Origin of the sequence: Pseudoalteromonas sp. BZB3 (assembly GCF_040104455.1) — a bacterium.
Taxonomy (GTDB): domain Bacteria; phylum Pseudomonadota; class Gammaproteobacteria; order Enterobacterales; family Alteromonadaceae; genus Pseudoalteromonas.
The window spans coordinates 228,565-343,907 of record NZ_JBECOS010000009.1; the positions used below are offsets into that span (position 1 = coordinate 228,565).

84 protein-coding genes, 1 other RNA gene and 1 pseudogene (2 of these 86 only partly in view) are annotated in these 115,343 nt (G+C 39.2%); 56 read left to right on the forward strand and 30 right to left on the reverse strand.

Translation table 11 applies throughout. From position 1 onward, the window contains the following. The 4 genes and pseudogenes from ABMY35_RS09220 to ABMY35_RS09235 all read right to left on the reverse strand — a co-directional run. Positions 1–2,236 carry the 5' portion of a TonB-dependent receptor gene (locus ABMY35_RS09220; RefSeq protein WP_349285936.1) on the reverse strand. 722 nt of this gene lie to the left of the window's left edge, so the window shows 2,236 of its 2,958 coding nt (coding positions 1–2,236); it begins with the start codon at positions 2,234–2,236; its stop codon lies off the left edge, out of view. A 262-nt stretch (positions 2,237–2,498) separates the two neighbouring features. Continuing rightward, entirely contained in the window at positions 2,499–3,698 is a 1,200-nt protein-coding gene (locus tag ABMY35_RS09225; protein ID WP_349285937.1) for a hypothetical protein, read from the reverse strand. A gap of 76 nt (positions 3,699–3,774) precedes the next feature. Beyond that, the gene (locus ABMY35_RS09230; RefSeq protein WP_349285938.1) at positions 3,775–5,400 is read right to left on the reverse strand and encodes a trypsin-like serine protease; all 1,626 of its coding nucleotides are present in this window, start codon (positions 5,398–5,400) and stop codon (positions 3,775–3,777) included. Positions 5,401–6,127: 727 nt separating this feature from the next. Beyond that, positions 6,128–7,084: pseudogene (locus tag ABMY35_RS09235) on the reverse strand (integron integrase). Between the two features lie 244 nt (positions 7,085–7,328). Here ABMY35_RS09235 and ABMY35_RS09240 point away from each other — a divergent pair. Beyond that, on the forward strand, positions 7,329–7,625 hold the full coding sequence (locus ABMY35_RS09240) for a hypothetical protein (RefSeq protein WP_349285939.1): 297 nt from the start codon (positions 7,329–7,331) through the stop codon (positions 7,623–7,625). A gap of 413 nt (positions 7,626–8,038) precedes the next feature. Here the strand turns inward: ABMY35_RS09240 and ABMY35_RS09245 are convergent, their stop codons facing one another. Next, entirely contained in the window at positions 8,039–9,058 is a 1,020-nt protein-coding gene (locus ABMY35_RS09245) for an IS110 family transposase (RefSeq protein ID WP_349285940.1), read from the reverse strand. Positions 9,059–9,191: 133 nt separating this feature from the next. Here ABMY35_RS09245 and ABMY35_RS09250 point away from each other — a divergent pair, with 133 nt between their 5' ends. The 5 genes from ABMY35_RS09250 (at position 9,192) to ABMY35_RS09270 (ending at position 13,230) form a co-directional block, all read left to right on the forward strand. Continuing rightward, entirely contained in the window at positions 9,192–10,262 is a 1,071-nt protein-coding gene (locus ABMY35_RS09250; RefSeq protein ID WP_349285941.1) for a DUF262 domain-containing protein, read from the forward strand. 8 nt (positions 10,263–10,270) lie between these two features. Continuing rightward, positions 10,271–10,900, forward strand: a complete 630-nt coding sequence (locus ABMY35_RS09255) for an MAE_28990/MAE_18760 family HEPN-like nuclease (RefSeq protein ID WP_349285942.1) — start codon at positions 10,271–10,273, stop codon at positions 10,898–10,900. Positions 10,901–11,052: 152 nt separating this feature from the next. Next, entirely contained in the window at positions 11,053–11,889 is an 837-nt protein-coding gene (locus tag ABMY35_RS09260) for a hypothetical protein (protein ID WP_349285943.1), read from the forward strand. After that, the gene (locus ABMY35_RS09265; protein WP_349285944.1) at positions 11,879–12,610 is read left to right on the forward strand and encodes a hypothetical protein; all 732 of its coding nucleotides are present in this window, start codon (positions 11,879–11,881) and stop codon (positions 12,608–12,610) included. The genes ABMY35_RS09260 and ABMY35_RS09265 overlap by 11 nt, the downstream gene beginning before the upstream one ends. A gap of 269 nt (positions 12,611–12,879) precedes the next feature. Further along, complete coding sequence (locus tag ABMY35_RS09270; RefSeq protein ID WP_349285945.1) at positions 12,880–13,230, forward strand: hypothetical protein; 351 nt, start codon at positions 12,880–12,882, stop codon at positions 13,228–13,230. A 217-nt stretch (positions 13,231–13,447) separates the two neighbouring features. On the opposite strand, the gene ABMY35_RS09275 is transcribed toward ABMY35_RS09270, so the two are convergent. Genes ABMY35_RS09275 through ABMY35_RS09285 form a run of 3 tightly spaced genes read right to left on the reverse strand, consistent with a single transcriptional unit; the run spans position 13,448 to position 17,304 of the window. Further along, a complete protein-coding gene (locus tag ABMY35_RS09275) occupies positions 13,448–13,936 on the reverse strand; it encodes a hypothetical protein (RefSeq protein WP_349285946.1) in 489 nt (162 codons plus the stop codon). Further along, entirely contained in the window at positions 13,926–16,157 is a 2,232-nt protein-coding gene (locus tag ABMY35_RS09280; protein ID WP_349285947.1) for a Mov34/MPN/PAD-1 family protein, read from the reverse strand. The genes ABMY35_RS09275 and ABMY35_RS09280 overlap by 11 nt, the downstream gene beginning before the upstream one ends. Beyond that, on the reverse strand, positions 16,150–17,304 hold the full coding sequence (locus ABMY35_RS09285; protein WP_349285948.1) for a hypothetical protein: 1,155 nt from the start codon (positions 17,302–17,304) through the stop codon (positions 16,150–16,152). Before ABMY35_RS09285 ends, ABMY35_RS09280 begins: the two co-directional genes overlap by 8 nt. A gap of 781 nt (positions 17,305–18,085) precedes the next feature. Here ABMY35_RS09285 and ABMY35_RS09290 point away from each other — a divergent pair. From ABMY35_RS09290 to ABMY35_RS09305, 4 genes are all read left to right on the forward strand, one after another. Next, entirely contained in the window at positions 18,086–18,661 is a 576-nt protein-coding gene (locus ABMY35_RS09290; protein WP_349285949.1) for a hypothetical protein, read from the forward strand. Further along, on the forward strand, positions 18,658–19,008 hold the full coding sequence (locus ABMY35_RS09295; protein ID WP_349285950.1) for a hypothetical protein: 351 nt from the start codon (positions 18,658–18,660) through the stop codon (positions 19,006–19,008). The genes ABMY35_RS09290 and ABMY35_RS09295 overlap by 4 nt, the downstream gene beginning before the upstream one ends. Then, positions 18,999–19,700 carry a hypothetical protein gene (locus ABMY35_RS09300; RefSeq protein WP_349285951.1) on the forward strand — a complete coding sequence of 234 codons (702 nt, stop codon included), beginning with the start codon at positions 18,999–19,001 and terminating at the stop codon, positions 19,698–19,700. The genes ABMY35_RS09295 and ABMY35_RS09300 overlap by 10 nt, the downstream gene beginning before the upstream one ends. Positions 19,701–19,764: 64 nt before the next feature. Further along, entirely contained in the window at positions 19,765–20,634 is an 870-nt protein-coding gene (locus ABMY35_RS09305; protein WP_349285952.1) for a viperin family antiviral radical SAM protein, read from the forward strand. A gap of 418 nt (positions 20,635–21,052) precedes the next feature. Here the strand turns inward: ABMY35_RS09305 and ABMY35_RS09310 are convergent, their stop codons facing one another. Beyond that, positions 21,053–21,676, reverse strand: coding sequence for a hypothetical protein (locus ABMY35_RS09310; protein WP_349285953.1), 624 nt, complete (start codon positions 21,674–21,676; stop codon positions 21,053–21,055). Between the two features lie 157 nt (positions 21,677–21,833). Here ABMY35_RS09310 and ABMY35_RS09315 point away from each other — a divergent pair, with 157 nt between their 5' ends. Both ABMY35_RS09315 and ABMY35_RS09320 read left to right on the forward strand, forming a co-directional pair. Beyond that, positions 21,834–23,234, forward strand: coding sequence for a hypothetical protein (locus tag ABMY35_RS09315; RefSeq protein ID WP_349285954.1), 1,401 nt, complete (start codon positions 21,834–21,836; stop codon positions 23,232–23,234). A gap of 149 nt (positions 23,235–23,383) precedes the next feature. Continuing rightward, positions 23,384–24,037, forward strand: a complete 654-nt coding sequence (locus tag ABMY35_RS09320) for an inovirus Gp2 family protein (RefSeq protein ID WP_349285955.1) — start codon at positions 23,384–23,386, stop codon at positions 24,035–24,037. A 73-nt stretch (positions 24,038–24,110) separates the two neighbouring features. Here the strand turns inward: ABMY35_RS09320 and ABMY35_RS09325 are convergent, their stop codons facing one another. Together ABMY35_RS09325 and radC are read right to left on the reverse strand one after the other, a co-directional pair. Next, the gene (locus ABMY35_RS09325) at positions 24,111–24,533 is read right to left on the reverse strand and encodes a hypothetical protein (RefSeq protein WP_349285956.1); all 423 of its coding nucleotides are present in this window, start codon (positions 24,531–24,533) and stop codon (positions 24,111–24,113) included. Between the two features lie 9 nt (positions 24,534–24,542). Further along, on the reverse strand, positions 24,543–25,016 hold the full coding sequence (radC, locus tag ABMY35_RS09330; RefSeq protein ID WP_138480420.1) for a DNA repair protein RadC: 474 nt from the start codon (positions 25,014–25,016) through the stop codon (positions 24,543–24,545). 115 nt (positions 25,017–25,131) lie between these two features. Here radC and ABMY35_RS09335 point away from each other — a divergent pair, with 115 nt between their 5' ends. From ABMY35_RS09335 to ABMY35_RS09385, 11 genes are all read left to right on the forward strand, one after another. Continuing rightward, positions 25,132–25,323 (forward strand): AlpA family transcriptional regulator, encoded by a 192-nt coding sequence (locus ABMY35_RS09335; RefSeq protein WP_349285957.1) that lies wholly within the window; start codon positions 25,132–25,134, stop codon positions 25,321–25,323. 267 nt (positions 25,324–25,590) lie between these two features. Continuing rightward, on the forward strand, positions 25,591–31,029 hold the full coding sequence (hhe, locus tag ABMY35_RS09340; RefSeq protein WP_349285958.1) for a DUF4011 domain-containing anti-phage protein Hhe: 5,439 nt from the start codon (positions 25,591–25,593) through the stop codon (positions 31,027–31,029). Positions 31,030–31,394: 365 nt separating this feature from the next. After that, positions 31,395–32,873 (forward strand): class I SAM-dependent DNA methyltransferase, encoded by a 1,479-nt coding sequence (locus tag ABMY35_RS09345; RefSeq protein WP_349285959.1) that lies wholly within the window; start codon positions 31,395–31,397, stop codon positions 32,871–32,873. Then, the gene (locus tag ABMY35_RS09350; protein ID WP_349285960.1) at positions 32,873–35,026 is read left to right on the forward strand and encodes a DUF262 domain-containing HNH endonuclease family protein; all 2,154 of its coding nucleotides are present in this window, start codon (positions 32,873–32,875) and stop codon (positions 35,024–35,026) included. The genes ABMY35_RS09345 and ABMY35_RS09350 overlap by 1 nt, the downstream gene beginning before the upstream one ends. Continuing rightward, positions 35,023–36,483: a class I SAM-dependent DNA methyltransferase gene (locus tag ABMY35_RS09355; RefSeq protein WP_349285961.1), complete on the forward strand. Its 1,461-nt coding sequence runs from the start codon at positions 35,023–35,025 to the stop codon at positions 36,481–36,483. The genes ABMY35_RS09350 and ABMY35_RS09355 overlap by 4 nt, the downstream gene beginning before the upstream one ends. Position 36,484: 1 nt before the next feature. Next, positions 36,485–37,756, forward strand: a complete 1,272-nt coding sequence (locus ABMY35_RS09360) for a restriction endonuclease subunit S (RefSeq protein ID WP_349285962.1) — start codon at positions 36,485–36,487, stop codon at positions 37,754–37,756. Between the two features lie 2 nt (positions 37,757–37,758). Next, positions 37,759–40,728: an HsdR family type I site-specific deoxyribonuclease gene (locus ABMY35_RS09365; RefSeq protein WP_349285963.1), complete on the forward strand. Its 2,970-nt coding sequence runs from the start codon at positions 37,759–37,761 to the stop codon at positions 40,726–40,728. Continuing rightward, positions 40,728–42,818, forward strand: coding sequence for an N-6 DNA methylase (locus ABMY35_RS09370; protein ID WP_349285964.1), 2,091 nt, complete (start codon positions 40,728–40,730; stop codon positions 42,816–42,818). The genes ABMY35_RS09365 and ABMY35_RS09370 overlap by 1 nt, the downstream gene beginning before the upstream one ends. 6 nt (positions 42,819–42,824) lie before the next feature. Continuing rightward, complete coding sequence (locus ABMY35_RS09375) at positions 42,825–43,964, forward strand: hypothetical protein (RefSeq protein WP_349285965.1); 1,140 nt, start codon at positions 42,825–42,827, stop codon at positions 43,962–43,964. A gap of 53 nt (positions 43,965–44,017) precedes the next feature. Continuing rightward, positions 44,018–46,522, forward strand: coding sequence for a P-loop NTPase fold protein (locus ABMY35_RS09380; protein ID WP_349285966.1), 2,505 nt, complete (start codon positions 44,018–44,020; stop codon positions 46,520–46,522). A gap of 113 nt (positions 46,523–46,635) precedes the next feature. Then, on the forward strand, positions 46,636–47,844 hold the full coding sequence (locus ABMY35_RS09385; RefSeq protein ID WP_349285967.1) for a prephenate dehydratase domain-containing protein: 1,209 nt from the start codon (positions 46,636–46,638) through the stop codon (positions 47,842–47,844). Between the two features lie 70 nt (positions 47,845–47,914). On the opposite strand, the gene ABMY35_RS09390 is transcribed toward ABMY35_RS09385, so the two are convergent. Beyond that, complete coding sequence (locus tag ABMY35_RS09390; protein WP_349285968.1) at positions 47,915–49,108, reverse strand: integrase domain-containing protein; 1,194 nt, start codon at positions 49,106–49,108, stop codon at positions 47,915–47,917. 188 nt (positions 49,109–49,296) lie between these two features. Next, positions 49,297–49,653, reverse strand: a transfer-messenger RNA (tmRNA) gene (gene ssrA / locus ABMY35_RS09395). Between the two features lie 277 nt (positions 49,654–49,930). On the opposite strand from ssrA, the gene ABMY35_RS09400 reads away from it, so the two are divergent. From ABMY35_RS09400 to gap, 5 genes are all read left to right on the forward strand, one after another. Further along, positions 49,931–51,421, forward strand: coding sequence for a DUF3360 family protein (locus tag ABMY35_RS09400; protein WP_349285969.1), 1,491 nt, complete (start codon positions 49,931–49,933; stop codon positions 51,419–51,421). A gap of 403 nt (positions 51,422–51,824) precedes the next feature. Further along, positions 51,825–53,456: a FapA family protein gene (locus tag ABMY35_RS09405; RefSeq protein ID WP_349285970.1), complete on the forward strand. Its 1,632-nt coding sequence runs from the start codon at positions 51,825–51,827 to the stop codon at positions 53,454–53,456. 393 nt (positions 53,457–53,849) lie between these two features. Next, positions 53,850–55,703 (forward strand): phosphogluconate dehydratase, encoded by a 1,854-nt coding sequence (edd, locus tag ABMY35_RS09410; RefSeq protein ID WP_349285971.1) that lies wholly within the window; start codon positions 53,850–53,852, stop codon positions 55,701–55,703. 23 nt (positions 55,704–55,726) lie between these two features. Further along, positions 55,727–56,347: a bifunctional 4-hydroxy-2-oxoglutarate aldolase/2-dehydro-3-deoxy-phosphogluconate aldolase gene (locus ABMY35_RS09415; protein ID WP_349285972.1), complete on the forward strand. Its 621-nt coding sequence runs from the start codon at positions 55,727–55,729 to the stop codon at positions 56,345–56,347. Between the two features lie 14 nt (positions 56,348–56,361). Beyond that, positions 56,362–57,369 carry a type I glyceraldehyde-3-phosphate dehydrogenase gene (gap, locus tag ABMY35_RS09420; RefSeq protein ID WP_349285973.1) on the forward strand — a complete coding sequence of 336 codons (1,008 nt, stop codon included), beginning with the start codon at positions 56,362–56,364 and terminating at the stop codon, positions 57,367–57,369. A 178-nt stretch (positions 57,370–57,547) separates the two neighbouring features. Here the strand turns inward: gap and rnt are convergent, their stop codons facing one another. Beyond that, complete coding sequence (rnt, locus tag ABMY35_RS09425; RefSeq protein ID WP_349285974.1) at positions 57,548–58,210, reverse strand: ribonuclease T; 663 nt, start codon at positions 58,208–58,210, stop codon at positions 57,548–57,550. A 208-nt stretch (positions 58,211–58,418) separates the two neighbouring features. On the opposite strand from rnt, the gene ABMY35_RS09430 reads away from it, so the two are divergent. Further along, complete coding sequence (locus ABMY35_RS09430) at positions 58,419–59,261, forward strand: OmpA family protein (RefSeq protein WP_349286124.1); 843 nt, start codon at positions 58,419–58,421, stop codon at positions 59,259–59,261. 58 nt (positions 59,262–59,319) lie between these two features. Here the strand turns inward: ABMY35_RS09430 and mnmC are convergent, their stop codons facing one another. Then, positions 59,320–61,299, reverse strand: a complete 1,980-nt coding sequence (mnmC, locus tag ABMY35_RS09435) for a bifunctional tRNA (5-methylaminomethyl-2-thiouridine)(34)-methyltransferase MnmD/FAD-dependent 5-carboxymethylaminomethyl-2-thiouridine(34) oxidoreductase MnmC (protein WP_349285975.1) — start codon at positions 61,297–61,299, stop codon at positions 59,320–59,322. A gap of 178 nt (positions 61,300–61,477) precedes the next feature. On the opposite strand from mnmC, the gene fabB reads away from it, so the two are divergent. Next, a complete protein-coding gene (fabB, locus tag ABMY35_RS09440; RefSeq protein ID WP_349285976.1) occupies positions 61,478–62,692 on the forward strand; it encodes a beta-ketoacyl-ACP synthase I in 1,215 nt (404 codons plus the stop codon). Between the two features lie 134 nt (positions 62,693–62,826). Here fabB and metG read toward each other — a convergent pair whose 3' ends face one another. After that, positions 62,827–64,854: a methionine--tRNA ligase gene (gene metG / locus ABMY35_RS09445; RefSeq protein WP_349285977.1), complete on the reverse strand. Its 2,028-nt coding sequence runs from the start codon at positions 64,852–64,854 to the stop codon at positions 62,827–62,829. Between the two features lie 170 nt (positions 64,855–65,024). On the opposite strand from metG, the gene apbC reads away from it, so the two are divergent. The 3 genes from apbC (at position 65,025) to ABMY35_RS09460 (ending at position 69,268) form a co-directional block, all read left to right on the forward strand. Then, positions 65,025–66,098 carry an iron-sulfur cluster carrier protein ApbC gene (gene apbC, locus ABMY35_RS09450; RefSeq protein WP_349286125.1) on the forward strand — a complete coding sequence of 358 codons (1,074 nt, stop codon included), beginning with the start codon at positions 65,025–65,027 and terminating at the stop codon, positions 66,096–66,098. A gap of 3 nt (positions 66,099–66,101) precedes the next feature. After that, entirely contained in the window at positions 66,102–66,695 is a 594-nt protein-coding gene (gene dcd / locus ABMY35_RS09455) for a dCTP deaminase (RefSeq protein ID WP_058029501.1), read from the forward strand. Positions 66,696–66,799: 104 nt separating this feature from the next. Next, complete coding sequence (locus tag ABMY35_RS09460; RefSeq protein ID WP_349285978.1) at positions 66,800–69,268, forward strand: EAL domain-containing protein; 2,469 nt, start codon at positions 66,800–66,802, stop codon at positions 69,266–69,268. Here ABMY35_RS09460 and ABMY35_RS09465 read toward each other — a convergent pair. Both ABMY35_RS09465 and ABMY35_RS09470 read right to left on the reverse strand, forming a co-directional pair. Then, positions 69,237–70,013: a CLCA_X family protein gene (locus ABMY35_RS09465; protein ID WP_349285979.1), complete on the reverse strand. Its 777-nt coding sequence runs from the start codon at positions 70,011–70,013 to the stop codon at positions 69,237–69,239. The two genes, ABMY35_RS09460 and ABMY35_RS09465, sit on opposite strands and share 32 nt — an antisense overlap. Before the next feature lie 2 nt (positions 70,014–70,015). Then, on the reverse strand, positions 70,016–70,615 hold the full coding sequence (locus tag ABMY35_RS09470) for a tRNA-uridine aminocarboxypropyltransferase (protein WP_349285980.1): 600 nt from the start codon (positions 70,613–70,615) through the stop codon (positions 70,016–70,018). A 112-nt stretch (positions 70,616–70,727) separates the two neighbouring features. Between ABMY35_RS09470 and ABMY35_RS09475 the strand changes: the two genes are divergently transcribed. Then, positions 70,728–71,075 carry an Hpt domain-containing protein gene (locus tag ABMY35_RS09475; protein WP_349285981.1) on the forward strand — a complete coding sequence of 116 codons (348 nt, stop codon included), beginning with the start codon at positions 70,728–70,730 and terminating at the stop codon, positions 71,073–71,075. 82 nt (positions 71,076–71,157) lie between these two features. After that, positions 71,158–72,372, forward strand: a complete 1,215-nt coding sequence (locus tag ABMY35_RS09480; RefSeq protein ID WP_349285982.1) for a pyridoxal phosphate-dependent aminotransferase — start codon at positions 71,158–71,160, stop codon at positions 72,370–72,372. 57 nt (positions 72,373–72,429) lie between these two features. Here ABMY35_RS09480 and ABMY35_RS09485 read toward each other — a convergent pair whose 3' ends face one another. Continuing rightward, complete coding sequence (locus ABMY35_RS09485) at positions 72,430–73,464, reverse strand: LacI family DNA-binding transcriptional regulator (RefSeq protein WP_349285983.1); 1,035 nt, start codon at positions 73,462–73,464, stop codon at positions 72,430–72,432. Positions 73,465–73,756: 292 nt separating this feature from the next. On the opposite strand from ABMY35_RS09485, the gene pgi reads away from it, so the two are divergent. The 5 genes from pgi to ABMY35_RS09510 all read left to right on the forward strand — a co-directional run bounded on the left by pgi (position 73,757) and on the right by ABMY35_RS09510 (position 82,746). Continuing rightward, the gene (gene pgi / locus ABMY35_RS09490; RefSeq protein WP_349285984.1) at positions 73,757–75,397 is read left to right on the forward strand and encodes a glucose-6-phosphate isomerase; all 1,641 of its coding nucleotides are present in this window, start codon (positions 73,757–73,759) and stop codon (positions 75,395–75,397) included. A 270-nt stretch (positions 75,398–75,667) separates the two neighbouring features. After that, positions 75,668–77,140, forward strand: coding sequence for a glucose-6-phosphate dehydrogenase (gene zwf / locus ABMY35_RS09495; protein ID WP_349285985.1), 1,473 nt, complete (start codon positions 75,668–75,670; stop codon positions 77,138–77,140). Next, positions 77,140–77,847, forward strand: a complete 708-nt coding sequence (gene pgl, locus ABMY35_RS09500; protein WP_349285986.1) for a 6-phosphogluconolactonase — start codon at positions 77,140–77,142, stop codon at positions 77,845–77,847. The genes zwf and pgl overlap by 1 nt, the downstream gene beginning before the upstream one ends. 640 nt (positions 77,848–78,487) lie before the next feature. Further along, positions 78,488–81,115 carry a TonB-dependent receptor gene (locus ABMY35_RS09505; RefSeq protein WP_349285987.1) on the forward strand — a complete coding sequence of 876 codons (2,628 nt, stop codon included), beginning with the start codon at positions 78,488–78,490 and terminating at the stop codon, positions 81,113–81,115. Between the two features lie 80 nt (positions 81,116–81,195). Continuing rightward, the gene (locus ABMY35_RS09510) at positions 81,196–82,746 is read left to right on the forward strand and encodes a tryptophan halogenase family protein (protein ID WP_349285988.1); all 1,551 of its coding nucleotides are present in this window, start codon (positions 81,196–81,198) and stop codon (positions 82,744–82,746) included. Here ABMY35_RS09510 and ABMY35_RS09515 read toward each other — a convergent pair. Next, the gene (locus ABMY35_RS09515; RefSeq protein ID WP_349285989.1) at positions 82,736–83,416 is read right to left on the reverse strand and encodes a DUF6445 family protein; all 681 of its coding nucleotides are present in this window, start codon (positions 83,414–83,416) and stop codon (positions 82,736–82,738) included. The two genes, ABMY35_RS09510 and ABMY35_RS09515, sit on opposite strands and share 11 nt — an antisense overlap. A gap of 228 nt (positions 83,417–83,644) precedes the next feature. Here ABMY35_RS09515 and ABMY35_RS09520 point away from each other — a divergent pair, with 228 nt between their 5' ends. The 6 genes from ABMY35_RS09520 to ABMY35_RS09545 all read left to right on the forward strand — a co-directional run bounded on the left by ABMY35_RS09520 (position 83,645) and on the right by ABMY35_RS09545 (position 90,808). Beyond that, positions 83,645–84,355, forward strand: coding sequence for a SapC family protein (locus ABMY35_RS09520; protein WP_349285990.1), 711 nt, complete (start codon positions 83,645–83,647; stop codon positions 84,353–84,355). 135 nt (positions 84,356–84,490) lie between these two features. Continuing rightward, entirely contained in the window at positions 84,491–85,519 is a 1,029-nt protein-coding gene (locus ABMY35_RS09525; RefSeq protein WP_349285991.1) for an isoaspartyl peptidase/L-asparaginase, read from the forward strand. An 82-nt stretch (positions 85,520–85,601) separates the two neighbouring features. Next, entirely contained in the window at positions 85,602–86,030 is a 429-nt protein-coding gene (locus ABMY35_RS09530; RefSeq protein WP_349285992.1) for a CBS domain-containing protein, read from the forward strand. Between the two features lie 122 nt (positions 86,031–86,152). Further along, positions 86,153–90,037 carry an ATP-dependent RNA helicase HrpA gene (gene hrpA, locus ABMY35_RS09535; protein WP_349286126.1) on the forward strand — a complete coding sequence of 1,295 codons (3,885 nt, stop codon included), beginning with the start codon at positions 86,153–86,155 and terminating at the stop codon, positions 90,035–90,037. Between the two features lie 87 nt (positions 90,038–90,124). Continuing rightward, complete coding sequence (locus ABMY35_RS09540; protein ID WP_138483044.1) at positions 90,125–90,508, forward strand: response regulator; 384 nt, start codon at positions 90,125–90,127, stop codon at positions 90,506–90,508. A 9-nt stretch (positions 90,509–90,517) separates the two neighbouring features. Continuing rightward, positions 90,518–90,808 carry a PilZ domain-containing protein gene (locus ABMY35_RS09545; protein ID WP_349285993.1) on the forward strand — a complete coding sequence of 97 codons (291 nt, stop codon included), beginning with the start codon at positions 90,518–90,520 and terminating at the stop codon, positions 90,806–90,808. Between the two features lie 64 nt (positions 90,809–90,872). On the opposite strand, the gene ABMY35_RS09550 is transcribed toward ABMY35_RS09545, so the two are convergent. Beyond that, entirely contained in the window at positions 90,873–95,060 is a 4,188-nt protein-coding gene (locus tag ABMY35_RS09550) for a DEAD/DEAH box helicase (protein WP_349285994.1), read from the reverse strand. Positions 95,061–95,124: 64 nt separating this feature from the next. Continuing rightward, complete coding sequence (gene smpB, locus ABMY35_RS09555) at positions 95,125–95,607, reverse strand: SsrA-binding protein SmpB (protein ID WP_058029532.1); 483 nt, start codon at positions 95,605–95,607, stop codon at positions 95,125–95,127. Positions 95,608–95,747: 140 nt separating this feature from the next. Between smpB and ABMY35_RS09560 the strand changes: the two genes are divergently transcribed. Continuing rightward, positions 95,748–96,182 (forward strand): type II toxin-antitoxin system RatA family toxin, encoded by a 435-nt coding sequence (locus ABMY35_RS09560; protein WP_349285995.1) that lies wholly within the window; start codon positions 95,748–95,750, stop codon positions 96,180–96,182. Further along, positions 96,182–96,496 (forward strand): RnfH family protein, encoded by a 315-nt coding sequence (locus ABMY35_RS09565; protein ID WP_349285996.1) that lies wholly within the window; start codon positions 96,182–96,184, stop codon positions 96,494–96,496. Before ABMY35_RS09560 ends, ABMY35_RS09565 begins: the two co-directional genes overlap by 1 nt. Before the next feature lie 232 nt (positions 96,497–96,728). On the opposite strand, the gene bamE is transcribed toward ABMY35_RS09565, so the two are convergent. Further along, positions 96,729–97,088, reverse strand: coding sequence for an outer membrane protein assembly factor BamE (gene bamE, locus ABMY35_RS09570; RefSeq protein ID WP_349285997.1), 360 nt, complete (start codon positions 97,086–97,088; stop codon positions 96,729–96,731). Positions 97,089–97,207: 119 nt separating this feature from the next. On the opposite strand from bamE, the gene ABMY35_RS09575 reads away from it, so the two are divergent. Further along, complete coding sequence (locus ABMY35_RS09575) at positions 97,208–97,519, forward strand: GIY-YIG nuclease family protein (RefSeq protein ID WP_349285998.1); 312 nt, start codon at positions 97,208–97,210, stop codon at positions 97,517–97,519. Here ABMY35_RS09575 and ABMY35_RS09580 read toward each other — a convergent pair. From ABMY35_RS09580 to ilvC, 4 genes are all read right to left on the reverse strand, one after another. Next, positions 97,447–98,346 (reverse strand): M28 family peptidase, encoded by a 900-nt coding sequence (locus tag ABMY35_RS09580; RefSeq protein ID WP_349285999.1) that lies wholly within the window; start codon positions 98,344–98,346, stop codon positions 97,447–97,449. The genes ABMY35_RS09575 and ABMY35_RS09580 overlap by 73 nt on opposite strands. Further along, a complete protein-coding gene (locus tag ABMY35_RS09585) occupies positions 98,303–99,478 on the reverse strand; it encodes a hypothetical protein (RefSeq protein WP_349286000.1) in 1,176 nt (391 codons plus the stop codon). The genes ABMY35_RS09580 and ABMY35_RS09585 overlap by 44 nt, the downstream gene beginning before the upstream one ends. A 155-nt stretch (positions 99,479–99,633) precedes the next feature. Then, positions 99,634–101,547, reverse strand: a complete 1,914-nt coding sequence (locus tag ABMY35_RS09590; protein ID WP_349286001.1) for a methyl-accepting chemotaxis protein — start codon at positions 101,545–101,547, stop codon at positions 99,634–99,636. A gap of 147 nt (positions 101,548–101,694) precedes the next feature. Next, entirely contained in the window at positions 101,695–103,164 is a 1,470-nt protein-coding gene (ilvC, locus tag ABMY35_RS09595; protein ID WP_349286002.1) for a ketol-acid reductoisomerase, read from the reverse strand. A gap of 116 nt (positions 103,165–103,280) precedes the next feature. On the opposite strand from ilvC, the gene ilvY reads away from it, so the two are divergent. The 5 genes from ilvY (at position 103,281) to ABMY35_RS09620 (ending at position 111,012) form a co-directional block, all read left to right on the forward strand. Then, positions 103,281–104,195 carry an HTH-type transcriptional activator IlvY gene (ilvY, locus tag ABMY35_RS09600; RefSeq protein WP_349286003.1) on the forward strand — a complete coding sequence of 305 codons (915 nt, stop codon included), beginning with the start codon at positions 103,281–103,283 and terminating at the stop codon, positions 104,193–104,195. A gap of 263 nt (positions 104,196–104,458) precedes the next feature. After that, the gene (locus ABMY35_RS09605) at positions 104,459–106,243 is read left to right on the forward strand and encodes a DUF4856 domain-containing protein (protein ID WP_349286004.1); all 1,785 of its coding nucleotides are present in this window, start codon (positions 104,459–104,461) and stop codon (positions 106,241–106,243) included. Positions 106,244–106,333: 90 nt separating this feature from the next. After that, positions 106,334–107,620, forward strand: a complete 1,287-nt coding sequence (locus ABMY35_RS09610; RefSeq protein ID WP_349286005.1) for an imelysin family protein — start codon at positions 106,334–106,336, stop codon at positions 107,618–107,620. Between the two features lie 12 nt (positions 107,621–107,632). Then, positions 107,633–109,846, forward strand: a complete 2,214-nt coding sequence (locus tag ABMY35_RS09615; protein ID WP_349286006.1) for a TonB-dependent receptor — start codon at positions 107,633–107,635, stop codon at positions 109,844–109,846. A gap of 173 nt (positions 109,847–110,019) precedes the next feature. Continuing rightward, positions 110,020–111,012 (forward strand): sterol desaturase family protein, encoded by a 993-nt coding sequence (locus ABMY35_RS09620; protein WP_349286007.1) that lies wholly within the window; start codon positions 110,020–110,022, stop codon positions 111,010–111,012. A gap of 75 nt (positions 111,013–111,087) precedes the next feature. Here ABMY35_RS09620 and ABMY35_RS09625 read toward each other — a convergent pair whose 3' ends face one another. Both ABMY35_RS09625 and ABMY35_RS09630 read right to left on the reverse strand, forming a co-directional pair. Further along, positions 111,088–111,369, reverse strand: a complete 282-nt coding sequence (locus ABMY35_RS09625; RefSeq protein ID WP_138482907.1) for a hypothetical protein — start codon at positions 111,367–111,369, stop codon at positions 111,088–111,090. Positions 111,370–111,640: 271 nt separating this feature from the next. Next, the gene (locus tag ABMY35_RS09630; protein ID WP_349286008.1) at positions 111,641–113,212 is read right to left on the reverse strand and encodes a cation:proton antiporter family protein; all 1,572 of its coding nucleotides are present in this window, start codon (positions 113,210–113,212) and stop codon (positions 111,641–111,643) included. Positions 113,213–113,418: 206 nt separating this feature from the next. Here ABMY35_RS09630 and ABMY35_RS09635 point away from each other — a divergent pair, with 206 nt between their 5' ends. Together ABMY35_RS09635 and ABMY35_RS09640 are read left to right on the forward strand one after the other, a co-directional pair. Then, on the forward strand, positions 113,419–114,162 hold the full coding sequence (locus ABMY35_RS09635) for a sporulation protein (RefSeq protein WP_138482911.1): 744 nt from the start codon (positions 113,419–113,421) through the stop codon (positions 114,160–114,162). A 65-nt stretch (positions 114,163–114,227) separates the two neighbouring features. Continuing rightward, positions 114,228–114,671 (forward strand): GNAT family N-acetyltransferase, encoded by a 444-nt coding sequence (locus tag ABMY35_RS09640; protein WP_349286009.1) that lies wholly within the window; start codon positions 114,228–114,230, stop codon positions 114,669–114,671. A 49-nt stretch (positions 114,672–114,720) separates the two neighbouring features. On the opposite strand, the gene ABMY35_RS09645 is transcribed toward ABMY35_RS09640, so the two are convergent. After that, a protein-coding gene (locus tag ABMY35_RS09645) for a sodium-dependent transporter (RefSeq protein WP_349286010.1) crosses the window boundary here: on the reverse strand, positions 114,721–115,343 show its final stretch. It continues 724 nt past the right edge of the window; only the last 623 of its 1,347 coding nucleotides appear in the window; the start codon falls outside the window, past its right edge — the gene reads right to left on this strand; it ends in the stop codon at positions 114,721–114,723.

Here is a 115,343-nt window from a genome sequence, read left to right on the forward strand (position 1 = left end):
CTGGTTTGAGTTCGGTGTTACCGGTAGTGTGTGTCAGCACAGTACCAAATGACGCGTTTGAGGTAAATTCAGCATCTAAGCCTAACAACTCACAGTTTGCTTTACGATTTGCAGCAACAGCGGGCTCTGCATCTAAATTATCTTTGTGACATGGGTCGACTAAACGGGCTGCACCTGAAGAAGCCGGCGCAAACAATTCTTGAATATTCGGAGCACGTACTGCACGAGAATAACTAGCACGAGAGCCAATATCATAACCAAACTGCCAATTTAAAGACGCTTTATAGGTGCTATCACCACCAGTGATACTGTGATCGGCATAGCGTGCAGCCACTTCTAGATCAAGCGATTCAATTAAGGGCAAGTCTGCCAATAAAGGCACGCTGACTTCACCAAAAATTTCTTTTACGTTATAGCTACCTTCTACAGTACTAAAAAAGCTATTAGTAGCAGGGGTTTGACCTGTTGTTGTGCCTACTAGACCAAGGCCTACGCCATTTTCATCACGTCCTTGAGTGAGAGGATCAGGATCAGAAAGCGAACGCTCGTTTCGGTATTCAAGACCTGCTGCAAATGCAATAGGGCCCAAATCGGTATCTACTAAGTCACCATGAAACACAAAACTGGCAATGGTTTGCTCCATCTCTTGTTTGTTATGCAGTTTCACACCGGCGTAGTCTAATGCCGCCTGACTGGCTTGTTTGAAGATAGGGTTATACGGCACACAGGCAGGATCGCTGGTATCACGACAAATGGCATTTCCACTAGCATCTGTGGTTGCATCTAGTGAGCGGTAGTAGCGCTCATTGAATGTTGTGAGCTCATAAATATCAGCGGTGACTCTGCCGTGTTGCACATAAGTATCAAAATCGTAATCAGCAAATGATCCTTCAGCACCTATAGTGATCTGCATAGTTTCACGAATGTTTTCAGAGCTTGATGGCAAACCGACCACTGCTAATGCGGCATCTTGCACATTACGCTCTTGCATTAATGTTCTTAATTCACTTGGTATAAACGGGTTATCTTGCTTTAAGCTGATCAATGGACCGAAGTTATCATCGTGAAAAATACTTGCTTGGCCAATCGCAAAAGACTCGACCTTACCGTATTTACTATCAAGATAAAGGCTAACATCGTCACTCAGATCGTATCGAGAGCCTAAATTCATTAATAGTCTTTCACTAGGCGCAATGGCATAGTTAGTTTCAGAGATCCTAAATCCGTCACCGTTAGAGCAAGTAACCGGACCATCACAGAAATCACCATTTTGGAAAGGCCTAAAATGACCATCTTCGCGGTCGATGGTAAATGTGTCGTAACCTACATGACCAAACGGAAATGCAATAGGATCATTTGCGAATGTGGGTACAGGGATCTGGCTGATAGGGGCATCGCCAAAGAAGTAGTTACTATTAGGTAAGTAGATTAAGCCCTCGGCGCTGAGCGCTTGGAAACGTAAATCTTCTACAAATACAGTATCTGAAATACCGTCATTAGGCCCTGTATTTTCAGGGTTTGGTAAAAAAGAGTGGTTCTTATTGGCATAGTCACGCGCCGTAACTGAGAGCGCATCGCGGTCTGAATAACTGACGTGGAAAGTAACATTACCCGCACTATCTGCAAAATCTGCACCCCAAGTAAGCGAAATATCATTGCTCTTTGCATCGTCTTCAGCGCTTTGTGCATAAGATGCGTCAAGTTCAAACCCAGTGAAGTCCTTCTTCATAATAAAGTTGACTACACCAGTTACCGCGTCAGCACCATAAATAGCTGATGCACCGCCAGTAATAATTTCGACACGCTCAATAAGTGAAGTCGGGATCATAGAAATGTCGACAGCAGAATTACCGGCATCACCCGATACATGACGACGACCATTTACAAGCACCAAGCTTCGTTCTGTGCCTAAGCCACGTAAGTTTATGAGTTCTTGACCTGCAGACTGAAGGCCTGTGCCATTGCCTGTCGCCGTAGTTGAACCTACACCACTGATCATAGCGGGCAGTTTATGCATTAAGTCGCCAATATTCTTTACACCCGATTGCGCGATTTCTTTTGCATCAATCATGGTTGTTGGTGTTGTCATTTGCGCACTAGTACGCGCAATACGAGAACCTGTAACCTGAATCTTTTCAACTTCGTCTTCATTCACCTGATTGGCAAAAGAGTTACCTGAGAGTAAAAGAGAACTCGCAACGAGTCCTTGCATAATTGCTGATAATCTTAAGTTCATAAGAGAACACCCTGTTGTTGTATTTTATTATTTTATATCTCAAAGTGTATCTGAGATACCTACTAGGCTATCAGCACTTAAAGCATATGTACAATTTTTATTCTCATGTGAGACTAAAGATATGTGAAAGTTTGTGAAATAAGTAAATTAGAATTGTAAATATCTCTATTTAACAATTAGTTATAGGTGATTTTGGTGCTGGAGAGTAAGCACATTGTGTGCTTACTTAGTAATTTAAAGTGAAAAGTAGTGTTAGAAAGGTTTACTGGTGTTCAAAATATATACGGTAAGTGCTCGACCAAATAGGAAAGTTCACATGGGTTGAGTAGCAAATGTAGTCTTCGATATCGACTTGCGCGATATCTAATAAATAGCGCAGTTTTTCTTTGTGATCTTGCTGCAATTGAAAGTGCGCCAAATTATCTGTGGTTTGAGAAATTTTGAGCTCAGGAAATTCTGGAAATCGTTCAGTCCACATATCACTTGCTTTTAACTTGCCGTCTTCTACCTTTTGATTGTTGTGATAGCAGCCAATATTTACGGTACTACATTTATCAATTTGTTTTTCTATCAGCACTAACATGGTCATGGCTTTAGTTGGGTTTTTAATTGATAAGCTGGTGGAACTGCAAGGACTGTTTTGATTGAGCGGGTTCATCACTTCATCAGGGTTATTGACCACAAAGGTTGCATCGCAACTGTCACTTGGGAGTGGGTCAAACACTAAACCTGAATTACTCGGCGAAAAGGTACTAAACGCATTTAAAAACCCAGGCGTCGAGTACTCTTCAGATACACCAATGGTAAAAAGATTGGTCTCTAATCGACTCTGCTGAGAAATATTCAGTGGTTGAGTAAAGTTATCAGGATTAGGGTGAGTATAAAACTGCACAAAAGGCACTGCACCGGCTTCACGTTTAATGCCAGATTTACTTATCAACGCAACCTCTTGTAAAAAAGCAGGGGTTGCTTTGTTCTCTCTGAGTATATAAATACAGAAAACTTCTTCGACGCTGAATCGAAGTAGAGACTTAGCGGCATAATAAAGCTGCGCTTTGTGGTCATCACCGTGCGTGGTATTTTGTGTTTTCTGTTTAGCAGTCGATAGCATGCGTTTGAGTTGCGCATGACTTGAAGCATGTTGGTTGAGGCACTGTTCAAATAAGTCGGTAACTTGTTTTAGCTGTTTCAGCAAAGGGGCAGGGATAAGCGGTGTCAACTTTTGCTGCATGAGTACCAAAGCTTGTAAACCGGGCAACTCTACTAATACTTGTAAACCATCACTTGCTTTACAGGCAGTAAAAAAGCGTTGGCTATTAGAGCGGTTATAATCTAAATACCGAGCAAATCCACCAATGGTTTTGGCTTTTTCTGGTAGTTCAGCTTTGATTGCTAAAAAAGTTTTTTGTATACGCTCGCCAAGGCGTGTTAAATCGGCTTTTACTTGTTGACTAAGTCCCATGTCGCAGAAAATATGGTTATATATTTCCTTTAGGTTACACGGGACTTAAAATGATTAAAAGAATTCTTTAATCAGCTTAGCTACATTGACCAATTGTTTTCCAAGGTCCCCAAGGTCCAGAAGATGCAGGGTTTTCATCTTGTACCCACCATTTAGCCTCGTAAATTACTCCGTTTAAACTCACTCTTTGGCCTTGTAAGTACACGGTACTTTCTGACCAAGCCGGTGTGCCTTTACAGGTATCGACATTTTCAGAGACTGAGATAGTTTTAGTTTTTTGAGCGGTTTGGCCTTTGTCATCAGTAACACTTAAAGTCACTGAATAACTGCCTGCTTGTGCAAAAGTGTGCGACACAACACTACCTTGGTAGCTTTCACCGTTGACAATCCAGCGAGTGCTAACGATTTGACCGTTATCTGTGCTCGTGCTGGTGAGTGTTGCTGTTAATTGTTCCGTCGCCACTGAGAAGTCAGCAACAGGTGCGGGGTCTACAACGTTACCATCACATTTTGCACCACGACGCCACACATTGCTGTATAAGTCTGGCTGAGCACCCTGAGACCACCAAGTAGATTCATATTCATATCCTTTGTAGCTAACCTTGTCGCCTAGTGCATAGCTTTGTGTTGCACTCCAAGGTGCTGCATTACATTCACCATCAACGATAAAGTTAACGACTTTAGATACGCTGCTTGTTTGGCCAATGGTATCTGTTACTGTAAGCGTGACGTTGTAGCTACCTGCAGAAGCATAGGTAAAGCTTGGGTTTGTTTGAGTTGAACCCGCATTACCTTGTCCAAACGACCATTGATAACCTGTAATACCTTTATCGTCGGTAGATTTGTTGGTGAAACTTGCAGTTAAAGACGCCGCATCCGTTTGGACCTCAAAATTGGCGACGGGTTTTTTATCTTCACCGTCAATAATTCCAGTTTTTTGTTTGATCCAATTTAAGAAGCTGGTTGTTCTTGTGAAAGCAGTTGCACCTTGACAGCCTTGCCCCCAACTGACTGTACCTATGCTGTAAAAGTCATTACCAACTCTAACAGCATAAGGACCGCCACTGTCTCCATTACATGCAGAACGACCACCTTCACCACCGCCACAAATCACTGAGCTAGGCAAATTGAAACTAAGTTGTGAACTACAGCTTGAATTAGTGATAACGGGTAAATCAGCTTCGCGAAGTACATCACTTGGGCGACCACGATTAGAGGTTAAACCCCAACCCGATACCGTAACGTAATCGCCTGGGCTTGCATATTGTGACTCGATAGCCGCAGTAGGAAGTTTAGCTGGTGTATATTGACTTGGCGCAGGTGAAGCCAGTTTTAAAACTGCGATGTCATAACCAGAGCGGATCCCATTTGCGCCATTCCAGCGTTCATGGTTAATAATCTGAGATACACGTAATGTGACACCATCATTTCGGCTGATTGAGTGCGCACCAACACGCACAGTTAAACTTGATGTTGAAGCATTGTCTAAACAGTGAGCCGCCGTTAAAACCCAATTTGGATCGATTAATGTACCACCACAACCTTGACGACCATTCATAAGTAGCGCGACTTGATAAGGACGAGAGTATGCAGGTGTTTCAATACCACCAACAACAGTTGGGTTAATATCTAACTCAGCTGCAGCGTATGTATTCATGCCATACAAACACATGGCAGAGAGTAAAATATTTCTTTTATTCATGATTACATTTCCTTTAATTGCTCAAAATTAAGCCTATTTAGAAATAATCTGAGATACACTTTTGCGCAAATCTAGAATAAAAATAAAACAAGGTCAGACCAGTTGGTTGTGTGTATTCAAAATGGGTATGGATATGATTTGTATAAATAATTTGAGTAACAATTTATTTACATTTTGTTTTGGGGTTGTTTATAGTCTGTAGAAAATGTTGATGAGAAGATAGGGTTTAATTATGAATCAATAAAAGAGTTAGTTCAGTAAAATGTGGGTATAAAAAAAGACATCCGGAGATGTCTTGATTTATACGTTTGGTGGAGCTGGGGGAAGTCTAGTTTTGCAAGCAATGTATTGTTAAATTTATATTTTATTAGTTTATCTTTTGTTCTGGAGTGCAACCTGGAGTGCAATGGATTTGCTTGTTTTTTTATAAATTACCGGAGGCTGATTCCCATGAAAAGCAAGTTTTAAGGGCATTTGAAAGCTACTATTGAGAGAAGAGATACTCTTTTACAGATTAGTAGTAAAGGTTTGGATATCTTATATCCTGATTTTAGATAAGAAGTTAAAATATAGCTATTGGTATAAGGTTGCGATTGCAAAGTTCATAAACTGTACTAGTTCCGACTTGATCTTACAGTTCGATTGAATCGGCTTTTACTTCATCTGACAGGCAGCTAAGTGCCTAAATCGGACGTTAAAAGCTAGCTCATTCCTGCCCCAAAACAAGCTAGAAAATTTTGCTCAAAGGGCTAACAACACTGTTTGCGCCTTGCTGTAAAACATGAGTATATATTTGCGTTGTCTTCACATCGGAATGATCAAGTTGAGCTGCACGGTTCTGATATCTGCACACAATTGTGTCGCAAAGAATGCCTAAAAGTGTGGGGCGTTATAGGTTTTGTTATTTGTGCTTTTTTGGCTGCTTCTTTAACCGCTTTACGTACTACTGTTTGATGAAAATGATGTCGGCGAATCTCTCCAGTTTCAGGAGCAGCACTTAACTTATAAGAGGGAAATAGATACTGCCAAGCAATTGACTTATTGGCGCTGGGTTATTTTCTTGCCAGTGCGTTTGGCATCCTAACACCAGCATAGTGTTCATTCTGGGAATCTAATTTAAGTATTCATCAGCCTGAGCAATTTGATTTTTAGCAAAGGTATAAGTTCAGTAGCGAGTGTAACCACACGATGTTTATTCTCTTTACTATTCCAGAACCGAATGCACTTGTAGTCAAAGTCAATATCCTGAACACGTAGCTGAACAGCGTCCATTACACGTAAGCCGCTACCATACATGAAACCTGAAATTAAATAATATCGTTTACTTAGAAACGACATGAGACGTTTAACCTCCTCAGGGTCATAACAATTGGCAACTTAGATTGGCGCTTGCTTCTTACAAACGTTAGATTAGGACACAAATCCTGTTAATGATTTGTTTATACAGAAAAGATAAGGCATTTTACGCTGTCGCTTGTGTTTTAGGCGACAGATTACGTTTAAGTACAAGGTAGTTGAGATATTCGATAACCTCGTTATTTCCCATATAGGCTGGGTGTCGCTTGCCATGAAAGTGAATATAGGAAGAAATCCACTTAAGGTATGTATCAACGGTTCTGAGTGAATATTGCTTAGTCAACATAAACTCGACGATGTGGTTTAAAAATGGTGAACGAGTTCTCATTAAGTTAGTTCTAAAATAAAACTGTATTTATATACAGTTTCACTGTGTTTCTCCCATAGTCAAAAAAACGACTCTGTGGGTCGTTTTGATCCTTTCCATAATGTCTATAATGATTGAAAAATATAACTGTAGCAACAAGTTAGTTATTGTGATAAAACTGGTGCAATGAGAAAAATGACCTATGGCTCGGTAGAAAAACGACTCATTGGGTCGATATTAAATTGTTATATTCCCATGGAGGCCTATGTACTCTGAACCTTGGAGCAATATAGAAGACTTCAGTCCTGCACACGGAGCGGCACTGTTGACTGAAATGGCAACAGAATTACCTGTTGGTCATGAGTTGTATGGTAAAAGTTCTAAAATTCTCGCAAAGCGAGAAGATAGAGATGATATTTTAGTCATTTGTGACAATAAGTTTTATGTTGTTCATTTAACTTGGTCAAACAAAAAAGAAGTATTGCCATATCCAGAAACGAAATCTTATGACTCTCTTGAGATACTACAAGAGCAGCTTGCGAAAGACAGCCTTAACTTTTGAGCGTCAGGGAATATAACAAGTTAATTAAACAGTGGACGCAAAACAGCAGGCTTGCGCTCATTCTTCGCTTAGTTTAGCCTGCTATTTTTCGCCGTTTATTAAGGCTACATGGACTCCCCCGATTGTCAACGAATTTACCTTTGATAATTAGATATGAGACTGCACCTCTACATTCGGCCTATTAATTGAGTATTAAACTCGGACCTAGATGAGTATTCGCTAGGAAGTGTGCCTTATTCGTTAGACGAGCTTTTTAAGCTCACCCGTAATAAACAGGCTATGGCTTCCTCGGTCTGACCTAATTGTCATCGATGCCTTCGCAGGACTCGGGTAAAACAGGTAAATCTTCTAAACTAAATAAATCGTGTTACTTCATAATGGTTGCTTTAATAAATGGCGCATAGTCATTTAGATTAATTAATGACCTTGTAATCTTCTTGTTTGACCATCAGCGTCCAAATAAGTCTGGCGTTTCTTGCTGCTAATGCGACAGCGGCTTTTAGATACCCACGGCGAGCGATGAGCTCACGTATCCAACAACTGACTTTATCTTCTTTTTCTCTCAAGTTTGCCATGACAGCTCTTGCCCCATGAACGAGGCACATTCGGAGATATTTATCACCACGCTTAGTAATTCTTCCGAGTCGTATTTTGCCACCGGTGGTGAACTGGCGAGGTACTAATCCTAACCATGCACAGAATTGGCGGCTATTTTTGAATAACCTAGGGTCAGGCACATTGGCTGTAACAGCAGTTGCAACTTGCTCACCGACACCTGGAATGGTCATTAAGCGTTTAGCGACAGAGTCTTCTCTAACTTGTTTTGATAAAGCTCGGTCGTAACTGAGTATTTGTTCATTTGCTTGTTTAATACGCTGCCATAGATTACTTGTCATCTCTCGAGCAAGATGGGGAAGTTTATTATCAGCGTCTTCTAAAATATCACCAATGACATCATGCAAACTGTAACGACCTTTGGGAATGATGATGCCAAATTCACTCAGTAAACCGCGAAGTTGATTAATCATAGAGGTGCGCTCTTTAACTAAGCCTTGGCGAACTCTATGGAGCGTCATAACAGCTTGTTGTTCAGCGGTTTTTACAGGAACATGCCAGATATTAGGTCGCATAGCGGCTTCACAAATTGCTTCTGCATCGTTATTATCATTTTTGCCGCCGGTACGAAAAGGTTCGATAAACTTAGCGGCGATAATCGCCACTTGGTGACCAAGAAGTTTGAACTCACGGGCCCAATAATGCGCCCCAGAGCAGGCTTCCATGGCGATGAAGCAAGGATTGAGTTGTGCAACATAGGCAAGTAGTTTTTTACGTGACAATGTTTTTCTAAGAACAACCTTTCCATGAGCATTCATTCCAACAAGAGAGAATGAATTTTTTGCTAAATCAATACCAAGTGTTTTAATGTTATTCATGATGGATTCCTCTTATTTGAGTGTCGCACCTTAAACATGGCACAAGTGCCTAGAAAGGGGGAGTCCATCTCATTCGTTAGTAGCCTTATCAGTTTTGTGTGTACTTTTAGGAATAATTTAAAAAGGAGTAATTATGCTTAGTGAAGAAAAATTAGCTGGTATTGAGAAACAGATATTAGATGAAAAGAAGACTGTAGACTTTGACACTAGAGAGTTCACAATTGAATTTTTAGTTCAAAAGTACCTGAAGGATATTGATACTGAAGAAAACGATATCTTCGTTCCTGAATATCAACGAGATTTCGTGTGGGATGAAGTTCGACAATCTCGACTGATCGAGTCAATCACTTTGGGACTACCAATTCCAATTGTATTTATGGCTGAAGATGCTAACGGAAGACTTGAAATTGTTGATGGTTCACAGCGTATTAGAACATTAGCCGCATATTTATCTGATGAGTTAACACTAACACGTCTTGAAAAGTTAACAGAATTAAATGATCTTAAATTTAGCGATTTACCAAAATCTAGGCAGAAAAAGATACAAAACACTCCCATAAGAATGATCGTACTGTCTGAGTCAGCTACAGAGGAAGTAAGAAACGATCTTTTTGAACGTATAAACCGAGGAAGTGATTTACTACGAAATATGGAGAAAAGAAAAGGGATTTACCCTGGAACTTTTAATGACTTCATATACAAAGAGTGCGCTAAAAATCAACTTCTAGTCAAATTGGCTCCGTTATCAAAAAGTGTAGTTAATAGACAAGAGCACGAAGAGTTAATATTAAGATTTTTTGCTATGATGGATTTATATCCTAAGTTTCCTACATTTGGACGTGGTATTGGTGTTGTTCTTGATGAATATATGGAATCAAAGAATAAAACATTTACGCCAGATGAAAAAGAAATTAAACAGAAGCAATTTAATGAAATGCTTGAGTTTGTTGATAATGTTTTTGAAAACGGATTTCGTAAGAAAAATGGTAATTCTATAACGAGAATATTCTTTGAAGCAGTGTCAGTTGGCGTGCATTTAGCTCTTCAAGAAGAAGGACAGCTTAATAGTACTAAATTAGATGCAAGCGAATGGTTTAAAGATCATCAATTCAAACGATTAATTTCAGGCACACATAGAACACATAGTCCAGATAAAATTACTAAACGAATTAACTTTGTGAAAGATAAACTTTTAAATAGGTAGCTTTTCTCGTGTATACAGTAAAGGATGATTTTGAAGAAAAGCGAGTAGAGGCTACTGTATTGCTTGAGCATATTAAGGAACTTTCGGGTCTATCAGGTAATATTAATAAAGTTGCTATTGTTAAATCAGCTTTTATGGTGCTTTTATATAATGCAATTGAATCAACAACCGTTTTGGTATTAGAACGGGTTCATGAAAAAGTATCTCGCCATAAATATGATGAATTATCTGAGCCATTGAAAAAGTTGTTTGTTGAGTTTTACCTATTTAATGAGGGTAAAAGGAAGCAGCACTTAAATTTAAACTCAATTATCGATAATTCGTTAAATTTTCCAACTTTTGAAGAACTGACGAAAAAAGTGAACCTTTTTTCAGGGAACTTAGATGCTAGGGAGTTAAGTAAAATCTTATCGCGTTATGGTATTGGCAAGATAACAGCTTCAAATAAAGAAAAGCTACTTATTGTTAAGAATAAGAGAAATCAAATCGCGCATGGTGAGGTAATGTTTAAAGAGTGTTGCCGTAATTCTACATACGATGAGTTATCTACAATACAAACCGCAGTATTTGACTCATTGAATCAAATGATAGAGCTCACGGAAAGGTACTTTGAAAATAGTAGGTATTTGGACAATTAACGTATCGGCTGCTAACAAGCCGCTGAAATCGGATTCCGTAAGCTGTCGCGGTTTTTGCAAGAAGATGCAAAAACACGCGCCAACTTAGCTCACAGTTTAGCGGAGCGTTATGTGTCGTTAGTTCGAGCTCGAAAAAATAAGGAAGATTAATTTTGGATACAGTAATTCATTTTATTGATGTTGGCCAAGGGAATATGGTGTTGATGGAAGCATCAAATGGGAGGTATTACATTTGCGATTGCAACGTTACAAACGATAACGAAGATCGAGTGCTGAATTATTTGGGCAGCGTTATCGGTCGGGGGGCAAGTATTTCCGCTTTCATTTGCACTCATAGAGATGCCGATCATATGAGAGGCATAAAAAAGATACATAACGATTTCCCTATTCAATCTATATGGGATAGCGGGCACCCAGGAACTACTACGAACTCTAGAGAGTACGCTGACTACATGGACTTGCGTCGACGAGTGGGCTCAGAGGAAAAAAAGAAACTCACAAGACAGGATTTAGGAATGACAAGGCTGCGCTATTTAAGTGCTAAGGATGAGCGGCTAGAAAAAAATGCCAATGCGCAAGGTCTTGTCATTAAAGTAGAGCACTTGAATAGCTCTGGCGTAGGGTCAAGTACTATTCTAACTGGAGATTGTGATGCTAAAACTTGGAAGCACGGGATACTGCAAGACTATTCATCGAATGATTTATCCACCTCAATATTAATGGCAGGACATCATGGCTCGATAACATTTTTCGATGATCCCACCGACACCCAGTATTATTACGAAGACCATATGCGAGCTATTAAGCCCGCAATGACCATTGTTTCTGTTGGAGATAATAGTCACGGCCATCCAGACAAAAAGGCCTTAGAGCTTTATGAAAAGCACTCGACTGGATCTAAACAGGGAAATAAAGTTTTTACAACGCAAGATAAAGGCACAATAAAGTTGACCTTAAAAGACCATGGCTGGGCTCTAAATGTTGTCTGACTACTTTGATGAATACAGCCTAAATGCGAGGATTAGACCCGCATTGCTCTCGCTGCTTCCCCCGACCATAACTGTTTATATTGCATTCCCCGCACTTTATGAATTTGCCGTTGGCTTGTTAAGTTTGGTGCTGGTTTTTGGCCTTCTTACTGCAATGGCAAGCTATGTGAGGTATCGAGGCAGGAAATTAGAGCAGCATCTATATAAAACATGGGGTGGCAAACCCACAACATATATATTGAGGCAAAACAACGACGTTATTGATGAGGTAACAAAGAAAAGATATTACAGTTACTTTGAGTCTAATATTGACAGTTGGCAGGCGCCTAGCCTAGAAGTAGAAGCAACAGCTGCCGAGGTTGCAGATTCATATTATGAATCTGCAATAAAGTGGCTTTTGGAGAGAACAAGGGATAAGAAAAAGTATTCAATGATTTTCAAAGAAAATATAGGTTATGGCTTTAGAAGAAATTGCTTAGGTATTAAGTGTCACGGATTTCTACTTGCACTATTCTCAGTTTTATTTCTTTCGTTAATCGTAGTAAAGCCTGAATTCGTAAAAAACCAAACTGATGCAGTATTTATATATGCTGCTATTACTTTTTCGTTAATTATGGCTTTCTGGTGGTTAATATCAGTTAATCAAGCATGGGTGAAAGACTCCGCAGAAAGTTATGCAATAAGGCTTTTAGCAGCTTGCGAACAAATGAAAAACACGTAACACATATGAACCTTCTCAGGTCAAGTAAGTATAATGATTCTTTTTAGCTGCTTTTAAGCAAAAAACAAATTGGACAAGCACAAGCTCTTTGCAAGAAAAGTATTGGGCAGGTACAGAATTATTACGAAGAAAAGTGTCTATCCTCTTTGTTTAGTACAATGAGAAAAGTGCCCATTGGGTCGATATTAAATTGTTAAGTGTAATCAGGCATGGCACTGTGTAGGGCAATCGCAACATTAGCAACTCAGCTTTAATTCCAGCTGGAAGGCATGAAAGAGACACACCGCAATATGATCGCGGTTATGAAGAATATGCCCTTCTATCTAGAGAGTGGTAACCTTGCTGGGTGGGAGTCAGCTTATAGAGACTCAATCGGCGATGATAAGGGTGAAAGTAGTGCCTCATATCAAGCTATTGACCTTGTTTATGAATTGGCAGATTTAAATTTGTTTGGTTCTTTTCAAGTTTCCGAGACAGAGCCACTATATAAAAATATAGTTGTTCAACTTGGCAAAATGGGGCTGCCGGTTTCCGAAAATATGGACGTGTCACAATGGAATGAACCAAATGGGACAGGCACAAATTCTTTGCATAAATCGCGTTGCTTGACTACTGTTTAAATATCCAGTCCAAGTTGAGTTAAATAAGGATGGCAAGAGCACGAAAAGTACTGATAGATTTGTCGTCGATATCTTATTATCACTTGATAAGCACGGCGTGTACGCCGTGCTTTTTTATGCGGAGAAGATAAGTACAAAGGTAAAAACTTTGACCATAGACGGATATGGTTAGTAGGAAAAGAAAAGTGTCTGCCCTATGTGTTGCTGAACAAGCTTGCTATTTGTTGTTCATACGTGAAGGCTCTACTCCGAAAAGAGTTTTGCCCATTTCTTCTATTTTCATTTGAAATTTATCTACATTAAGCCCTGCAATTAGAGCAATAAAATAAAACCCCCATAACTGCTCTATTTCGCTAGCTGGTTGATCGCTATCTAAAACAATAAGTCCTGCTTTTAACATGACAAACGCAAATATGGAGCTTATAGCAGAAGTTATTGGCCATATTAAATGCCACGCAATCCACTCGTTCCCCCAGTCACGGTGGACCGAGCCATGTAAATATAAACTGCGTAAGCAATAAAATGCGCCAGCCAATGCTCCAATAAACGCAAAGCGAGTAGCAAGCTCGGTGCTTGAGCTGAAACTATCCCATTCCCAGTTATATCCGACACCGAGTAATATAGCGACCCATGCGATATGGTAAATTACACAAAAGCCTAACCCTAGCCATTTTGAAAACGTAAGCTGCTGCTTTTCATCTGTCATGTTCCACAACCAATATATCTTTTCCGTTACACATTAGCATAACTGTTACAGGTAAATTAAATGAGCTGTTTAACTCTTTAAGAGTTTTTCTATCTAGTTCAGAGGGTAATGATGGAGTAATGTGGCTATGCCAAGTTCCTATGACATAAATCTGACCTTGGCTAGATTCTCTAATTTTACAATCTAAATCATGCAATTGTGTTTGGTTAAAAGAAAACTCCACAGGTGATTCAACTGATTGTTCAAAGGGCATTAGTGCTCCAGTAACAAATATCCTGCCTGTTAATTCACATATGCGACCAATAATAGCGCCACCAGTTTCTTTGGGACGTTTGGCTTTTTGTAGAGCGAACATAGTGTTTGTTGCTGCACCAGAAATTCGTATATCCCAATGTCTATTATCATGCTTAAACACTAATTCTGTTGTCGGAGGGATTGAGTAGGATTTCCAATTAATTGAACTATCTTCCTTCCTAAAACACAAGTGTAGTTCTCCGTGAACGGTCAACTCACTTGTTTGATAAATTGATTTATCTATCTTTTCCGTAATTGCAGCACAACACAAGTTTAGTGCTGTATCGGGCATTATTGTTGTTTCAGATGAGCAACCATGACCAACAATTTGTCGTTCCGCACCTTTGTGAAAAAATAGAGAGCTAGATATATCTGGATCCTGCATAGCTAATGTATACAAAACAGACTCAATATCATCAATTTTAACTTCTCTATTTTTTGATGATGGCTCAATTGCTAAATATCCCATTGTTGACTGACCGTATAAACCAACTTGGTATAGTCGCCCCGGTAATTTCCCAATCGCAGCCAAGTTATAGCTGACTAGTTCGTTTCCAGTAGATTCAATTAATACATCACAGTCTTTAGGAAAAGTTAAACTATTCTTACTTAAATCTTCAAAGCTGCAACTGCTTGAGACACCCCAATTATCAACAGTAGATTTGAGTAATATGGCTTTAGGCCAACCTTCACACCTACCAATATTAGTCAAACCATGACGAGCCATATTGTGCGGTCTAAAATCGCCTTTATCCATTATATGCAACGCATAGCTACCTGTCCTAGCTAAGGATAGAGCTAGCTTTGAACCAACGCTTCCTACACCTAGAAAGGCGACTTTTTTTATATCGCGGTTATGATGGTGGGAAACTTTTTGCAACACGTCCCTTGAACTACCTTGGATATAAGAAAGAGGAATGACTTGAGGGTTTTTACCTTGCTCACTGGTTAATCGTACAAAAAATGGGATTATTTCTATATTAGAATTTCCGCCAATTAATTCTATTGGTCTAGGAATGCAAAAGACTACAACACAGCCTTGCGCTTTTTGTTTAGAATGGCTGGAGTCAAGTCTATCAAGCTTTAATTTTAACGATTCACTTACGGTAAATTCGGGTTTGGGTATAACGATCACTTCACTGGAAACATTTGGAGTTCCTTCCAATGAAGCTGCAAATGAAATTAATTCATTACGATTTCTAACAGGTAAGTTCTGAAATAGCGATGATGCGCTTGATTCAGGTAAGATAACAGGGATTATTTCAATACTGGATTTCATAACTCCTATGTCTTCAGTAGATACAAGAATGTGCGGCGGCCGTTCTCTAAAAGCTTCGTAGGAACCAGTTAGTATGAATAAATTTCCTTTCGTAGACTGCTTTGCTAGTTCGGTAGCTGCAAATGAAATAAGTTCACTATTGACATCGGTAAAACTTCCACCGTAATTGTTGAATATTATAGGTTCCCAGCCCTGTTCCTCCACCATCAACCTGTCTTGAGCAGCTCTATCCAGCCAACTATCTAGTTGAATTAATAATTGCGATAAACCATTTGCTAATAAAAAACTAGTAACACTACTTTCCGTAATACACGGCCACACAACATCGTAGGCTTGACTTGGGTTTATATGAGGAAAGCAGTTTCTAGGAAAGTCTTTTCTCAAAGACGGTAATATAGGGGACGAGGGAAAATCGAAGGGAATGTGCCAGCACACAGGCTCGGTAGCCTTAACCCCTTTATTAGATATGCCTTTTTCAACATCTCTGCTTCCAAGGTTAACCTGCCAGTCACATTTAACTATCAAGCGATTTTCATCGCAGAGAATAACTTGAGACTTGTTAACTCTGTCGTGATTAATAATCTGTTTAAGAATTTCTTCTGTTGCTGTTGGCAGGTCTTTGTCCATCCCGTAATACTCCTCAGCCATGTCTTATAGGCTTATCCTGTCTAGGAATAGCAGCAGAAGAAGACGAAGTAACAGAGGCCAATGCTACTAAACTTACCCCAGTGTAACTTAACTTAAAATCTCTAGGCTTTGGTGGCTTTGTTTTGGTAGCAGAATCAGCTAAACAAATAAACCTACTTGCTTTATTATCAAGCATTTTCACATACTCTTTTTTTGCTAAGTGACTTGGTGGGTCTGACTGTTCTTCATCAATTTCTTTGCTACTTGATACAATGTAAGCACCAGAATTAGTCTGTGATAAAGCGTTTATTGCCTCTGGTAAAACTTTTGGGTCTTTTACCTTGCTTGCAGAGTCATAACTTAAGGTGTGCCATGAACAGTGGTGTGGAGCTAGCAATATGTCATAGGTTAATTGTGAAGTATTACCCTTTCTCTCTTCCCATATATGTTTCCAAATATGAGCGGTAGCATCACCGCCAAGCAGTATTTCAGTGCCGTTTACTGTCCAGCGGATTACTATACTGGAATTGTTTTTATCTTCCTCGTGATCTTCATCGAAAATATCACTATCAAGTGGTGCTAAAATTAATGCCTTACCTGCACCAACATTTACTTCTTCACCTCTATCAATAACCAACCCTTCTAGGTTCCAGCTTTCCTTTTTATCTGAATCGTCAGTATCTATGCCAACTACTCTTAACCTGTTACCGTTGGTTTCTCGGCTGAAATCTTTATCTTCAAATAGTTGCCTTCTTCGTTTAGCCTCAGTTCTAAACTCTTTAGCATCAGAGGAAAGTTTGATTTTTTTGGATGCTCTTTTAGTGCAGATTTCAGAAAACCAAATCTCGTTCATCACTATTTTTTTAGGCTCACCACCTTCAGGTTTTGACCAATCGCTAGGGTTGCCAGTGTGTATATATTTTTTAAACCCTAAACAGTGATCATTATCAGGGTGAGTCAAAACAAACAGATCAACATAGGGAGCGCCATCAGAATTTGTAGGCAAGTGGTTATAAATATCAGATGCTACATCGTATTGCTCTTCATTAACGTCTCTAATTTTCATATCAACTAGAATTGTTTTTCCACTTCCTTTTGTGCCAATTTGGATTAAAGTCATATCTCCATTATCAACAGGGTAATGCTTAATTGAGTTAGGTTCAGCCATATCAAGATTCCTTAAAATACTCAGGACAAACAAGACACCATCTGATTTAAGAGTCTTATTAGCGCACAATAAGCCTTATCTGTGGTTTCTTTCTCTTATAGTTGCTACATTTGGCCCAAGCGAACGTTTTTCAACCGCCTATACAAAATTAATGCACTTTATTTTGAGATTATTAACTATTAGGAAGTCCGAATCGTAACAGAAGTAAATACAGTCATTGGTTAACAAATCAATCTATTCAACTCGTGTCAGGGAAAAAGCGAGTTAGTACCATTGTCAGCTTCTGGCACATATGCGACTGTCAGATTTGATTGAGTTTTATTATTCGAATCGGGCAGGTCAAGTTAAGGCTTATTCACATAAATAGACGAAATCACCCTCGCTCAAGCAAATTATAATTACTTTTCTTTATTCTAATCGACAGAGTTGGGGCCAATAATCTAACTCATTTTTGTCCAAAAACGAACTAGAACCAACGTCTGCTTTACGCACAAAGCTGCTACCTACTGTCAGAGTTGATTCAACCCTAAATTTTAAATCTGACAGATCAAGTTAAGACTTATTCACAAAACATTGTTCACAAAACATTTAAATTAAATGCTTAATATTTATTAAATTTAACGCTAACATTCATTCACTGATTGCAAAAGGATAATTGATAAAGTCGGTGTTTTCTGTTTTTTCGATATACCCCTCCTTTCTTATCCATATAGTTAGTAGTTTGTGCTGTTCTAATCTAGTCCAATAGATCTTTTGACTCTTTTCAAGGAATTGGAATCGAATGTTCGAAAAAGAAAAAATAATACCTTTTATCAAGCGTAATATTTGGCTTGCTATAAAACCAATATGGCTATTTTTCATGTTTTTATTAGGCCTAACATTAATATTGGCTTTGCCTTTAGCGATATTTGAATACTCATTCTCTGCCTCAGAGTTGGATGTGATGGAATGCGCATTTGTTGTTTATTTGGTGATTTTTACGCGAAACTACATCTTGCACTGTAGAAGCATAAACGCTCCAAAGGTTAGAAAAATAATTACACCATTTGTTAATTTTGCTCATATGAACCTTCTATTTACGAGTGTTATTGCTTTGGTCATGTTGGCTTTTAAGGGTTCACTCGAGCTTTTATTAACTGTTCCCATCGTTGATTTGGGCTCGGTAATGTTTGAAATATTTATCGAATTAATAGAAGAAGCTACTTTGATCCCATTATTTGATTTTATTTTCTTTTTTCTATCGGTGTTAGCATTTCAATATAGCTTTCATAAGGTTAGTTCGTTTTCATATGTTTTTACATCAGCATCAGACAAGGGAAGCAATCAAAAGAACTTTGAAGGAGCAACAATAAAATGAACCGTTATTGTTTTGCTCTAAGCCTACTTCTTTATTCTGCGAACAGTAGCGCGTTGATTCAGTCTAATGCAAAGCCAGGGAGTGTTGAATTTTTAAAATCAGCCTGCCAGGAATATACAGAGCTGTATAACAAGAAAGATGAAGAGCATTTTCTTGCTTTCTGGACCACCTCTAAAGAAGAGAGCTTTAGAGCCGGGTATTGTCTAGGGGCTGTAATGCATACCAACAAAACGTGTACATATCGATACTCTCGCTCGGTTTATCAATCGGCCAAAATTATAGCTTCATTTAATCAAGAACAAGCTTATTCAGAAGTTACGTTACTGGAGCAAGTAGTATGTCGCTGATGAACTCTAGTAAAGCTGTTCAAGAATTGTTCGGGGTTAACGATGTAGAGTATTTGCGGACTAAGGCCAATAGCTATATGCGAAATGGTGTTATTCCATCATCGAGTATCGTCAAAGAAGGGTTTAATGATAGTCAGATGAACAAGCGAGGGAAAAAGTGGCTTAAGTCAGACGCTGTAAATTGCTTATTCAACGCGCTCATACTTGATGCTTTTTTTGATGATACTAAATATGTCAAAGAGGTTTTTGATTCAATGACAACACGACTTGATGCAGCACAGCTATGCGAAGAAATTTTAATTAGAACACAATCAAGTCAGGGGCTGAATAATTTGCCAGCTATTTCACGGGAGTTTCTTAGGCAACTAACAGATGATAATTTCAGTCTGAGAAAAACCAGATTAACTAGCCCATTTTCGGATAAACGCCTACCTCAAATGGATATCTCATTAAGAAATACGGGCCTGTTATATCATATTTTAAGGTCGCAAAGGCTTGCCATATCATTTAAAGAACAGCTCATTCTATGTTTTTTAGAACAGGATCTGATTGGAGCAAATGCTTGCCTATCGCAACTTGATGATACCCAGCTAAAAGAAGATATTGTACTTCAAAGTTTAGCCAGTTTCCTAAAACACACACATCAAGAAGCTCAATCATTCAACGCATTGTTAAATATGCTGCCAGACTAAAAAAACGCTTTTTAGTGCACTGCACAAATTAACACTATTCCTATTAACCAACAGGAGAAGTGTTATGAGTAAAAATAATCAATTAGTTATCAATTATCATATTACCGAGAAGTGCAATTATGATTGTCATTATTGCTATGCAAAGTGGGCTAAGCCAAATGAGCTTCATCGTGATTTAGAGTCGTTGAAAGCGGTGCTCAGAAAATTAGCAGTTTACTTCTTTTCACCAAACCCCATTCAGGAGCAACTTCAATATCATAGCGTTCGATTTAATTTTGCTGGTGGTGAGCCTTTACTATTAAAGCAGCGGTTTATTGAAGTGCTTGACTACGTAAGAGAACTTGGTTTTGAGGCTTCAATTATTAGCAATGGCCATTTAATTACTGATGAATTCATACATTCTCATGGTCATAAATTTCAAATGTTTGGAGTAAGCTATGATTCTAGCCAACTTGAAACTCAGCAGAAAATAGGTAGAAATACACAAGCTGGAAATGTTTTATCACCACAAAGGTTAGTAAGTGTCTTTGAGCAGCTAAGGGAAAAATCACCAAGTACTGAACTCAAAATAAATACTGTAGTAAATCAGTTTAACTACAGAGAGGACTTCAACGAGTTTATTAGTAAGTTGAAGCCCAACAAATGGAAAGTACTAAGGGTTCTACCCATTTTCGAATCAATTCCAACTATTACAGATGAACAGTTTAGCGAATTTGTTAAACGTCATAATCCAATGGCGCATTTGATGTCGGTTGAAAATAATGACTCAATGACTAATTCCTATCTCATGCTGAGCCCAGAAGGGGCGTTTTTTCAAAATGGGAACACAGACAATGGGTACTTTAAGAGTCGACCATTATTAACAACATCTGTCCCGCTTGCATTGGCAGAAACAGGCTTTGATCCAGTCAAGTTTGCTCTCAGATATGCATAGAGGTGCTTATGGTCAAGCAAGAAGTCAAGTTGGATAGAGCGACAATAATGATCATTGTTAAGTCAAATTCCTCTCCGAGAGTTATTGATTTGGCAAAACGTTTGGTTGAGTCAATTTTTAATGGTTCGCTATTAAGTGGTGCAAGACCAAAATTACTTCAGCGAAATAAAAGCTGGTTAAGTTATAGGATAAATCGACGCTATCGATTATTGGTTGAGCGAACCCAGGCACGAACTGGTCCCTATTTTTGTATGAGTCATAATGAATTCGATAATTGGATTAAAAGACACTGAAGTGATTGAATAGTCTTAAAGTAAATAAGGCTCATATTTTATTAGCCTAGACTTAATATGACAGTTACTCATTTTATAACGGTGACTGTCAGTTTCGATTTATTAGAAATTAAAACGCAGTCTTCTTAATTCTCACTCAGCTTTATCTGCTCCAATTGTTGAATTATTGAATCAATTTTTTGGATTAAACCTGTTTTAGGATAAAAGTTATTGTTGTGATTATTCGAATAAAAAGTTGGCATATAGAAGGGAGTAGCGGTTTGATTTTGTAGTATTAGAGCACCTGAATGAGCGCCACTTTTCATTAAACCCCCCTGCTGATGAGAAGTTGAAATAGCCTCGTTATCTATCCTCTGCTTCTTAACATCTTTGACTTTATAGTCAGCTATTAGCATCGAGATAAATTCTGAGCGTGATAATTCTTTATCACCTCTAGCTCTGAACGTGTCTAGCTTTTTAAGTATTCGGTTACTTAATTCTACATTAATAGCGCTTTGCTTCTTGTCTTTATTTTTCTGCTTCTTTTCATAGTTTTTGTAACCCCTATAAATCTGATTACTCATATTTTTTTGTGCTAACTCGTTTCCGGGATGGAAGCTTTCGATGTATTGAGAGTAAGAGTTTTTTAGATGTAAAACGTTACATTTCTCAAGCTGTTCGATAGGGTAACAAGAGATGGTGCTGAAGAAATTCGCAAACAATTCTCTATCTACTGTATCTAGCCACTCAAAGTTTTGCCAGCGCTTCATTTTAGCTTCCTTTCTTTCAATGATTATCATTACATAAATATATATTTATACATTATTAAATATTTATAAGTGTGTAAATAAATAGTTTAAAATAACACCTGTTACTTTATTAATAATGCAGATATGATGCTCTCATGTCACTAAGGAAATTGTAAACATGGAAGGCATCTCATCAATTATTTTTGACCAAAAATATGCACTTAATCATTATGAAAAGTTACTTCTATTTATTTTTTTAGTCGAAATTAGAACTGATAGGGTCACAGCAGATAATTTAAAAGAACAAGGTTACCCTTCAGGCAAGCTAGGTAAATCAATTACTAAGTTGGTTAAACTAGGATTTGTTGAGCGTATAACTGATAGAAGATTTAATTATCGTTTGAGTGATGAATATTCAGAGGTAGGCAAAGGTTTTGAAGCGAACAATAAGTGTCGTGAAATTATTTTCACAGCTCATAAGAGTAAGGGTTCTAGTAAAAACTACAGAACAGCCACTAAATTAGTACTTATTTATTTTTTATTAAAGCAGCAAAAATATATTTCTATTTCAGCGGCTGAGTTAGCGAAAGAGATTAACGTTTCATTAGTAAACACGAAAACTGCAATAAAGAACTTAATCAATGAAGGTTTTCTTCATTGCTTAGTGCATGGTCGAACATTTAAAACAAACGAAGTTTTTTTTGAAGACAAAAAAATTGACTGTCGAGACTTGTTTGAACTCAAACAAACAAGTACTTATTATTTCTCTTCTAGCAATAAGTGCGAAGTTTTAGAGCTGCCACTTGCAAGTACCGGCTTTTCTAGAAAAAAGAAATATGTAACTGCTAGACTCATTAAAATTATAAAGGCTCACAAGTCTTCAAGGTGTGAAAGGTCCAACTTCGAAGATTTTGTTATGCAACAGTATTTATCTCTGAATGAAGAGTCACAGACTGATTTTGAAGAGCTACATAGGCTCTTAAAGAGAGCTGATGAAGTTGAGGATTACAATTTTTGGTCATTTTTAGAGGAAATAGCGTTGTATGTTGCAGGAAGAGCTCTAACAGCAAATGATGCGAGTACTTCAAAGATTGACGAGTTTTTATCTGAAATAAATATTTTTTCTGAGGGTGATGGCGAGTCAGATAATGAGAAAAAAACTGAGACTTTAGATGAGAAGCAATCTGAAACAATGAAGATTAAGAATCAACTTTATTCTTTATTTGAGTTAATCGGACGATTCTTTATCTTGCTTTATAAAGACTACCTAAAGGAACTTGAAAAGATTCAACTTAATAACACGAAAGTAAAAGGTGGCAATGAGCAATCAATACCAAGACAAGGAGATTTTATTTTAGCAGGTATTGAGGAATCAATGAGTAGAGTAAATCCAAATGGGGTGTTAATTTATTATCGTAATTATGAGGACGGACTCGTTTATGAAGGCTTCTTTATAAATGTAAAATACTACAAAGAACCAAAGCAACTTCAGAGTAATCACCAATCTTCCAACCTCAAAGAAAAATGGAAAGTTAGTAACGTGTTACGCGTTCGCCCTAGGTCAGGTTTAAGCCTCTAGTTGTCGGTATGGTAATATATACATATATATAGTTATCATTATCAAGCATGTAGTGAACATACTAAAAGTGTTCACTTTGATAATTAGTTAGCAATAAAAAAATATTGATTAGAGCAGTGTTATGACTTAAACAATTAGGAGCAGTCATAATGTCAACAGCTAATCAAACAACACTTAAAGTTACCCATCTTAATAGTTTCTTGAATAAGCCGACCTTGGGCAATCAAAACAACCCTTTAGTAGTTTCTCACCTCGAGAGTATCAACAGCACAATCAATAAGGCTATAAAAGAGCATACCCGAACTTTGGCTGTTCGGGTTGACTTAAGATTACCAACTAACTTTATCGAAGATAACAATGATGTAATGAAGCGTTTTAGTGCTTCATTGCTTGCTAAGGTAAAACATTGGGAAAAAAAGAAGACTGAATTAGGAATTCGCATACATAGCAGTAATGTAAGAATTGTATGGGCTAGAGAGCAAGATAGTGCACAGCTTCATCATTACCATGTTTTATTACTGTTTAATAAAGATACATACTTTACATTAGGTCGTTATGATTTAAGCCACGATAATTTGTACAGCAGAATTGTGACAGCGTGGGCGAGTGCTTTAAAAGTGTTTGCTGTTGACATTCAAACACTGGTACATTTTCCTAATAACCCGACCTATTTTATTAATGCAAACTGTACTCAGTTTACTGAGCAATTTAATGCATTGTTTCATCGCGTTTCTTACTTTGCCAAAGTGAGGACTAAGCAATTTGGTGAAGGGCATCGCACATTTGGGTGCAGCCAAAAATAAGAACGCTTTTATTAAATAATGTATATCTGAAAAAAAATAGAAAGAGATAGCAGGGGTTAAGCCCCTGCATTTTTTACCACTCGAAGTTTACTTCAACTTTATAAACACCAGTTGAGTATCGATACGCCAAGGCAATAAGTTCTATTTGATTAAGCGAGCTTGATGTCTGTTCATCTTGCCAACCAAATTGAGGTACACAGCGTTTATCAAGCCCGATCAACATATTTGCTAATTTGAACCAAGGATACATTTGTCCTGCTTCTTCTAGGTCCAGAATGTAGACCAATTGAAAACCATTGGCAGTAAGTTCAAATCTAAGCTCAATAGCGGGGCTGGTGGCTGCTTCTTCATGATTGGCATCTGCTACATTAAATCGAATCGAAAAAGCCTTATAGCCTCGTTTACTTGGCTTATTCTTAGTCACTTCAGTAGAGATAAGCTCAATCAGCGAATTGGGTATAGCTAAGTTAGGAAGTTCTTGTAATCGTAAAGTCATAAGTCCTCCCTAAAGTAAACCATGCTCAGCAAATGAATAACATTGCTCACCCACCACAATGTGGTCCAGAACAGATACATCAATCAAAGCCAATGCTTGCTTGAGCCTATTTGTAATTAATTTATCAGCCTCTGATGGCTCGCAAATACCCGAAGGGTGGTTATGTGAAATCACCACAGAAGCCGCATTAAACTTCAGTACAGTTTTAACAACTTCCCTAGGGTAAACGGTCGCGCCATTAATGGTGCCTCTGAACATCTCCACCAGCTCAATAATGCGATTTTGCGAGTCGAGCAAAAACATCATAAATACTTCGTGCTCCACCAGCGCTAATTTAAAGCGTAAAAACTCAGCGCAGTCAGCAGGGCAACTAAGAATGCCTTGACGCATATTCTTTTGAGCAATCACATAAGCTGCAGCTTCAAGTATCTGCTCATCAGTTACGCATTCAGTAAATTCATATTTGGGTTTTGTTACTTGCATAAGGGTCTCCGGATGTTTGTATGCAAGTGAATGATGTATATGTGAAATAGATTGGTTTGGGATAAAAAATTATGACTCCCCGAGATGGTATGTACTAACCCATCAGGAGAATAAAATGAGACTAATTAAATTATCAGAAGTACTAAACATCACAGGTTTAAGCAGGGCAACTGTGTATAGATTCATGGCAAAAGATGAATTTCCTAAAAGCGTTTCATTAGGCGCAAATTCTGTTGCTTGGGTTGAAGGTGAGGTTGAAGATTGGATTTTAGCAAAGGTGGCGGCTAGAGATGATACAGCGCTGTAATGTGCTGTAATTTCTGCATGCGTATAAAGTATGTAATATTGCAAGTTTATGTACTGCTTATAAAAAAGTACTAATTAATGTTTTATTGATCTGGATTTTATCTACTAAAAAGCTATGTAGTTAGAATCTTTGATGCTTGCTTGTCTTCTAAAGACAGAACGGAAATAAAGAGGTGTTTCATCTCATCCAAGCAGAGCTTTAAATACATAAATTTAAGTGTTTCTTAAACCCTCTAATCGAAATTCAATCTAGGTAAGATAAAACCTTATGGAAAGTTCAGTTAGCAATATCAACGATAATTTTGCATTTGACTCATTACAATCAATCAGAAATCGGTTACTCGATTTAACTGGTAGAAATCGATTGCTTAACTTTAGACATGGAAGTACCGGCTTTATTAGGGTTATTGATGAAATGCCTGACCAGTTAGCGGAAAATATTTTAGAGGGCAGTCCATTCACCTTTATACCCATCGAAGAACCAAAGGTAGACGAATTGGTTAGGCATGGTTACATCTCTTTTGACGAACAAGATCGAGAGCAGAGGATAAAGCCAAGCCCTAATGCTAAAGAGTGGGCAAAACTAAAGGGCTTTAACACGAATTTCGAGCTGCCATTAACTGAGCGTTCAAAGCAGGCGAAGCATAACGATAAAAACATACAGTCAATACTTTATCCTCGAGAGTTAGAGGCTCAACTTAGGAATATTCGAACTAAAGCTAATACAGCTATAGAAGAAACCGGCGCAAACATTCTGTATTTGGCTTTTGGTTTTTTAGAATGGTACGAAGACGAAAACTCAAGCGTTCCAAGATTAGCGCCGCTTTATTTAATTCCAGTCAGAATTGAAAGGGCTAGCTTGAATAAAGAACTTGGAACATATACTTACACCATTGAATATACTGGTGAAGACATCATCCCTAATTTGTCTCTACGCGAAAAGTTGAGGCATGATTTTCATCTAGAACTTCCGGAGTTGAATGAAGATACGCTTCCTGAACACTATTTAAGTGAGGTCGAGAAACTGCTTTTAAGACATAAACAAGCGTGGAAAGTTAAGCGCTTTTCTACGTTGGCTATGTTCGACTTCGGTAAGTTATTAATGTATCTGGACTTAGATCCTGCACGTTGGCCGCAGGATAAAACAAATATTCAGAGTCATCCAATACTCCAGCAGTTCTTTGCAAAGCAGGGCAGTGATGAAAAAGGGTCTGGGAGTTCATTTTTCAGCGAAGAATACTTGATAGACTCACTTGAAGAAATACATGAAAAATATCCTTTGATTGATGATGCTGACAGCTCTCAACATAGTGCTCTGGTTGATGCTATAAAGGGAAAAAACCTAGTTATTGAAGGCCCTCCAGGTTCGGGAAAGTCTCAAACAATTACAAATTTAATTGCGGCGGCTATGTCTCAAGGCAAAAAAGTACTCTTTGTTGCTGAGAAGATGGCTGCGCTTCAGGTAGTACAATCAAGGTTGGCCAGAGCTGGCTTAGGTGATTTTTGCTTAGAGCTGCACAGTAGCAAGACTCAAAAGAAACAAGTTTATGAGAATCTAGCCAAAAGGCTCAATAATCAAAATGTTTACCGCTATCCAGACTCGATAGATATTGATATCGAGATGTATGAGGAAAAAAAAGCGCTATTGAGTGAATATGCAGAGCTTATTAATAGCTCTTGGAAAAACACAGGTAAATCAATTCACCAAATTTTCTCTGCAGCCACGCGCTATAGAGAAGAGTTCACAAAACTAGATGTAGAATCTGTAAAACCAAAATATATAAATGGTGATAATTTCGATGAAATTTCGGCTAGAAGGATCATTGATGAACTAACAAAATATGTTTCTGTTTTTCAAGAGGTAAAAGCTCAGTTAGGTGCCGAGGCTGATATAAGCCAGCATCCTTGGGCTGGTGTATACAACAAATCAATTCAACTATTTGACTGCGATGATATTGCGCGATTGCTATCTGAGTGGAACAGCAAAATAGAGTCTTTAATCGACACTCTTCAGCCACTAAACCAAAGATTTGGAACTGAATTAGAGCTTAATCTTGATGACTTAGCGCTTCTAATCAAAGACAAAAGCGCTTTGCCAGAATTAACAGGCGAAGAATACTTAAGCTCACTAAAGTACATAACTGAAGCTGAAGCGAGCGCGCTTACAGAGTACTTAGAACTTTACCTTGAAAGTAAAAAACTCTACGAAATAGTCTCTGCTTCTTTTGAAAGCGAAGTTTTTGAATCTGACTATGCGTATAGCAATCTAAACAACGCACACATAATCTTAAAAGAATGTTGTAAGAATAACGATATTCTAATTTCAGACATATTTAAGCATTTGCAGTCAGCAACTGAGCTAAGTGAACTAAGTAATTCAATAGCTGATGATATTAAGCTGCTTGTGTCGAATGATCCAAGTTTAAAAGGGCTATTAACACTGTCGGTAAGTGGTCTTAATGAAGCCCGGACTTACTTAGCGCATATTAGCGCTTTAGGCACAGGCCTAATATCAAGAAGGGACAAACTATTTGACAATGACTTGTTAGAACATGACCTAACGTCGCTCAATGAGCTACTACCTAAAATAAAAGCTCGGCATGAAAGGCTAGAAAATTATTTTGAATTGGCACAGCTTCCTACAGTGAGTGAGCTCATTGAAATCGAACGCATATTAAAAAGTGCAGGCTTTTTTTGTTGGCTTAGTAGTGAATGGAGAGCCGCAAAAACTAAACTAATCAGTTTTGCAAAAGGACTAAAACCTAACTTTAAAAAGCTTGCTCCATTAGTGCCTGAGCTTGTTATCTACAGAAAGCAGTTAGATAAGTTATTAAATAATCCTGATTATCAGGCCAATCTAAAGCATGAATTCAGAGGCTTAGATACATCGGTAGAAGAGCTTATCCAGATCAGAGAATGGTACAAGTCTGTTAGAGCATCTTATGGTATAGGTTTCGGTAAAAAGGTTGCTTTAGCCAATTCCCTATTTTCCATTGAAGCTGATATTTTCAAAGGGATTGAACACTTAGGATCTTCAAAGTTAATTGAAAAATTAACTAGGTTTTTCGACGTTTATGAAAACCTAGGTCTAATTTTTGATGATAAAGTCTTCAAAGATAAAGAACATGACTTCGCAACCAATAATGGCATTCATCTTTTTGCTGCAAATCTAGAAACAGCCACTAAAAATGTGCAAAAGCATATTAAAGACGATGGGTCTTTGTGTCAGCTTACAAGTGCAATTGAACAGCTTACCTTCTTCAAAAAGCAAGAATCATTGTTGGCTGAAAAAACAATAACAAAAGAGTTGTTTGGGGATAATGTTTATTTATCTACAAGTGCAGATTCAGAAGCAACATATAGCAAAATTCAAGCTACTTTAAACTTAAGTCAAAAGATTAACTTACTTGATTCTGATTTACTGAAAGAATACCTGATTAACGATCTAACAGCAGACAAACTTGCCGCTACCCTTCAGGACCTTGAACATGCCGACAACGCTTTTAAAGCATATAAAAAAGCGTACCTTGTATTTCGTGAAAAAGTAGAGTTAGACGATTCGTTATGGCTCAAAAATATTGACGACTCATTAATTGAAATTCAGCAACGTAACAATACAGCTATAAGCCAGCCTAAATGGCTCAGTACATGGATTGACTTCATTCGCGTTAGAGAGTCACTCTGCGATAAGGGGTTAGATAACCTATTACTTAGTGCTGAAAGAGGCATGTTAGCGCTAAGTAATATTGAACAAGTTTACCTTTATGCAATTTACGATATTCTCTCAAGAGAAATCATAAATGAAAACCAGAAGCTCGCGTATTTTTCTGGCGCCGATCAAAATGCAGTAAGAAAACAATTTCAAGAATATGACAACAAGCTTAAATCTCTTCAACAAGAGAAAATAGCGTTCGAAGTAGCACACAGAGGGATCACGCAAACGCTCGCAGGCAACGCCAGTGGTAAGGTTTCGACCTTTACTGAAATGGGCCTTATCATGAACGAAGTTAATAAAAAGACGCGTCATGTGCCAATCAGGCAATTGGTTAATCGCGCTGGTAAGTCACTGGCTGCGCTAAAACCTTGTTTTATGATGGGGCCGCACTCAGTTGCTCAGTACTTAACACCTGGTCAAATTGAGTTTGACTTGATTGTAATGGATGAGGCTTCCCAAATTAAGCCTGAAGATGCCTTAGGTACAATCGCAAGGGGTAAGCAATTGGTTGTGGTGGGCGACCCTAAACAGTTACCTCCAACAAGCTTCTTTGATAAAGCTGTAGATAATGAAGACGAAGACACAACCGCTATTGAGCAGTCAGAAAGTATATTAGATGTATCTTTACCTATGTTTAATGCAAGAAGGTTAAGATGGCATTATCGTTCAAGGCACGAAAGTTTAATTGCTTTCTCCAATCAAGAGTTTTATGACAATAACCTAATTGTGTTTCCTTCGCCTTCAAATAAAAGTGACGAATTCGGCGTCAAATTTACTTACGTCAGAAATGGTCGATTTGTAAATCAGCATAATATAGAAGAAGCAAGAACAGTTGCTGAAGCGGTAAGAGCACATTTACTGAATCACTCAACTGAGTCTTTAGGCGTTGTAGCAATGAGTTCAAAGCAAAGAGAGCAGATTGAACGTTGCGTCGAAGAATTATCAAAAGAAGATGCATTATTCAGAAACAAGCTAGCAGAAAATGCAAACAACGAAGAGCCTCTATTCATAAAAAACCTTGAAAATGTTCAAGGTGATGAAAGAGACGTAATATACATTTCGTGCACTTATGGCCCTCAAGAAGCAGGCGCAGCTCATATGCCTCAGCGTTTTGGTCCAATCAACTCGGCAGCTGGTGGACGTCGTTTAAATGTACTATTCACCCGCTCAAAGAAAAGAATGCACATATTTAGCTCAATGACTGAGGGGCATATTAATGTGTCAGAAACGTCAAATACCGGTGTTATCGCGTTAAAGAGCTTTTTGAGTTTTGCTCAAACAGGAAAGTTACAACAACAAATTCATACAGGCAAAGAACCTGATAGTGATTTTGAGATTGCAGTAATGAACGCACTTAAGCTTGAAGGGTTTACTTGTGTACCACAAGTGGGTGTAGCGGGTTATTTTATTGATTTAGCTGTACAAGACCCAGGCCAGCCAGGAAGGTTTATCATGGGGGTTGAGTGTGATGGAGCAACATACCACTCTGCTAAATCTGCCCGAGACAGAGATAGATTACGTCAATCAGTGCTAGAGAGCTTAGGTTGGAATATTAAGCGAATATGGTCAACTGATTGGTTTAAAAACCCAGAAGCTCAGCTAAAGCCAATCATAGAGCAGTTGCACCAACTGAAAACAAGCCCTGCTGAACATGCTGAAGTTGAATCGGAAGTAAGTGAAATCACTAAAGCAACAGAGCATGAAGAAAGCGCTTTCAATGAGTTACATCAGGTTATAGATGTAAACGATAGCTTAGAAGCAAAGCTAACAAAATTGCAAAATACAGTTTTAAAAAGCAATGAAGTTGCACCTTCTCAAAGTCTATTCAGGCCAGCAATGGTTGCAGCTTTATGCGAATACAGACCGATTTCTAAAAGTGAATTTTTAGAGTTTATACCTGAATATCTTCGTTCAGGCACATCCAAAAAGCATGGCTGTTATTTAGATCAAGTTCTTAGGGTGATAGCAGGGGAAGAGGAAGATTTAACTTAAATCGTTTTAATTAGAACATCGAACATTTATAATCAAATAAGATTAAAAGCCAAGGAATTTCAATGGTAAATACTGCCTTAGCAGCTTTAGCTCTGTAATAACTTTATGAAGTTAGACGTCTAATAGACAATTAGTGTCTGATTTACATTAAAATTTGATGCTTCTATATACGAAATTTCCATTTTTAAAAAGCATGATATTTCGAAAGGTAATTCATTGTAACTCAATGTTTTACAATGAACTTATGGTATTGTTACGCCTAGATTAAGATGTCTTTAAAACTGTTTCAAACAAGCTAAGAATCTATCTGGTTTTGAAGACTTAGAGCTGAAACTAAAGTTTTCTACGACATAATAGTAAAAATAATGAAAGAAAAATTAACACTCTCTCAATTAGAGCAATACTTATCAAAAGCAGCCTGGATATTAAAAGGTCCAGTTGACGCTTCTGATTTCAAAGTATACATATTCCCACTGCTTTTCTTTAAGCGTATTTCCGATGTATACGATGAAGAATTTCGCATTGCACTAGAAGAATCAGACGGTGATGAAGAGTACGCAGCATTACCAGAATTTCACCGTTTTGAAATCCCTAATGGCTGCCATTGGAAAGACGTCCGTGAAACCACGACAAATGTAGGAACTGCGATTGAAAATGCTCTTCGTGCTATCGAACAAGCTAACCAAGAATACTTATACGGTATTTTTGGTGATGCCCAGTGGAGCAACAAAAATAAGCTTTCTGATGAATTGCTGATTAACCTTATTGAACACTTTTCTCAGTACACACTAGGCAACCAAAATGTTGACCCAGATATGCTGGGTAATGCATACGAATACCTAATTAAACACTTCGCTGATTTAACCAATAAGAAGGCAGGTGAATTCTATACGCCTCGCTCAGTGGTACATCTTCTTGGTTTAATCCTAGACCCGCATGAAGGTGAAACTATCTACGATCCTGCCTGTGGTACAGGCGGTATGTTGCTTGAGTGTGTTGATCATCTTAAAGACAATAAAGAAGATTATCGAACGCTAAAACTCTTTGGACAAGAGAAGAACCTAACATCAAGTTCAATTGCTCGTATGAACATGTTCTTACACGGCATCGAAGACTTTAAAATATTGCGTGGCGATACCTTACGTCACCCTAGCTTCTTTGAAGCAGATGGCCTTAAAACCTTTGATTGTGTCATTGCCAACCCACCATTCTCGCTAAAGGATTGGGGCGCTGATACATGGGCCAATGACCCATATGGGCGCAATATTGCTGGAGTACCGCCAAAAGGTAACGGTGATATGGCTTGGGTGCAGCACATGGTTAAATCTATGAATAGTACTGGCCGTATGACTGTTGTATTGCCACATGGTGCATTATTCAGAAAAGCTGCCGAAGGTAAAATTCGTAAACAATTACTAGAAAGCGATTTATTAGAAGCAGTAATCGGCTTAGGACCAAATGTATTCTATGGCACACAGTTAGCGGCTTGTGTCATGGTCTTTAAACAAAATAAACCAACTGATAAGAAAGGCAAAGTATTGTTTATTGATGCCTCTGATCAAATTCGAGTTGGCAGAGCTCAAAACTTCCTAGAGCCAAATCATGTTCAACAAATTTACGATTGGTATCACGGCTATCAAGATGTTGAGAACTACGTAAAAGTCGCATCAATAGATGAGCTAAAAGAAAATGACTTTAACCTTAATATTCCACTTTATGTAGAAAAGATCATTGAAGACAACTTACCGTCTGTTGAAGAGGCTATGGCTGATCTAAAACAAGCATGGCAAGCAAGCCTTGAAGCTGAAGAAAAGTTTAAAGATGTATTAGCGAGGTTCTTGTAATGAAAGAACTTCAATCTTTAGAAGATGTATTTAACAAAAAACTGTTTAGAATTCCTGATTACCAACGTGGTTATGCTTGGGGTAAAAAGCAACTAGTAGAGTTTTGGGAAGATTTAATAAGCTTGGATGAACGCCGCTCTCATTACACCGGTGTTTTATCAATTAAAGAAGTTCCTGAAGAAACAAGTGCAACTTGGAATGATGAGTTATGGTTACTAAAACGTTTTACACCATACTTTATTGTTGATGGTCAACAGAGGCTTACAACGGTATCTATATTCCTACAGTGTTTAGTTGAAGCAGTGAAATCTCATCCAGATAATAAAGGAATCTCGGATGATGACATTTTCCTGGGAGATGACACGTTAAGTGAGGTGATTAAAAACTATATTGTTGTCACTGAGCCAAAACATCGGATTACTAAAGCATATAAGTTTGGCTATGAAGCCAATAACCCATCATTTGAGTTTCTGAGATATCGAATATTTAATGAAGAGAGCCCAGGCACACTCACCGAAACCTTCTACACACTTAATTTAGAAAATGCGAAGGTCTTCTTTAATGAGAATATTGCAGAATTTGTCAAAAGCCATGGGATTGATGCTTTGTCTGGAATATACGAAAAGCTGACTCAAAAGTTTCTATTTAACCTATATGAAATAGATGACAACTTTGATGTTTTCGTTGCATTTGAAACGATGAACAACCGTGGTAAGAAGTTATCCGATTTGGAGCTTTTAAAGAATCGTCTCATTTATTTAACCACGTTGTATACACCAGAAGAAGTTAAGGAAGACGTTAAAGAAACCATCAGAAAGAAAATAAACGATACCTGGGGTGAAATATACAATCAGCTTGGTAGAAACAAAAAAGCCCCATTGAATGATGATGATTTTCTTAGAGCGCATTGGGTCATGTATTTCAAATATAGTCGTGTGAAAGGCAATGACTATATTCGCTTCCTGCTAGACGGTTACTTCTCACCTAAAAGCGTATTTGAAAAACTAGAAGTAACTACCAATCAAATTAATAACGTTGAAGAGTTAGTAGAAGAAATCGATTCAGATGATGACGATTCATTTGAAGAGTTTGAAAATGAGTCTACACATAAAGCCAAACTCACAATAAAAGATATCAGTGATTATGTTGATAGTTTGAAATCAGCAGCAAAATACTGGTATGCGGCTTTCTTTCCAAGCTCATCAGATGAACTTACCTCAGAAGAAAAAATAATGATGGATAAAATTAACCGAGTAAAAATTGGTTATTTTCGTCCTTTGATTATGGCGTTATTTTTGCGGACGCAAAAAGGAGCTCCTGAGAGAATCAAACTACTAAATGCCATAGAGCGGTTTATTTTTATAGCATTTAGGTTATGTAGAGCACAGTCCAATTATCGCAGCAGTTCTTACTACCGGTTAGCAAGAACACTTTATACCTCTGGCAACGTTAAAGACACATTACTTCAAATTCACAATGAAATAGAGCAAGACCTCGCGTGGACTATTGAAGAAGATGGCTCATTCAAAACTAGCCATTTCGAAACTTTCATTAACAAGAAATTTGGTCCCAATGGTGAAGGCTTTTACGCGTGGAATGACTTGCGCTATTTCTTGTTTGAATATGAAGAAGAATTAAAGAAATCCAGAGGAGTTTCAAAGTTTGATTGGAAAAACTTTATCGCACATGAAAAAGATAAAGTTTCTATCGAACATATCTACCCACAGACACCAAAGAGTGACTATTGGTTGACACGATTTGAACACTGCACTGACGAACAAAAGAGGTATCTAAAAGGTTCGTTGGGGAACTTGCTACCACTTTCACTAAGCGTAAATATCAAACTTCAGAATGATGATTTTCCTGACAAGAAAAATACGAGAAGAGATGAAAAAGGTAGCTTAATTCGCAGTGGATATAATAACGGATCATATTCCGAGCTAGAAGTTGCCGAGTTAGGTAAAGATGACGAATGGACACCTGAGAGAATCAAAGAAAGAGGTTTAACTTTGCTGAAGTTTATGGAAACCCGTTGGCAATTGGATATGGGAAGCAGTTCTAAAAAGTTAGCGTTGCTACATTTATCATTTATGGATGATTCTATTACCAGTGGTTCTGAAGAAGTCGCTCTAGAAGGGGTAGCTGAGGCATGATGACTCAACAAGAATTAGAAAAATACCTTTGGGGCGCTGCAACTACTCTACGTGGCACTATCGATGCGGGTGATTACAAGCAGTATATATTCCCGTTAATGTTCTTTAAACGCATCTCTGATGTATATGATGAAGAATTTGATAACGCTTTAGCGGAAAGTGATGGAGATTTAGAATATGCAGCATTTGCAGAAAACCATCACTTTCAAATCCCGGATGGAGCGCATTGGCAAGATGTTCGTGAGGTGACAACCAACGTAGGTTTGGCACTACAAAACGCTATGCGTGCTATTGAAAAAGCTAACCCAGATACTTTAGATGGTATTTTTGGTGATGCTAGTTGGACTAATAAAGACCGACTTTCTGATGCAATGCTTACCAACCTTATCGAGCATTACTCGCAGCATAAATTGAACCTTAAAAATGTGCCTGATGATAAGTTAGGTAATGCTTACGAGTACCTAATTAAAGAATTTGCTGATGATAGCGGTCATACCGCAGCAGAGTTTTACACTAACCGTACAGTAGTAAAACTGATGACGATGATCATGGACCCACAACCAGGTGAGTCTGTATATGACCCAACTTGTGGCTCTGGTGGTTTATTACTTAACTGTGCCTTGCACTTAAAAGAAGAAGGCAAAGAATACCGAACACTTAAGTTATATGGCCAAGAGATTAACTTGTTAACCTCCGCCATAGCTCGTATGAACATGTTTATGCATGGCATTGAAGAGTTTGATATTGTCCGTGGCAATACCTTGTCTAATCCAGGCTTGTTAGAAAATGATGAGCTTAAAAAGTTTAACGTTATCTTAGCTAACCCTCCTTATTCTATTAAATCATGGGATCGTGGTGCATTTGAAAATGACCCTTATGGTCGTAACCTTTGGGGCACGCCGCCTCAAGGTTGTGCCGATTATGCGTTTCAACAACATATTCACAAGAGCTTGGATCTAGATAACGGACGTTTTGCCATACTTTGGCCTCATGGCATTTTGTTTAGAGACGCTGAAGCCGCAATGCGTAGAAAAATGATTGAATCGGACCAAATTGAAGCAGTAATCGGGGTAGGAGCTAATTTATTCTATAACTCTCCAATGGAAGCCATGATTTTAGTTGGTAATACGAATAAACCTGCTGAGCGTAAAGGCAAAGTTTTATTTATTAATGGTAAGGACGATGTAATCGATAATAAAGGACTAGCTTACTTAACTACCGAACACATCAATAAGTTATATCAAGCCTATAAGGATTTTACTGATATTCCACATTATTCAACTGTTGCTACTAACGATGAGATTCTAGCTTTAGATGGCAATATGAACATTAATTTCTTCGTCAAAAAAGATAACTCAGATAGCGATATATGTTTCTCAACGGCGTTATCCGATTGGGAAAAAGCTGGTAACAATTTAAAAGTATCGATGAATAAGTTATTTGAGGCAGCTGAATAATATGAGTGATTTTTTAGAGAAAGCAGTTGCGGAATTGAAATTAGACAGAAGTGATTGGCAGCTAGTGAGGTTTGGTGATGTTGCCATACAACAAAAACAAACTGTAGATCGTGAGAATACAGAATTAACTCGCTATGTAAAAGGCGAGCACATGTATTCTGAAGATATTCATCTACGTGAATGGGGTGAATTGAAAGATGAATATCTCGGGCCTGCGTTTATCCGTAAATTTGAGGAAGGTGATATTCTTTACGGTTCTCGCCGTACCTATTTACGCAAGGTTGTTGTAGCGCCATTTGAGGGAATTACATCTAATACAACGTTTGTAATTAAAGCTAATGAGGAGAAAATTGATAAGCGATTACTGCCTTTTATTATGCTTTCAGAAGGCTTTACTCAACATTCAATTAAAAACTCTAAGGGCTCAGTAAATCCATATGTTAATTGGAAAGATCTTTCTGGCTACGAATTCCTACTACCTCCAATATGCAAGCAAAGTGAAGTTGTAGAACTTTTATGTGAGCAAGATAAATTATTGCAAAAGGGGCTTTTGTTAAAATTAAATGCGAATGTTTATTTTACTGTTCAAAGAAATAACAACGTTATTATGGGCTTACGTGGTGGAACAGAATTTTGTCCGAAGCTTAAAGTTGAAAAATCGAAAGGTTGGAAAACATATACTATCGCAGATTTACTTGAGGAAGGCTTTTTAACAGAAATACAAGACGGTAATCATGGAGAGATTCACCCCAAATCTTCAGATTATGTTCCAAATGGAATTCCATTTGTTATGGCAAACAGTCTAAAAAATGGAAGTTTAGATTTGGAAAATAGCAAAAAACTTGATAAGGGGCTAACGGATAAACTAAGAATTGGCTTTGCTCATCCAGGTGATGTGTTACTTAGTCACAAAGGAACTATTGGTGAAGTAGCTGTTGTACCTGATGAATTAAACTATCCATACTTAATGCTGACTCCACAGGTTACATATTATCGAGTGAACAATGCAAAGTTGTCGAGTCAGTACTTGTATCATGTATTTACTTCAAATTATTTCCAAGCACAGCTATCAGCAGTTTCATCCCAATCTACAAGGTCATACATTGGTATTACAGCACAAAAGAAGTTAAAAATCGTTATTCCAGATGATAAATCAGCTCAAGATGAAATAGTAGAATCTCTTCTTTTGTCAAAAGAGAACTTAAGCAATACTGAAACCAATATTTCAGCCTTGAAACTATTACAAAAATCATTAATTAATCAGGTGTTTTAGGTATGGGATTTACCGAATTAAATAGTGTGGAACACTACATCATCCATCAACTAAGTGGCGTTAATTTGAACGCTAACCAAGTATCAGAGCCACAACCAACTTTTGGTGTTAAATGGCAATTCCAATCACCAGAACAATTAGGTCGTGGTGTAAATGAGGTATTGGTTGAATCTCAACTGGTTAAGGCATTAATTCGTCTTAACCCAGAGATTGAAGCTAACCCCAACTTGGCGGATGAAGTAATACATAAACTCCGTGCTATTTTAATTTCGGTAAACCAAGTAGGTTTAGTTAAAGCCAACGAAGAGTTTTTTGCCTGGATGACAGGCGAAAAGACCATGCCGTTTGGTGAAAACAATCGTCATGTACCGGTTAAGCTAATTGATTTTGAAGACTTAACTCGAAACGATTATGTGGTAACTAATCAGTTTCGTATTCACCATAGAGAAACTAAAATACCTGATGTGGTATTGATGATTAACGGTATTCCTGTAGTCGTTGGCGAAGCCAAAACGCCAATTAGGCCCTCAGTGAGTTGGTTAGACGGTGCGCATGAAATTCATCAAATTTACGAAAATGCTGTTCCGCAATTGTTTGTGCCTAACGTATTGTCTTTTGCCACAGAGGGTAAGGAATTGTTTTATGGTGCGATTCGCTGCCCGCTAGAGTTTTGGGCTCCGTGGCGTGTAGAAGAGAATGATAGCCAAATATCAAAAGCGTTAGGGTTAGCTGAAATTGGTAAAGAGCTTACTGACTTGCTTAGCCCAGCTCGTTTGCTCGATATTATGCGTAACTTCACTTTGTTTACCACGAACAAGAAAAAACAGCGCATTAAGGTTATCCCTCGTTTTCAGCAATTTGAAGGGGCGAATAAAATCGTTCAACGTGTTATTGAAGGCAAAATTAAAAAAGGCCTGATATGGCATTTTCAGGGCTCGGGTAAATCACTACTTATGGTGTTTGCAGCGCAAAAGCTAAGGCGAGCACCAGAGCTTAAAAGCCCAACTGTAATCGTATTAGTTGATAGAACTGATCTAGACACCCAAATAAGCGGAACCTTTAATGCGGCTGATGTGGCCAATGTAGAAAGCACAGAAAGCATTAAAGAGCTGCAACAAATGTTGGAGCGTGATACTCGCAAGATCATTATTTCAATGATCCACAAGTTCCGAGACGCTAAACCTAATATGAATGTTCGAGAAAACATTATTCTATTGGTGGATGAGGCTCACCGCACGCAAGAGGGGGATTTAGGCCGACAAATGCGTGCAGCATTGCCTAACGCATTCCTATTCGGTTTAACTGGGACGCCAGTTAACAAGGCAGATAAAAATACCTTTTGGGCGTTTGGCTCTGAGGAAGATAAAGGTGGCTATATGTCACGTTATACCTTCCATGACTCAATTCGAGATGAAGCAACATTACCCCTGCATTTTGAGCCACGATTAGTTGATGTGCATGTAGATAAAGACGCTCTTGATAAAGCTTTTGAAGAGTTTAAAGAAAGCGCTGCGCTAACTGATGAAGAAGCCGATGAGCTAAATAAAAAGTCAGCAAAAATGTCAGCGTTTTTGAAATCGCCTGAGCGAGTTGAAAAAATCGTAAAAGACATTGCTAAACACTTTAAAGCTAAAGTAGCGCCTCATGGTTTTAAATGCATGATAGTCACACCAGATCGTCATGCTTGTGTGCAGTACAAAGAAGAGTTAGATAAGTACTTTCCTGAGGAAGCCAGTAAAGTTGTTATCTCAACCACTGCCAATGATAAATTTGAGTTTAAGCAAAAGTGGGCGGTAGATAAAAGTCAGCAAGAAAAGATTGTTGATGAGTATAATGATGCGACATCAGATCTTAAGTTTATCATTGTAACAGCCAAGCTGTTAACAGGCTTTGATGCCCCGATTTGTCAAACCATGTACTTAGACAAGTCGTTAAAGGACCATACATTACTTCAGGCAATATGTCGTACAAACCGTTTATACCCGCAAAAAACATTTGGCTGTATTGTTGATTATTTTGGTGTGTTTGATGATGCCGCTAAAGCACTAGAGTTTGACGAGCAAAGTGTTAAGCAGGTTATTACTAACCTTGGTGATTTACGCTCTCGATTGCCACAAGCAATGGCTGATGCGTTAAGGCACTTTGAAGAAGGGGTAGATAGAACTCTTGATGGCTTTGAGGGTTTAGAAGCAGCACAGAACGCTATTAATACCGACGAAAAGAAAGATGCCTTTGCCAAAGACTTTAAGTACCTCGCTAAGCTATGGGAGTCTTTATCGCCAGACAGTATTTTAGACCCGTATAATCAAGACTACAAATGGCTTGCTCAAGTATTTGAGTCTGTAAAACCAGCTTCTGACAATATAGGAAAAATGCTGTGGTTGGCACTTGGTGCGCAAACCACACAATTAATCCACGAGAACATTCACGTTGGTGAAGTACACACCCTAGAAGAGTTTGTGTTAGATGCTGACGTTATTGAAAATATCTTTAACAACCCTGATCCTAAGAAAATTAAACAGCTCGAAAAAGACCTAATCAAACGCTTTGTTAAACATGGTGGAAACGCTAATTTTAAAAAGCTAAGCGAACGGTTAGAAGAGCTACGTGATAAAGCTGAGAAAGGCTTAATCACCTCAATCGAATTTGTAAAAGAGCTCTGCGCCATTGCCAAAGACACGGTTAAAGCTGAAAAAGAGTTAGAACAAAAACTTCAAGAAAAGTCACCCAAAGCAGCACTGACAGAACTGTTTTTAGAGCTTAAGACTGATGAAACCCCAGCCGTTGTAGAGCGCATAGTGACTGATATTGATGCAATCGTAAGGGTAGTCAACTTCCCTGGCTGGCAAAACACAGTAGGTGGTGAACGAGAAGTTCAAAAGTCACTTCGCAAGGCTCTTCTAAAATACAAATTACATAAAGACCAAGTGCTGTTTGATAGAGCGTATGGTTACATCAAGGAATATTATTAATGACTTCAAACTCTTTTCATGAAGGAAAAATTCTAGCATCTAAAGTAATTAAATATTTGGAAAGCCTTGGTTACTCTTCAGAGTCACTAGTTTTAGAGTATAAAGTAAATGCAAGTAGTTATGTCGATATAGCAATTTTCGAAGACGGTAAGCTAATAGGCATTGTTGAAATTAAGAGTGCAGCTTTATTATCCCTCAAGAATACTGAGGAATTACCTTATAACCGCATTGTGAGAAGAACGCAGGGTTTATCTGATTTAAACAAGTGTAAGTTTTTTATCATTTCTAATGGAGTGGAACATGTTTGGATGCAAACAAGTTCAACAGGAAGAGCTATAAAAATTAAGGAGATTCCAGCCAATAAAAGCTCTAAAAATTCAGCTCGTGATGAAAAATATGTTCATGCAGTATTATGGAGAGCTTTAGATTATCTTAAGGGGAATTCTTTAAGTAATGACTATTTATTGGATTTTTCTATTGCTTTGAATGAAATTTTACGTATTTCTAATCTCGGAAATATGTATGAAACACAACTGCCTGAAGATATTAGCGAGTCAATTTCAAAAAACTATTCGTTCATTCGTAGTCAGGAACTTAATGGCATTTACAATTGTTTGGAGATTCTATCTGATATCAAGGAGCTTATGCCTAAGTATGCAGCCTCAGTGCTATCGTTCGTTGATGAGTTATTGATTAAAAATAATAGGGAGATTTTTGTACCTCAATGGTTATCAAATTTAATGTATGATCTATCTGTCTCTCATCCCAATAGCAAGGTTGTCAATTTATTTGCAAGATATGGTTCATTCCTGTCATCTGCAAGCTCTCATAACCCTGCTAAGTTAAATTTGTATACTTCAAACGAACATTTACTAATCTGGTGTAAATTACGAGCTAAATTGTTGGGTTTAAGTGATTCAAACATACATTACTCATCAGGACTCCAGCTAGGCCAGTTTCCTGAAGAGTCATATGTTGATACCGTTATCATGGCGCCACCTTTTAACGTACACATAAATAATTCGAATATAGGAAAGGAAGGAAATAAGAAAAGATTAGACAGTACTTTCTGTTACATTAAGGAAAGCATAAAACTTCTTTCTCCTGACGGATTAGTTGCAGTTGTAGTCCCTGACGGATTCTTGTTTAATGAATCTTCTAAATACCTTAGAGCAGAACTGGAAAAATGTTGTTCAGTCGAAGCAATTATTAGTCTGCCAAATGAGACTTTTAGACCATATGCCAATGTAGCATCAAGTATACTGTTGTTAAGAAATGCTATTCATAGTTCGGCAGATAGAGTAGTTTTCTTTGGGGTTATTCCAAGCAATACTAAAGATACTCAAAAAAAAGAAATCTTAGCCGATTTGAGGAATAATTACTCTGCTTTCAAAGATAGAGAGTACTTCAACGAAGACTCCAATTTCTTCATTGAGAAAAAGTTAGAGCCTAATAATTGGCATCATTCTAAGTACCATTATCTCAAGTTTTCTGAGCTTGAATCGAAAGTTTCTAATCAGTTTAATTTAATACCACTTAAGGAGTTAAGCAAAGGAATTTATAGAGGTGCTAGCTTTGTAAAAGATGATGATGGCGAAATACCATATGTGAGCCAAGCCAATGTGAGGGAAATGTCACTAAATTTAGACGATCTTTTATACACCAGTCAAAACAAAATCAAAGCTAAATTTAGGCGGCTAGAACTAAATGACATTTTAGTTAATGCGATATCCAATTATCGAGGCAGTGCTGCAATTGTCGATGATCTCGATTTTGTTGGCTTAGGTGCTAACCGCCACGTGATTATTATTCAGCCTGATATTAATTTAATAAACCCTTATTACTTAGCAGTAATAATTAATAGTGAACTTGTACGCAAGCAGTTATTTGACCCGGCGATAGGCTCAGTGATCCAATCTTTTACATTAAATAGCCTTGAGGATTTACTTATTCCAGTGCCAAGCGGTGAACTTCAGAATGAGATCGCAACAAGTTACAAATCAAAAAAGTTTGAGTTGCAACAGGCTCTAAATAGAGCAAGAGAAATTGAAGTTGATATGAAAGACTTAGTCAGCAATCTGGGGAAGTGAACAATAATGAATAACTTTCCAAAAATATCTAAGTCTGTTTTGCTTGAAACATTAGATAATTTATATTTTCTTTATGCTGCTGCCCCAGGTAGTTTATTAATAGCAGCTGAAAAAGCCGCACTAAAAGCCAAAATTCCATTTCAATATAATGCTAACTTCCCAGTTGAACAACAATTAGCAGAATTAAGAAAAAAGGTATCACTTAGAGCTGGAAATAAAGGAGTTAACCTTTTTATATTCCTATCAGAGCAATTACTTGAGGATTTGAAAGAGCAGTTACTTCCAGGGTTTGGAATTGAAGAACTAATACGAAAATTAATAATCCAAATTGATGAAAATACAAAACTATATTTATCAAACGAAAGCATATGGAAGGTGCAATGGGGCCTAAAAATCTCAGGTGATATTGAATTTTTAGAGGTGTCTCTCCGAGTTGGGAGTGGTGATGGGTGTATAGTTGTACCTGACTACGTTTTTGAAAACTTGAAGCAAGGGATGCTAGCTTTTAATAACGGCTCACATGGAGTTTCTTTATCTTTATTTTCTATTTCATTGGAAAGTGCACTAAGAGACACTCTAGTTCTTCTTAATTATAGTTATTCTAGTTCAGGCTCTTCAGTGGACACTTATGAGATGTCAAAATTAAAAGTTACGAAGTCTAAGGGGACTATTTCATTGGAGCCTTTAGAGGATATGCCAAAGAAAGTTGATGAATTCCTTGAAGATAAAGAAGATAGTCATATTGAAGTGAATATTAAGCGGGCCATTAATAATAAAGGAAAGTGGTTTTTAAAAATAACGTCTGGAACTGATGAAATAAAAGACTTTATAACTAAAGACTCAATAGAATCGATAGGTGCGAAGAGTGTTAGTGGGTTAGGTGCAGCATTAAAGATTGCTAGAGAGGATGAAAACATAATTCAAAACCATATGTTTCCTTTAGACTTAGACCCCCCCGTAAAAGCTGTGAGGAATAACCTAATTCATTTATCTGGCGACGCGATGAATGAGCAAGTTCTTGAAGGAAAGACCTTGAGAGAATTTATTGCCAGTACTGATCTTGTATTCGATACAATAAGTTCTATTTCAACTCTAATTGAAGATTTATATCTTCGAATTTCAAAAGGTGAATTTAGCACTAGTTAAGGGTTTGTTTAGTACAAAAAGTTCAGGAGCTTTGAGTTACAGGGGGAAAAAGAATGGGTATAAGTGAGACATCTGGTTTGGAAGTAAGAGCGCATCAAAAAGAAGCGGTGAATTCTATACTTGATGCCATTAGAAGCGAAAAAACAAGATGTGTTGTATGGATGACGCACGGCAGCGGTGCAACATATACGCTTGCCCTTACTTTAAAGGAACTTTTTGGTTTTTCCACACCTAGAGTATTAGTAGTTGTCGATCGGAAAGACATCGCTCTGCAAGTAAAAGAAATAATCAATGAAGTTTTACTTGGCTTAGTTAATTTTGTTTCGATAAAAACAATTCAATCACTCAATAACAAAACAGAGGCTCTATCTGAATTTGATATAGTTTTTTCTTTAGGGCTATTTGGACAATCGTTAGAGCGTCTTTCAGAGTGGAGGAGAAGCGACCCTTTATTCATACTTACTAATACGCCTATTCTAGGTAAAGACAAGGATTTCGGTGAACTCATTTATAGATACAGTTTCCAGGATGCGATAGATGATAATGTTGTTTTACCATTAAAGTTAAATCTAGGAATAAACTTTATTGAAAGCTCTCAGGAAGAGCGAGAGTTAATATTTGACTCTATATTGAGCCAAGTTAGAAGTCATGCAGAAAAAAAGTTTCTAGTAACATGTGAGAGTCGAGTAGAAGCCAATATTGTATACGACTATTTTACCCAAGTACTTGGGTCTGAAAGTACAGTTCTCTATACGTCAGATGTTTCAGACAGGGAAGCTAATTTAAAGCGATTTAGATTGCTTGGTGAAACTAGAATAATTGTAGTTGTGGACATGTTATTGACTGGCTTTGAAATGCCTGAACTTACAGACATAATTTTACTGAGAAAATTAGCTTCGCATACTTTAATGCAAGCCATTGCAAGGGTGAATCGAAGAGGCTCCAATAAGGAGTATGGGGAAGTATGGGATTTTGGCAAAAATGACTTTAATATTCTCGACGGTTTAATCTTTAGCGAGGTTGAAGAGTTGGTTATTGGTGGTAAAAAAACAGTTTCAGATACCTCAATAATCCAAAGGCGTATTACTCCTATAGGAGATCAACCGACTGACAATGATTTATTAAACCGTGGTCAATTAGTGCATATCTTGAAAGGAATAATTGAGTCTCAGGATAGTTTCAAACCACTAAACATAGGGTTGTTTGGGCGGTGGGGCACAGGTAAAAGTACAGTTATAGAACTATTAAGAACAGAATTCAAAAATAATAGTAAATATTACTTCGTATCTTTCAACGCATGGGAAAATGAGCATTGTGATAGTATGTCTGCTGCAATAGCCAATAGTATTGCTGATAGCTTGTATTTTAAAAGAAGTATTATCAAGAAGCTCTGGTTTAATTTTTTAGATAAATTCTGGCTTAGAAAGGATGAGTGGAGTTATACCCTCTTAATTACATTTTTGGTTTCGGCCGGGATTTTTATTTTTAACAATACCTCGCCCACTGACGTAAAAAAAGCACTTTCAGATGTTAATTCAATAAGTAGTCTTACAGGGTATATAGCAATTTTTTCGCTTGTAATTGGCTTTCTTCGTGCTGGCTTCAAAAACCCCCTCACGCAAACGTTAGTGAAGCTAATAAAAAATGAGCGTTATAAAAAATCTCTTGGAAATGCTCAAGAGTTAAAGGAAAGTATTACTTCTTTACTAAAAGCGGCTTGCTTTAGGCTATTTGAAGATGATAAAGAGACTATTCTTATTATTGATGATCTTGATAGGTGTAGCAGCGATAAAATCTTACAAACAATAGAAGCTGTTCGTTTGCTTGTAGGTAATTCAAATGTAATTATTCTTTATGCAGTGGATAAGTCAACATTATTAAATGCAGTTAATACAAAATATGAAAAGGAATCATCATTAAAACCATTAAAAAAAGCTCGTGATTTTCTAGGTAAGATTTTTCAATTAGTTGTGGAGCTTGAAAAACCCACTAAAGGTGTTTGTGATAAATTTATATTTGATAGACTTTATAAATCTGCAAGAACTGAAGGTTCCCATAATGTAATCACTGGAAATACTAATGAGCATAGTAATCAAGATGTACCTTTATCAGAAAGGGTGATTAAGTTTGATGAATTAAGTGTTGATGAATATGAATATATTGAGAATGATGAGTATCTAGAGCCTGCAATTAACGAAGCTGAATTTTTTAGCTATTACAACAGATTATTCGAAATAGAAAATCCAAGAACATTAATTCGGCTTCATAATACAGTTACATTCATGAAAGGCTTATATCCTGAAATTGTAATAAATAATACAGAATTAAAAGTTTATATCTTTTTTATTTTTTTGCATGAGTATACATGTGAGCACTTTCAGGACGTTGATTTATATCTTTCACAGTTTATAAATCTAAATGAGGCTGAATTACCTAAGAAATTACACGATAAATATAAACTCTTTAAAAGTGAATTTAGTAGTTTATCATCTAAGCAATTAACTTCGATTTGTTCAAGGGTAGAAAAATTATCTTTACCTCATAGTTTGGATGGCTGAACTTTCTTAAATTACTTACTGAAGAGCTGCAGGGGTCTCTAAGTAAAATTCAGTATTTTTATATTCAGCCATATGATTAGACTATACAAATAATTAATAACAAAGGAAATTATATGAAAATTGCATTCCAAGGCATAGAAGGGAGCTTTTCTGAGATAGCAGCTATGAAACTAGCTAATCAAATTGGGGCTGCTGAATTTGAGCTTATTCCAATGGCTACTTCAGAAAATGTTTGTAAAAGTATTGATGAAGGTTCAGTTAAATATGGAGTGGTTGCAATAGAAAACTCAATAGGAGGAGTTGTAAGTGAAACAAGAGAGGCTTTAAATCAAAGAGAGTTGATTGAAATTTCTAAGACCTCTATTCCAATATCTCAATGTATATTTAAATTCTCCTCTGAAATAAATAATGATGAAATCAAATTTATTGCTTCGCATGAACAAGCATTACGCCAATGTGAAAACACTATTAAAACATTATTTCCCAATGCAGAGATCAAACCTGTTGAGGATACGGCATTAGCTGCAAAAAGATTAAAAGAAAATATTCTTGACCCTTACACCGCAGTTATATGCTCAAAACATGCAGGAGAAATCAATGGTTTAAGTTTACTACAAGAAGATGCTCAAGACAGAGCTGGTAATAGAACTTACTTTACATTGTTTACTAAGGCAAAAGTAGATAAAGAGAAATTCAGCATAAAAAAAGTTGGGGCCTATTTCTTTTCTAAAGAAATAGGCATGAATATTACACTTAAGGCTTTGATCGTTACCTCTGTTTTAGCTTCTTATTACTTAACGTCTTATTTAGAGTGGAGTGCTTTACGTTCAGCGCTAGCTATTGGTGGGCCAGTTAGTGCTTTTTGTATCTTTTTGACTTCAAGTAAGTTCAGAGTCTGGCTTGATGCAAGGAGAGTATGTGGCTACTGGGCCTACTATGTTAAGCCTAACAAAGGAACTAATAACGTAGTTCAATTAGAGGGCTTGAAAAGGATTGTAGCAATAACGACAGATCAGTCTGGAATACATATAAAAGGTTGGCTATGTTCTAGCCCTGTTAAAGTGTTATTCGAAAGTGACATAGGGTTAATTACTCCAACGGGTAAGAAGTCAGGAACATTAATGTATCGTTATGTGAACTCTTCACATGCACCCACGGGCGTAGATTTTAATGGTATGGCTAGGCTTGAGTTCTTTGAAGAAACTGGTTGGAGAAAAATCAAGAAGATGTCGGGGTTATATATAAATCGTCAAGGAGATATGGGGCAATTGGAGTTATGCAGAATAGATCAAAATGAATACGAACGTTGGATAAACGAATAGCGTAACTTGAATCTTCAACAATAGTTAAATTTGTATTTGTTAACTTTCAAAATTAGCAAATACAAATTATTTAGGTCTTTGTTTCAATAAACTCACTCCACCATTGCATCATTTCCCTTCTGCGTTCGATGTACTCAGCACGGTTATATGCATTTCTTACCTGGTCCTTGCCTACGTGGGCGAGGGCGGTTTCAATTAACTCAGGATCAAAGCCTTGCTCGTTTAGTGCGGTACTAGCTATAGAGCGAAGGCCGTGACTTACTAGTTTATTAGCATAGCCCATGCGCTTTAATGCCATGTTTGCGGTTTGGCTATTGGTGTGTGTTTTAGGGTCTCTGTCGGCTGGGAATACATAGGGCCTGTGACCACTAATTGGCTTTATGGTTTCAAGAAGGTTTAAGGCTTGTTTGCTTAATGGAATGGTGTGAGCTTTTCTTTTTTTCATTCTTTCCGCAGGAATGACCCATAAGCCTTTTTCTAAGTCGATTTCATCCCACCGAGTACCGGCCGCTTCACTTGGCCTTGTCATTGTATGCAATTGCCATTTAATCAAAAGGCGTGTGACTTTTCTGATTTGGGCTTCAGATATGTCATGCAGTAGTGCTGGTAACTCCTCAGGTGAGATAGTGTTCATATGCTTTTTTTCAGGTTTTTTAAAACCAGCTCGAATCCCAGCTAAGGGATTGGAGTCTGCAAGACCGGTATTGACTGCATAAGTCATGACTTCATTCAGCCTCTGGCATACACGCTTTACCGTTTCTAAGCTGCCTTTTTGCTCAAGAGGTTTTAGCGTATCAATAATGTTTATCGTTCGTATTTCTTTAATGGGATCGTCAGCATGCTTTGGGAATATGTGTAGTTCTAAAGAGCGCCAGATATCTTCTGCATAATCTGGAGTGACGCTGTCTTTTTTAATCTTGAACCATTCTTCAGCAACTGCCTTTAAAGTAGATAAGGCTTCTTGTTTTTGTGTGTGCTGTTTAGATTGTCTCTCTTCTTTAGGATCTATACCTTGAGATACAAGTGTGCGTGCGTTTTCTGCCAACTTGCGTGCATCAGTGATTGATATACCTGGAAATTGACCAAGTGAAATGTTGACGCGCTTTTTGGTCATAGGATGGCGATAATTGAAGTTCCATTGCTTGGTGCCACTTTTTCTCACTCTAAGTTGTAGGCCATTACCGTCGAATAGTGTTAAGTCTTTGTCATCCGTTTTCGCATTCTTAACTTCGGTCTGTGTAAGTGGTTTTGTGATCTTAGGCATTTTTGCACTCCATCCATTAAATCGTTGCACTCCTAGAGTATTGCACACCTATCTAGGAGTGCAACCAGGAGTGCCATAACACAAAGATGTGGTGAGATGCGTTGATACGGGATAAGAAGAGAATGGCGTGTAAGTGCCTAATTTTAGACATAAAAAAAGACACCCTGAGATGTCTTGATTTATACGTTTGGTGGAGCTGGGGGGATTTGAACCCCCGTCCAGAAAGCGTCGACCTTCGGTCCTACATGTTTAGTATCGTCTATTGGTTAACCTTTAAGTCTCGGACGAACACGATAAATAAAGGCGAGGCCGCTTAGTTTTAGCCCTTCAACCCCGGCCAGGGTTTCCGCAGCGATCTTGTGTAGGGTGACACTCCAGAACCAGAACCACAAGCATTTCTTGGAGGAGTGCTAGCGGGCTATTATGCCGCTAGAGCGTAGTTATCGTCGTTTGCGATTACTTTAAATGCGGCTTTTTTACGAGGCCAACCGCCCCTCGACATGCACCTCAGGCTTCATGAATCCTGTCGAATCCTAATCAGCCCCTGAATTTGTATTCAGAGTCACAAAGTGACTTAGTGATTGCATTCTAACGTCTATAAATTTGCTTCGCAATCATTAATCACTTTAAAAGTTATCATTAATTAATGAGTTGGCTGATATTTATGCGGGTTGTGTGTTAGTTGAGCTATTCATAGTAAGGAATAGTTGAACTCATTAAATAATACGATGAAATACTCGACTTATTGCTAAGCTCTTTTCAAATCCAGTTGCTTTATTCTTGTGGCATTAAATAACACTAACATCCGAAGTAGGAGATGTGATGACAACATCGAATTTAGATAACCGAGGCGAGTCAGCCCAACAAGGCAGTTATCAAAATTTACACCGTGCAAGTTCAGAATTTAAAACACGCGACGAATATCTAGAGCATGAATTGCAAATCATGCAGCCAAAACGCTGGCGGCCAAACCTGCCTTTTAAAGACTACCGATTTGAATTAGAAGACACTATTCCAGCTATGGCGGGGACCATAGGTAAAATTGTGATGGTGGGCGCAATTGCCGCAACCTTTGCCGCACCGTTAGGGCTAGGCGAAGGTTTTATTCTGGAAAATGTGCGCTATGAGTTACTGATAGTCGCTCTATTTATTTTACTGTTCTCTGGCTTTTTTTTACCAACAGCTAACTTAGCGGGTACCCATGGGCCTTTAATTCCTCTTATTCCTATTGTGGTTGCGGCGGGTGGTCACCCTATGGCGTTCGGTTTGCTCATAGGGGCATTTGGCTTATTACTGGCAATCAGTAAAGGTGGGAGTGTTTTGGCTGGGCTTACTAGTCGAGGGGTGTGTGGTGGTTTGCTATTGTACCTTGGGTTTATTGGCACAACTTCGCAAGTAAAGAAGTTGTTTGTGTGGGCTAAAGGCATTGATATGTCACATATCGCTTTCATAATTATTCTCAGTACCATCGTTTTATATGCGTTATTAGAGCACTTTAAAAAGCGTTGGCTTGCAGTGCCATTAAGTTGTTTACTTGGCGGTGGTGTTGCTTTTGCGCTTGGCGCGCCATTTGAGTTTAAAACAGGGCCAGGCCTACCAAACATGAACCCAATGTATTGGTGGGGTGAAAACACGGGTTGGATGCTAGGTTTACCTACGCTTGAAAGCTTTATTGTAGTACTACCTTTTGCCATTTTAGCTGTCGCTATGTGGTCACCTGACTTCTTAGGTCATCAAGTTTTTCAAAAAATCAGTTATCCGGCCCGTACTGAAAAAGTACAAATGAACATTGACGATACGATGACGAGTGCGTCTATACGCCAGACGTTAGGCTCTATTTTAGGTGGTGCTAACTTCACCTCATCTTGGGGGACTTACATTGTGCCAGCAGCTATAGCGAAACGTCCAATTCCTGCCGGTGCGATTTTAACGGCATTGTTTTGTGTCATTGCTAGTATCTGGGGTTACCCAATGGATTTAGCCATTTGGCAGCCAGTATTGTGTGTAGCCTTAATCGTTGGAGTGTTTATTCCTTTGCTTGAGGCGGGTATGGAAATGACGCGAGAAGGTAAAACAACTCAGTCAGCAGCCATTGTTGTTTTCTCTTCGGCATTGGTTAATCCGGCGTTTGGTTGGTCTTTAACTATGTTGTTAGATAACTTAGGTTTAATCGGTTGTAAGGAGCGAAGTAAGGAGCTGAGTTCAATGAACCGCTGGATCATTCCACTTATTATGTTTGTAGTTTTAACGGGTGTGATGGCGCTCGTGGGTTTGTTACCAGGTTTGCCTGCAATAATGCCAAGTTTCAGATAAATCAAAAAGGCAGAGCGCAATAAGCTCTGCCTTTTTAGTCTTTTCTAATATTAAATTTCATACTCTTTTGTTAGCTTATCTCTTTCTTGTTTACTACACGAAATTTTGTCTGTAATGTAATTTGTTAGTCTCTAAATTAGTTACGCATGTAAATTAAGCCTTTATTCGTAATTTAGTATTTTTATTTAAAGAGCTTGTACTGTTGGCCGATAAGTTTATGTAACTAATAGGAAATGTTTACTTAGAATATTCCTGCTAATTGCGTTCAAAAAAACGCCATTTACAATTCTTTAAGCTTTGTAACTTGATTAAGAAGAATCAGCTTAACAATCCCCAAAGGTTGTGGTGAAATGGCTTGGTCGTGTTTTAGCCAATAATAATAAACCGTAGTGTGGAAAGACTTATGTCATTATTTCGTTTTGATGAGGGTGATGGATATGTGTACTTATTGTCACACCCTATCGAGTCAGGGTTCCCTGCTAGCGCTTCGCAACTCTTAGAGTTGATAGAACAGTCAAGTTATGCTGATTTTGAAGTTATTCATGCCAATATAGGCAAACTGTTTTCATCTGGTGATGACTACGGTAAAGATTCTTTGGTTGTTGCTAAAGCGATTGATGCATCAATCATGATCAAAGTTGATGAATCAAACATGATGGCCAACGCGCAAGTGACAACCGCTTGCGGTGGTAAAATCATATCTCTAGATGACGCGAAAGCGGCGCTTCAAAAAGCTGGCGTTGTGAAAGGTGTCAATCGTGATGCACTTGAACAATGTTTAGGCCAACAATTCGAACAACCTCCAGGCGCCCAATACAGTGCCATTGTTGCACATGGTCAGCGTGCAAAAGATGGGACAGATGCACGATTCGTGCGTTTATGCATGACAGCGCAAGATAGAGTTTTAAGTCCGCAAGAGAAAGATGGTGGCAAAGTAGATATGCGCGATTTAGGCGCAATTATCACGGTTAAGCCGGGTAGCCCTCTAATGAAGCGAATTCCAGCAACAGAAGGCTCACAAGGTTACTCTGTTTTTGGTGATGTAATAGAGGCTAAACCTGGGAAAAACTTTGCAATTGAGGTCCTTGAAGGCACCAAAATTTCAGATAAAGACCCAAATTTGTTAATTGCAGATGCTAAAGGTGTACCTGTCGCCTTGCCAAGAGGGATGCGGGTCGATGATGTTTTATGCTACAGCGACGTTGATGTTACTACGGGCCATATAGAGTTTGATGGCTCGATTATTATAAGCGGTGATGTCAAAGATGGCATGAAAGTAAAAGCAACTGGAGATATAACGGTTCTGGGTTTTGTTGAATCAGCTGATTTACAAAGTGAGAATGCCATTACCATCGTACAGGGTGCGGTTGGTCGAAAAGTAACGGAAGAGTTAGATTTTTCTTGTTTTATTAAAGCCAAAAGAAGCATTTCAATTGGATATGCGCAATATGTGCATATCGAGACTGAGCAAGATCTATTAATCGAAAAGCAGGCTTTGCATTGTAATTTATCTTCCAGAAGACTCATCCGAGTTGGAAAAGGCGATACGCCTCGAGGAAAGTTAATAGGTGGTAAGGTTTTAAATGCATTACGTATTGAGACTGGAGAATTAGGTGCACCCTCAGGCACTAAAACGCATATTGCCATCGCTCAATCGTTTCATGAGTTAAAAGAAAAGCAAACCGAGTTCAAGCTGTTTGAAAAACGCCTTGCAGATAAAGCTGTTGCATTAACACGAGCCAAAATGAAAGCCTCAAAAGCGCCTGATACGCCAAAAAGGGCGGCCTATATAAATAAACTTTTGGCTAATGAAAAACAGTTAAATACACATTATCAACGAAATCAGCGTAATTTGAAGTTAGTTCAGCAAAAACTTAGACGCTTGTTGATGAGCAGCAGGGTTAAAGTCAATGAGTTAATGCATCCAGGCATTGAGGTAACAATCGCAAAAGATTCAAAACAATTTACGCGTATTTATCCACCGCATTTAGTCAAATTGGACGAAGGCAAAATTACTCAACAGTTTTTGTCTTAAATTTTAAATTAAATTTCATTTCTCAATTAAAGGCTCCAGTGTTTCGGAGCCTTTACATTTTTTGTTCCTATAAACTATTCCAGCTTTAAAACTTGATATAAATCAAGACCCTGTAATTAGTTGTAATCTTTTCCTCTGAAAAGAGTACAGCTTTTTCTCACACAACTGAAATTTGTTCATTTATGAATCTTTGACTAAATTCAAGGTTAGGTGTTGACACCGGTGTCAGCTTTGTGGCTCAATAATATGACACCGGTGTCAGGTTGAGGTGAGAGACAACCTGATAGCGTACCTTTGAACGGGTAAATCTAAAGATGCTCGGTACATTTAGAGTGGAGTCTTTAATTGTACTGAGCCTTTTATCCTCTTAAATTTTGAGTAGAGTAGAATTTTATGTTACATCCTCGTATCCAAGCCGTCACAGAGCGTGTTATCGAACGCAGCAAAGCAACACGCCAAGCCTACTTAGCACGCATCGAAGAAGCAAAAAAACAAACACGTGTGCGCGCTGGTTTAGGATGTGGCAACCTAGCTCACGTTATGGCTGCATGTTCAAGCTCAGATAAAGATCGCCTTAAAGCTGATGAGCAACCAAACTTAGCAATTATCAATTCATACAATGACATGCTTTCAGCGCATGTGCCTTACATCGAGTATCCAGCTTTAATTAAAAAGATTGCAGAAAAATATGATGCGACCGCACAAGTTGCTGGTGGTGTACCTGCTATGTGTGATGGTGTGACTCAAGGTCGTGATGGTATGGAATTATCATTGTTTTCACGAGACGTGATTGCGATGTCTACAGCCGTTGCACTTTCACACGATGTATTTGATGGTGTTTTCTGTTTGGGTGTGTGTGACAAAATCGTACCGGGACTATTAATTGGTTCGCTTTCATTCGGTCATTTACCAATTTTCTTCTTACCAGCAGGCCCAATGCAGTCTGGTATTCCAAACAAAGAAAAAGCACGTGTACGACAAAAGTTCGCACAAGGCTTAGTATCTCGTGAAGAGTTACTTGAGGCAGAGAGTGCGTCATACCACAGTGCGGGTACTTGTACTTTCTATGGTACTGCAAACTCAAACCAGATGCTGATGGAGATCATGGGTCTTCACCTTCCTGGTAGCTCTTTCATTAACCCATACACTGAGTTACGTGATGGCCTTACGGGCAGTGCGGTTGAGTTAATGCTTAAGCAACTTATCGAAAGCAAAGATGCAAACCCAATCGGTGAAGTGGTTAGCGAGAAAACAGTGATCAATGGTTTAGTTGGTTTGCTAGCTACTGGTGGTTCAACAAACCACGCAATTCACTTAGTTGCTATGGCGAAAGCGGCAGGTGTTCAAATCACTTGGAAAGACATGGCGGAGCTTTCTGAAGTTGTGCCTCTTCTGACACGTATTTATCCAAATGGTTCTGCGGATGTTAACCACTTCCAAGCAGCTGGTGGCATGGGCTTCTTGATGCGTGAACTACGTGATGGTGGCTTCTTACACAATGATGTGAAGACTATTGTTGGTGAAGGCCTAGATGCTTATACCCAAGAGCCTGTGTTAGATGTTGATGACAATTTAATTATGTCTAGCAACACAGGTCCAAGCAAAGTGAAGTGGGTGCCTTGTCCTGAAAACTCATTAGATGACGAAGTACTTCGCCCTGTGAGCAACCCATTCAATAAGCAAGGCGGTCTTCAGCTACTAACTGGCAACATTGGTAAAGCGGTTATCAAGGTATCTGCGGTTCAAGAGCAACACCAAACTGTATCAGCGCCTGCAAAGGTATTTAGCTCTCAAGCTGCACTACAAGATGCGTTCGCTGCAGGTGAGTTAAACACAGACTTTATTGCGGTGATTAAAGAGCAGGGCCCTAAAGCTAAGGGCATGCCAGAACTTCATAAATTAACGCCTGTAATGGCAACACTTCAAGACCAAGGTTACAAAGTCGCGATTGTGACTGACGGCCGTATGTCTGGCGCGTCAGGTAAAGTACCTGCAGCAATCCACTTAGCACCAGAAGCTGTTGAAGGCGGGGTCATCGCTAAAATTCATGATGGTGACTTGATCACATTAGACGCACCAAATGGCGACTTAATTCTCCATGTATCAGATGAAGAGTTAGCAAAGCGTGAGCATGTGATCAGCCATACAGAGCCAACTTATGGCACAGGCCGTGAGTTATTCGCAGGATTCAGAAATATCGTAAGCAGTGCAGACCTAGGCGCAAGTGCCTTTGGACTAGAAGAATAAAAGCATTGGGAATGAGGAACAAGATGAGTATTGAAAACATTTTAACATCAGCACCAGTTGTACCAGTGGTGGTGATTGAAAACTTAGAAGACGCTGTACCGTTAGCAAAAACGTTATATAACGGTGGTCTAAAAGCACTAGAAATTACCCTTCGCACACCGGTGGCGGCAGAAGCGGTAAAGCTAATGAAAGAAGCAGTACCAGAAGCTTATGTCGGCACAGGTACTGTGATTGATAAAGCAACATTCGAAGCATCAGTAGCAGCAGGTGCTGACTTCATGGTGAGTCCTGGTGTAAATGATGAGCTTTTAGCGCTAGCTAAAGAAACTGACATTCCATTTTTACCGGGTGCAGCAACACCAAGTGAAGTGATGAATTTAGCGTCACATGGTTTTAAGTTTTTAAAATTCTTCCCTGCAGAAGCTGCAGGTGGCGCACCAATGCTTAAGTCAATTGGTGGTCCATTACCACAAGTTAAATTCTGCCCAACGGGTGGTATTAGCTTAGCAACTGCACCTAAGTACCTAGCCTTAAATAACGTCGTGTGTGTTGGTGGTACTTGGATGTTAGATAAAGAACTTATCGCAAATAAAGATTGGCAGGCGATCGAAGCGCTTGCGAAACAAGCAAGTGAAGTAAAATAGTCGAGGAACTGAAAATGATTAATATCGCAATTAATGGTTATGGCCGTATTGGTCGCAATGTTTTACGAGCGCTATACGAGTCTGGTCAAAACGAAGAAATTAAAATTGTCGCTATCAACGACCTAGCACCTGCTAACGTGAATGCGCACTTAACTCAGTTTGATTCAGTGCATGGTCGTTTCAACCAAGAAGTTGTGCTAGCTGAAAATACGTTAGTGATTGGTAATGACGAAATCACGCTTACGCAAGAACGCGATCCTGCTAACCTGCCTTGGAAAGCGCTTAACGTTGATATCGTATTAGAATGTACAGGTATCTTCACGTCACGTGATGCTGCAGCTAAGCACATTGAAGCGGGCGCGAAAAAAGTAATCGTTTCAGCGCCAGGTACTGATCTTGATGCAACGGTTGTTCACGGTGTGAACTCTGAAGTGATCAACGCTGCTAGTAACATCATTTCAAATGCATCTTGTACAACTAACTGTCTTGCACCCGTTGCTAAAGCATTAAACGATGCAATTGGAATCGAACAAGGTAGCATGACAACCATTCACGCTTACACAAACGATCAAGTGCTAACTGATGTTTATCACCCAGATCTTTACCGTGCACGTAGTGCAACTCAGTCTATGATCCCAACTAAAACAGGTGCTGCAAAAGCAGTTGGTTTAGTGTTACCTGAGCTTGCTGGCAAATTAGACGGCATGGCGGTTCGAGTTCCTACAGTTAACGTATCTTTAGTTGATTTAACTTTTATTGCTTCTCGCGAAACAACTGCTGAAGAAGTTAATGCTGCGGTTAAAGCGGCTGCAACTGAAGGTGCAATGGCTGAAGTGCTTGAGTACAACGAACTTCCGCTAGTTTCAATTGACTTCAACCACAACCCAGCGTCATCAGTATTTGATTCAACGCAAACTAAGGTTGATGGTAAGCTTGTTAAAGTTATGGCTTGGTACGACAACGAATGGGGTTTCTCTAACCGTATGATCGACCAGGTTAAAGCACTAGGCCAATACCTATAAAGTATTTCAAGCTTTAATAGTACTTCAAATAGACCACTTTATTATTGAGGTTGGTATTAAAGTTAAAGTTAAGTTAGCAATAAAAAAACCGCTTCAATAAGCGGTTTTTTTATGTCTGGTGAAAGTTGTTTATCTAATGAGAGAAGTTTAGATATTTCTATTCTTTATTAATAAAAATCTACGCTTCTGTTTCGTCTTCTTCTGCTTCTAATTCAGGTAGTGGCCAACCACCTAATGCTTGCCATTTATTTACGATAAAACAGAATAACTCGGCTGTACGCTCGGTGTCGTACAGGGCTGAGTGAGCTTGGCTATTATCAAATTCAATACCAGCTGTGCGGCACGCTTTTGCAAGCACAGTTTGGCCTAGTGCAAGACCTGCCAAAGAGGTAGTATCAAAGCTTACAAATGGGTGGAAAGGGGTGCGCTTTATTTTGTTACGCTCTATTGCTGCATTTAAAAAACCATGGTCAAACGCAGCATTATGTGCAACAACCACTGAGCGAGAGCAACCCGCAGCTTTTTGAGCTTTTCTCACCATTTTACAGATTTCTTTGATCACAACATCTTCATCTTCAGCACCACGTAATTCTGAAAACGGATCAATGCCGTTAAATTCAATGGCAGCTTGCTCGATGTTTGCACCTTCGAAAGGCTTTACATGAAAGTGTAGAGTTTGATCTAAACTTAGAATACCTTCATCATCCATTTTTAAAGTTGTGGCAGCGATTTCTAATAGGGCATCTGTGTCTTTGTTAAAGCCAGCTGTTTCTACGTCGATAACAACAGGAAAGAACCCACGAAAGCGTTGGGAAAATAAAGTTTGATCTTGATCTGCCATAATGCACTTATGTTATGAATTTAAGGGACGTATTATACTGTTTAGATAGATTTTTGCGACCCGAAATATGTTTCAATGACTAAGCTTTATTGAGTGATAAGGCTTACGGCATATTTCTTGCTTTTAGTTGTTGAGATAATCAAAGCGGCATTATTTTGTCAGTACGGAGAAAGTTGTGAAGTACAAAGCATATTTATTCGGTTTAGGGCTGTTATTCGCAGACATTGGATTTGCGGATGCGGCTATGCGCCAGTATAGCGCAAACACTGACAGTTCAAATTGGGATTTAAATAAGACCAAACGCCTTTCTTGTGCTTTGCATCATGAGATCCCATATTATGGCGAAGCTATTTTTAATGTCGTAGCCAGTAAAAATAAAGATCTGACTTTTAACCTTGACATGATTGTGCGCCCAGAGACTTATGACTTTGCTGGCTTGCAATCTGTACCACCACAATGGCGAGCAGGCGTGCCAGTTCGCGATATCAGTAAAATGCAGCTGTTAAAAAAGTTTGATGGTGAATTAAATAATGATGTCTCATGGGAGATGCTCACAGAGCTTGAAAAAGGCTTTCATCCAACATTCTATTATAAAGATTGGCAAAATAGTGCCGACCGCATTTCTGTCGCGCTCTCCTCTGTAAACTTTCGACAAGCTTATTGGGCGTTCTTACAGTGCCGAGATAACTTGCTGCCATACAGCTTTGAAGACATTGCTTTTACGGTAATGAATTATAAAAAGAACTCTAGCGATCTAACCAAGTCATCCCGTAAACGCCTGGAGATGATAGGTGAGTATCTTAAAAACGATGACAATATTGAATCTATCTTTATTTCGGCCTACACCGACAGCTACGGCGGTCGATGGATAAATATGGAGCTTTCAAAAAAACGTGCTAAAGCGATAAAAGACTATATGGCGAGTATGGGCGTGCCAGCAGATAAAATTCAAATAGAAGGCTTTGGTGAGAAGCGCCACGTGCAACCGAATGACAATGCTATAGGTCGTGGTAAAAACCGCCGAGTAGTTATTCAGATAGCAAAACCTTAGTTTTCATTGGTTTTAAAAATACAAAAGGCGACCTAGGTCGCCTTTTCTGTTTTAGTGCTTAAATCTTATTACGAATAAGATCTCTGACAATAAAGCGGTTAGGGTGTATGGCCTCATTGACCCTTAAACTATAAGGGCTTGGTTCGTTGCATAGTTTGGCAATCAAGTGCTCGGTTGCTAATGGCGCGCTGCATAAGCCTCGTGCCCCAAAACCTGTAACGATATGAAGCCCCGCATAAGGTACTTGTTCTTCAGAAAAATCGTATTGCTTACCTTTGCTTAAATTTGCATAGGCATGACATAAATCTGCTTTTTCAGGTACTTGGCCGAGCATAGGTAAGTGATCGTTGAAACAGCATCTTACAGCAGCTTTCGCTGAAGTAATTTCACCCAGGCTTTGCGCAAAGTCACTCTGTTCGTAAAACTTCATTAACTGTGCTTTATTGGTGACATTATCGTCGTCTTTCAGTTCACGACTTTTAGTATGTTTATCGAAGGTGGCACCCATACAATGATGGCCATCATTACTTGGCGTAAAATAACCTTTATGACACAGTACGGTTTTTAATTTATCAGATACTTCTCCAGATCTAATATGTGAGACTTGGCCTCTGACACCGTGTAAGCCGATGTCTTTTGTTTGCTCGAACCTGTCACTGTGCTCACCAGCGCAAACAAATAGATCAGAGAACGGACCAAATCGGTTGTCTTCAGTAACTAAATACCAACCGTCATTACTTTGCTCTAAAGTTTTAATGTCTGTATTGAGATGCGTTTGCACGTTTTGCAATGTATTAGCAGCGTTAAATAAAGCATGGGTCAACTGTGATGGGTTTACCCAGCCAGCTTCAGGAAAGAACAAACCGGAGTAGGGTAATTCAGTACCAGCTAGTTCGCTGGCTTGTGACTCATTCACTGAATAAATCAGTGCCTCAGGCCATACCGCTTTTTCTACTAACTTTTTGTGTTGCAGTGTTTTGCTGTCATTTACCGCTTGCAGTAAAACGCCACACCAATCATGGTCATATTCAAAACCTTGCGCGGCAATATCTTTGTATAGCCTTAATGCATATAAATAGCTGTGGGCATAGAACTCGCTTGATGGGCTATTTTCAGATTGTAGATTCGGGTAAACCGCGCCTTGTCGATTATGTGAGGCGCCTTTCGCAAGTGCATCATCTTGGCAAAATAAAGTAGCGCTAATCCCACGCTTAGCTAAATGATATAGTAAACAGCTAGAGCCAACGCCCCCACCAATGATGGCAACGTTATTGAGTGGCCTTTTGTTTAAGTTGTAAAACTCAGGTGTATTGTGTGAGCTGTTAGCGGTATTTAACTGACCAACAACCATCTCACGTTTGCGACCAAAGCCTTTTACTTTTTTGCATTCGAACCCAGCTTCTTGCAATCCACGACGGACAAAACCTGCGGCAGTAAATGTCGCGAATGTTGCATTGTCTCGGCTCAGATTCGCCATGGCATTGAACAATGGTTGTGTCCACATATCTGGGTTTTTGCTTGGTGCAAAGCCATCTAGGTACCAAGCGTCCACAATACCTTGTTGGGTGAAATTCATTTTAGGTAAAGTGTTATGCACATCACCAAACCATAAATCAAGGACTACACGGCCATTGTCAAATTCAAGGCGATGGCAACCCTCAAGTGCAATCGGATAGTGCTTACAAAGCTGCTCTGATAGAGATGCTAGACTTGGCCAAGCTGCTAACGCTTTAGCAAGTTCCGACTGTTTTATTGGAAACTTTTCAAAAGAAATAAAATGTAATTTCGCCTTTTTACCTTCGATTTGACGCCATTGCTGCCAAGTATTTAAAAAATTAAGACCTGTACCAAATCCAGTTTCTGCGATTACAAAGTGTTTTTGATCGTGTGAGGTTAATCGCGCTGAAATGTTGTTATTTTCGTAGAAAACATAGTGAGATTCAGCAAGACCATCATCGTTCGAGAAATAAACATCATCGAAGTCGTCGGCAACCGGTGTGCCTGATTCATTAAAGTGAATTTGTGCGTTTTTGATCATGATTAATGCAATTAGGATCGAATTAATGCAGTATTCTACGTGTTTTAATTGTTTTCGTCCGTTGAAATTTAGTAAAAAACAATTCAGAGTACGTGTGTAAGCTGGAAAGCTGACCACTTGAGGTCACAATTCAAAGTAGAATACACAGAATTTAGAAATAAAATAAAGGGAATCACCCATGAGAAGAGCCGTTATTACAGGTATCGGTATTGTATCGAGCATCGGCAACGACAAGAACGAAGTATTAGAGTCTTTAAAAGCGGGTAAAAGTGGCATCGTTTTCAATCAAGAATTCGCTGACTACAATCTTCGTAGTAATGTTTCAGGTAACATCGACATCGATGTTAAAGCACACGTAGACCGTAAAGCGCACCGCTTCATGGGCGACGCTGCTGCATTCTCTTATATCTCAATGGCACAAGCGATTGAAGATTCTGGTCTATCTGAAGAGCAAGTGTCTAACGAGCGCACTGGCTTAATCGTTGGTTCAGGTGGTGGTTCTTCTAAATACCAAGTAGAAGCGGCTGACATTCTTCGTGAAAAAGGTGTTAAGCGCGTAGGTCCTTACATGGTTCCTCGTACTATGGCATCAACAGCGTCAGCATGTCTTGCAACGCCTTTCAAAATTAAAGGTGTTAACTACTCAATCAGCTCTGCTTGTGCAACATCAGCGCACTGTATCGGTAATGCGGTAGAGCAAATCCAACTTGGTAAGCAAGACGTTATTTTTGCAGGTGGTGGTGAAGAGCTTCACTGGACACTGGCAATGGAATTTGACGCAATGGGCGCGCTTTCAACTAAATATAATGAAACGCCTGAAAAAGCATCTCGTACGTATGATGCTAACCGTGACGGTTTCGTAATCTCTGGTGGTGGCGGTATCGTTGTCGTTGAAGAACTAGAGCACGCACTTGCTCGTGGTGCACACATCTATGCTGAAATCGTAGGCTACGGTGCTACATCTGATGGTTACGACATGGTTGCACCATCTGGTGAAGGCGCTGTTCGTTGTATGAAGCAAGCAATGGCAGACGTTGAAGGTGATATCGATTACCTAAACACACACGGTACATCTACACCTGTAGGTGACGTGAAAGAGCTTGGCGCAATTCAAGAGTTATTCGGTGAAAAATCACCAGCTATCAGCGCAACGAAAGCAATGACTGGTCACGCACTGGGTGCTGCAGGTGTTCACGAAGCTATCTTCTCACTACTAATGCTTGAAAATAACTTCGTAGCGCCTTCAATCAACGTTGAAGAGCTAGACGAGCAAGCGAAAGGTTTAGACATTGTAACTGAGCGTCGCGACGTTGAGCTAAACACGGTAATGTCTAACAGCTTCGGCTTCGGCGGTACTAATGCAACGCTTGTGATGCAAAAGTACAAAGGCTAATACTTAACAGTTTTAAGTGTTACCAAGGATACAGCCCAGTCAATTGACTGGGCTTTTTTATGCGTGATGTTTTTTGGGAGTTATAGACACAAAAAAGCCCGCAAGATAGCGGGCTTTTGACGTGTAATTGTTAATTACATGACACGCATGCCAGGCTCTGAGCCTTCATCTGGGTTCAGAATGTAAATTTCTTTTCCACCCGGGCCCGCTGCCAGCACCATGCCTTCTGACATACCGAAACGCATCTTACGCGGTTTAAGGTTAGCGACCATAACCGTTAGTTTGCCTTCGATATCTTCCGGTGCGTAGGCTGACTTAATACCTGCAAATACTTGGCGCGTTTCACCACCTAAGTCTAACGTGAGTTTAAGCAGCTTTTCAGCGCCTTCTACATGTTCAGCTTTAGCGATTTTCGCAACACGTAAATCAACTTTAGCAAAGTCGTTGAACTCGATTTCATCTGCAATAGGCTCTTTCGCAAGCGGGCTATTAGGGTCAATCTTTGGTTTATTCGCCGCTTCTAAGCTTTCTTTTGACTCTTCAACCATTTTGTTTACTTTATCCATCTCAACACGTTGCATTAGTGCTTTGAATTTGCTGATCTCATGGCCAACTAATGGCGTTTGTGTACTTTCCCAAGTTAATTCTGTATTTAGGAAAGACTCAACGTTAGCAGCCATGACAGGAAGTACTGGTTTCAAGTAAGTCAGTAGCACTTTGAATAAGTTCAAACCAAGAGAGCATACTTGGTGGGCTTGTTCTTGTGTCTCTTCGTTCTTGATTAATACCCAAGGTGCTTGTGCATCGATGAACTGGTTTGCTTTGTCAGCAAGAGTCATGATCTCACGGATCGCTCGGCTATATTCACGGTTTTCATAATGATCAGCAATGGTATCTGATGCATTTTGGAACTCAGCTAATAGCTCAGGCTCCATGATCACATCACTTAACTTGCCGTCAAATTTCTTAGTGATGAAACCAGCACATCGAGACGCGATGTTTACAACTTTACCAACCAAGTCAGAGTTCACACGTTGTGCGAAGTCTTCCAAGTTTAAATCTAAGTCAGTGATGCCACTGTTTAGCTTAGCTGCGAAGTAGTAACGTAGGTATTCTGGGTTTAGGTGGTCTAAATAAGTACGCGCCTTAATGAAGGTGCCCTTAGATTTAGACATTTTCGCGCCATTTACCGTTACAAACCCGTGTGCGAATACATTAGTTGGCTTGCGGAAATTCGCGCCATCTAGCATTGCAGGCCAGAACAGACTGTGGAAGTAAATGATGTCTTTACCGATGAAGTGGTAAAGTTCAGCATCAGAACCTTCGCCCCAGAATGAATCAAAATCTAAGCCTGATTTGTCACATAGGTTTTTGAAGCTGGCCATGTAACCAATCGGTGCATCTAGCCATACGTAGAAGTATTTACCCGGTGCACCTGGAATTTCAAAACCAAAGTAAGGCGCGTCACGGCTGATGTCCCATTGCTGCAAACCTTCAGCAAACCATTCTTCTAGTTTGTTTGCCATTTCAGCTTGCAGACTACCTGAGTGTAGCCACTCTTTAAGCATGTCTTCAAAAGCAGGTAGGTCAAAGAAGTAGTGCTCAGAATTTTTTAATACTGGGATCGCACCAGACATCGCTGAGCGAGGATCTTTTAGCTCAGTTGGGCTATATGTTGCACCACAAGCATCACAGCTGTCACCGTTTTGATCTTCAGCGCCGCACGTAGGGCAAGTACCTGTTACGAAGCGGTCTGGTAAGAAAATTTCTTTTTCTGGGTCAAATAGCTGAGAAATCGTACGCTTCTTGATATGACCTTTGTCGTTCAAACGGTTGTAGATCAATGCGCTTAGTTCTTTGTTCTCTTCACTGTGTGTGCTGTGGTAGTTATCAAACTCAACGCTGAAGTCTGCGAAGTCACGTTGACGCTCGACACTCACATTTTTCACCATTTCTTCAGGTGTAATGCCTTGCTTTTGTGCATTGAGCATAATTGGCGTGCCGTGCGCGTCATCAGCACAGACGTAATAAGTTTCATGACCACGTAACTTTTGAAAACGTGACCAAATATCAGTTTGAATGTACTCAAGCATATGACCAAGGTGAGTTGGACCATTGGCATACGGTAAAGCACTAGTGATGAGAATTTTTCTCTTGCTCATAAACGGTTCCATGAAATTTAAGTGATGTTGCTTAACTATTAAACAAACCACTAATTTGAGCCAAAATAAGGAACATTAAAGCCTTAGCTTAGCTGAATTGACTGGTGTTAATGGGTTGAATGTTACATAATTCCGAGGTCTTTTTCATCATTCGAGCACGTTTTATTTTTATGTTTGGACTCAATAAACTGTTTGGCAAACTTAACCCCGAAAAAACGGCGATTTTGACCGCATTATCTCAGTATAAAAGTGCGGTATTTCCTTTTGGTATCGCCAATGACTGGGTAGAAAAAGTAGATAAAACGAATGACGGTTTTGAGGTGCGCCTTAATTTACCTTTTGCAGCAAAAGGTGCGTTATTAGACATTGAAGCTGAACTGCTCGAGAAAACACAGACAAAAATCAGGCTAAGTGCTGAAATTGCATTAACTTCAACTAATAAATTCAAACAAATAAAACACATTGTCTTAGTTGCATCGGGTAAAGGCGGAGTCGGTAAGTCGACTTGTGCGGTGAACCTAGCTTATTCGACGGCTGCACAAGGTGCCAAGGTCGGTATCTTGGATGCTGATATCTATGGACCGTCTATTCCATCTTTGTTTGCTTTAGAAAACGAAAAACCAACAACAAAAGACAATAAAACGCTGCAACCCATTATCAAAGATGGCATTAAAATGCAGTCTATTGGTTTTTTAGTGCCTGCTGACGATGCCACGGTATGGCGAGGCCCTATGGCTTCTCAAGCACTTAACCAATTATTGAATGAAACAAATTGGGGAGAGCTGGATTATTTATTTGTTGATATGCCGCCTGGCACAGGTGACATACAGCTCACCATGACGCAAAAAGTGCCAGCCAGTGGTGCGGTGATTATTACTACACCACAAGATTTAGCCCTTGCCGATGCACAAAAAGGCATCGCGATGTTCAATCAAGTAAATTTACCTATACTGGGTCTGATTGAAAATATGAGCCATTACATTTGTGGCCATTGTGGTGGCAAAAATCATGTATTTGGTCAGCAAGGGGGAGAGCGTTTGGCGAGCCGCCATGGCGTACCATTATTGGCCGAGATTCCTTTAGATATTGAGATCAGGACTCATTCTGAGCAAGGTCTTAATATTGCAAAACAACCTATAAAAGCAACAGAACATTACACAGCATGCAGTCAACTTATCGCGAGCATGCTGCATTACCAATCAAGCACAGACTCACAAGTTGAGATTGTGATGACGGACGACTAAGAAATGAGATTATCTGATACCCATATTAAACAAGCCATTGCAGATCAAAAAATTATTATTGAGCCTTCACCAAGTGATGACATGATCTCAGGGATCACCCTTGACTTGCGTTTAGGTAATAAGTTTCGTGTATTCCAAGATCATGGCGCACCATATATCGATTTAAGTGGTCCAAAAGACAAACTAAACGATGCTATGGAATCTATCATGAGCGATGAAATTGAACTGGGCGAAAATGAACAGTTCTTTTTACACCCCGGTCAACTGGCTCTGGCAATGACCTATGAATCAGTGACTTTACCTGCGGATTTAGTGGGTTGGTTAGATGGTCGTTCTTCTCTTGCACGTTTAGGTTTAATGGTGCATGTGACTGCACATCGAATTGATCCAGGCTGGTCTGGCAACATTGTGTTAGAGTTTTATAACTCAGGCAAGTTACCGTTAGCACTACGCCCAAAAATGAAAATTGGTGCGCTCAGTTTTGAAACCATGACAAGTCCAGCTGAGCAGCCTTATAACGCCCGTAAAGATGCGAAATATAAGGGCCAGAATAGTGCGGTGGCTAGCCGTATTAGCGACGATAATTGTAATAATTAAATCAATATAAAAGATTAAATTTATTTACACTTTTAATCTGGCAGAACCCAAAAAAACCGACATAATTACATCTTAGGCGGCAAGCTTGAATTCAAGGAGATGGTATGTCGGTTTGGGCTTTGAGAGTTTTAGCAATCATTTTGTTACTTGCTTTTTCAAAAGTAAGTGCAAAGGAATTTGGTGTCTTCTATCTTGAAGGTTCGCCCAACATACAGTTTTCTATTCTAGATGTAATTCAAGACGATGCTCGTTTTGTAGTTCAAAGCGCGAACACTTTGCCTATCACTTCAGGGCAAAAACATTGGTTCAAGGTAGAGCCTAATTTGATGTCGTTTCCCGACAGTTTTCATTGGGTGCTTCACACCGATCAACTACCTAAAGGTCAACTGTCTTTCTATTGGGTTCAATCCGGAAAGTTAATCAGTAAATCGGTTTTCTCTCGTCTTAACAATAGTGCACCTGAATATAAGACTTTTCCACATATAAGGCTAACTTCGCGAAATAGCGATGTAGCTATTTACATCGAAGCGAATAATCCAGATAACAAACAACTAAGTGTAAAGCTATCTACTGCAGAAGAGTTTGATAATTTAAAACAAACACGTCAGTTCTGGTACGGCACTGAGCTTGGCTTACTTTATTTTGTCGGCTTATTTATGTTTTTAATGGCTGCAACAAGCAAATATAAGTATCTTGCATATTTAGGCGGCTATTTCACCTTTATCGCATTGCAATATAGTGTGAACACAGGGGTCATTTATTTTTATCTTCCAGACTTAGCTGCCGATTATGTGTCATCTTTAACCGCTTCTTGGTTATTTTTTAGTGCTGCTGCTTGCATCATGTTTAATGCTAAGTTTTTTGCATTGAAGCAGCATTATAAAAAAGCCTACAGAGTGGTTCAGACAACCGCGCGATTTCTTTTGGCGGCAGCCTGTTTTATTTTAATTTTTCAATCATCAATATCAACAGCTGCACAAGTTGTAAGCTTTACAGCTTTAATGACTTGTATGCTGACCATTTATTATTTTGCATTTATAAGTCAGCGGCCTCTGATAAAACTGATGTTTATCGCTTGGTTGCCCGCTTTATTCATTGAAATAGGCCGATTAGGTCTTGAATCAGGGGCCATCGCTCAAAGTGATTTGGTTTGGCCTGTCAGAGTGTTGGTTTTTGTTCATGTCATTCTTATTTGCGTCGCTATTTATTTACTAGATAAGAAAAAGCAGGATTCATTTTTATTTTATAGCTTACATGATAAAGATACCGGCTTGGCAAATCGTCAAGCACTTCAGCAATTCTTGGATACTTTAGTTGCAACTAAGAAGAACCACACAGTTTTAGCGTTTCGACCCATGATGTCGGATCAGATTAAGTTAAGCTTCGGTGTGGAGTATGCAAATAAGCGTTTAAGGGTATTGTTTAAAGAGCTTAAGTCACAAATCAACCCTTATCTTGAAAATGAAAGTGCTCAGCAATCACATCAAATTTATAAACTCTCTGATGGCACTTTTGCACTCGTGTTGATTGGTGACCTCTCCCTGAATCAAATAGAGCAATATGTTTGCGTTATTGTAGGTGTGTTTGAAGAAGGGGTTGAACACAAAGGTTTTCAGCTTTCAGATCAAATTAAAGTAGGAGTTGCACATTACCCGACTCATGCAATTAACGCGGAACTATTGGTACAAAGAAGCTTATTGGCTTTGGCTGATAACCATTCATTTGGGGTCAATTGGCATATTTATGATCCAAGTATAGCGGCTATGGCCGAAAGGCGATTAAAGCTATCAGCATCGCTTCTGCATGCGATACAAAACAATGAGTTGTCACTGTTCTTACAGCCACAAGTATTGCTTTGCACCGGGCAAGTATATGGTGCTGAGGGTTTGTTACGCTGGCATCATCCGGATTTGGGTTTTGTTGCGCCCGATGAGTTCATACCCATAGCTGAAGCTTCAGGGCAAATTAATGCCTTAACTGAGTGGGTTATTACACAGGGGTTAAGTTATCAGAAAGAAATTGTTGAGCTATATCCAAATCACATGCTTTCTTTGAATATTTCTGGTAAGGACTTATCAAGAAAAGAGTTGATAGTGCAACTGATTACTCAGCTAAACGAGCTTTCATTAGACCCCTCGCAAATCATTTTGGAAATCACAGAATCTGTTGCGATTGCTGGTAAAGGTAAACTAAAAGAAACCATCGAAGATTATAGGCATTTAGGGGTCAAAATTGCGATTGATGATTACGGTACGGGTTACTCTTCACTTGCATATTTAAGCGAACTTGGTTTTGATGAACTAAAAGTAGATAAACAATTTGTCATGGATATTGAAACTTCGAGCAAAAATCAAACAATCTGCAAGACGACTTGTGATATGGCAAGAAGCTTAGGGTCAATGGTGGTTGCAGAAGGGGTCGAGAACTTAGCAAGTTACAATAAGCTTATGCACTATGGCTGTGACATAGCACAAGGTTATTTTATTTCGAAACCCATTAAGTTTGAAGATTATATGCAGTGGTTGAGCCAAGCTAATTTAGCTATCGATGTAAAGCAGCTCCTAGTGCGTTGAAATAACGATAAATATTAGTTTCTAACTGCTCTCTAAGTGTTTTATCGGGAAAGCCCCCTTGTTGGGCGAGCTTACTTTTTTTGACGCCAGACACTAAGTAGTGGTTTTTAATTTCAGTATGGTGGCCGATGCAGGATTCAAACGCGCGGGCTGTCATTTCTTGCGGACGGCTGAAATAATTTTGTTGATAGGTTTTATCGAGCATAATCGACTTTTTAAAGAAGGTGCTTTCTTGCTGACCCGTTTCATCTAAAAAGCAGTGTTTGTAAAAGTTTGAGAGTTCATCATTCAGTGGGTGAGGGTGATAAGACGCTTCAGTAAGCCATTTCACTGAGGCAAAATCAAAATATTGGCTGTTTGGGTATAAGAACTTACAGATGTAATGATCAAAAGCATGCCACCATTCATGGGCTAGTGCCCCAGCACCAGCATTTTTAGCTAAAGCGAGTATTTTTCCATTGCTGTCATAATGAGCTTGCACACCTTTTTGTCCGCCAGAGCCAAAACTTAAACTGAGTGTTTTTCTTAAACCAATGACTTCAGGAGGTATATTCAGTATTTGTGTTAAATCAGCGAGGCTGTCGTAAATTAAATTAGCAGCGATAAAACGCTCTTCTTTCGTCACCCAAGCGCCGACCGTGATGGTTTTAAAGCCAAAGGTACGTTTAATATCTTCAAATAAAATTTGATCACCAAACCTATAATCTGGTCCCTTTCTATAAAAGTCACTCGTTAGCCTTGCCATAGTTATTCTTCAAAGTACCTTGCTTTAACATGTTCGGGCATAAACTTGGTTTGTTGTTCAATCATGCCATTTAGCAGATTCAGTAGAGGTTTATTATCACAGCCGTCAACAATATGAACAAAGTGCCCAACCGCTTCTAAAGTTGAGAGGCTATAAGCTTGTTCTGCTTTACGGATACGGTATTGGTTTTCAGGTATAGTTGAAAAGCTGATTTTTTGTAATGACTGCAGCCAAGGGTTTAAAGCAAAAATTTTATTGGTTTTCTTCCAAGTCCCATCAATAACCACCAAATGCGAGAGCTGTGGAACAAGTGCTGAGCAGTTATGTACATCAATAGTATCTTTGCCCGGATATAAAAGAGCAGTGCTTTCTTTAGGAAGATCATTGAGAACTGATGCGAAGTCACGCTCGGTTTCACCAACAACAACTTGTATATCGCTTAATTGTAGTTGTAAAAGACGGACGGTATTTTTAGCTAGGTTCAGTTCGTCAGGGTGCTGCAAAATGACAATCTTGGTGCGATTTTTTACTTTTTTAGTGACATATTCACAGACACACGTTGTTACAGGATAATGACATTTTGTACAGTTTGTTCTTTTCATTTTCGTTTTCAAGCTCGTAACCTAAGCTGATTTTATCATATTGAAGATTATCTTTTGCCATCATCCAGGTATTTTACTACATTATTGAAAGATATAACGAAAGAGAGCAGTTATGAATGTAACAATCAATGAAGATGCGCTGGCCGGGATGCAGGCTCTGCTAGGAGAGCAATTTGCTGATACGGTGGTGTTTTGCTGTAGCGAGTTTGAAAGGCTCGAAAATGAACTGAGAATGGCATTGAACAATGATAAACAAGAAGCCATCCGCCATGCTCATAGCTTAAAGTCAAATGCGGCTCAGTTTGGTGCGATTAGCCTTAGTAATCTTGCGCGTGCGATTGAACAGGGTCTTATTCAAGATGACTTGGCTAATATGGACGATAATATGGCACGATTGTCTGCTCAAGTCTCTGGTTCAAAATCGCAACTATTACAATGGCTAGAAGCAAATTGCAGCTAGAATAAAATTCATTTCATTTATCTTATTTCCCTCTAGTTTTTGCCGTGTGCTTTAGGCTATGCTGGCTCTATTGGGGGGAAATATGTCAAAAATTACTAAAAGTAATAAATTACATGGCGTTTGTTATGACATTCGCGGTCCTGTTTTGCAACAAGCAAAGCAGATGGAAGATGATGGTTTAAAGGTTTTAAAGCTAAATGTAGGTAACCCTGCTGCTTTTGGTTTTGATATGCCAGAAGATATGCACAGAGACATCATTCGCAACTTGTACTCAGCTCAAGGTTACTGTGATTCAAAAGGGCTTTATTCTGCTCGAGTCGCTGTTTATCAACATTATCAGCAAAAGCAATTACCACATATTAGTGTAGATAACATTTACATTGGTAATGGGGTGAGCGAGCTTATTCAGATGACTACTCAAGCGCTGTTAAATTCGGGTGACGAAGTACTTATTCCAGCCCCGGATTATCCGCTTTGGACTGCGTCTGTGAAGCTATCGGGTGGTAAGCCAGTGCATTACATGTGCGATGAAGAGCAAGACTGGTTCCCAGACATTGCTGATATTCGCGCTAAAATCACAGATAAAACTAAAGCGCTGGTGTTAATCAACCCAAATAACCCGACAGGGGCAGTTTACGACAAAGCACTGTTAGAAGAGTTGGTTAAGGTTGCACGTGAGCACAATCTGCTTATTTTAAGCGATGAGATTTACGAAAAGATACTTTACGATGGGGTAGAGCACTTCTCTATTGCTGCGTTATGTGATGACCTGCCTGTTATTACTTTTAACGGTTTGGCGAAAACTTACCGCGCTGCTGGCTTAAGAATGGGCTGGATGATCTTAAGCGGAAATATAGAGGCGATGAGTGACCTAATTACCGGTTTAGATATACTGGCTTCGATGCGTTTATGTGCCAACGTACCAGCGCAGTTTGCCATTCAACAAGCACTTGGTGGGGTGCAATCTATCGATAATTTAATCGAGCCCGGCGGGCGATTATATGAACAAAGAAATATTGCATACGAAGGACTTAACGCCATTGATGGGATCAGTTGCGTAAAACCTAAAGGGGCGCTCTACGCGTTTGCGAAAATTGATGTAGAAAAGTTTAATGTCACTAATGATGAGAAAATGATGCTGGACCTATTAAAGCAAGAAAAAATATTACTTGTGCATGGTCGAGCTTTTAATTGGTGCAGACCTGATCACTTCAGGTTGGTTTTCCTGCCTCACAAAGATGAATTGGTTCCAGCAATGGACAAAATGCAGCGATTTTTTGCAAGTTACAAGCAGTAAAAAAGAAATAAACATAAAAAAAGCGCCAACCGGCGCTTTTTTTATGTTTATTTCTTTTTATACAGGCGCAGGACCTGTGCTTTCCCGAACCACAATAGACGGTGTAAAGTTTGTAATGATGTCTTTTTCTTGCTTACGGCTGCTGCGTGCCTTACTAAACAGTAAACGTGCTGCATGTTCTGAAATCACGTTATTGGCTTGGTGAGCGGTTGTCAGTTTTGGCCAAGTCTGGCGAGAGAAGGGTGAATCTTCGAAGCCAGAAATAGACAGTTGCGCTGGAATTTCAATGTTCATCAAACGAGCTGCAAATAATGCCCCCGCGGCAACCTCATCGTTACCGCCTAAAATAGCGGTTACACCAAGCTTGTTGTTATCAGCCAAAAGGTGTTTTGCACCGTTGACGCCCGACTCGAAAGAGTAGTGGCCTTCAAAAATCAGTGATTGATTAAAACTGATATTGTTATCGGCTAGTGCTTGTTGGTAACCCGCTAATCGTTCAGCTGTTGATTTGTGCTCTTTATCACCCAACACAAACGCAATATTTTTGTGGCCGTGTTTAATAAGGTGCTCTGTGATTTCGTATGCTGCCGCGAAGTCATTCACTAAGATGCAGTTGCTTCTTCCTTCATTCTGTTCTTCTCGACCTGATAGTAAGCGAACATACGGCATATTCATTTCATCAAGCATGTCGATGATATTTTGTTGTTCTGAAAGTGGTGGTGTTAGCACAAGACCTGCAAGGCGAGAGCGTTGGATCATAGTTTTGAACTCATCCTGCATTTGGTCATCAGTACTGCTACAGGGGTGAATAACCAACTCAAAGCCTTCATCTCTACAACGAGAAAGTACACCATTTTGCATATCAATCACGTAATAAGCATTCGGGTTATCATAAACAAGCGCAACTGCGAATGAAGAAGTACCAGCCAGATTTCGCGCTGCGATATTAGGTTGATAGTTCAGTTCTTTGACGGCTTCCATAACAAGATCATAAGTCTTTTTACGTACAGAAGGCTCTTTGTTGATAACGCGAGATACGGTCTTCATAGACACGCCAGCTAGTTTGGCAACGTCATTAATAGTCACTTTCATAATTTATTATTCTTCAGCGTGAGAGAGCGAAACGGGCTCTTATTTCATTAAATGGTAATGATGATTAACTATTTTAACCAGGAAAGGAAATAAATAGCATCCTATCTGGAAATAAAAATTTGACTGATACCGGTGTCATTTTAAAAATAATCAGGTATTATCCACATTCTAAAATTGGAAATTAGCCAATTGACAGCGTTGTCATTTTAACTTATGGTTAACTCTGTCGAGTAAATTTAGTGCCGTTTTCAATATACAAGTATGTGCACAATCGTGTTTAGAGGAATGAATTATGAACTGCCGAAGTGAACTAAGTAGCTGGCAAGCACTTGAGAAATCTGCAGAAAGCTTGAAGCAACAACATTTGAAGTCGTTATTTGCAAACGATGAAAAACGTTTTGATAAGTTCTCTACTCAGATCCCAGGTATTCTTTTCGATTACTCTAAGCAGCTAATTGATGATTCAACATTTGCTCAACTTATGAAGCTTGCCGAGCAATGTGATATTGCAGTTTGGCGCGAAAAAATGTTTTCAGGTGAAAAAATTAACATCACTGAAAACAGAGCTGTGTTACATACTGCACTAAGAAATCGTTCGAATTCAGTGGTTGAAGTAGATGGCGAAGATGTCATGCCATTAGTAAACGCTGAGCTGGAAAAAATTAAAGCATTCACCGAAAAAGTGCGTTCAGGTGAATGGTTAGGCTTTACAGGCAAGTCAGTAAAAGATGTGGTTGCAATTGGTGTAGGTGGTTCTAACCTAGGCCCTCAAATGGCAACTGAAGCTTTAAAAGCTTACGCAGATGACACATTAAATGTTCATTACGTTTCGAACGTTGATGGTGTGCAATTACATGAAGCACTTGCAGGCTTAAACCCTGAAACTACGTTATTTGTGATTTCTTCAAAAACGTTTACAACGTCTGAGACCATGACTAATGCACGTTCATCAGTTGCGTGGTTCTTAGAGTCTGATGCAACAGATGCTGATATTGCAAAACACTTCGTTGCAGTAAGTACAAACCTTGCGAAAACACGCGCGTTTGGTATTGCAGACGTAAATGTATTTACCATGTGGGATTGGGTTGGTGGTCGCTTTTCTCTTTGGAGTGCTATCGGTTTACCTATCGCACTTTATTTAGGTTACGAGCAGTTTGAAGCTGTGTTGGAAGGCGCTTTCGAAATCGACGAGCACTTCAAAACGGCTAAATTTGAAGACAATATTCCGCTGATCATGGCACTTTTAAGCGTTTGGAATACCAGCTTTTTAGGTCATACAGCACAAGCAATTTTGCCTTATGATCAAGCGCTACATATGCTTCCAGCGTACTTACAGCAGGGTGAGATGGAAAGTAATGGCAAGCACGTATCATTTGATGGTCGCCAAGTGCCATATACAACTGTGCCGCTAATTTGGGGAATGACAGGTATAAATGGTCAGCACGCATTTTATCAGTATTTACACCAAGGTAATACAATTGTACCAGCTGATTTCATTTCGTCATTGAAGCCACAACATAATGTTGGCCAGCATCACGATATTTTATTGTCGAACTTTTTTGCACAAACTGAAGCCATGATGGCAGGTGTTGATGCGGAGCAGGTTCGTGCAGATTTAACCGCAAAAGGCAAATCTGAAGCAGAAATTGAGCAATTAATTGCACACAAAATTCATCAGGGTAATCGCCCAACAACCTCTATGATATTAGATGTGGTTGATGCCAAAGCGGTTGGTCGATTAATCGCTTTATATGAACACAAAATTTTCTGCCAAGGCATTATTTTAGAGATTTGTTCTTTTGACCAATGGGGTGTTGAACTTGGTAAAGGTTTAGCATCAGCGATTGAAGCAGAATTAACACAAGAAAATGTTGAGCACCAACACGATAGCTCGACAGCTGGATTAATTGCTTATTACAAGCAAAATCGTTAATGGATTTCGCCTCATCCGAGGCACACCGGTTTCACGCAAAGTGAAAACAATACCTTTGAACGGGTAGCGCTGGAGTTCTTAGGGCCTGTATTTTTGTGAGAGGAATTACAGAGCCCCTAAGACTCATTTAATCTTTTTCATCACTCCAGACCCCGTAAAATGCAAACGAATTCAATACCGCAAACCAAGCTTGCTTGGTAAACTACCCAGTAAGCAAGTATGTAGCGCGCCAGAGCCAAACGACGCGCCTAACCATGTAGAGAGTAAATTATGCTTAACCCTTTTGATATTGTAATTTTTGGCGGTGGTGGTGATTTAGCACTTCGTAAATTATTGCCAGCGATGTATAGAGCTTATCAAGAAGGCAACTTACCTGAAGGCTCTCGTATTTTGCCAACCGTTCGTGGTCAAGAACAACAACAAGAATACATTGAAACGGCGCATCAGGCACTTAAGTCATTCTTATCTGAAGGCGAGTTTAATGATAAAGATTGGCAGGCGTTTTCAACTTATTTAGTCCCTGTTGTGATCAACGTGACTGAAGCGGATGATAATTGGGATAAATTACACAAAATTCTAAATTCAGACGCAGAAGACAAGTCTCGCGTGTTCTACCTATCACTGCCTCCTGCAGTATACGGTCAATGTTGTGAAATTTTATCGACTAAAGGCCTTATCACTGAAACGTCACGTGTCGTGGTAGAAAAGCCAATTGGTTACTGTGGTAAGTCTGCAGAAGAAATTAATGCGCGTATCGCGGAGTTTTTCAAAGAAGAGCAGATATTCCGAATTGACCATTACTTAGGTAAAGAAACAGTACAAAACTTAATGGCATTACGCTTCTCGAATGCATTATTCGAAAACCTATGGGATGCCAAAACCATTGATAATATTCAGATCAGCATTTCTGAAACCGTGGGTTTGGAATCTCGTGCCGGTTTCTATGACAAAGCAGGTGCTTTGCGTGATATGGTTCAAAACCACCTGTTGCAGTTACTTTGCTTGGTAGCAATGGAATCTCCGCATAAGTTAAATGCAAAGAGTATTCGTACAGAGAAATTAAAAGTACTTGAAGCACTTCGCCCTTTACTCGGTGAAGATGTAGATAATAATGTGGTACGCGGTCAATATGTACCAGGTGAGTTAGGTGGCAAAATTGTCCCAGGTTACCTAGAAGAGCTTGCTGAAGGCGCGAGCACAACAGAAACCTTTGTGGCTATTCGAGCGCATATTGATAACTGGCGTTGGTCAGGCGTACCTTTCTACCTAAGAACGGGTAAGCGCATGAAGCAACGTTGTGCCGAAATTGTGGTTGAATATAAGCCTGTTTCACACAATGTATATGGTAACAATGTAGGTCCTGTTCAGCCTAACCGCCTTGTTATTCGTCTGCAACCAGAAGAGAGCATTCAACTGACGTTGATGTCTAAAAAATTAGACAAGCACGAAATGCAACTTCAGCCTGTTACGCTAAATATTGAGTTAAGTGAACAGTACGAAAATGGGTTTCACTCAGATGCATACAAACGCCTTATGTTAGATGCAGCGGCAAATAACCCATCACTGTTTATTCATAGACAAGAAGTTCGTCGTGCATGGAAATGGATTGACCCAATTATTGCTCGTTGGCAAGAAAAGGGGACACCATCACTTTATCGTGCGGGTTCATGGGGACCAGAGGCGGCAGATGAACTATTAGAAGAGTGTAGCCATAAATGGTTTAACGTAGGAGAGGGCGCATAATGGCTAAGTTAACAGAGCGTTTTTTTGATTCAAAAGATCAAATGACAAAAGCCTTGTCTACTTTATTAAAAGAGCAATTGTCGTCAGGTATTGAGCAAGATGGTAAAGCCGTGCTTATGGTTTCTGGCGGTTCATCACCTGCTCCAGCTTATAAATATCTGGCAAACTTAGAATTTCCATGGGAAAAAGTATCAGTTGCTATGGTTGATGAGCGCTGGGTAGATGCGACTCATGAAAAGTCTAACGAGGTATTTATTAAGTCAACGCTTCTACAAAATCATGCGACAAAAGCAAACTTTGTAACAATGAAAAACTCGGCAGACACTGCAGTTGCAGGGCAATCGGAATGTGAAAAAGCCTATGCTGAATTAAAAACAGCAGATGTTACTATTTTAGGTATGGGGCCAGATGGTCATACAGCCTCTTTATTCCCTCATGCTGATGGTTTAAAGAATGGTCTAGAAGGCACCGACAAAGTATGTGCAATTAATGCAATTGAGAGTGAAGTAACAGGTAGTATCACTGAGCGTATGAGTTTAACGCTGAGCGGTATTGCAGATGCTCGTAAAGTGGTATTGCTTATTTCTGGTGATGAGAAAAAAGCGGTGTACGAAAATGCTAAAGCTGAAGGCTCAGAATACGATGTTCCTTTACGAGCAGTATTGAATCACCCAGATATTGATTTGACGGTATTTTGGACACCTTAATTCATTAACGTTTATATGACTGAAAAACGCGCCTAATGGCGCGTTTTTTGTTTAAGGGCTCACTAACTTTCTTACATTAATGATTCATACATTCTTAATTAGGTGCTCTAGTTCCGAAGTACGCTTAGAAAAAAGGGGGAGCCATTTAAAGTTTTATCAATTCACTACCATATATAGAGTTAATTTAACTTTTCGAAGATTTAATAGAATTAAAAACAAATAGAGATAGACAGAATTGTAATTAAATATGTATAATGACAGCGCTGTCATTGAGAGTGGTTATCACCCTTGAATGCTTCTGCCAAAGCAATTAACTCTTTATGTAGACCTAGAATTGAGATCCACAAGGACATTATGTGGCTCAGTTTAATGGTCCGACTTATCCCTTTTATCTATCCACAAACAAACTTTTTGTGCTATATTCAGCTTGTTTTATGTAACAAATTATCAAACATATCCGTAAAAGTATTAATTTTTCAAAGCGTTAAACTTGTTGTTGAATATTTTTTGAGTAGTTCAATAAAAAAAATGTAGCGAAATTGTAATTTACGGTGTATGGTTTGTTATTAGATGACAACGCTGTCATCTTCACTGGGCAGAAGTGAATAAAAAACCAACAAAATGATTCAAGGGGAATCCTGTGTTAGCTAATAATTTTAAGAAAAGCTTAATCGCCGCAAATATCGGCATTATTCTTACCGCTGGTGTTTCTACCGTTTCTTACGCAAACGAAGGAACTAAAGCTCAAGAAGACGTTGAAGTAATCGAGGTTCGTGGTATTCGACGTTCATTAAAAGAGTCAATCAATGCTAAAAGATTTGCAACAAGTGTTGTTGACGCAGTTTCTGCAGAAGATATTGGTAAGTTCCCAGATAGCGATGTAGGTGAAGCCTTAGGTCGTATTCCTGGTGTTGCTGTAAACCGTCAGTTTGGTCAGGGTCAGCAAGTTTCTATCCGTGGTGCTTCAAACCAACTAACGCTTACTACTCTAAACGGTCAATCAGTAGCTTCTACAGGTTGGTATGACCAACAAGCAATCGACCGTAGCTTCAATTATTCTTTACTACCGCCTCAAATGATTTCTGGTATTGAAGTATTCAAATCTTCTCAAGCTGATATCGTAGAAGGTGGTGTTGGTGGTACAGTTAATGTAATCACTCGCAAGCCATTAGACTTAGATTCAAATACAGCTTTCTTCTCTGTAGAGGGTGAGTACTCTTCTGAATCAGATAAAACAGACCCTTCATTATCAGGTTTATATAGCTGGAAAAACGCTGATGAAAACTTTGGTGTTTTAGCTGCTGTTGCGTTCGAAGATTCTACGTATGTTCGTCGTGGTAACGAAGCTTCGTATGCGTGGGCTGGTGCTGAATCAGTTAACTACTTTGAACAAGCACGTGAGAGAACTTCAATCGATTTCACTGCTCAGTATGCAATTGATGATTCTTCAGAATTAGTATTCCATTACATGGGTCTAGAGCTGAAAGCTGATAACCATAACAACAGCTTATTCCTTTTCGTAGACACAGAGAATAACTGTGAGAAGCGTTTAAAAAGTGGTGTTTGTACTATTCGTCAAAACGAAACGGCTGATTCGGCAGCTAACCCTACATTCCTTCAAACATTTGCACGTTTTGCATCTATGGAGTCGGAAGTCATTGATTTAGCATACAACTTTGAAGGTGAAGGCTACAAAGTCGAAGCACGTGTAGGTAATACTTCAGCCGAAGGTGGTACTGACCTAACTATCAACCACGCATCTTGGATTGGTACAAAAGCAGATGTTACAGGTTTAAAAGTTGATAACTCTGGTAAAGCTTCGCATGTTTACCTACCAAAAGGTGGCTGGAACATCTCTGAGTATGACAAAGAGTGGGCTGGCGTTGGTCTTCAAAACTGGGCATCACAAATTGCACCTAACAAAGACGAAGAAACTTACTTCCAGTTAGATGTTACTTTTGACCTTGACGGTGACCTAGTAACTAGCGTTAAAACAGGTGTACGTTGGACTGATCATACTGTTGAGAAGAAGTCATATCGTCCAACTCACGGCGAACACAACAAGATTGATGCGACTCAATACTGGACAGGTAAAGACGCTGCTGGTACACAAGATATCGGTATTCCAACTCCAGACATCAATGCAATGCGTGCAAATGCAGAAGCAACGTTTGGTACTTGGTATGAAGACCGTGCAGGTTTCTCAACTGTAGACGAAGAAAACCTAGCTCTTTACGTAATGGCAAACTACTCTGGTGAAAACTACCGTGGTAACTTCGGTGTTCGTTACATCTCAACAGATGCTTCATCAAGCTACTACATGCCAGATCCTGAGTTTGTAGATCCAAATGGTATCGCACAGAACAACGGTCTTAGTTCAAATATTGTTAAAGACACTGGTGATTACTCAGAATTCTTACCAAGCTTCAACTTTGCATATGATGTAAATGAAGACACAATTGCTCGTTTCTCACTAGCTCAAGTAATCTCTCGTCCTAACTACGACGACATGTTCGCAGCATCTGCGATTTCAGGTTACGGTGATACTCAGCGTGGTAATGAGTCAGTAACTAAAGGTAACCCTAACCTACAACCGTACAAAGCAACTCAATCTGATTTAGGTATCGAGCATTACTATGGTGACGCTAGCATGATTGCGTTAACTCTTTTCTACAAAGACGTTAGCAACTTCACAACTACAGATACACTATTGAATCAATCAGTTGGCATTACTGACCCTGTAACAGGTGCTGATAGCTGGCAGGTTAACACACGTGTTGACGGTACTGGTGGTGAAATCTTTGGTTTCGAGTTCCAATCACAGCACGAACTTGGTCATGGTTTCGGTACTTTATTTAACTTCACATTCGCAGATGGTTCTGTAGAAGCGTCTAACTTCTCTGATGCAATCGGTGTATTCTCTGATAGTTCAAAAACAACTATCAACGCAGTTGCATACTATGAGCAAGATGAACTAAGTGTTCGTTTCGCTTATAACTGGCGTTCAGAGTACATGATCCGTGAAACAGGTTTCTACGGTAACCGTCGTCATGATGACTATGGTACTTTAGATTTAACTGCAAGCTATAACATCAATGATAATCTAACTATCCGTTTCGCTGGCACTAACTTAACAGGTGAAGACAGTGTTCAGTTTGGTGATGCAGCGTCTCCTGCGGGTACTAAGCCTTCACTACGTGATGGTTATGCAGCATGGTCTTACTCAGGTGACACGCGTTACTCTGTAGGTATCGACTACCGCTTCTAATCATTTATGATATTATAAAGCCCTGTTAATTCAGGGCTTTTTTTTATCTTAAAATTGGCTATTGCTCAATAGAGGTATTTATGATCAAAAAGATTGTTATTGTCGGCGGAGGTACCGCGGGATGGTTGGCTGCGTCACATATTGCAATGCGTTTAAAGCCGCATTTGAATAAATCGTATTCAGTTGTCCTCATTGACTCTCCTGATATTCCTACTGTAGGTGTAGGAGAAGGCACTGTTCCAGTTATTAAAGATACTTTGAAATATTTTGGGATCAGCGAATCTGAGTTCATAAAACAATGCGATGTTTCATTTAAGCAAAGTATTAAGTTTGTTGATTGGGAGTACTCTCCAGGTACAACAGAAAAAAATTATTATCACCATGGGTTCGATTTCCCAAAGCTAAAGCCTTTTGATATCACACCGAATTGGCTCTTAGATGAAGAGCTCAATAAACTACACTATGCCGATCTCGTATCCGTTCAATCTCATGCTTGTAATTTGAACCTTTCGCCTAAAAGACTTGTCGACAAAGAGTATGCAGGTATTTTCAATTATGCCTACCATTTAGATGCTGGGAAGTTCACTAACTTATTATCTAAACACGCCATAGAGAAGTTAGGTGTCGAAAATATTAAAGCGACAGTAACAGATGTATCTACTACAAATAGTGGTTATATAAATGGCGTTGCCACAGAAGAAGCAGGCTTCATTGATGGTGATTTTTTTGTTGATTGTACTGGCTTTAAAGGTTTACTGATAAATGAAACTTTAAAAGGTGAATTTATTCATAAAGGGGATATTCTTCTTGCTGATACTGCACTTGCAATACAAGTTCCTTATGAAGATGAAGAGCAAGAAATCCCACCATTTACTATTTCTACAGCACAAAAAAATGGTTGGATCTGGGATATAGGCTTGAGAACCAGACGTGGTGTGGGTTATGTCTTCTCTAATAAACATGAAACACTTGATGAAGCGCTAAATGTTTTATCTCAATATTTAAATCAAGATGTTACAGAGAAAGATGTTAGAAAAATAGATATGAAAGTCGGCTATCAAAAGCAACCATGGATTAATAACTGTGTTGCTATGGGCCTATCTCAAGGATTTGTCGAACCCTTAGAGGCAACAGGTTTGCTAATGTTTGATGTGACGGCTCGGATATTTGCAGATTTAATACCACCTGATAAAGCCCTTTTAAATTGTACGGCAGAACTTTTCAATCGTGATATCACTCAAATGTGGGAATCTACCTGTGACTTTATTCAACTTCATTATTGCTTGTCTAAACGCACAGACTCACAGTTCTGGATTGAAAACACAGATGAAAGCCGTCTATCGCCTACCTTAAAAGAAAAGCTTTCACTGTGGCAACGCAAATTACCTTCACAATTTGATTTTAGATATAGTGTGGACTCTTTTCGTTTAGATAATTTTCTATATGTGCTTTATGGCATGAATTTTAAAACAAATTTAGAACACTATGCCCATATGTTTGAAAATAAAGAACAAGAAATTCAAAATTTGAAGAATTCAATTTCGGAAGGAGTTAGATTTTGTGAGCAAAATCTAACTGGGCACAGGGACTTTTTAGAGCAAGTTAATAAATTTGGCTTGGCTAAAGTCTGAGCTCAAAATCAAGTTCAATAAAAGTAGTAATAGTAAGTCTTCCCTCGGTTAGTTTTGACACAGTTAAATCGACAGAGGGAATACATGCTGAATGAAGCAAGTTACCCGGGTAACATATTAATTTCCCAAATTGGGCTTGTTCATAATGTGTTCTGGTGAAAAGAGGGTGATTATCTTCTATATACTGTGAACTCTTATTGTTTAAATGAGTCATTTCATTAGCGAGTGTATCGACGTAACTAGCCCTATTTTTCGCGGTAACGACTTCAATTTCACTTGAGTTATGGTGGTAAAACCCTGTGCCACCAAACTCTTGAGAACATAAATAATGAACGATAGCGATTTGATTGTTCAACTGGCTATCAAAGTGGGGAACTTGTTGGTAGTCATGTAGTTCTTCATGTGATGTTGTTGTCAGGGCATAGTTACAGGCTACTCTTTTCACGTTTTTTAATTCTGCACTAAAATTAGATAGTAAGCTGGGAATAAGTTGGTTGATAAAGTCAAAATACGTCTGTGGAACTTTAGCCCAAAGCCCTGGGTAGCTATTACTCGGTGCAATCCAGTCGGGTTTATAATTAGAGGCTAATTTTTTCCACTTTATACTTTCTTCAACTTTCATCAAAGAATAAGTGTATTTATCCGTTTTTTCCCATTTATCTTGTTTCACAATAGTGACCTTTTAAGATATATGTTTGTTTAAATATAGTGGTTTGATTATCTCTTATTATCTGATTTTTAAACAGTCTTATACTGCATTTACATATTTTTTATGATTAAAGGTAAATTTGTATCCTTTTTGTTAGCCAGAACTTCATTTTTAGGCTTTCTTTTTTGTTCTAAAACCGCTAGCCTAAGGCTAATTTTTTTAAGAATACATATTATATGGAGTAGTATTATGGCGGAGCAACAAGTGCAGCCTTTACATAACGAGAAGCATGCCAACATTAAAGTAAAAAATGGCATCAACGTTGAATTTTTAAAATCACAGCACTTAATGCCAGTAGTAGCGCATGAGTTCGCGCGTGTTGCTACTGAATTCCCAATGGCGTTTGTTAAAAACACTGAGAATGGCCAATTCCAACCAGTTGTCATGTTTGGTCTTGAGCCAGGTGAAAACTTATTTGTACAAGATGGCAAGTGGACTGCAGGTTTTGCACCTCTAGCTGCTGCTCGTTACCCGTTTGGTCTTGTGAAGCACCCTGAAGAAGATCAATTCGGTATTGTTATCGATGAAGCAAGCCCACTAGTTGGCGAAGAAGAAGGTAATGCGTTATTTGCTGATGGCAAAGAAACTGAATACCTAGAGCGTCGTAAAGAAGCATTAGTAAACTATGTAGAGTTTGCACGTGTTACTGAAGCGTTCACTGCTTATCTAGCTGAGAAAGAGCTTTTAGTTCAACAAACTTTAACAGTTGAAATCGCTGGCGAGAAAAAAGACATCAACGGTATCTACCTTGTTGACGAGCGCAAGCTAAATGAATTAAGCGATGAAGCATACTTAGAGCTACGTAAGCGTGGATACCTAGCGCCTATCTTCTCTTTCTTGACGTCTACTCACCAAGTAGCTCGTTTAGCGCGCTTAAAAGCACAGCGTCAAGCTAGCTAATTATTAAGCGTTTGAAAAAAAGCACCTGAAGGTGCTTTTTTTGTGCCTGCAATTTGGTTAATTAAGTTTGACTCGTTTTGTTGCTATTTAGTTACAAACTTCTCAAGATGAACTAAAAAAGTCCAAGGATAAAATATGAATAAGAAACCACTATTAGCGGCTATAGGTATTGCTATAGCAAGTTTTGGTGCGATGGCACAAACGCAACCTATTGCAATCGCAATTCATGGTGGTGCGGGTACAATTGAAAAAGGCCGTTTTACACCAGAGCAAGAGAAAGCCTATAGAGCAAAGTTAGAAGAAGCAGTAGAAGCAGGGTATAAAGTGCTTGAGTCTGGTGGTGAGAGTCTAGACGCTGTTACCAAGGCGATAAATATTTTAGAAGATTCACCTTTTTTTAATGCTGGTAAAGGTGCTGTTTATACTTACGATGGTTCTCATGAATTAGATGCATCTATTATGGATGGCCGAAATCGTCAAGCTGGGGCTGTTGCAGGGGTAAAAAAGGTTAAAAATCCGATAGATTTGGCCCGTTCAGTGATGGAAAACTCAGTGCATGTGATGCTGAGCGGAGAAGGCGCCGAGCAGTTTGCAAAACAACAAGGCTTCGATTTTGTAGACAATAGTTACTTCGATACTAAACACCGTTATGAAGCCTTGATCAAAGCCAAAAAGAAACTAGATGCGGCTAATAAAACCAGCAAAGATTATCAGGCTGCGCACTATGCGCTTGCAAACGAATATAAGATGGGCACAGTCGGTGCCGTTGCTTTAGACAAAAATGGTAACTTGGCTGCTGGCACATCGACAGGTGGTATGACTGCAAAGCGTTTTGGCCGCGTGGGTGATTCACCAGTAATAGGCGCGGGTACATTTGCTGATAACCGTTCATGTGCTGTTTCGGCGACTGGTCATGGCGAGTATTTTATTCGTTATAGTGTTGCCAGTGATATTTGTGCAAGGGTCCAGTATCAAGGAAAATCAATTGAACAAGCGGGTAAAGAAGTGATCCATGATGTTCTCATGCCTATCGGCGGTACAGGTGGTGTAATTATTGTGGATACCAAAGGCAATATCAGTATGCCGTTTAATACCAAAGGGATGCATCGAGCCAGTAAGTCTTCATCACAAGATACCCAGATCGGTATTTTCAAAGATGATTAACTGGTTAATTTTTTGAAAATACATGCAACTCCATGATAGCCAGCTATATTTAACTAAGCTGGCTTTTTAATGGAGCGAAATAATGCATTCAATCAAAGTAAAAGACTATCTTAATCATCGCCCAGTTACCTTCTCTCAAAATATGCGCATAGAAGCTGCAGTAGAAAAACTATTGCAAAGTGGCCAATCGGGTGGCCCCGTTATTGATGAGAATAAGAAAGTAATAGGGTTTTTATCTGAGCAAGACTGCTTAAAAAAGATGTTAGAAGCAACTTATCAAAACGAGTCTCACAGTGTGGTGTCTGATGTCATGAATGCCGAGCCTTTTTGCGTTTCGGCAGATGACAGCATTGTTCAAATGGCCGACAGAATGACTGTGAATACCCCAAAACTGTATCCAGTTTGTGATAGTGATGGTATTTTAGTTGGGGTAATTACTCGAGCACATGTTTTGTTAGCACTTGATAAACACCTTCACGATAATTATGAGTCCGGTCATCGATATGTGTGATTTGCACACATAGCGATAAATTAAATAATCGTATAGCAGAACAACAACTTCAGTAATAGGCTCAGTAAACGGTTTTTGATATACTTGCCGCTGTTTTATTTTTTTAAAAGAGTGTCGTGGAAGTGAGTGTAGGACCGCTGTTTACTGAGCTAAAAACTTGCCTTAAGAAAGATCAGTTTATTTTTAAAAAACGCCTGCATGGTGTTAAAAAAATAAATGACGAGAATAAACAAACCAAAGTTATTGCTTCAATTAAGAAAGATATTGAGGCCAGTCAGTCGTTGCGTGTTACTCGCTTAGAAAACCTACCAAAAGTAGATTACCCCGAGCAACTTCCTGTTAGCCAGAAAAAAGACGAAATAAAAAAAGCCATCGCTGAAAATCAAGTTGTGATTGTCGCCGGTGAAACGGGCTCAGGTAAAACCACACAGTTACCAAAAATTTGCCTAGAGCTAGGTCGTGGAGTCGACGGCTATATTGGTCATACTCAGCCTCGTCGATTAGCGGCAAGAAGCGTTGCAAATCGTATTGCCGAAGAACTGAATTGTGATTTAGGTGAAGAGGTTGGTTTTAAAATTCGATTTAGCGATCAAGTTGGCGACAGCTCGTACGTTAAACTGATGACCGATGGTATTTTGTTGGCGGAAATTCAGAACGATCGCTATTTGAATCAGTACGATACGATTATTATTGATGAAGCTCACGAAAGAAGCCTTAACATTGATTTCATCTTAGGTTATTTAAAAAACCTTTTGCCTAAGCGTCCTGATCTAAAAGTCATCATCACATCTGCAACCATCGACCCTGAACGTTTCTCTAAGCACTTCAATAATGCGCCTATCATTGAAGTATCGGGTAGAACCTACCCTGTAGAAGTCAGGTATAGGCCAACACTTGATTTAGCTGGCAATGAAAGCGAAGCAGAAAACGATCAACTGCAAGGCATTTTTGATGCGGTTGATGAGTTATGTGCCGAAGGGCCGGGTGATATTCTTATTTTCATGAATGGTGAAAGAGAGATCAGAGATACCGCCGATGCGCTAAGTAAGCGGAATCTAAAGGGCGTAGAAGTCTTACCGTTATATGCCAGACTCTCCAATGCGGAGCAAAATCGTATTTTTGCCACGCACAGCCATCGACGCATTGTTTTATCAACCAACGTAGCTGAAACATCACTGACTGTACCAGGCATTCGTTATGTGATTGACCCAGGTACTGCACGTATTAGTCGTTACAGCTATCGAACAAAAGTACAACGTTTACCTATCGAGGCCATTTCTCAAGCCAGTGCTAACCAGCGTAAAGGTCGATGTGGTCGTGTGGCTTCAGGTATTTGTATACGTTTATATTCAGAAGAAGACTTTTTAGGTCGTCCAGAGTTTACAGATCCTGAGATACTTCGTACAAACTTAGCATCGGTTATCTTGCAAATGCTTGGCTTAGGACTTGGCGATATCAGTGAGTTTCCGTTTGTACAGGCACCTGATAGTCGTAATATCAATGACGGTATTGCCTTACTTGAAGAACTCGAAGCGGTTCATCCTTCAAAAAGAAGACAGCAGACTAAGCTCACTCAATCTGGTCGCGCTTTGAGCCGCTTGCCTATCGATCCTCGCTTGGCGAAAATGGTGTTGTCTGCTGAAAAGCTGGGCGCATTGCATGAAGTCATCGTCATAGTTGCTGCCTTATCTATTCAAGATCCTAGAGAGCGCCCGCAAGATAAAAAAGGTGCATCAGATGAAAAACATGAGCGCTTTGCGCATCCTGATTCTGATTTCTTAGCATTCTTAAATTTATGGTATTACTTAGAGCAACAACAAGAAGAGTTAAGCCGTAGCCAATTCAGAAAGCTTTGTCAGAAAGAGTTCTTAGCCTATATGCGTATTCGTGAATGGCAAGATATTGTTTATCAGTTGACCACAGTCTGCGAAGAAATGGGGATGAAACTCACTGATAATCAGGCTGAAGTAGATAACGTTCATCAAGCCTTGCTCAGCGGTATGTTGAGTCATATTGGTTTTAAAGATGAAAAGCAGGTCTATAAAGGGGCGCGTAATAGCCAATTCCATATTTTTCCAGGTTCTAGTCTTTTCAAAAAGTCGCCAAAGTGGTTGATGTCAGCAGAGTTGGTTGAAACCAGTAAGTTGTATGCCCGTATGAATGCGAAAATTGATGTGGCTTGGGTGCCACCGATTGCTCAGCATTTAGTGAAGCGTAGCTTTAGCGAGCCTCACTGGGAGAAAAAGCCAGGTTGTGTAATTGCTTATGAGCAGCAAAGTCTGTATGGCATGATTATCGTCTCTAAGAAGCGGACCGTATATAGTCAAATTGACCCCGTTGTTAGCCGCGAATTATTCATTAAAGAAGCGCTGATTGCAGATCAACTTGGCCAACAAGAAGGCTTTTTGAAATATAACCAAGATCTAATTGATGAAATCCACACGCTTGAGAAAAAAGCACGTCGAAGAGATATCTTAGTAGACGAAATTACTTTGTTTGAGTTCTACGATGAAAAAATCCCACAAGACGTGAATAACCGTGCTGCGTTCATCCATTGGTGGAAAAAACAAAAGCAGAAAGATAAGCGCTACTTGCATATGTCTCGTGACTATTTAATGCAACATGGGGCGGAGCAGATCACTGAGTTCGATTATCCTGATACGTGGCAACAAGGTAATTTAATTCTGCCTTTGAGTTATCATTTTGAGCCGGGACAGCCTGTTGACGGTGTTACGGTTAATATTCCTTTGGCACTGCTTAACCAAGTTCAAGATGAAGGGTTTGACTGGCATATTCCTGCACTCAGGCACGAACTTATATGTGGTCTTATCAAAAGTTTGCCAAAAACGTTAAGACGAAATTTTGTTCCTGCACCAAATTATGCTGATGCAGTTTTAGCGAGTGTTGAGCCGATGCAAGGGCGCTTAATTGATGCACTTAGCAATCGTCTACTGAAAATGACAGGGGTTCGTGTTGCTGAAGAGCAATGGGATACCAGCACGTTAGATACGCATTTAGTAATGCAATTTGAAGTGGTTGACGAGAAAAATAAGATTTTAGCTCACGGTAGAGATTTGCTGAAATTAAAAGCGCAATTACAAGGTCAAGTAACAAGTACACTGTCTAAAGTGGCAGAGCAGGGTATTGAACAAAGCGATCTCACACAATGGGAATTTGGCGAGTTACCAAAAGAGTACACTAAGAAGCAGGGGAACTACGAAATCAAAGCATTCCCTGCGCTGGTGGATAAAAAGTCCAGTGCTGCCATTGAATTATTCGATAATGAATTAAAAGCACACGATGCGCATCAGCAAGGGTTAAGGAGGTTGGTGTTATTAAATGTGCCGTCACCAATTAAATACTTGCAGCAGCATTTACCAAACAAGGCCAAACTGGGCTTGTACTTTAATCCGTTTGGTAAAATACAAGACTTGATTGATGACTGTATTGCCTCTGGTGTGGATGCCTTGTTACAAAAACATGGTGATATTCGAGACGAGCAAGCGTTTGAGCAGGTAAAAGAATTTATCCGTGGTGAGCTAGGTGATGCGGTGGTTGAAATTGCCACTCAGGTAGAGCAAGTGTTAAGTGTTGCTCATGCTATTAATAAGCGTATGAAAGGCAAGGTTGACTTAACTATGATCACAGCACACGGTGATATCAAGTCACAGCTTGAATCTCTAGTTTTTAGAGGGTTTGTAAGTAAACACGGTGCTGAGAAGCTCAATGATTTACTGCGTTATATGAAAGCCATTGAGCGTCGTTTAGAAAAACTGCCCGTTGATCCAAATAGAGACAGATTGTGTACATTAGAGTTAGGTAAAGTAGCTCAAGAGTACCAGAAAAAGCTGACGAAAATTCCAAATGGTTTACCGGTTCCGAAAGAGCTTGAAAATATTTTTTGGATGCAGCAGGAACTAAGAGTGTCTTTGTTTGCTCAAACATTAGGAACACCTTACGCAATTTCAGCTAAGCGTGTACTTAATGCACTTAAAGAGTGTGATTAATTGACAATTCGCCTTGCAATTTGAGCTAGGCGAATTACCTTAATAAGAGGAACTAAATTGAGTATTGAAAAGGAAGTAGCATTGCCAATGACAACTCAAGTAAAAGCAAAACCAACGCCGCATGTGTTGGTGGTTGATGATGAATATTTTAATTTTGAAATGCTCACCACAGCGCTATCGAGTAACTTTGAGCTCAGTTATGCTGACTCAGGCAAGTCATGTTTGTCATCGGCTATCGCGAACCCACCTGATGCTATTTTACTAGATGTCTGTATGCCAGGCCTTGATGGCTATGATACTTGTCGGCTATTGAAAAATACGCCAGAAACAAAAGACATTCCAATAGTCATGTTATCAGGGCTTGAGTCTGAGCAAGAGCAACAAGCCGGATTCGAAGCTGGGTGCGATGCTTACGTAGTAAAGCCTTTTTCAATGCAACAATTACTAGAAAAACTAAAATCAATGGTTTAGGAGTACTCTATGTTGCACGAAGATAAACGCCGCTTTATGCGTATGATGGTCAATGCTGAGGCAAAAATTTCAGTTTTACAACAACAACTCACTCTGGTTGGTAAATGCTTAGATTTGAGTGCGACAGGTCTTTCCATTGCGGTTGAACAACCATTAGAAGTCGACACCATACTCGATATTCATATTGACTCAAGCAGTGCTAGTATTCCGCCTTTGAATGCCCACACTAAGGTTGTGCGTTGTGCGCAAGATGAACAAGGTCAATATGTACTGGGTGTTGAAATCGTTCAATTCAATTAAGAAAATTCTTTCTTTGATTCAGGTGATTGAATAGGCTTATTAAGCCCTCAATCACCAAATCTGACTAAAACGTTTCTTTTAACAAACCAAGTAATTCTTGCACACTCAGTGTATCTAATGAATTCCCCTCATCAAGTAACTTATCCGCAAGTTCTTTTTTATGTTCATGCAGGGCGAGGATTTTCTCTTCAATAGTTTGCTCTGCAACTAAGCGATAAACCGTGACAGGCTTTGTCTGTCCAATGCGGTGTGCGCGATCAGAAGCCTGAGCCTCAACCGCGGGGTTCCACCACGGATCAAGATGGATAACATAATCAGCTGCGGTGAGGTTTAATCCAGAGCCACCGGCTTTTAAGCTTATTAAGAATATTTCACCTTCACCGCGTTGGAACGCATTAACACTTTGCTTGCGCTGCTCTGCAGGGGTTGCACCATCAATATAATGAAAAGGTATTTGCTGTGCTTCTAATAGCGCTTTTACCGCTTGCAAGCTACCGATGAACTGGCTGAATATCAGGGCTTTGTGTTTATTTTCTCTAAGTTCACTCAGCAACAGAGCCAGTTGCTTCAACTTTGAACTTTCGATGTCGGCATTTGGTGATACTAAAGTGGGGTTACTACACGCTTGTCTTAGCTTGGTTAGCTCAGCAAAAATCTGCATACGCTGTGTTGCGATACAATGTTCTTTTTGAATTGCTGCCAGTTTCTCGACGGCATTGACTCTTATTGCTTCATATAAATGTCTTTCTTGCTCATTCAGTGGCACATGAATATCTATATGTGTGCGTGGCGGCAGTTCAGTTAATACCTCAGATTTTAGTCGTCTAAGAATAAAAGGCTTAAGCAGAGTTTTTAAACCAAAGGCGGCTTTTTTGGCCTTTATTGGGTCTTCGTCACTTTGCTCAATAGGTTGAGCGAAACGGCGGTTAAAGGTTTTTAAGTTGCCTAATAACCCGGGGTTTACAAATCTGAATAAGCTCCATAGTTCACTTAAGTTGTTTTCAAGCGGCGTACCTGTGGTGATCATTCTAAACTCGGCCTTTAAAGCGCAAGCAGCTTGTGCTCTTTGCGATAACGGGTTTTTAAGTGCTTGTGCTTCATCAGCCACAATTGTTTGCCAGTTAATATGTTTAAGTATATCAATATGGCGTTGCAACATGGCGTAGCTGATAATCAAACATTCATTGCCTGTGAGCGCTTCGACAAATTCAGAATTAGGGTTGTCAGCAAAATTAAAAACACTCAAAGTGGGTGTAAATTTCTTTGCTTCTTGTTGCCAATTAAAACAGACCGAAGTGGGTGCAATGATCAACGTTGCTCCCTGTGATGCGCGAGCTTGGATCACAGCTAGCGCTTGTAATGTTTTACCTAAGCCCATGTCATCCGCCAAACATGCGCCTGCACCCCAATGAGCTAACTTCATCGCCCACTGAAAGCCTTCAATTTGGTAGTGGCGTAAATCAGCATTTAAATAAGGCGAAAGCTTGGGTTGCAACTTTTCAGCTTCAAACATACGCTGGGTTTGCTGCTCCCAGCTATATAAGGTTTTCATGCGCATACCAGACATGGCTTCATTGATCACTTTGCCTGCAAGGGGATGAAACTGTCCGTGCTCGCTAGCCATATTAATGCTATCGAGCCTGGCTTTTAATTGCTCTGACAAGCACAACACTTGCTCAGACTCTAGCTTGATAAAGCGACTACCACTTTGTTCGGCTAATTTCAGTAAATGCTTAACGGCTATGACTTTGTCATCATCTAGCTGAAGCTCGCCTTGTAAATTAAACCATTCATTTTGACGGTACATTGCAAGCTGTAAATGCTGCGTTTGTAGCTCTGGTGATAAAGAAAGGGTTTTACCTTTCGGCCATCTTAGTAATAAAGGTAAGGAAGCCTGCTCTTGTTTACTGATGTCTTCAAGTTTTAATAACACCTCATACGCATCCTCAGGCACTGAAACTTTAAGCTGGTTTTCTGCCATCGCCTGAAAGGCTGGGCAGAGTACGTCTAAGCGCTCCAGTAACTCCTGTTCAAACGCTAAGTCTCGAGATGTGGTTAGCCGCTCATGATTTATTAATGCAGAGATATGCTTTGCGCCGATAGCTGGTTTAAAAGCCGGGCCTTCTTCACCTAAAGGCATCACAATGCATGTAAACACCAAACCCTCTTGATAGGGTTGGATATTGATGACAAGTTTATTATTCGCAGTGGTTGGTTTGGTGGTTGATATTTGGCTATCTGCTACTGATTTATTGTCTAGATTACTTTGAATATCAATCAAAGGCGCTATGGCTTGCACACTTTGCAACAGCTCTGCTTCGGCTGAAATAGGCAGAACAAGCCCTTCTTCGCGGATGATACGAGCCACTTTTAAATGCTCGGTTTCAAAGATGCTAAAGCCATATTCATCAGGCTGCATTTGATAAAAAGAGAAAACAGGGGCTTCGCGTTCTAATGATTTTGGTAAATGACTGATTGAAACATGGATCTCTTGTTGATGCTTGTCGATGAGCACAGCAGGGGAGTGCTCAGAAACACTAATTGGCATCGTAAAGTCATCGTTGAGATAAATGTTCTGTGCGCCTTTGATTGCCCTAAGGGCTTTAAGGCCAGTTAACTGATACTGAGTGTCTGTACCTCGGTAATCTTCAAAAGCAAGCTTTTCAATCGCTTGAATGATGGTTTTGTCTTTTACGGTTAAGCAGTTTAATGAACTCGATGATTCTACTAGCCGCTTGGCTGAAATTGGTTTTCCTTTACTCCACCCTTGAGCTGACCTCGTTTGTATTCGTGCGGTGAAATAGGAATGTTCACCTGCAAAGTGTAATTCCCAGATTAATCGCTCATCGCTATTTGATTGAGCACTATCGGGTTGAGATAGATTAGTAAGCGCTTTCAGTTGCGATAAAGCTCTATCCCATCTTGGCTTGGCTTTAATGCTTTGGGTAAAATCAATCGTAAGCGGTGTCGATTCATGACGTAACTGACGAGTAAGATTAGCAAATAGAGTCAGCTCGCCTTGATCAAAATTGCTCACGAGCGTATTCACTTGTTCTCTATTTAAATTTGCAGTTTTAGAAGTCCAACACTGAGCGTAGAGGGTGAGCAAAGCCGCGATATTCTTTGAAAACACCGAGTGCTTAACGTCGTTTATTACGTCATTTAAATAAGCAGGTTCTGCCTTCTGAATAGCTTGAGTCAACTCAATAAATATAGAAGCGATGAGTTTGTCGAATGAGTTTGAGTGCTTATTATTTTTTTGCTGTTTACACAACTCAATGAGTTTTGTCAGTTTACTTGGCTGATTGTCGGCGCCTTGTAGTAACAGCGAAAGCTTTTGGAACAACCCAAACACACCAAATAAGTAGTCTGACTTTTTCCCGTAGAGCTTATTTTTAAGCTTAATGGCTTGCTCGAATTCATCAACTGATTCTTTTATTTTTCCGTTGAACAAACAAATCGTGGCCAGTATTTGCCTGTGATACAACGACTTAGCTTCGCCTGCTAATAAGGCTGCTGCTTGTTCAAATTCACCTTGGAAAACTAAATACTCGACATAGAGCAATTTGAGCGGTAAAAATTGACAATGTTGGATCACACTTTTAAGTAAATTAAGCGGGAAGCTGAGCGAAGCGCCTTTTTGTTTTCTAAACGCTAACCAAGTCGCAAATGCTTGATATTGAATGCTTTCAGGCAGCTCTGTAAAAGCCGATTCGTTGAACGGCATAAAGCAACATTCAAGCAGAATTTGGTTTCTTTTATGGTCAATGATTTGCGGATTTTTATCCAGACGAAGATGTTTTTCTAGACTCTTAAATTCTTTGAGATAGAAATAGTCGCGGGCGAGCCTTTGTTCATCTTGGAAGGTTTTCTCCCAGTCATATAGCTGTAAAACGGGCACAACGTCTTCAGCGAGCTTTAGAATGGGTAAAAAGCTCCCTTGATGAATACTGAGCTCTGTTAATTTATTTGCTAGAAGCGGGTTGACCTTGTGAACATCGCCTTTTGCACTGAATAGTCCACTTTGCGCTAACACTTCAATATCTGGATTGCTCAACCGTAATAAATTAGTAGGCCAATCAATTTGGGTTTGATTACTCAGCTTTCGGCAAAGCTGATTGATATGTCCACGACTCAAAGGCTTATAAACGACGGCCAATACCATCAACAGCTTTTGTTGTTCAATATTGAGTGTTTCGTATAGTTGAAACAATAGATTTTGTTGCTGTGCGGTTTGTTCTGAAATAAGCATCTGGGTTTGGCGTCGTTTGAAAAAATAAACCCCAGCATGCTGGGGTTTAGAGTAATTATATTGCTTATCTGGCTTTATGCTTCATTAAGCGCTCTTTGTCGCGCGACCAGTCTTTGTCTTTGATATCGGCGCGCTTATCGTGCATCTTCTTACCTTTGGCTAAATGGAACTCCAATTTAACCCAGCACTTTTTCCAATACATTGCAGTTGCAATCAGTGAAAAACCATCGCGCTCAGTAGCACCAATCAACCTATCTAGTTCACGCTTCTTGAGAAGCAGTTTACGATATCGCATTGGATCACAAATAACGTGAGTTGATGCACTGTTTAATGGTTGGATCTGAGCACCAAGTAAAAATGCTTCGCCGTCTTTAAGATGAATATAAGTATCAGAGATATTTACTTTACCTGCTCGGATACTTTTAACTTCCCAGCCTTGTAGTTCAATACCTGCTTCGAACTTATCGTGTAAAAAATACTCGTGTCGCGCTTTTTTGTTTAGCGCGATGGTATTGCTGTTTGCTTTTGGTGATTTTTTCTTTGCCATAATGGCGTAGTCTACCTACAAATGATCTGATTAAACAGGGCTTTTTTAGCTTTGTTACTTATTTTTACCCACTCATGCTTTGTAAACAAGATAATTATTAAAAAGCTTGCTAAAATCGCGTCAAAGCAAGTGGAGTAGCTATGCCGCAGATTGAAAAAAGTGCGCTGGTGATGTACAGCAGCCAAGAAATGTTTGACTTAGTCAATGATGTAAATGCGTACCCTGCATTTTTACCAAATTGTTCCAACGCAAAAATTATTTCTGAGGACGAGTCTTCAATGACCGCCAGTTTAGAAATATCGAAAGCGGGCCTTAAAAAGTGGTTCACAACAAATAATCGTTTAGCAGGCAACAAAGTTGAGATGAAATTGGTTGACGGCCCTTTCAAATCACTAAATGGTTATTGGGAGTTTACAGCGCTTGATGAGCAAGCATGTAAAGTGTCTTTAAAACTAGAATTTGAATTTGCCAGTAAACTGATTGAAATGGCCTTCGGGAAGGTATTTAACGAAGTTGCCAAGAACATGGTTGTTGCGTTTACACAACGCGCTAAAGCCGTATATGGGGTGAGATAATGATCAAGGTTGAAGTTGTGTTTGCATTACCAGACACTGCAACTTCGCTCTCTGTCGATGTTGCCGAAGGCTCGACGGCTGAGCAAGTGGTTTTACAATCAGGTATTGCTGATAAGTGTCCCGAAATCGAACTGTCAAACCTGTCACTCGGTATTTGGAATCGTACCGTCAAAAATCATCAAGTAGTGAGAGAGGGAGATAGAATTGAAATCTATCGCCCTTTAATTGCCGATCCTAAAGCGGCAAGAAGGCAAAGAGCCGAAAAAGCCAAAGAAGAAGGTCGTGCCAATAAAATAACGGGTGGTAGAGCGTAATACCAATCCTCAATAATACTTAATCATTTTAAGGGATTAAAGCTGCCGCTAACCACGTTAAAAATTTCTCATTTAGAACAACTAAATAGCAAAATTTTCGCCTCGTTATCGACAAGCTTTCCTTGCCTCAAAATAGATCACTTAATTAAGAGGATTGGTATTAATACCAATCCTCAATACTCTTAAAGTATCAAAAAAAGGGCTTAAGCCCTTTTTTCATTTATAAAATCAATTATTGTTCTAGCGGAATATTAAATTCTTCTGGCTCTTCAAAATCACCACTAATTCTCGCAAGAAGGCCATTCTCAAAATAAACGACTAAAGATTTTCTATGCTCAGATTCACGACCAATATTTAGCGTGTAGCTATAGTGCCAGCTGTCATTTGAAAAAGCATCTTTTGCAACTGGGCTCCCCAAGACGTAAAGTACTTGCTCTTGGGTCATCTGAACGCGTAGTTTATCTACATCACTTTGTTCTAAAAAGTTCCCTTGTGGAATACTAATTCGATATACCCAACTTGAACAGCCAGACAACATAACAGTCATAACTACTGCACTTAGCCAAACAGCGAGGGATTTTTTTACTAGCATTTATTTTTTGATCCTTATTCTTTTATTGTTTGCATCATACCGATTGCGTACAGAAGGTAAAGTTTCTTGATACACTTTGACGGTATGAAGTTAAAAAAGTTTCTTAATAGGTAAAATAATTGGCCCAAGAGATAAAGATTTGGTCTGTCTACATCGTCGAGAGTAGGTTGGGGCATTGGTATATAGGGATCACCAACAACGTTGACGCACGAGTTGAGGCACATAATGCTGGTAAAGGCGCAAAAAACCTAAAAGGCAAAGCGCCCATCAAATTGATTTATAGTAAAGCGGTCGGTGATAAAAGTACTGCTGCTAAATTAGAGTGGCATCTTAAAAAGCTAAGCAAAGCTCAAAAGATTCAATTCGTAGAGTCTAATGGCACTTGCGCTAATGAGACGATAAAGTCACTGATAGATTCAACCACAGTTTGATACCTTTCAAAGTTCATATTGTCTAATGTGTCTTTTTTAGTGTGATGTTTATCATCAATCCCCATACCAAAGTAGATATACGGTATTTTCTTCAAACTAAACGCGTAATGATCACTGGCCTTATGCCAGTTGATACGATTGTCATTGAGCTTTTTGTGTAGCCTAAACTGAGACGAAGTAGAAAATACCTTAAATGGATTTTCTTGCTGTTTAAATTGCTCAATGTATTTTTTGGCTTTTTTATCATGAAGTGCGTACAGAGTGTTTCTGTTATTAATGGCTAACATATCCAAATTAATATTTAAGGCATAACCATTAATGTCAGTCTCACTCACATAATGCTTGGCACCATAAAGCCCTTTTTCTTCGGCGTCGGTAGCTAAAAATATGACGGCATTAAAACGAGTTTGCTCTTTTAAGACTTCTGCTATTGCTAATAATGCGGCAGTACCTGTCGCATTATCATTGGCGCCTGCATAGAAGCTATTCTCTTGCCCACCTAAATGGTCATAGTGAGCGGTGATGATGAGCTTTTTGCCACACTGGTTGGCAGTGCAGGGTAATGTCGCGATGACGTTGTGGCCTAGCTTTTTACTAAAGAACCCACTTTTAAATTCAAAGCTTTGATAATTAACTTTAATACCTAAATTCTGAAAGCGCTCATATAAAAATTGAGCTGTGATATTGGGAGTCGGGCTGCCAGCTTCTCTTCCTTGATGCTCAGAGCTGGTTAAAACACTCATATCTTCATACAAGCGCGTCGACGCGCTGGCAGCATTGGCGTTAGCGACTAGCCAAATACTTAAAAGCAGCCAGCTTACCCTCATAGCGTCGTTTATCGTGAGTAAACTCTGCATTTTTAAGCGCCAGTTTGAGATAACGTTCTGCACGACTAAGGTTCCCTTTGTAATAATAGACTTTAGCTAAGCCAAAATAACTGTCATGAAGGTCATTATCAAGTTTTCTCGCTTCACTAAAAAAATGAAGTGCTTTGTTTAGTTCATTTTTAGCGATGGCTTCATTACCTTTTACAATCATATAGAAAGGATTGCTTTTTCGCTTGTTTTCTAATTTAGTTTCGATTTTGAATGCTAAGCTTTCTCGGTTAGTTAAGCGGTATAACAGTGCGGTATTGCCCAACGCTGTGTTGTTATTTGGGTCAACAATCAAAGCGTGTTGGTAGGTCCTTTCTGCAAGGTCGTTCATGTTGTTTATACGATAGAGTATCCCAAGATTTCCCCAAGCACCTGAGTAAGCAGGGTCTAGTTCGATTGCTCCTTTAAAATAGCTATAAGCTAAGTCATATTCAGCTCTGATCATATGCATTGCACCGCGGTTGTTGTAAAACATAGCAGTGATCCTGTTTTTACTGATTCTGCTCGTTTTAAATTTTTGCTCTCTACTATTGGGATCAAAATCTACGGTAATTGAGGTGGGTTCTAGAAAGAATATTTTGTTTGCTTCATCTCTGAGAGGTGCTTTTTTGATGATGAGATTAACATGACCAGTAAGGAGGCTATAACCTTGGCTTTGATCCCAATACTCTGGAATATGAACACGTTGAAATTGTGTTGAGAGACCTAAATGCTCTGCGAGGCTATGCGCTAAGATTGAAAGAGAAAGACAATTTGCATTGAGATTATAAAAAGCATCAGATGCGACTAGATTAGCGCCACTTTGATAAGCTAGTGTACTGTCTCCATTATCCATTAAAAAATTGAGTAGTTGCTTGGCTTGTCGTATTGGAGATGCTTTGTCTTTAATATAGTGGTCAAGTTGCGTTTTTATGTCTTCATTGAGAGCAAAAACTTCATCTTGAGAGACAATCTCTTTTTGTTCAAATACCGATGTGTTTAATAGTGCGTAATTAATGTCAGGTGTATTGGATTGGGTGCTTTGACATCCTGCTAGAATGAGTAACAGCAGCAATATAATTAGTGTTGATGAAATGTGCTTCATACATACCCCCTTACAGCTAGTCATATTTTAATCCTAGATGAAGAAATGAGGTTGTTGTATTTTTAATCGTTACAAATTATTACGCTTAATGCCTAGCATATAAAGAAAGAGCAACAATAATGTTGCTCTTTCTTTTGAAAAAGTGAATTTTTTAATTACTTACTATCGAAACTCACAACTAAACCATCGAGTGTTTTCGCTGACTCGGCAAGGGCTTCAATAGCTTGTGAAATTGCTTGTGTTTCATCGACAACATTATCACTGGCTGCGCTGATCTGTTCAATGTTTAGTCCAACTTCAGCAACAACATTGCTTTGCTCTTCAGTAGCAGCTGCGATAAGAGTAGTCATATCATTGATTTGGTTTGATGTTTCGCTAACGTCCTTCAGCAGATCAACAGAGTTCTGCATACTCATAACACTATGTTCAGCTTGACTTCTAGATTGCGTGATCTTCGATACAATGTTTTCTGCGGCAACAGTGAGTTCATTAATGGTGTTATGGATCTCATCAGTAGATTGAGATGTTCTGCTTGCCAACGCACGCACTTCGTCTGCCACGACTGCAAAACCACGACCATGCTCTCCAGCTCGAGCTGATTCAATTGCAGCATTGAGTGCCAGTAGGTTTGTTTGCTCTGAGATCCCTCTGATCACTTCTACAATACTTGCGATTGAGCGGGTACGCTCAACGAGAGAGTTAACCTGCTCAGCCATACTATTTATGTCATCCGCAAGTTGTCCTAATGTAATCTGAGATTGGGCAATTTCTTGTTCACTGTGCTTAACCGTATTTTTACTTGATTCAGTCAATTGTGCAGAGCTATTCGCATTGCCAGCAATCTCTTGCACCGTTGCGCCCATTTCGTTAATCGCAGCTGCTACAGATAATGTTTGAGATTTTTGCTCATTTAGGGCATGGCAAGTTCGATTACTTTGCTCTGTCAGTTTAAGGCTGGTGGCACGAATTTCATGGCTTTCATTTGCCACTTGTTTGATAGCATGCTCTATCTTGGCAATAAACTGATTAAAGCCATCACTGAGCTCTTGCAGCTCAGGTTGTGTTGACTCTGGTAGTCGATAATTTAGTCTTGCATCGCCACTTCCTAAATTGGCAAACAGTTGCGCAATTTTAGACAGTGGGGCTGCCAATGTACGTGCTAAGAAAAAGCTGACTAAGCAAGCAAAAATCGCAATGATGCTGGCATACCCAACAATCTGCCATTGTAGACTACGTATTTCGGTATAAACCTCATGCTCAGGTACTTGTGCCACGACATATAAATTTGTGCCTTTGATTGGCTGACTTGCAATCACTTGTGCTTCATTATTCAAAGAAACATTAATCAAGTTTGACGCGTTATTTTGTAAAAGTGCGTTGGAATTTGTACTGCCATACAAGTCTTTCAAGGATTGTGCTTGAGTTGAGCGACTATCAGGGAACAACTTAATTGCGCCAGTATTATCAACCACGAAAACAAACCCTGTTTGCTCAAGTGTGAATTGACTGAGCATGCTCTGCATATCTGTGACACTCTTCGCAAGGCCAGCTAGACCAATGCCATTCAACTGCTGGTGGTTCACGAACATATTCACAGCACCAGTGGTTTCTCTGAAAATACTGATGGAATAAGCTTCACCAGATTGCGTGAAACCATAAAACCAGCCGTCTTCTTGATGGTTCAAAACACGTAAAAATCCATGTTGATTCCAGTACTCAGCAGTTTCACGATTTGCCCATGACGCGGTTGCTAAGTCAAACTGCTTCGCAATACGTTGTAATTCAGAGACAAGTAGGGTGTCATCCTGTTGGTGGTTTTTAGCATTGGCTAGAATGAACTGATTGCTTGAAAGCAGCTCTGCAGCATCTTTCATTTGCGCAATTTGTTTCTCTATAGATTTACTTATATTTTCTACTTTACTAGGCAATTCAGAGTGTAACATGCGTCTTTCAACCATGCCTTTTGCCTGATAGGTAGAGATAACCCCTATGAGTGTTGCAACGATAATTGCGATTAAACTACCGAGGAGCGAGATTTTTACTGTAATGGATAAACTATTCGCTTTCATATTACTTATTTTGATAACGAGTTAAGTAATTATTCTAGCATAGGAAATCTTATCTACTATTGAAGTTTATTTAAAATTGTAAACAAATAGTAAAAAAGCCCAAAACTTTGCAGTTATTGGGCTTGGTTTCTAACAAGCGAAACGTTTCTAAACAATCTTTTTCATTGCTGACATGTAACCGCGTAATGTCTCACCCACTTTTTCAACAGGGTGATTGCGAATTGCGCTATTTACCGAGATTAATACTTGGTTATCAACAAAATTATCTGAACTTAATCCTTCACCAATGACATCTGTTTCAATCTCTTTCATAAAATCTTGAAGTAGTGGTAAACAAGCATGGTTATATAAATAACAACCATATTCTGCTGTATCTGAAATAGTACGATTCATTTCGAATAGTTTCTTACGTGCAATTGTGTTTGCAATTAACGGCGTTTCGTGAAGCGACTCATAATATGCTGATTCTTCAATGATCCCTGCAGCAGTCATGGTTTCAAACGCAAGTTCAACACCTGCTTTTACCATAGCAACCATTAGAATACCTTTGTCGAAGAAAGCTTGTTCAGAAATTTCTTCAGCCGTATTCTCTTGCTTTTCGAATGCGGTTTCAGCGGTTTCTGCGCGCCACGAAAGAAGCTTGGCGTCGTCTTCTGCCCAATCGGCCATCATGCCGCTTGAGAATTCGCCGCTGATGATATCGTCCATATGCTTGTTGTACAGTGGACGCATGATTTGCTTTAGTTGTTCACTTAGCTCAAATGCTTTTACTTTTGCTGGGTTATTTAAGCGGTCCATCATATTGGTGATACCACCATGCTTAAGTGCTTCTGTAATGACTTCCCAACCGTATTGAATAAGTTTTGACGCATACGCTGCATCAACGCCTTTTTCTACCATCTTATCGAAACAAAGTAATGAGCCTGTTTGTAACATACCGCAAAGGATAGTTTGTTCACCCATAAGGTCTGACTTTACTTCAGCAATAAATGAAGACTTAAGTACGCCAGCTCTGTGTCCGCCAGTACCCGCAGCATAGGCTTTTGCTTGCTCAAGACCTTTACCTTCAGGGTCATTCTCAGGGTGAACGGCGATAAGTGTCGGTACACCAAAGCCACGTTTATACTCTTCACGTACTTCAGTACCCGGGCACTTAGGTGCAACCATGATCACTGTGATGTCTTCACGCACTTGCATACCTTCTTCAACAATATTGAAGCCATGAGAATATGCCAGTGTTGAGCCTTGTTTCATCAGTGGCATAACCGCTTCAACGACGCTGGTGTGTTGTTTGTCTGGCGTAAGGTTAAGCACTAAGTCCGCAGTAGGAATAAGTTCTTCATAAGTGCCAACGGTAAAACCGTTTTCTGATGCACTAACGAACGAAGCACGCTTTTCAGCAATCGCAGAATCGCGCAGGGCATAACTTACATCTAGTCCTGAATCACGCAAGTTTAAACCTTGGTTTAGGCCTTGTGCACCACAACCAACAATAACCAGTTTTTTACCTTCTAGGGCTGCAACGCCGTTTTCAAATTCTTTTGGGTCCATAAACTCGCATTGAGCAAGTTGTGCTAACTGTTCACGTAAAGGAAGAGTATTAAAATAATTCGCCATGTTAGAGCCTTTAAAAAATAAGTGTTTTTCTAGATACGAGTTTGAGAATAGGGGGTAGTTTTGATTTCGTAAAATGATATATTTGAATTACTGTATTTCAATTTTTGAAATGTAAAATGGACCATAAACAACTTAAGCATTTCTTAGCGCTAGCAGATACCTTACATTTTGGCCGAGCAAGTAACCTTTGCTTTATTAGTGCGCCAACAATGAGCCGACAAATAAAACAATTAGAAGAAGAAGTCGGCGTACCCTTATTTATTAGAGATAACCGCAGTGTGTCATTAACTTCTCAAGGAAAAGCCTTTGTTGACTATGCTAATGCAACGCTAAATCAATGGCGGCTTTTTAAAGGGCAATGTCAAACTGAGCAACAGGTTTTATCCGGTGAAGCTGACTTATATTGTTCTGTGACGGCAAGTTATAGTTACATATATAAGTTGTTTGCGGCATTTCGTAAAAAATACCCGGATGTAGAGTTGAATCTAAACACTGGGGACCCAGCGCTTTCAATATCGAACGTCCAAGCTGAAAAAGCGGATTTAGCCGTTGCAGTTAAACCAAGGGAACTACCAGCAGGTCTTGCTTATACAAAGCTAGGTGAAGCTAAGTTGCTCATGATAGCGCCGACAATGGAGAGTCCACTTTCCGAAACTATAAATGCAATGCCTTTAGAGTCACTTGATTGGTCAAAGCTCGAATATATTGTGCCAGAGCAGGGCGTATTAAAAGAAAGATTAGATGAGTTCTGCACAGAGCAAAGCTTTAAGCCGAAAGTCTATGCGCATGTATCAGGTCATGAGGCTATCGTGGCCCTTGTCAGTTTAGGGTTTGGTATCGCCTTAGTACCAGATGTTGTTTTATCTCAAAGTCCTTTTAAGCGGCAAGTGAGAGTATTACCTATCAAAAGCGGTAACACTAATATAGAAATTGGCTTGATAGCTAAATCTACAAGGTTAAAAGACCCTGTGAATTTGGCTATTTGGCAGACAGCACAACAAATATTTAATGATAGCATCGAGAATAATTGACAATAGCACAATAAATATAAAGTAATTGATATTGATTCTCATAAAGGTTATTGAGTTGTCTTTTTGGAAAGATGCTTTTATCTAATTGATTTACAATAGATTGTCGTTATTCTCTTGCAGAGGTTAGAATGTTTTTTATACTGTTTTTTGACAAAAGCACTATTTATGACAGTGTAAATAATATTGATTGTTATTTAGATACGTGTATACTTTGCTGTAATTAAAATTTAATAATATTTAATATTTTTCAAAGGACAATAAGAATGACCCTTCGTAAGTCTCTGTTAGCTACATCTATCTTAGCTGCAACATTAGGTTTAACTGCGTGTGGCGGTTCAAGCAATAACGAAACATCTACACCTACAACGCCTACAAACCAAGCTCCTACTGATATCACTCTTTCTTCATCAGCAATCACTGAAGATGCATTAGGTGTTGTTGTTGGCACATTAAGTGCTACAGATGACAATGCAGAAGGTGCAACTTTTACAGTTGCTGATGACCGCTTCGAAATTGCTGAAGGTAATTTAAAGCTAAAAGACTCAATCGCTATCAACTACGAACAAGAAACTGAAGTTAAAGTAACGGTAACAGTAAAAGATGCTGGTGGCTTAACTTTTGATAAAGAATTAACACTAACAATTACTGACGTTGAAGCAACAGATGGCGTTAACGTATATGAGTTTGCTTCTAAACTTGGAACAGGTTCATCAGTTGCTTACACTGGTCAGACTGCACGTCATGCATTATCAGCTGAAATTAAGCATTACATGGGCTTAATGACTGTTGAGTACATTGAAACAAATAACATTGTAGCTGCTGATGTGAGAGCAAAGCTTGACGCACTTTGGGGCGATTATGATTCTGTATCTGAAAACCCAATTACTCACTTAGGTGATGACTTATCTGGTTATGAGCAAAAAACATTTGCTGCAATTTCAAGTTCAGGCAAAGAGCTTAGCGGTAAAATTGCAGGTGCTGATGCTTCGAAAATGTATAAAGAATGGGAAGTTGAAGGTAACTTCAAAGGTGTAACTGAGTTCGGTACTCAGGCTAAGACACCAGAAGGCTTGGTTAAACATTACTTTGACTTATTCATCGCTCAAATTGAAAAAGTAAATGGTGGTGATAGCTTAGAAGATGCCAATGGTGTAGCGATTACCAAAGCTTACATCACACCAGAAGGCTTAGACCTTGTCCAACTTGTACAAAAACACACGCTTGGCGCTTTAATGTTCTCACAAGGTACTGATGATTACCTTGGTGAAGGCCTTGAGTCAGACAACAAAGTAGCGCAAAAAGAAGGCGTTCTGTATACAAAACTTGAACACCAATACGACGAAGGTTTCGGTTACTTTGGCGCATCACGTAACTACCTAGAATACTCAGATGACGAAATTGCTAAAAAAGGCGGTCGTGATGAATTCCAGGGTAAAAATGATATTGACGGCAATGGTGTTATTGACTTAGCGTCTGAATTTGTATGGGGTAACTCATCAAATGCTGCTAAACGTGACCGTGGTGCTGAGGAAACAACAGATTTCACTGCTGAAGCAATGGTTAACTTCATCGCGGGACGTAAAATCATCACAGATAATTTTGGCACTGATGTAGCTGATTTTTCTGATGAGTTGAAAGCACAGTTTAACAAGCATGTTTTCGATGCAGCTCTTGGCTGGGAAAAAGCGATTGCAGCGACAGTGGTTCATTACATCAATGACTCTATTGGCGATATCGAAAACTTAAAAGATGGTGAATACACTACTGATGAGTTTGCGACTTATGCCAAGCATTGGGGTGAGATGAAAGGTTTCGCGTTAAACTTCCAGTTTAGCCCATTCTCTCCATTTGCTGAAGATGATTTAAACCCGAAAAAAGCTGATTTTGGTGAGGCTAAATTTGTTGAAGTTCACACACTAATGGGTGATAAGCCATTAGTAACGGGCACAACTGAAGAGTTTGAAGCCTACGCAGAAAAATTACGCCAAGCACGTGACATTCTAGCTGAAGCATATGACTTTGCAGAAGAAAACGCTAAAAACTGGTAATAGTTTTAGCTAACAATATATTGAAAGGTTAGTGATTTAGGTTACTAACCTTTTTCTGTATCTATGATTCGAGACTTTAGGATTAATTTTATGTTGAGATCCGCAAAACTTAAGCCATTGGCTTTAGCTACTTCTTTAATACTTGGCCTGGCAGCATGCTCAGAGAGCACTTCGAGCAGCCAAGGTGAAAACTTTGACGGTGGCACACCAGTTGTCGATAACGGTGGAAGTACAACAAGCTTCGATGAAACGGCCTTATTAGCTAACTTAGTTGATAACGTAATGACACCTACTTTCGTTTCATTTAAGGAACAAGCAGAGAAAAACAGCACAACATTAGCAGCTTACTGCGATGTTGAAAAATCAGTTGCTGCAGGAGAAAGCGAGGAACAAGCAAGGTTAGATGCACTTGCAGTGGCTCAATCGAGTTGGAGAATTACAACTGCAATCTGGCAACAAGCAGAACTGATGCAGGTAGGCCCATTAGCAACGAATGAAGGCGAACTAAGAAATTTAATTTATTCATGGCCAGCGAAGAGTACGTGCGGCGTTGACCAAGACACAGCATATTTCGAAGATGGTGTCATCAATTTAGATGAAAGTCGCCCGTATGATATTAAAAACCGAACAGCAACTCGTAGAGGTTTAGTCAGTTTAGAACACTTGTTATTTAGTACAGAATTGGATCACAGCTGTTCAATTGCTAATGATGCCCTTGCTAATTGGAACAGTAGAACGGATGGTGAGCGTCGCGTTGCTCGCTGTGAGTTTGCACTCGAAGTTGCAAATGACTTAGTTGATAATTCAAAAGTTTTATTAGAAAAATGGCAGGGTGAAACTGGTTATGCCCTTGAACTTAAAAAAGCGGGTGAGCCAGGTAATAGCTTTGACAGTGCGCATGCTGCAGTAAATGTAATTACTAATGCAATGTTTTATACCGATAAGCAATTAAAAGACCAAAAGTTGGCGCTTCCTCTTGGCTACTTCAGCAATTCTTGCGGCCTAGAAGCGTGTGCAGAAGATGTAGAATCGCCAGTGTCTGCTAACTCTCTAGCAAATATGAAAGCGAATCTAGCTGCATTTGAAAAGTTATTTACTGGCAATGGCACAGCTGCAGAAAATACAACTGGTTTTGATGACTTCTTAGAGTATGAAGATGGTTCAGACATTAAAGAAGCCATGCTAAAAGGTATCCAGGATTCAAATGCGGCAATTGACGCAATTGATGGAAACCTGCAGCAAGCACTTGTAAATGATAAAGAAAAAGTTGAGCACACTCACGCTAAAGTGAAAGACATTACGGATCAGTTCAAACATGACTTTATAAACAAGTTAGCACTTGAATTACCTAAGACTTCTGCGGGCGACAACGATTAAAGAGCGAGTTCTATGAAAAAAACACTTTTAGCATTAGCTGTAGCAAGTATTGCGACCTCTGCGTTTGCCGATAATAAGCAGGCAACAAGTGGCGATGATATTGAACACATTACAATTCTAAGCCACACAGACAAGCTTCGAACTGAAGCTGGCTCTACTACTTTGCTTACTGAAGTTGAATTAGAAAAGTTTGAGTATGATGATATTCACCGTATTTTAAGTAAAGTACCTGGCGTAAATATTAGGGAAGAAGATGGTTATGGTCTTCGTCCAAATATTGGCTTTAGGGGGGTAACACCCGAGCGAAGCAAAAAGATAACAATAATGGAAGATGGCGTATTGATTGGGCCTTCTCCTTATTCTGCGTCAGCAGCGTACTATTTTCCAGTACCTACGCGTATGACTGCGGTTGAAGTATTTAAAGGGCCAGCAGCCATAAAGCATGGTCCTCAAACCGTGGCTGGTGCGCTTAACTTTGTGACTAGGCAAGTACCTGAGTTCACTGAAGGTGGTATCGATATCGCAAGAGGAACTGACGGGTATCAAAAAGTACATGGGCACTTTGGCTCCGTTGTTAATAACGTCGGTTTTTTAGTCGAAGGCGTAAATCTAAAAGCTGATGGCTTTAAAGAATTAGATGGTGGTGGTAACACAGGCTTCGATAAAAATGACCTTTTAGCTAAATTTAACTATCAATTGACTAATGATGGGGTAGACCATACGTTTGGGCTTAAACTGTCATATGCTGATGAAAAGTCAGACGAAACATATTTAGGTCTAACTGATGCAGATTTTGCTGAAAACCCATACAGACGTTATGCAGCGACTCAGCCGGCATTAATGGACACTAAACACCAGCAGTTCATGTTTTCGCACAATATGTCAGACGATAATTTATCAATGACAACCCGTGTTTATCGACATGATTATGAACGAGCTTGGTTGAAGCTTAGTAAGTTAGTAGGCTCGCAAGCTAGTTTGTCTGCTGTTTTGGCTAACCCTGAAAAATATGAAAGAGAATACGCAGTTATCTCTGGCACACAAAACTCAGTAGAATCAGGCAGCACAACGCATTATTTACTAATGGGTACCAATGATCGCGAATACTTCTCTCAGGGTATTCAAGTTGATGGTAATTATGACTTCTCAATTCAGGGTGTTGAGCACAAGCTTGCTTTCGGTGTTCGATTACATGAAGATGAAATAGAACGTAAGCACTTTACTGAAACATATGAAATGGAAGACGGTTTTGCGCTAAAAACAGCTGAAGAAGCTGTATTCACCACGACAAATATCGAAAACACGAAAGCGCTTTCAGTTTACATTGAAGATACTGTGACGCTGGGTAATTTAACGGTATCTGCGGGTGTACGCGGCGAAAGCATGGACATGTACTATACAGATAAAAAAGATACTGACGATTGGCAAAAGAAAAAGACTACGATCTGGTTACCAGGCGTGAGTGGTTTTTATCAATTAAATGATGACTCTGGTTTATTGTTTGGTGTGCACCAAGGCTTTGTTCCAAGTAGTCCTAAACAAGCTGCAGATATCGAAGTTGAAAAGAGTGTTAACTATGAGTTTGGTGGTCGATTTAATGATGGAATAACGCAATTCGAAGCTGTTGCATTCTTCAATGACTACAGCAATTTAAAAGAAAGTTGTGGATTTTCAAATTGTGGTATCGATGAGGCAATAGACCAAGAATTCAATGGTGGTGAAGTTGATGTATACGGCCTAGAAACACAATTTTCTCAGCGCTATCCCTTGAACCTGCAAATAGATATTCCTTATGGCTTTGTTTATACATACACCAAAGGTGAGTTTAAAACAGATTTCACATCAGACTTTGATCAATGGGGAAGAGTGAGTTCTGGTGACAGCCTTCCATATGTTCCTGAACATCAGTTTGCATTTAATATTGGTCTTGAGGCAAGCGAGTGGTACACCAATTTAAGCATTAAGAATGTTTCTTCAATGCAAGAAAGAGCTGGTGACCTTGTTGATGATAATGGCGACATTATTGCAGATGGTCTTAATGGTGCAAAAACTGATAGTGCGATTACGGTTGATATATCTGCGGGTTACGATTTTGATAAGTATGGACGTATCTATCTTAAGATTGATAACCTACTTGATGAAGAGAAAGTAGTGAGCCGTCGACCTTATGGTGCGCGCCCGGGTAAACCAAGACAAGTTATATTTGGTTATAAGTATCAGTTTTAAAATATATTTTTTTGTATTTAAAAGGGCCACTTGTGGCCCTTTTTCGTATAATTTTATGCTTAATACAGAACGATATAAATACATAAGTTTTTTATAAATTTTCATGTGTCATAATATATTGAGTCTATTTAAACAAAATTACTTCTCTAAATTTCTGTGTTAAAGGAGAAAGTGTGTTAGAGCAGATTTGGCAAGACTTATCAGCATTGCCTACCTATTTAATTGACGCAAACAAGCGCATATACATTCCATATTTACTTAGCGCGATAGTTATGGCGTTTTTTGTTTATGCACAAATTGAAAAGTCGAAAAGTGGCAAAGGCTTTTTGCGTTTTTTATTTCCTAAAGATGTGTGGTTGTGTAAAAGTGCGAAATTAGATTACACCTTGCTTATCACAAATAAAATCATCAAAGCAGCAACGTTTGCACCTATTGTACTCACCATGGTACCTGTCGCGATAGCTGTTACAGATTTTCTGGAGTGGGTGCTCGGCAAACCACTTATGTTGCAATGGCCAGAAGCCAGTGTGATTGCTTTTTTTACGCTCATACTATTTTTGCTCGATGATTTCACTAGATACTTGCTGCATTTATTGCTTCATAAAGTCCCATTTTTATGGGAGTTTCATAAAGTTCATCACTCAGCAAAGGTACTGACGCCATTTACTATTTATCGAACTCATCCTGTTGAGAGCTACTTATACGCTTGCAGAATGGCGGTGACGCAAGGCATCGCTGTTGGTATAGGCTATCATTTATTCGGCACTTCATTAAGCATGTTTGACATTCTAGGTGCAAATGCCTTTGTTTTCTTATTTAATATTTTTGGTGCTAATTTAAGACACTCCCACATTTGGTTTAGTTGGGGAGACAAGTTAGAAGGGTGGTTTATTAGCCCTGCTCAACATCAGGTTCATCACAGCGATAACCCTAAACACTTTGATACCAACTTAGGCTCTGCATTGGCTATTTGGGATAGGCTAGGTGGGACTTTAATAAAAGCATCTGAGGCTGGCAAAGTAAGTATTGGCGTTGGTAAATATGACGCTAAACATGATTCTGTTTATGCAATTTATTGGTTGCCAATAAAGCTATCTGTTCTCAGTCTTATACCGAAGAAAATCCTCAAGAAAGACGCATTAAAAGAGAAAGAAACAAGCAAGTAATATTTAGTAGGAAAGAAGATAGGCTGGCGACGGGCATTGCCAGCCTATAAGTCGGAGAGTAGGCTCCCCAATTAATTAATGAACGACTTTGCTTTGTTTATAAAAGCCAAGGTCATTAAGTGTTTCAATTATTTTTGGGTCATCTAATCTAGATGGGGCTGATTCTTTTCTCAAAAAATGATCGGCCGGAACACTGTGCATATCTAACATTTTGTTAAATAAAACAGTGCGAATTGTCAGCGCTGTCATTCCGTTGTCTTGCAGCTCGTCAAGTCGGCTTTGCAAATCCACAAAAGGACTTGCTTTAACGTCATCCACCACGGCTGAAAAATTTAATTCTGCCTTACCTTTACGCATCAATGCCTCTCGCTTGCCAAAAATTCCAAAAAATAAGAGCTTAGGGTCAATCACATTTAAAACAAAAATTGTGTTTAAAATAGAGACTTAGCTCATAAGACCGTTCCAGTTTACTCTTTTTTTGAGCATGATTTCTACGGCCCATGTAAAGCTTTGTAAATCGACTTGCATTATTTGGAACAAGGGTAATAGACGTCTAGATGTAAGTTGTTGAGAGGTAAATAGAAATAGTTATCAGTACCTGCTATGGTACTGATAACTTTTTAAGTTATTAATTAAATATTTTTTGACTAACATGCTCAGCGAAACCACTACCGGCTTCTAGATAGAAGTTATAGGTAAATTCTACGCCCATTTCTTCTAATTCACGTTGTTGATCTGGATAATATGCGATGGCACTCACACGACCGCTGAACCCCGATGCTCTAAGCTGTTCTAATGCAAAAATGTTTTGCATATGCTTAGGCATAGCTAACATAACCATGTCAACGTCAGAGTGGTTCATGCGCTGCCAGAAATCTGGATCGGTCGCGTCTGCAAGTAAAACACGGCGGTTGCGCTTTACATGCTTATCAACGACTTCCGGTTTGATATCAATACCAGCTACTTTACCAGGGTGCGACGCTTCTATGGTTTCATAAGCACCCGTACCAATTCTGCCCATACCGAAAATAACTATTTTGGTATCAGTTAAATTAACAGGTAATTCTTCTTCTAAGCGTTTGTCACTCTCAAATTTTAATAGCCAAGGCTCTAGCTTAACGTACAACTCATTAGCACGTTTATTTAGTGGAGAAGCAATGACAAAAGTGATTGAAACTGCAATGGCAACAACGGCTAACCAATCGCTGGTAATGAGGCCTGTTGAGGCAGCTACCGCACAAACGATTAATCCAAACTCACTGTAATTTGATAGCGTAAATGCACTCAGTAGAGACGTACGCGCCCTGAGTCTGAAGAAGTTTGTTAACAGGTAATAAAGCATAACCTTGATAGGCAACACTAAGATAAGCATGACCGCAGCTAACAGCGCATTAGGTGTAATATTTGCATTTAGGCCAATATTTAAGAAAAAGCCGACAAGTAAAATGTCTTTCACATTGAGTAATGATTTAGACAATTCACTGGCTTTTTTATGTGGGGCAAACATCATACCTATGATAAGAGCACCTAAATCACCCTTTAACCCTGCAAACTCGAAAGCATGGTAGCCAATTACCAAGGCGAAGAAAAAGCCGAATAGAGGTAAAAGTTCACCATGTTTAGAGCGATTGAGTACCCAGAACATGATAGGTCTAAATAAAGGCAGTGCGACTAAAAGTCCAAGCGCCCAAATATTTGGCATTTTACCAGTGCTGACAGCCAAAAAGATAACCGCGAAGATATCCTGCATAACCAAGATGCCAATGGCTATCTTACCGTGTAGGGCAGACATTTCACCGCGCTCTTCTAGTACCTTTACAGCAAATACGGTACTTGAGAAGCTAAACGCAAAACCCACAAGCAAAGCACTGGAGGTATCTAGTGAGCTGAATAGGGGCAGAGATGCCGCGCCTAATAATAATAACAGACTGGCAAAAAAAGCTGTGCTTAAAACAATATGTAGTGTTGCTGGACCCCATACTTGAGGTTTAACTAAATTACCGACTTTGAGTTTTAGACCAATACTGAATAATAGTATGGTTACACCTAAATCAGCTAACTGGGTTAGTAAATCAGTTGTCTGATGACCCATTAGGTTTAAAATAAAGCCAGCCATTAAAAAACCAATGAGTGGCGGAAGCTTGAGTTGGTAAATAGAAAATCCGCATGCGAATGCGACAGCAAAAAACAACAGTTCCATATTCAATATAATTAAGCGAAATTGATGTTGCATATTAGCAAAACTGACTGATTTATAAATCAAAACTTTAGGCTAATAGTTCGTAAAATTTGACTAACTTGTTATCAGTGAAAGATATTTGCATTAAAAACAAAAATTTTCGCTGACAAGATTTAATAAATGTGGTTAAGATGCAGTAAGAAGGAATAATCTCTACAGGAGAGGCGATGTTTAAAAAAATCCTTGCATCTGTGGGTATCGGGGCTGCGAAGGTCGATACTATTTTAGAAACTGAACATTTATATCCAGGTCAAAAGTTTCAAGCACAAATCATTGTTGAAGGCGGAGATGTTGAGCAACAGGTATCCGGCCTAGAATTAGCACTGATGACGCGAGTCAAAGTTGAGTCAGATGATGGCGAATATTTTACCAATCACGTTCTAGACAAATGGCGTATTTCAGAACAATTTGTAATCGCACCAGGTGAAAAGAAAGTCATACCATTTGAAGCAAGACTACATTCAGAAACCCCGATTACTGAGTTGAACGCAGGTTACAATCATTCATTTGTTTGGGTTGAAACCGGTCTTGATATTGATTTAGCCATTGATCCCAATGACAAAGATACGCTGCATATTTACCCGAATGAAGCTGTCAAAGCCTGTATGCAGGCGATGGATAAGCTCGGATTTAGCTTAGTAAAAGCAGATGTTGAAAAAGGCTATCTGAGAGCTTCTAGTTTTCAATCAACGTCTGGTTGCTATCAAGAGTTAGAATATAGGCCAAACACGCGTTCGTTATTTGGCATTCAAGAGATAGAGTTATCATTTGTGCCTGAAGCACACAAAACTCACGTGTTAATCGAACTTGATCGAGCATTTAGAGGCGATGGGTATGTTGATTTAACCATCGAACATGATCATGTGAATGTGTCTCAACTATGTGATCAACTAGAAAGGCTATTCAACTAAATTCGTACGTTTTAATTTATTAAAAGCCTAGCTAGCATAGCTAGGCTTTTTTATCGGTGAAAAGCATGAAATGGTATGTAAAAAAATTTTCTGAATTAGATACGTTAACATTCTTCAAATTAGCGAAAGCAAGGGTGGATGTTTTTGTTGTTGAGCAAGAGTGCGCTTACCCTGAATTAGATGAAGTTGATATTCTCAAAGAAACTCGACACATTTATTGTTTAAATGGTGATGGAGAGGTTGTCGCTTATTCACGTTGCTACCTAAAAAAATCACAGGTTACTGCGATTGGTAGAGTAATAATTACTGAGCCCAATAGAGGAAAGGGTTTAGCATTAAAATTAATGAATGAGTCATTGAATGTACATAAGAGCTTTTGGCCTGACTTTAAAGTACAATTGAGTGCGCAAACACATCTAACCCCTTTTTATGAAAAGTTAGGGTTCAAAGCGATATCTGACACTTATCTAGAAGATGGCATTCCACATACTGATATGGAATTAGCATAATAAAAAAGCGAGTTGGATACTCGCTTTTTTAATAAGTCATTAGCTCTGATTAGAACGAATGTATAAACACCATAGCGATTGCCAATGGACATACAAACTTTATGTACCAAGGCCACACTTTCCAAAATAGTGTACTTTCAGCTTCTTCATGACCATTCTTAATCTCGGCGAGCAGTTTATTTCTGTGCCAGATCCAGCCAACAAAGATACAACAAAGCATACCAATTAATGGCTGAGAGAATTGTGTTGTCAGACTTACTACAAAACCAAATAATGCAGAGAAATTAAAAATAATAGTGAAACTGACAAGAGAAATGATCCCGCCAATTATCCAAGTTGCTTGCACACGGCCTAAAGCAAACTTTTCAACAGCATAAGAAACGGGCGCTTCAAGCATTGAAATAGACGATGTAAGGGCTGCAATACTCATCAGAGCAAAGAAAGCGAAGCCAACGAAGTAGCCTATATCTCCCATGCTTGTGAATAAAGCAGGTAATACTTGGAATACTAATGTGTCTTCAGATAGCAGGGCGCCAGATTCTGAGAAAATAGCCACACCTTGCGCTTGTGCTACATACATAGCAGGAATAATTAAAAGACCAGCTACAAATGCAATGAGTACATCGATAAGCGTGACATACGCACCCAATGAAACTAAGTTTTCTTTTTTAC

What these genes read in the sequence shown, in the direction of transcription:
- hhe (WP_349285958.1), top strand. Translation starts at nt 25,591, where the DNA reads ATGGAAAGTTCAGTTAGCAATATCAACGATAATTTTGCATTTGACTCA.
- ABMY35_RS09350 (WP_349285960.1), top strand. Translation starts at nt 32,873, where the DNA reads ATGAAAGAACTTCAATCTTTAGAAGATGTATTTAACAAAAAACTGTTT.
- ABMY35_RS09290 (WP_349285949.1), top strand. Translation starts at nt 18,086, where the DNA reads ATGTTCGAAAAAGAAAAAATAATACCTTTTATCAAGCGTAATATTTGG.
- ABMY35_RS09460 (WP_349285978.1), top strand. Translation starts at nt 66,800, where the DNA reads ATGTCGGTTTGGGCTTTGAGAGTTTTAGCAATCATTTTGTTACTTGCT.
- rnt (WP_349285974.1), bottom strand. Translation starts at nt 58,210, where the DNA reads ATGGCAGATCAAGATCAAACTTTATTTTCCCAACGCTTTCGTGGGTTC.
- mnmC (WP_349285975.1), bottom strand. Translation starts at nt 61,299, where the DNA reads ATGATCAAAAACGCACAAATTCACTTTAATGAATCAGGCACACCGGTT.
- ABMY35_RS09565 (WP_349285996.1), top strand. Translation starts at nt 96,182, where the DNA reads ATGATCAAGGTTGAAGTTGTGTTTGCATTACCAGACACTGCAACTTCG.
- ABMY35_RS09320 (WP_349285955.1), top strand. Translation starts at nt 23,384, where the DNA reads ATGTCAACAGCTAATCAAACAACACTTAAAGTTACCCATCTTAATAGT.
- ABMY35_RS09640 (WP_349286009.1), top strand. Translation starts at nt 114,228, where the DNA reads ATGAAATGGTATGTAAAAAAATTTTCTGAATTAGATACGTTAACATTC.
- ABMY35_RS09400 (WP_349285969.1), top strand. Translation starts at nt 49,931, where the DNA reads ATGACAACATCGAATTTAGATAACCGAGGCGAGTCAGCCCAACAAGGC.
- ABMY35_RS09530 (WP_349285992.1), top strand. Translation starts at nt 85,602, where the DNA reads ATGCATTCAATCAAAGTAAAAGACTATCTTAATCATCGCCCAGTTACC.
- ABMY35_RS09375 (WP_349285965.1), top strand. Translation starts at nt 42,825, where the DNA reads ATGAATAACTTTCCAAAAATATCTAAGTCTGTTTTGCTTGAAACATTA.
- smpB (WP_058029532.1), bottom strand. Translation starts at nt 95,607, where the DNA reads ATGGCAAAGAAAAAATCACCAAAAGCAAACAGCAATACCATCGCGCTA.
- pgi (WP_349285984.1), top strand. Translation starts at nt 73,757, where the DNA reads ATGAACTGCCGAAGTGAACTAAGTAGCTGGCAAGCACTTGAGAAATCT.
- ABMY35_RS09370 (WP_349285964.1), top strand. Translation starts at nt 40,728, where the DNA reads ATGACTTCAAACTCTTTTCATGAAGGAAAAATTCTAGCATCTAAAGTA.
- ABMY35_RS09630 (WP_349286008.1), bottom strand. Translation starts at nt 113,212, where the DNA reads ATGGAACTGTTGTTTTTTGCTGTCGCATTCGCATGCGGATTTTCTATT.
- ABMY35_RS09510 (WP_349285988.1), top strand. Translation starts at nt 81,196, where the DNA reads ATGATCAAAAAGATTGTTATTGTCGGCGGAGGTACCGCGGGATGGTTG.
- ABMY35_RS09360 (WP_349285962.1), top strand. Translation starts at nt 36,485, where the DNA reads ATGAGTGATTTTTTAGAGAAAGCAGTTGCGGAATTGAAATTAGACAGA.
- ABMY35_RS09275 (WP_349285946.1), bottom strand. Translation starts at nt 13,936, where the DNA reads ATGACAGATGAAAAGCAGCAGCTTACGTTTTCAAAATGGCTAGGGTTA.
- ABMY35_RS09390 (WP_349285968.1), bottom strand. Translation starts at nt 49,108, where the DNA reads ATGCCTAAGATCACAAAACCACTTACACAGACCGAAGTTAAGAATGCG.
- radC (WP_138480420.1), bottom strand. Translation starts at nt 25,016, where the DNA reads ATGCAAGTAACAAAACCCAAATATGAATTTACTGAATGCGTAACTGAT.
- ABMY35_RS09545 (WP_349285993.1), top strand. Translation starts at nt 90,518, where the DNA reads ATGTTGCACGAAGATAAACGCCGCTTTATGCGTATGATGGTCAATGCT.
- gap (WP_349285973.1), top strand. Translation starts at nt 56,362, where the DNA reads ATGATTAATATCGCAATTAATGGTTATGGCCGTATTGGTCGCAATGTT.
- ABMY35_RS09470 (WP_349285980.1), bottom strand. Translation starts at nt 70,615, where the DNA reads ATGAAAAGAACAAACTGTACAAAATGTCATTATCCTGTAACAACGTGT.
- ABMY35_RS09265 (WP_349285944.1), top strand. Translation starts at nt 11,879, where the DNA reads ATGTTGTCTGACTACTTTGATGAATACAGCCTAAATGCGAGGATTAGA.
- ABMY35_RS09355 (WP_349285961.1), top strand. Translation starts at nt 35,023, where the DNA reads ATGATGACTCAACAAGAATTAGAAAAATACCTTTGGGGCGCTGCAACT.
- pgl (WP_349285986.1), top strand. Translation starts at nt 77,140, where the DNA reads ATGGCTAAGTTAACAGAGCGTTTTTTTGATTCAAAAGATCAAATGACA.
- ABMY35_RS09365 (WP_349285963.1), top strand. Translation starts at nt 37,759, where the DNA reads ATGGGATTTACCGAATTAAATAGTGTGGAACACTACATCATCCATCAA.
- zwf (WP_349285985.1), top strand. Translation starts at nt 75,668, where the DNA reads ATGCTTAACCCTTTTGATATTGTAATTTTTGGCGGTGGTGGTGATTTA.
- ABMY35_RS09525 (WP_349285991.1), top strand. Translation starts at nt 84,491, where the DNA reads ATGAATAAGAAACCACTATTAGCGGCTATAGGTATTGCTATAGCAAGT.
- ABMY35_RS09415 (WP_349285972.1), top strand. Translation starts at nt 55,727, where the DNA reads ATGAGTATTGAAAACATTTTAACATCAGCACCAGTTGTACCAGTGGTG.
- ABMY35_RS09625 (WP_138482907.1), bottom strand. Translation starts at nt 111,369, where the DNA reads ATGCGTAAAGGTAAGGCAGAATTAAATTTTTCAGCCGTGGTGGATGAC.
- edd (WP_349285971.1), top strand. Translation starts at nt 53,850, where the DNA reads ATGTTACATCCTCGTATCCAAGCCGTCACAGAGCGTGTTATCGAACGC.
- ABMY35_RS09635 (WP_138482911.1), top strand. Translation starts at nt 113,419, where the DNA reads ATGTTTAAAAAAATCCTTGCATCTGTGGGTATCGGGGCTGCGAAGGTC.
- ABMY35_RS09240 (WP_349285939.1), top strand. Translation starts at nt 7,329, where the DNA reads ATGTACTCTGAACCTTGGAGCAATATAGAAGACTTCAGTCCTGCACAC.
- ABMY35_RS09345 (WP_349285959.1), top strand. Translation starts at nt 31,395, where the DNA reads ATGAAAGAAAAATTAACACTCTCTCAATTAGAGCAATACTTATCAAAA.
- metG (WP_349285977.1), bottom strand. Translation starts at nt 64,854, where the DNA reads ATGAGCAAGAGAAAAATTCTCATCACTAGTGCTTTACCGTATGCCAAT.
- ilvC (WP_349286002.1), bottom strand. Translation starts at nt 103,164, where the DNA reads ATGGCGAATTATTTTAATACTCTTCCTTTACGTGAACAGTTAGCACAA.
- ABMY35_RS09550 (WP_349285994.1), bottom strand. Translation starts at nt 95,060, where the DNA reads ATGCTTATTTCAGAACAAACCGCACAGCAACAAAATCTATTGTTTCAA.
- ABMY35_RS09230 (WP_349285938.1), bottom strand. Translation starts at nt 5,400, where the DNA reads ATGAATAAAAGAAATATTTTACTCTCTGCCATGTGTTTGTATGGCATG.
- ABMY35_RS09585 (WP_349286000.1), bottom strand. Translation starts at nt 99,478, where the DNA reads ATGAAGCACATTTCATCAACACTAATTATATTGCTGCTGTTACTCATT.
- ABMY35_RS09310 (WP_349285953.1), bottom strand. Translation starts at nt 21,676, where the DNA reads ATGAAGCGCTGGCAAAACTTTGAGTGGCTAGATACAGTAGATAGAGAA.
- ABMY35_RS09315 (WP_349285954.1), top strand. Translation starts at nt 21,834, where the DNA reads ATGGAAGGCATCTCATCAATTATTTTTGACCAAAAATATGCACTTAAT.
- ABMY35_RS09605 (WP_349286004.1), top strand. Translation starts at nt 104,459, where the DNA reads ATGACCCTTCGTAAGTCTCTGTTAGCTACATCTATCTTAGCTGCAACA.
- ABMY35_RS09465 (WP_349285979.1), bottom strand. Translation starts at nt 70,013, where the DNA reads ATGGCAAGGCTAACGAGTGACTTTTATAGAAAGGGACCAGATTATAGG.
- ABMY35_RS09295 (WP_349285950.1), top strand. Translation starts at nt 18,658, where the DNA reads ATGAACCGTTATTGTTTTGCTCTAAGCCTACTTCTTTATTCTGCGAAC.
- ABMY35_RS09300 (WP_349285951.1), top strand. Translation starts at nt 18,999, where the DNA reads ATGTCGCTGATGAACTCTAGTAAAGCTGTTCAAGAATTGTTCGGGGTT.
- ABMY35_RS09285 (WP_349285948.1), bottom strand. Translation starts at nt 17,304, where the DNA reads ATGGCTGAACCTAACTCAATTAAGCATTACCCTGTTGATAATGGAGAT.
- ABMY35_RS09335 (WP_349285957.1), top strand. Translation starts at nt 25,132, where the DNA reads ATGAGACTAATTAAATTATCAGAAGTACTAAACATCACAGGTTTAAGC.
- ABMY35_RS09485 (WP_349285983.1), bottom strand. Translation starts at nt 73,464, where the DNA reads ATGAAAGTGACTATTAATGACGTTGCCAAACTAGCTGGCGTGTCTATG.
- ABMY35_RS09380 (WP_349285966.1), top strand. Translation starts at nt 44,018, where the DNA reads ATGGGTATAAGTGAGACATCTGGTTTGGAAGTAAGAGCGCATCAAAAA.
- ABMY35_RS09540 (WP_138483044.1), top strand. Translation starts at nt 90,125, where the DNA reads ATGACAACTCAAGTAAAAGCAAAACCAACGCCGCATGTGTTGGTGGTT.
- ABMY35_RS09615 (WP_349286006.1), top strand. Translation starts at nt 107,633, where the DNA reads ATGAAAAAAACACTTTTAGCATTAGCTGTAGCAAGTATTGCGACCTCT.
- ABMY35_RS09225 (WP_349285937.1), bottom strand. Translation starts at nt 3,698, where the DNA reads ATGGGACTTAGTCAACAAGTAAAAGCCGATTTAACACGCCTTGGCGAG.
- ABMY35_RS09250 (WP_349285941.1), top strand. Translation starts at nt 9,192, where the DNA reads ATGCTTAGTGAAGAAAAATTAGCTGGTATTGAGAAACAGATATTAGAT.
- ABMY35_RS09520 (WP_349285990.1), top strand. Translation starts at nt 83,645, where the DNA reads ATGGCGGAGCAACAAGTGCAGCCTTTACATAACGAGAAGCATGCCAAC.
- ABMY35_RS09325 (WP_349285956.1), bottom strand. Translation starts at nt 24,533, where the DNA reads ATGACTTTACGATTACAAGAACTTCCTAACTTAGCTATACCCAATTCG.
- dcd (WP_058029501.1), top strand. Translation starts at nt 66,102, where the DNA reads ATGAGATTATCTGATACCCATATTAAACAAGCCATTGCAGATCAAAAA.
- ABMY35_RS09405 (WP_349285970.1), top strand. Translation starts at nt 51,825, where the DNA reads ATGTCATTATTTCGTTTTGATGAGGGTGATGGATATGTGTACTTATTG.
- ABMY35_RS09385 (WP_349285967.1), top strand. Translation starts at nt 46,636, where the DNA reads ATGAAAATTGCATTCCAAGGCATAGAAGGGAGCTTTTCTGAGATAGCA.
- ilvY (WP_349286003.1), top strand. Translation starts at nt 103,281, where the DNA reads ATGGACCATAAACAACTTAAGCATTTCTTAGCGCTAGCAGATACCTTA.
- ABMY35_RS09580 (WP_349285999.1), bottom strand. Translation starts at nt 98,346, where the DNA reads ATGAGGGTAAGCTGGCTGCTTTTAAGTATTTGGCTAGTCGCTAACGCC.
- ABMY35_RS09590 (WP_349286001.1), bottom strand. Translation starts at nt 101,547, where the DNA reads ATGAAAGCGAATAGTTTATCCATTACAGTAAAAATCTCGCTCCTCGGT.
- ABMY35_RS09280 (WP_349285947.1), bottom strand. Translation starts at nt 16,157, where the DNA reads ATGGCTGAGGAGTATTACGGGATGGACAAAGACCTGCCAACAGCAACA.
- fabB (WP_349285976.1), top strand. Translation starts at nt 61,478, where the DNA reads ATGAGAAGAGCCGTTATTACAGGTATCGGTATTGTATCGAGCATCGGC.
- apbC (WP_349286125.1), top strand. Translation starts at nt 65,025, where the DNA reads ATGTTTGGACTCAATAAACTGTTTGGCAAACTTAACCCCGAAAAAACG.
- bamE (WP_349285997.1), bottom strand. Translation starts at nt 97,088, where the DNA reads ATGCTAGTAAAAAAATCCCTCGCTGTTTGGCTAAGTGCAGTAGTTATG.
- ABMY35_RS09245 (WP_349285940.1), bottom strand. Translation starts at nt 9,058, where the DNA reads ATGAATAACATTAAAACACTTGGTATTGATTTAGCAAAAAATTCATTC.
- ABMY35_RS09610 (WP_349286005.1), top strand. Translation starts at nt 106,334, where the DNA reads ATGTTGAGATCCGCAAAACTTAAGCCATTGGCTTTAGCTACTTCTTTA.
- ABMY35_RS09475 (WP_349285981.1), top strand. Translation starts at nt 70,728, where the DNA reads ATGAATGTAACAATCAATGAAGATGCGCTGGCCGGGATGCAGGCTCTG.
- ABMY35_RS09270 (WP_349285945.1), top strand. Translation starts at nt 12,880, where the DNA reads ATGAAAGAGACACACCGCAATATGATCGCGGTTATGAAGAATATGCCC.
- ABMY35_RS09560 (WP_349285995.1), top strand. Translation starts at nt 95,748, where the DNA reads ATGCCGCAGATTGAAAAAAGTGCGCTGGTGATGTACAGCAGCCAAGAA.
- ABMY35_RS09305 (WP_349285952.1), top strand. Translation starts at nt 19,765, where the DNA reads ATGAGTAAAAATAATCAATTAGTTATCAATTATCATATTACCGAGAAG.
- ABMY35_RS09480 (WP_349285982.1), top strand. Translation starts at nt 71,158, where the DNA reads ATGTCAAAAATTACTAAAAGTAATAAATTACATGGCGTTTGTTATGAC.